This is a genomic window from Kitasatospora sp. NPDC030952, from assembly GCF_055571335.1.
The window spans coordinates 591,794-672,788 of sequence record NZ_JBVIFM010000002.1 but is presented as its reverse complement, the minus strand read 5'-3'; the positions used below and the strand labels follow the sequence as shown (position 1 = coordinate 672,788).

69 protein-coding genes and 1 pseudogene (1 of these 70 only partly in view) are annotated in these 80,995 nt (G+C 73.2%); 41 read left to right on the top strand and 29 right to left on the bottom strand.

Annotated features, from left to right (window positions below; all coding sequences use genetic code 11):
• Positions 1–216: 216 nt before the first annotated feature.
• Positions 217–618: a YccF domain-containing protein gene (locus ACZ47G_RS07695; protein ID WP_465740547.1), complete on the bottom strand. Its 402-nt coding sequence runs from the start codon at positions 616–618 to the stop codon at positions 217–219.
• A 351-nt stretch (positions 619–969) separates the two neighbouring features.
• Between ACZ47G_RS07695 and ACZ47G_RS07690 the strand changes: the two genes are divergently transcribed.
• Positions 970–1,749, top strand: a complete 780-nt coding sequence (locus tag ACZ47G_RS07690) for a cytochrome P450 (protein WP_465740546.1) — start codon at positions 970–972, stop codon at positions 1,747–1,749.
• 249 nt (positions 1,750–1,998) lie between these two features.
• Here ACZ47G_RS07690 and ACZ47G_RS07685 read toward each other — a convergent pair whose 3' ends face one another.
• Together ACZ47G_RS07685 and ACZ47G_RS07680 are read right to left on the bottom strand one after the other, a co-directional pair.
• Positions 1,999–2,607, bottom strand: coding sequence for a hypothetical protein (locus tag ACZ47G_RS07685; protein WP_465740545.1), 609 nt, complete (start codon positions 2,605–2,607; stop codon positions 1,999–2,001).
• Between the two features lie 116 nt (positions 2,608–2,723).
• Complete coding sequence (locus ACZ47G_RS07680; protein WP_465740544.1) at positions 2,724–3,770, bottom strand: YncE family protein; 1,047 nt, start codon at positions 3,768–3,770, stop codon at positions 2,724–2,726.
• Between the two features lie 148 nt (positions 3,771–3,918).
• On the opposite strand from ACZ47G_RS07680, the gene ACZ47G_RS07675 reads away from it, so the two are divergent.
• Complete coding sequence (locus ACZ47G_RS07675) at positions 3,919–4,806, top strand: LysR family transcriptional regulator (RefSeq protein ID WP_465740543.1); 888 nt, start codon at positions 3,919–3,921, stop codon at positions 4,804–4,806.
• Between the two features lie 61 nt (positions 4,807–4,867).
• Here the strand turns inward: ACZ47G_RS07675 and ACZ47G_RS07670 are convergent, their stop codons facing one another.
• From ACZ47G_RS07670 to ACZ47G_RS07650, 5 genes are all read right to left on the bottom strand, one after another.
• The gene (locus tag ACZ47G_RS07670; protein ID WP_465740542.1) at positions 4,868–6,550 is read right to left on the bottom strand and encodes an alpha/beta hydrolase; all 1,683 of its coding nucleotides are present in this window, start codon (positions 6,548–6,550) and stop codon (positions 4,868–4,870) included.
• A 3-nt stretch (positions 6,551–6,553) separates the two neighbouring features.
• Positions 6,554–6,961, bottom strand: a complete 408-nt coding sequence (locus tag ACZ47G_RS07665) for a hypothetical protein (protein ID WP_465740541.1) — start codon at positions 6,959–6,961, stop codon at positions 6,554–6,556.
• Positions 6,962–7,121: 160 nt separating this feature from the next.
• The gene (locus ACZ47G_RS07660) at positions 7,122–7,658 is read right to left on the bottom strand and encodes a hypothetical protein (RefSeq protein ID WP_465740540.1); all 537 of its coding nucleotides are present in this window, start codon (positions 7,656–7,658) and stop codon (positions 7,122–7,124) included.
• Between the two features lie 11 nt (positions 7,659–7,669).
• Complete coding sequence (locus ACZ47G_RS07655; RefSeq protein WP_465740539.1) at positions 7,670–9,364, bottom strand: alpha/beta hydrolase; 1,695 nt, start codon at positions 9,362–9,364, stop codon at positions 7,670–7,672.
• Between the two features lie 3 nt (positions 9,365–9,367).
• Complete coding sequence (locus ACZ47G_RS07650) at positions 9,368–9,772, bottom strand: hypothetical protein (RefSeq protein ID WP_465740538.1); 405 nt, start codon at positions 9,770–9,772, stop codon at positions 9,368–9,370.
• A gap of 225 nt (positions 9,773–9,997) precedes the next feature.
• On the opposite strand from ACZ47G_RS07650, the gene ACZ47G_RS07645 reads away from it, so the two are divergent.
• The 4 genes from ACZ47G_RS07645 to ACZ47G_RS07630 all read left to right on the top strand — a co-directional run bounded on the left by ACZ47G_RS07645 (position 9,998) and on the right by ACZ47G_RS07630 (position 15,307).
• Complete coding sequence (locus ACZ47G_RS07645; RefSeq protein WP_465740537.1) at positions 9,998–10,396, top strand: DUF6153 family protein; 399 nt, start codon at positions 9,998–10,000, stop codon at positions 10,394–10,396.
• Between the two features lie 135 nt (positions 10,397–10,531).
• Complete coding sequence (locus ACZ47G_RS07640; RefSeq protein ID WP_465740536.1) at positions 10,532–12,124, top strand: multicopper oxidase family protein; 1,593 nt, start codon at positions 10,532–10,534, stop codon at positions 12,122–12,124.
• 437 nt (positions 12,125–12,561) lie between these two features.
• Entirely contained in the window at positions 12,562–14,373 is a 1,812-nt protein-coding gene (locus ACZ47G_RS07635) for an APC family permease (RefSeq protein ID WP_465740535.1), read from the top strand.
• A 160-nt stretch (positions 14,374–14,533) separates the two neighbouring features.
• Positions 14,534–15,307 (top strand): class I SAM-dependent methyltransferase, encoded by a 774-nt coding sequence (locus tag ACZ47G_RS07630; protein WP_465740534.1) that lies wholly within the window; start codon positions 14,534–14,536, stop codon positions 15,305–15,307.
• Positions 15,308–15,429: 122 nt separating this feature from the next.
• On the opposite strand, the gene ACZ47G_RS07625 is transcribed toward ACZ47G_RS07630, so the two are convergent.
• Positions 15,430–16,113, bottom strand: a complete 684-nt coding sequence (locus tag ACZ47G_RS07625; protein ID WP_465740533.1) for a transglycosylase family protein — start codon at positions 16,111–16,113, stop codon at positions 15,430–15,432.
• A 221-nt stretch (positions 16,114–16,334) separates the two neighbouring features.
• On the opposite strand from ACZ47G_RS07625, the gene ACZ47G_RS07620 reads away from it, so the two are divergent.
• A complete protein-coding gene (locus tag ACZ47G_RS07620; protein WP_465740532.1) occupies positions 16,335–17,189 on the top strand; it encodes an S-methyl-5'-thioadenosine phosphorylase in 855 nt (284 codons plus the stop codon).
• Positions 17,190–17,307: 118 nt separating this feature from the next.
• A complete protein-coding gene (locus ACZ47G_RS07615) occupies positions 17,308–18,906 on the top strand; it encodes a purple acid phosphatase family protein (RefSeq protein ID WP_465740531.1) in 1,599 nt (532 codons plus the stop codon).
• A 573-nt stretch (positions 18,907–19,479) separates the two neighbouring features.
• Here the strand turns inward: ACZ47G_RS07615 and ACZ47G_RS07610 are convergent.
• A complete protein-coding gene (locus ACZ47G_RS07610; protein WP_465740530.1) occupies positions 19,480–19,815 on the bottom strand; it encodes a hypothetical protein in 336 nt (111 codons plus the stop codon).
• A gap of 162 nt (positions 19,816–19,977) precedes the next feature.
• Here ACZ47G_RS07610 and ACZ47G_RS07605 point away from each other — a divergent pair, with 162 nt between their 5' ends.
• The 3 genes from ACZ47G_RS07605 to ACZ47G_RS07595 are packed head-to-tail and all read left to right on the top strand — an operon-like array spanning position 19,978 to position 21,963.
• A complete protein-coding gene (locus ACZ47G_RS07605) occupies positions 19,978–20,829 on the top strand; it encodes a helix-turn-helix domain-containing protein (protein WP_465740529.1) in 852 nt (283 codons plus the stop codon).
• A 13-nt stretch (positions 20,830–20,842) separates the two neighbouring features.
• A complete protein-coding gene (locus ACZ47G_RS07600; RefSeq protein ID WP_465740528.1) occupies positions 20,843–21,040 on the top strand; it encodes a DUF397 domain-containing protein in 198 nt (65 codons plus the stop codon).
• A gap of 14 nt (positions 21,041–21,054) precedes the next feature.
• Complete coding sequence (locus ACZ47G_RS07595) at positions 21,055–21,963, top strand: phosphorothioated DNA-binding restriction endonuclease (RefSeq protein WP_465740527.1); 909 nt, start codon at positions 21,055–21,057, stop codon at positions 21,961–21,963.
• 79 nt (positions 21,964–22,042) lie between these two features.
• Here ACZ47G_RS07595 and ACZ47G_RS07590 read toward each other — a convergent pair whose 3' ends face one another.
• Together ACZ47G_RS07590 and ACZ47G_RS07585 are read right to left on the bottom strand one after the other, a co-directional pair.
• Positions 22,043–22,606 (bottom strand): hypothetical protein, encoded by a 564-nt coding sequence (locus tag ACZ47G_RS07590; RefSeq protein ID WP_465740526.1) that lies wholly within the window; start codon positions 22,604–22,606, stop codon positions 22,043–22,045.
• Positions 22,603–24,357 (bottom strand): alpha/beta hydrolase, encoded by a 1,755-nt coding sequence (locus ACZ47G_RS07585; protein WP_465740525.1) that lies wholly within the window; start codon positions 24,355–24,357, stop codon positions 22,603–22,605. The genes ACZ47G_RS07590 and ACZ47G_RS07585 overlap by 4 nt, the downstream gene beginning before the upstream one ends.
• Before the next feature lie 264 nt (positions 24,358–24,621).
• Between ACZ47G_RS07585 and ACZ47G_RS07580 the strand changes: the two genes are divergently transcribed.
• A complete protein-coding gene (locus tag ACZ47G_RS07580; RefSeq protein WP_465740524.1) occupies positions 24,622–25,254 on the top strand; it encodes a ClpP family protease in 633 nt (210 codons plus the stop codon).
• 1 nt (position 25,255) lies between these two features.
• Positions 25,256–25,858 carry a ClpP family protease gene (locus ACZ47G_RS07575; protein WP_465740523.1) on the top strand — a complete coding sequence of 201 codons (603 nt, stop codon included), beginning with the start codon at positions 25,256–25,258 and terminating at the stop codon, positions 25,856–25,858.
• Between the two features lie 110 nt (positions 25,859–25,968).
• On the opposite strand, the gene ACZ47G_RS07570 is transcribed toward ACZ47G_RS07575, so the two are convergent.
• Together ACZ47G_RS07570 and ACZ47G_RS07565 are read right to left on the bottom strand one after the other, a co-directional pair.
• On the bottom strand, positions 25,969–26,370 hold the full coding sequence (locus ACZ47G_RS07570; RefSeq protein ID WP_465740522.1) for a helix-turn-helix domain-containing protein: 402 nt from the start codon (positions 26,368–26,370) through the stop codon (positions 25,969–25,971).
• A 108-nt stretch (positions 26,371–26,478) separates the two neighbouring features.
• A complete protein-coding gene (locus tag ACZ47G_RS07565) occupies positions 26,479–26,922 on the bottom strand; it encodes a DUF6210 family protein (protein ID WP_465740521.1) in 444 nt (147 codons plus the stop codon).
• 96 nt (positions 26,923–27,018) lie between these two features.
• Here ACZ47G_RS07565 and ACZ47G_RS07560 point away from each other — a divergent pair, with 96 nt between their 5' ends.
• A complete protein-coding gene (locus ACZ47G_RS07560; protein ID WP_465740520.1) occupies positions 27,019–28,266 on the top strand; it encodes an MFS transporter in 1,248 nt (415 codons plus the stop codon).
• 106 nt (positions 28,267–28,372) lie between these two features.
• Here the strand turns inward: ACZ47G_RS07560 and ACZ47G_RS07555 are convergent, their stop codons facing one another.
• On the bottom strand, positions 28,373–28,951 hold the full coding sequence (locus ACZ47G_RS07555; RefSeq protein ID WP_465740519.1) for a TetR/AcrR family transcriptional regulator: 579 nt from the start codon (positions 28,949–28,951) through the stop codon (positions 28,373–28,375).
• Between the two features lie 57 nt (positions 28,952–29,008).
• On the opposite strand from ACZ47G_RS07555, the gene ACZ47G_RS07550 reads away from it, so the two are divergent.
• Positions 29,009–29,902: an alpha/beta fold hydrolase gene (locus ACZ47G_RS07550; RefSeq protein WP_465740518.1), complete on the top strand. Its 894-nt coding sequence runs from the start codon at positions 29,009–29,011 to the stop codon at positions 29,900–29,902.
• A gap of 45 nt (positions 29,903–29,947) precedes the next feature.
• On the opposite strand, the gene ACZ47G_RS07545 is transcribed toward ACZ47G_RS07550, so the two are convergent.
• Together ACZ47G_RS07545 and ACZ47G_RS07540 are read right to left on the bottom strand one after the other, a co-directional pair.
• Positions 29,948–30,643: a sirohydrochlorin chelatase gene (locus ACZ47G_RS07545; protein ID WP_465740517.1), complete on the bottom strand. Its 696-nt coding sequence runs from the start codon at positions 30,641–30,643 to the stop codon at positions 29,948–29,950.
• The gene (locus ACZ47G_RS07540) at positions 30,643–31,794 is read right to left on the bottom strand and encodes a uroporphyrinogen-III synthase (RefSeq protein ID WP_465740516.1); all 1,152 of its coding nucleotides are present in this window, start codon (positions 31,792–31,794) and stop codon (positions 30,643–30,645) included. Before ACZ47G_RS07540 ends, ACZ47G_RS07545 begins: the two co-directional genes overlap by 1 nt.
• Before the next feature lie 192 nt (positions 31,795–31,986).
• On the opposite strand from ACZ47G_RS07540, the pseudogene ACZ47G_RS07535 reads away from it, so the two are divergent.
• The 8 genes and pseudogenes from ACZ47G_RS07535 (at position 31,987) to ACZ47G_RS07500 (ending at position 43,797) form a co-directional block, all read left to right on the top strand.
• Positions 31,987–34,114, top strand: a pseudogene (locus ACZ47G_RS07535) (molybdopterin oxidoreductase family protein).
• Positions 34,111–35,334: an NAD(P)/FAD-dependent oxidoreductase gene (locus ACZ47G_RS07530; RefSeq protein ID WP_465740515.1), complete on the top strand. Its 1,224-nt coding sequence runs from the start codon at positions 34,111–34,113 to the stop codon at positions 35,332–35,334. The pseudogene ACZ47G_RS07535 and the gene ACZ47G_RS07530 overlap by 4 nt, the downstream one beginning before the upstream one ends.
• Entirely contained in the window at positions 35,331–37,937 is a 2,607-nt protein-coding gene (gene nirB / locus ACZ47G_RS07525) for a nitrite reductase large subunit NirB (RefSeq protein ID WP_465740514.1), read from the top strand. The genes ACZ47G_RS07530 and nirB overlap by 4 nt, the downstream gene beginning before the upstream one ends.
• A complete protein-coding gene (gene nirD / locus ACZ47G_RS07520) occupies positions 37,934–38,368 on the top strand; it encodes a nitrite reductase small subunit NirD (RefSeq protein ID WP_465740513.1) in 435 nt (144 codons plus the stop codon). Before nirB ends, nirD begins: the two co-directional genes overlap by 4 nt.
• Positions 38,365–39,711 carry a nitrate/nitrite transporter gene (locus ACZ47G_RS07515; protein ID WP_465740512.1) on the top strand — a complete coding sequence of 449 codons (1,347 nt, stop codon included), beginning with the start codon at positions 38,365–38,367 and terminating at the stop codon, positions 39,709–39,711. Before nirD ends, ACZ47G_RS07515 begins: the two co-directional genes overlap by 4 nt.
• A gap of 177 nt (positions 39,712–39,888) precedes the next feature.
• Positions 39,889–40,635, top strand: a complete 747-nt coding sequence (locus ACZ47G_RS07510; RefSeq protein WP_465740511.1) for an O-methyltransferase — start codon at positions 39,889–39,891, stop codon at positions 40,633–40,635.
• 99 nt (positions 40,636–40,734) lie between these two features.
• Positions 40,735–41,829 carry an LLM class flavin-dependent oxidoreductase gene (locus ACZ47G_RS07505; RefSeq protein WP_465740510.1) on the top strand — a complete coding sequence of 365 codons (1,095 nt, stop codon included), beginning with the start codon at positions 40,735–40,737 and terminating at the stop codon, positions 41,827–41,829.
• 45 nt (positions 41,830–41,874) lie between these two features.
• Complete coding sequence (locus tag ACZ47G_RS07500) at positions 41,875–43,797, top strand: condensation domain-containing protein (RefSeq protein ID WP_465740509.1); 1,923 nt, start codon at positions 41,875–41,877, stop codon at positions 43,795–43,797.
• A 69-nt stretch (positions 43,798–43,866) separates the two neighbouring features.
• Here the strand turns inward: ACZ47G_RS07500 and ACZ47G_RS07495 are convergent, their stop codons facing one another.
• From ACZ47G_RS07495 to dpgA, 7 genes are read right to left on the bottom strand one after another with little or no spacing between them, the layout of a single operon-like run.
• The gene (locus ACZ47G_RS07495) at positions 43,867–44,769 is read right to left on the bottom strand and encodes a 3-oxoacyl-[acyl-carrier-protein] synthase III C-terminal domain-containing protein (protein WP_465740508.1); all 903 of its coding nucleotides are present in this window, start codon (positions 44,767–44,769) and stop codon (positions 43,867–43,869) included.
• Between the two features lie 22 nt (positions 44,770–44,791).
• On the bottom strand, positions 44,792–44,989 hold the full coding sequence (locus tag ACZ47G_RS07490; RefSeq protein WP_465740507.1) for a ferredoxin: 198 nt from the start codon (positions 44,987–44,989) through the stop codon (positions 44,792–44,794).
• Between the two features lie 60 nt (positions 44,990–45,049).
• A complete protein-coding gene (locus tag ACZ47G_RS07485) occupies positions 45,050–46,252 on the bottom strand; it encodes a cytochrome P450 (RefSeq protein WP_465740506.1) in 1,203 nt (400 codons plus the stop codon).
• Entirely contained in the window at positions 46,249–47,559 is a 1,311-nt protein-coding gene (locus ACZ47G_RS07480; protein WP_465740505.1) for an aminotransferase-like domain-containing protein, read from the bottom strand. The genes ACZ47G_RS07485 and ACZ47G_RS07480 overlap by 4 nt, the downstream gene beginning before the upstream one ends.
• 8 nt (positions 47,560–47,567) lie before the next feature.
• Positions 47,568–48,914 carry a (3,5-dihydroxyphenyl)acetyl-CoA 1,2-dioxygenase DpgC gene (gene dpgC, locus ACZ47G_RS07475; RefSeq protein WP_465740504.1) on the bottom strand — a complete coding sequence of 449 codons (1,347 nt, stop codon included), beginning with the start codon at positions 48,912–48,914 and terminating at the stop codon, positions 47,568–47,570.
• Entirely contained in the window at positions 48,911–49,639 is a 729-nt protein-coding gene (dpgB, locus tag ACZ47G_RS07470) for an enoyl-CoA-hydratase DpgB (protein WP_465740503.1), read from the bottom strand. Before dpgB ends, dpgC begins: the two co-directional genes overlap by 4 nt.
• A 20-nt stretch (positions 49,640–49,659) precedes the next feature.
• Positions 49,660–50,790, bottom strand: coding sequence for a 3,5-dihydroxyphenylacetyl-CoA synthase DpgA (gene dpgA / locus ACZ47G_RS07465; protein ID WP_465740571.1), 1,131 nt, complete (start codon positions 50,788–50,790; stop codon positions 49,660–49,662).
• A 140-nt stretch (positions 50,791–50,930) separates the two neighbouring features.
• Here dpgA and dpgD point away from each other — a divergent pair, with 140 nt between their 5' ends.
• Positions 50,931–51,779: an enoyl-CoA-hydratase DpgD gene (gene dpgD, locus ACZ47G_RS07460; protein ID WP_465740502.1), complete on the top strand. Its 849-nt coding sequence runs from the start codon at positions 50,931–50,933 to the stop codon at positions 51,777–51,779.
• 77 nt (positions 51,780–51,856) lie between these two features.
• On the opposite strand, the gene ACZ47G_RS07455 is transcribed toward dpgD, so the two are convergent.
• Positions 51,857–53,017: a glycine amidinotransferase gene (locus ACZ47G_RS07455; RefSeq protein ID WP_465740501.1), complete on the bottom strand. Its 1,161-nt coding sequence runs from the start codon at positions 53,015–53,017 to the stop codon at positions 51,857–51,859.
• Positions 53,018–53,810: 793 nt separating this feature from the next.
• Between ACZ47G_RS07455 and ACZ47G_RS07450 the strand changes: the two genes are divergently transcribed.
• The 10 genes from ACZ47G_RS07450 (at position 53,811) to ACZ47G_RS07405 (ending at position 67,789) form a co-directional block, all read left to right on the top strand.
• Positions 53,811–54,854: a methyltransferase gene (locus ACZ47G_RS07450; protein WP_465740500.1), complete on the top strand. Its 1,044-nt coding sequence runs from the start codon at positions 53,811–53,813 to the stop codon at positions 54,852–54,854.
• A gap of 136 nt (positions 54,855–54,990) precedes the next feature.
• Positions 54,991–56,628, top strand: coding sequence for an ABC transporter ATP-binding protein (locus ACZ47G_RS07445; RefSeq protein ID WP_465740499.1), 1,638 nt, complete (start codon positions 54,991–54,993; stop codon positions 56,626–56,628).
• A 53-nt stretch (positions 56,629–56,681) separates the two neighbouring features.
• Positions 56,682–58,400: an ABC transporter ATP-binding protein gene (locus ACZ47G_RS07440; RefSeq protein WP_465740570.1), complete on the top strand. Its 1,719-nt coding sequence runs from the start codon at positions 56,682–56,684 to the stop codon at positions 58,398–58,400.
• Between the two features lie 83 nt (positions 58,401–58,483).
• Positions 58,484–61,072: an amino acid adenylation domain-containing protein gene (locus ACZ47G_RS07435; protein WP_465740498.1), complete on the top strand. Its 2,589-nt coding sequence runs from the start codon at positions 58,484–58,486 to the stop codon at positions 61,070–61,072.
• Positions 61,072–62,445 carry a preATP grasp domain-containing protein gene (locus ACZ47G_RS07430; RefSeq protein ID WP_465740497.1) on the top strand — a complete coding sequence of 458 codons (1,374 nt, stop codon included), beginning with the start codon at positions 61,072–61,074 and terminating at the stop codon, positions 62,443–62,445. Before ACZ47G_RS07435 ends, ACZ47G_RS07430 begins: the two co-directional genes overlap by 1 nt.
• Before the next feature lie 3 nt (positions 62,446–62,448).
• Positions 62,449–62,985, top strand: a complete 537-nt coding sequence (locus ACZ47G_RS07425) for a flavin reductase family protein (protein ID WP_465740496.1) — start codon at positions 62,449–62,451, stop codon at positions 62,983–62,985.
• Between the two features lie 263 nt (positions 62,986–63,248).
• Positions 63,249–63,485, top strand: a complete 237-nt coding sequence (locus ACZ47G_RS07420) for a phosphopantetheine-binding protein (protein ID WP_465740495.1) — start codon at positions 63,249–63,251, stop codon at positions 63,483–63,485.
• 603 nt (positions 63,486–64,088) lie between these two features.
• Positions 64,089–64,562 carry a hypothetical protein gene (locus tag ACZ47G_RS07415; protein WP_465740494.1) on the top strand — a complete coding sequence of 158 codons (474 nt, stop codon included), beginning with the start codon at positions 64,089–64,091 and terminating at the stop codon, positions 64,560–64,562.
• 228 nt (positions 64,563–64,790) lie between these two features.
• Positions 64,791–65,408, top strand: a complete 618-nt coding sequence (locus ACZ47G_RS07410) for a hypothetical protein (protein ID WP_465740493.1) — start codon at positions 64,791–64,793, stop codon at positions 65,406–65,408.
• Between the two features lie 389 nt (positions 65,409–65,797).
• Complete coding sequence (locus tag ACZ47G_RS07405) at positions 65,798–67,789, top strand: putative Ig domain-containing protein (RefSeq protein WP_465740492.1); 1,992 nt, start codon at positions 65,798–65,800, stop codon at positions 67,787–67,789.
• Between the two features lie 64 nt (positions 67,790–67,853).
• Here the strand turns inward: ACZ47G_RS07405 and ACZ47G_RS07400 are convergent, their stop codons facing one another.
• Entirely contained in the window at positions 67,854–68,330 is a 477-nt protein-coding gene (locus ACZ47G_RS07400) for a hypothetical protein (protein WP_465740491.1), read from the bottom strand.
• A gap of 543 nt (positions 68,331–68,873) precedes the next feature.
• On the opposite strand from ACZ47G_RS07400, the gene ACZ47G_RS07395 reads away from it, so the two are divergent.
• The 3 genes from ACZ47G_RS07395 (at position 68,874) to ACZ47G_RS07385 (ending at position 73,751) form a co-directional block, all read left to right on the top strand.
• Positions 68,874–69,728, top strand: coding sequence for an FAD binding domain-containing protein (locus ACZ47G_RS07395; RefSeq protein WP_465740490.1), 855 nt, complete (start codon positions 68,874–68,876; stop codon positions 69,726–69,728).
• Positions 69,725–72,469: a molybdopterin-dependent oxidoreductase gene (locus ACZ47G_RS07390; protein WP_465740489.1), complete on the top strand. Its 2,745-nt coding sequence runs from the start codon at positions 69,725–69,727 to the stop codon at positions 72,467–72,469. Before ACZ47G_RS07395 ends, ACZ47G_RS07390 begins: the two co-directional genes overlap by 4 nt.
• Before the next feature lie 67 nt (positions 72,470–72,536).
• Positions 72,537–73,751 (top strand): alpha/beta hydrolase, encoded by a 1,215-nt coding sequence (locus ACZ47G_RS07385; RefSeq protein ID WP_465740488.1) that lies wholly within the window; start codon positions 72,537–72,539, stop codon positions 73,749–73,751.
• Between the two features lie 93 nt (positions 73,752–73,844).
• On the opposite strand, the gene ACZ47G_RS07380 is transcribed toward ACZ47G_RS07385, so the two are convergent.
• Both ACZ47G_RS07380 and kdpB read right to left on the bottom strand, forming a co-directional pair.
• Positions 73,845–74,354, bottom strand: a complete 510-nt coding sequence (locus tag ACZ47G_RS07380) for a universal stress protein (protein ID WP_465740487.1) — start codon at positions 74,352–74,354, stop codon at positions 73,845–73,847.
• Between the two features lie 226 nt (positions 74,355–74,580).
• Entirely contained in the window at positions 74,581–76,761 is a 2,181-nt protein-coding gene (gene kdpB, locus ACZ47G_RS07375; RefSeq protein WP_465740486.1) for a potassium-transporting ATPase subunit KdpB, read from the bottom strand.
• A 368-nt stretch (positions 76,762–77,129) separates the two neighbouring features.
• Between kdpB and ACZ47G_RS07370 the strand changes: the two genes are divergently transcribed.
• Positions 77,130–77,312 (top strand): hypothetical protein, encoded by a 183-nt coding sequence (locus ACZ47G_RS07370; protein ID WP_465740485.1) that lies wholly within the window; start codon positions 77,130–77,132, stop codon positions 77,310–77,312.
• Between the two features lie 40 nt (positions 77,313–77,352).
• Entirely contained in the window at positions 77,353–78,699 is a 1,347-nt protein-coding gene (gene lysA, locus ACZ47G_RS07365; RefSeq protein WP_465740484.1) for a diaminopimelate decarboxylase, read from the top strand.
• 202 nt (positions 78,700–78,901) lie between these two features.
• Here lysA and ACZ47G_RS07360 read toward each other — a convergent pair whose 3' ends face one another.
• Positions 78,902–79,753, bottom strand: coding sequence for a helix-turn-helix transcriptional regulator (locus ACZ47G_RS07360; protein ID WP_465740483.1), 852 nt, complete (start codon positions 79,751–79,753; stop codon positions 78,902–78,904).
• 101 nt (positions 79,754–79,854) lie between these two features.
• Here ACZ47G_RS07360 and ACZ47G_RS07355 point away from each other — a divergent pair, with 101 nt between their 5' ends.
• Together ACZ47G_RS07355 and ACZ47G_RS07350 are read left to right on the top strand one after the other, a co-directional pair.
• Positions 79,855–80,568 carry an SDR family NAD(P)-dependent oxidoreductase gene (locus tag ACZ47G_RS07355; RefSeq protein WP_465740482.1) on the top strand — a complete coding sequence of 238 codons (714 nt, stop codon included), beginning with the start codon at positions 79,855–79,857 and terminating at the stop codon, positions 80,566–80,568.
• 193 nt (positions 80,569–80,761) lie between these two features.
• Positions 80,762–80,995, top strand: the 5' end (the start) of a protein-coding gene (locus tag ACZ47G_RS07350; RefSeq protein ID WP_465740481.1) for a hypothetical protein. 459 nt of this gene lie beyond the right edge of the window; 234 of the gene's 693 nt are visible here — the first part of the coding sequence; the start codon lies at positions 80,762–80,764; its stop codon lies beyond the right edge, outside the window.

The following is an 80,995-nucleotide window of genomic DNA, read 5'->3' as shown; positions in this document are numbered from 1 at the left end:
AGGTCGGCGTGCTCTGCCTGGCCCCCGAGGAGGGCCTCGGCGTCCAGAACGCCGAACTGCGCGAGAAGCACCTGCCCGCCATCAACCGCTTCCGCGAACACCCCCACGGATAGCCCCTCCCACAGAGGAGAAGCGGCCCCGGCACGCGGCGCACCACCCACCGGGGCCGGCCACAGCGGACCGTGACCGACGTGATCGCGAAGTCACACGGGACTACTAATAGGTGCCCCATTCCCGGTCGGTGGAGACGATCTCCCGGCCCAGCGGCATGAGGGAGATCGGGATCATCTTGAGGTTGGCCCAGCCGAACGGGATCCCGATGATCGACAGGAACAGCGGGATGCTGGTGACCAGGTGCGCGATGGCCAGCCACCACCCGGCGAAGACGAACCAGATCACGTTCCCGACGCAGGACGCCGCCCCGGCGTCCGGCCGCTCGACGGCGGTCCGCCCGAACGGCCACAGTATGAACCCGGCGATCCGGAACGAAGCAATTCCAAATGGAATTGTAATGACGAGCACGCAGCAGATAATTCCGGCGAGTACGTAGGCAAGAGCCATCCAAATGCCGCAGAAAACCAACCAGATGACATTGAGGATGAATTTTACTGCACTCATGTTTGATACCTTCTCACGGCTGATGGCGTTGCACTACGACCGTGCCATGCCCGCCGACGGGCGTGTCTACGCCCTTAGGGGGTGGTCCTCAGGGATCGGCCCGGGTTGCGGGATCAGATAGACGCGCTGGCCTGCGACCCGCACCGAGCCACTTCGCTCTGCCGAGGTCGGCCAGTCGCCCGCGAGTGCCGCCGGCTCCGCCCCGCCAGTCACGAACCCGAAGTGGCGCGGCCCGGCACTCGCCGACAGCCGCGGCTCCCACCGCTCCACGCCGGTGGCCTCGGCGCCGGCGCGTCCGCTCCGGTGGTGCAGTTTCAGCCGGTCCCTTGACCTCTCCCGACCTGTCGGACGATGATCACCGTCGCCCTGCCCATCCCCTCGCTGGCGATCTGCGAACTGCTCGACGTCCCGTACGGGACCAGGGCGATGTTCCAGCGCTGCTCCCAGGTGATCACGAACGGGACCGCCGACGCCGGGCAACTGGTCGCCGCCTCGGCCGAGTTGAACGCGGCCATGGCGGACATCGTCGCCCGCAATCGGGCCGTCCCGGGGGACGGCGTGCTGGGCGAGGTGGTGCGGCAGCACGGCGCGGAGCTCACCGACGAGGAACTCATCGGCTTCGGCACCACCCTCCTGGTCGGGGGACACGAGACCACCGCGACCCAGCTCGCCCTGAGCGTGCTGGCGCTGCTCCGCCACCCGGACCAGCTCACCGCCCTGCGCGACGACCCCGCGGTCACCGGCACGGCGGTGGAGGAACTGCTGCGCCATCTCGCCATCCCCGCACCGCTCCTGCGCACCGCCGTGGCCGACGTCGACGTCAACGGCCACCGGATCGCCGAGGGCGAGCACGTCCTGCTCTCCCCGCTGACCGCGAACCGCGACCCCGAACTCGTCCCCGAGCGACCGGACGACCTCGACCTGCGCCGCCGGCCGGTCGCCCAGCTGTCCTTCGGCTTCGGCGCCCACCAGTGCCTCGGCCAACAGCTGGCCCGGCTGGAACTGAAGGTGGCCCTGCCGGCCCTGCTGCGGCGCTTCCCGACCCTGCGGCTGGCCGTCCCCGAGGCCGACCTCCGCTTCCGCGAGGGGTCGACGGTCTACGGCGTGGAGGCGCTCCTGGTCACCTGGTGACGGCCCGCCGGCCCGCCGGCCCGCCGGCCCGGCAGGGCCTCGCCGAGCCGACTGGATCCGCCGGTCCGACCGAGTCCGCCGGGCCCCAGCCGCGCTCGGCGTCGAGCAGCACCATGCCGACGTTGAGGGTGCCGGCGAGGCCGAGTCCCCGAGTTCTACCGGAGGCGCCGGCCCACGGCCGAGCCACAACGAGATCCGAACCTCGAACAGTCCCGAGGGGGTGTTCTTCCGGGACGGACCGGGGGCGGGTCAGTGGGCGTCGCGGCAGCGGACGTCGGGGGTGCAGAGGGCGAGGGAGAGCGGCTTGCCGGTGGCGGGGATCCGGTAGTGGTAGGTGGCGAAGGTGACGAGGTGGCCGGCCCCGAGGTCGACGGTGCGGTGGCGGACCGGGCTGACGAGGTGGTCGCCGTCGCCGGTCACCTCGATGTCGTCCACCTGGCCGCGGAAGGCGGTGAAGGCGTACGAGTCCACGCCGGCCGTGGTGTCGGCCGGCATCGGGGTGCGCGGGATCAGGTCCGCGATCGCGGCGAACCAGATGGTGGTGGGCGCCCGGCCGGCGTCGTCGATGACGGCGTAGCAGACGTCGAGGTTGTCCAGCAGCCAGAAGGCCATCGCCCGGGACCGCCCGTCGGTGTCGAGCACCGCCATGGTCGGCAGTGTCGGCTTCGGGCACTGCGGCGGCAGGTTGAGCCCGCCCACCAGGTCCACGATCCACTGCGCGGACGGCGGCGCCGGCTCGGGCAGCGGCACCGGGTGCCGGCCCCCGCCCAGGTCGACGAGCGGCTCGCAGCCGGTGGCCGCGCCCAGGGCCGCCGCCAGCACCACCGTCGAACAGAGCACTCCCACGCCGCGTCTCATCGCGCCTCCCCCGGACCGGACGGGTCCGCCCCAGGATGCGGTCCGGGGCGGACGGCGGCAAGCCTCCGGGCGTGGCAAGCCTCCGGGCGTGCCCGGCGCCCGGAGGCCCGCAGCGGTCAGGCCGGGCGGGGGAGGTAGGCCAGGCCGTGGGCGCCGGGCTCGGCGCGCTTGGGGAGGGTGAGCCGGGTGACGGGGGTGAGGGTGTCGAGGTCGATGACGTCGACGGTGGAGGAGACGGCGGAGGAGACGTAGCCGAGGCGCCCGTCGGGGGAGGAGGTGATGGTCAGCGGGAAGGTGCCCACGTCGACCGAGCCGAGCGGGCGGTGGGTGGCGGCGGAGAAGACGGTGAGCCGGCCGTTGGTCCGTCCGTCGAAGGGGGAGCCCGGAGCGGTGGTGGCGTGGATCTCGCCGGCCAGCAGCCGGCCGGAGGCGGTCAGGTGGACCGGGAGGACGGCGGAGCCGGTGGGCAGGACGTCGGCCACGGTGGCGGTGCGGGCGTCGATGACCCGGATGCCGGGCGTGGCGTCGGGGTCCTTGGCGAAGCCGAGGTAGGGCCCGCCGACGTACACCCGGGCGCCGTCGGCGGAGACGGCCAGGCCCTCGCTGCCGGGGACGGCCACCTTGGCGGTCAGCGTGCCGCGGTCGAGGTCCACCACGGAGACGTACGGCGCCTCCTTGTTGGTGGCGTAACCGGTGCGCCCGTCCGGGGAGATGGCGAACCAGTGCGGGCCGGGGGCGTCGGTGTCGATCCGGCCGAGCGGGCGGCGGGTCGCGGTGTCGATGACCACCACGCCGCCGGGGCGGTCCGCCGAGGCCTCGACGCTGACGTAGAGCCGGCCGCGGACCGGGTCCAGCGCCAGGCCGTGCGGGCCGTGCTCGGGGGCGAGGTCGATCACCTCGACGATCGTGCGGGTGTCGGCGTCGATGACGGTCACCTCGGTGCGGTGGCCGCTGTGGGCGCTGTAGTAGCCGGAGCGGTAGGCGCTGGTGCACCAGAGCAGCCGCTGGGTCGGGTCGAAGCACAGTTCGTGGGGCTCGGCGGTGACCTCGACCCGGTCCAGCAGGGCGTCGGTGGCGGCGTCGAAGAAGGAGACGGTCGGGCCGCTCTGGCTGACGACGGCGAGGACGTCGCCGGCGAGGTGGGCGCGGGGGTCGTTCGGCACGGTAACTCCTGGCTCGCGAGGGCCCGGTACGGGAAGGCCCGGTGTTTCTCGGACGGTTCCACTGTCCCCTCCCGGCGACGGCAGAACCATGCAAAGATCAGCACGGGATCATTGACCGAGGCGTAAAGATGCAGCTCAGGAGTCATGAATGGACCTCAACCTGCTGCGGGCGCTGGACGCCCTGCTCCAGGAGAACAGCGTGACCCGGGCCGCCGAGCGGCTCGGCACCTCGCCGGCGGCGGTGAGCCGGACGCTGGCCCGGCTGCGCCGCGCGGTCGGCGATCCGCTGCTGGTGCGGGCCGGGCAGGGGCTGGTGCCGACCCCGCGGGCGCTCGAACTGCGGGAGGAGGTGGCCGGGTTGCTGCGCAGCTGCGAGAACGTGCTGCGGCCCGGGGCGGGCTTCGAACCGGTGCACCTGGAGCGGACCTTCACCGTGCAGAGCGCCGACGCCGTACTGGTCCGGGTGGCCGGCCCGCTGGTCGGGCGGATCCGGGCCGAGGCGCCCGGGGTGGACGTGGTGTTCCTGCCGGAGGCCCTGGAGGACGGACCGGGCCTGCGCCAGGGGCAGGTGGACGTCGAGGTCGGCGTGCTCGGGTCGAAGGACCCGGAGGTCCGCACCAGGCCGCTGGTCACGGCGCCGGTGGTGGGCGTGGCGCGGGCCGGCCATCCGCTGTTCGACGGCCGGATCACCGCCCGGCGGTTCGCCGCCGCCGACCACATCGGCGTCTCCCGGCGCGGCAAGCGGCTCGGGCCGATCGACACCGCGCTGGCCGAACGCGGGCTGCGCCGCCGGGTCGCGGTGGTGGTGCCCAGTCACACCGCCGCGATGCTGCTGGCCGGGGAGAGCGACCTGGTGACGCTCGGGGCGGCGGACTGGCTGCCGGAGACCTTCGCGGCGCTGGGCCTGCGGACCTTCCCGATGCCGCTCGAACTCCCGCCGCTGGAGCTGGGGATGGCCTGGCACCCGCGCAACTCGGCCGATCCGGGGCAGCGTTGGTTCCGGGCGCACCTGGCGGCCGCCGTGCAGCAGCTGTAGGGGCCGCGCCCGCTGGCCCGGGTGCGGCCCCAAGTAGCCTTCGCTGCCTGCTGGGTGGTCGCTACTTGCCCGCGATGACCTGCCCCATGGCGGCCAGCGTGGGCGAGCCGTTGTTCCAGTAGTCGGAGTGCCCGGCGTTGGGGTCGACCGGCATGACGTTCGCGCCGAAGTCGGACACGGTGGTCTGCCGGCCATGGATCAGGTGGTGGTCGTCGTCGCTGACGAAGGGCAGGTTGGTCACCGCGTTGTCCCAGACGTTCTGCGCCGCCCCGCCGGGGTCGATGGCGGCTGCCATGCCGATCATGTCGGACGGGCTCTGCGCCGCGTACACGTGGGACGGGTCGATGCGGAGGTCCTTGGCGGAGTCAACGCCGGCGCCGGGGCTGGCGATCAGGACGACGTTGTCGACCGGAAGCCCCTTGTCCTTCATGGTGTAGCCGATCGCCGTGGTGCCGTAACTGTGGCCGAGGACGGTGTTGTTCTCGATGTTCCCGTTGTGGGTGGCGTGCAGGCCGACCTCGAAGCTGTGCAGCTTGTCCTCGGCGTCCTTCGCGTACTGGTCGTCCGTGGCATCGGTGAGGGACTGCGGGGCGTCGTAGCCGATCCAGGCGATCGAGGAGGTGGTCTTGCCGGTGCCGGCGGCGTTGGCCGCGGCGACCATCGCGTCCGAACGCTCGATGTCGCTGCCGATGTGGCCGAGCCGCGCTCCGGTGCCGGGGACGTACGTCGAGACGTTGTCGGCGGTGTCCGGGTTGTTGCTCGCGACGATGGCGTGGCCGCGGCCGGCGTTGTCGTAACCCAGCAGGAAGGTCGGCGGGTGATCGGCGTCGACGGGGACTTTCAGCCGGTCCTCGATCGCCTTGATGCCGTTCAGCTGGTCGACGAGCCCGTCGTGCTCCTGCTGCCAGAGTTTGTGGTCCGGAGGCTCGAAGGCGCCGTACGGCGTTCCCACCACCGAGTTGGGCTCGGGGCCGAGGTTGTCGAGCCGTTGCTGGAGGTCCGCGTGCGTCCGGGCCAGAGTGATCCGGTTGGCCTGGTCCCGGCCGACGGCGGAGATGCCGTCCAGGTTGCCGATCTGCTCCGGGTGGTTGAGGATCATCCGGTGCTGCTGCTCGTCGGTGAGGCCGTTCCACCAGGCCTGGACGCTGTTCGGGTCGGTGCCGGCGGCGGGGATCCGGTTGAGCGCGTCGGCGGCGGCCGTGTCGTTGGTCGCGACGGTGGAGTCCAGGCCGGTGCCGTTGGTCGCGTTGGTGGTCAGGTGGGCGAGCCGGCTGCTGATCGTCCGGTCCGCGTGGTCGGCCTCGGTGAGGGCCGCGTTGATCCGGTCCCGGATGGCCTTGGCGTGTTCCGGGGCGCCGTGTCCGGCGAAGGTGAGCGAGTCGGGGTTGTTGTCCCAGGTGATGCCGCCGTCGGGGGCCACCGTGAGCCCCTGGGCCTTGGCGTCGTCGAGGGCGCTGAGCAGGTGGGCCTTGGCGGCGGCGAAGCCCTCGGAGCCGTCCTGGAGGGCCCGGCTGATGAGCCCGATCTCCTGCTGGGCGGCGTGGAGTTCGTCGTGCAGGCTCTGGATCCGGGTGGTGGCGTGGTCGGCGGCGGTGCCGCTCCACTGCGAGTTGTGCAGCCGGTCGACGACCTCGTGCTGCCAGGTGTCCACGTGCCCGCCGAAGGCGGTGGCCAGGGTGTCGAAGGCCGTCTTGGCGATCGCCAGGTTGCAGAAGTCGGCGTCGTGCAGCGTCTTGATGTCCATCGGCTACTCCGCCGCTCTCGCGCCGCGGGGCTTCACCGGGCCGGGGGTGACGACGGTGCCGAACGGGTCCGGTGCGGTCGTGGCGGGGACCGGCGTGTCCGGGTGGATCATGTTGGTGTGGATGTCCTGCTCGACCTGGCGGTAGTAGGCGGCCGAGGTGCCGAGCTTGGTGCCGACGTCGCCCATGTCGCCGCCGAGCTTGTCCAGCAGGGTCTTCCAGCTGCTGCCGCAGGTGGTCAACGCGGCGGCGGTGAGCCAGCCTTGGAGCGTTCCGGCGGCCTGGCCGCACGGATCGGTGATCTTCGCGGTCTCGCCGGGTATCAGGCCGCCGATGTGTTGCGCGCTCTGTCCGCAGCCGTCCAACTCGCCCGGCTTGACCTGGAATTGCAGGTTCGAATCTGGATCTGCCATGCGTGCGTCCCCCGTCAGTTCCGGACCGGGTGCTGGGCCGGTCGGATCGGTAACCGACGTCGCATGCTAGCGGATCGTCAAGAACGGGCAAGTGGATTGACCTGGGCGTGTGCGAAGGGGCCGCACCTCGGCAAAGGTGCGGCCCCGAAGGGGAGTTGGACTACTTGGCCGGAGTGCCGTCCGGCCAGACGCAGGGCGAGCTGACGGTCAGCTGGAAGCTGCGGCTCGGGTCCGTCGCACCGTCCAGGACGGCGAGGAACTCGTCCGTCGAGTTCTTCAGCCGCACCCAGCCGGGGTGGGAGCCCGCGGCGTCCGGCACCGCCTGGAAGCCCTGGCCGGTGAGGTAGCTGCGGAAGGCGTCCGCCGCCTTGGTCCGGTCGGCCGACGGGAGGTCCGGGTAGGTGTACGACCGCGAGGTCTGCTTCCGGCCGTGCGGGCCGATGTCGTTGGCGTCGCACTCCAGGTCGCTGAACGCGGGCGGCAACGACGTGGGCTGGACCGGCAGTTGGGCCTGGATGCCGGCGAGGTAGCCGTCGATCCGGGTCCTGGCCTGGTCCAGCGTGATGGTGGGCTTGGACCGCTCCTGCAGGGTGTTCGCCCCGCACGCGCTCAGGGCGAGTGCGGTGACGGTCAGCGTGGCGGCGGTGGTGGCCCGCCTGATCAGCGGGGTGCGGCGGCCGGTGCTCACGGTGCTCACGGTGTTCATGATCATTGCATCGGCTTTCCGGCGATGACCTGACCCATGGCGGCCAGCGTCGGCGAGCCGTTGTTCCAGTAGTCGGAGTGCCCGGCGTTCGGGTCGACGGGCATCACGTTCGCGCCGAACTGGGGCGCGGTGGTCTGCCGGCCGTACATCAGGTGGTGGTCGCCGTCGCCGAAGCCGAAGTCGGACTTGACGTTGTCCCAGAAGTTGTCCGCCGCACCGCCGGGGTCGGTGGCCGCGGCCCAGCCGATCGCGTCGGCCGGGCTCTGCGCGGCGTACACGTGCGAAGGGTCGATGCGCAGGTCCTTGGCGTTCTCGACGCCGGCGCCGGGGCTGGCGATGAGGACGGCGTTGTCGACCGGGAGGCCGTGGTCGCGCATGGCGTAGCCCACCGTCGTGGTGCCGTAGCTGTGGGCCAGGATGGTGTTGTTGCCGATCTTCCCGTCGTGGGTGGCGTGCAGCCCGTTCTCGAAGCTGACCAGCTTGTCCTCGGTGGCCTTCGCGTAACTGTCGTCCGCGGCCTCCGGGATGATGTTCTGCGGGGCGTCGTAGCCGACCCAGGTGATCGACGAGGTGACGGCCTTGTTGTCGTTGGCGGCGTTGGCCGAGGCGACCATCGCGTCGGAGCGGTTGATGTCGCTGTTGATGCTGCCGAGGCGCGCGCCGGTGCCGGGGACGTACGTCGACACGTTGGTCGCGGTGTCGGGGTTGTTGACGGCGACGATGGCGTGGCCCTTGCCGTTGGTGTCGAAGCCCAGCAGGAAGGTCGGCGGGTGCTTGTCGTCGACCGGGGCGTTCAGCCGGGTCTCGATGGCGGTGATGCCGTTCATCTTGTCGGTGAGCTCGTCGTGCTTCTGCTGCCACGTCGTGAAGGCGGGGTTCGGGCGGATGAACCGTCCGTTGCCGATGGTCGCCGGCGGCGCGGTGCCGAGGCCGTCCAGCTGGTGCTGGATGTCCTGCTTGCCGCGCTGGAGGTTGGTCCGGTTGGCCTCGTCGCGGGCGGCGGCGGGGATGCCGTCCAGGTTCCCGATCTGGTCGGGGTGGTTGAGGATCATCCGGTGCTGCTGGTCGTCGGTGAGGCCGTTCCACCAGGCCTTGACGCTGTTGGGGTCGGTGCCGGCCGCCGGGATGGTCTGGAGCGCGTTGGCGGCGTCGGTGTCGGTCTTCGCGGTGGCGGAGTCCAGGCCGGTGCCGTTGCTCGCGTTGGTGGCGAGGTGGGAGAGCCGGGCGTTGATGGTCTGGTCGGCGTGGTCGGCCTCGTTGAGCGCGGCGGTGATCCGGGCCTGGATCTGCTTGGCCTGGTTCTCGGCGTCGGTGCCCGCGTAGTTCGGGGAGTTGGGGTCCTTCTCCCAGGTGATCCCGCCGTCGGCGGCGACGGTCAGCTTGTGGGTCTTGGCGTCGTCGAGGGCGTTGATCAGGTGCGCCTGGGCGGCGGCGAAGCCGTCGTAGGCGTCCTGGAGGGCCCGGCTGACCAGACCGATCTCCTGCTGGGCGGCCTTGAGTTCGTTCTCCAGGAACTGCATCCGGGTGTTGGCGTGGTCGGCGGCGGTGCCGGTCCACTGCGAGTTGTGCAGCCGGTCGACGACCTCGTGCTGCCAGTTCTCGACGTGCTGGCCGAAGGCGGTGGCCAGGGTGTCGAAGGCGCTCTTCGCGGTGGAGATGCCGATGACGTCGGCGTCGTGGAGGGTCTTGATGTCCATCGGTTACTCGGCCGCCTTCGCGCTGCGGGGCTTCACCGGGCCGGGGACGACGGCGGTGCCGAAGGGGTCCGGCTCGTCCGGGGCCGGAGGAGCGGCCGGGTTCCGCATGCTGTTGTGGGCGTTCTGCTCGGCCTGCCGGTAGTAGGTGGCCGAGGTGCCGAGCTTGGTGCCGACGTCGCCCATGTCGCCGCCGAGCCGGTCCAGCAGCGTCTTCCAGTTGGTGCCGCAGGCGGTGATCGCGCCGGCGGTGAGCCAGCCCTTGAGACCTCCCGCGGCCTGGCTGCACGGATCGGTGATCTTCGTGGTCTCGCCCGGTATCAGGCCTCCGATGTGCTGGGCGCTCTGGCCGCAGCCGTCCAGTTCGGCCGGATTGACCTTGAACTGCAGACTCGCGTCTGGATCTGCCATTTTCGTGTTCCCCCATGTGTCCGGACCGAAGTGCCCCTCGGGCCCGGGATCGTGCGTAACTGCCGGGCATGTTAACGGATCTTGTACGCGGGAAGATCGTCGGATCCGTGTGAGCGCGGTGGGGATCCCGGCCACCCGGCCGGTTGACCCCGGGTCGGCGCCCGGCCGTTCGCCGGGATACCCTGCGGGGGTAAGCGGAGGGCGGAGGCGGGCGGGAGGCGGACCATGGCGCAGCGGCGGCCGTGCGGTCCGGCGCTGCCCGGGGGGCTGCGGCTGCTGCTCCTCGCCGCCCTGCTGCTGGGCATCGTGACGATGCACACGCTCGGGCACCCGGCGGGTGGGCACGGCGGGCACGGGCCCCGGGTGACGGCTGCCCAGCAGCTGCCGGAGCACCACGGGCCCACCGTCGATCCGGCGGACGCCGGCGGCATGGATCCGATGACGGTCTGTCTCGCCGTGCTGGCGGGCTGGACCCTGGTGCTGCTGATCGCCGGCCCGCTGCTGCGCCGCAGTGGTGACGCCGCCGCCGAGGTGCGGGCCCGGCTGCTGCGGGCCGTCCGTGCGCTGCCGCCGCCCGGGGGTGGGCGGATCCTCCTCAGCAGACTTTCGGTGCTGCGTCAGTAGGCGCGTGCCCGCCGTTCCGTGCCTGCTCGTGTGCCGTAGGGCGTGTCTGACAGACACGCCCTGGCGCCCGCGCGCGGAACGGCCGACGCGCCGTCCTGTACGTCCACACCACCCCTGTACGAGGTGCACTCCGTCATGCGCACACCCACCCGTCGTACCGTCCTCGGCGCCGCGCTCGCCGCCGCCGGGACCGGCCTGCTCGCCGCCTGTTCCTCCGATTCCCCGGACTCGATGAGGGGAATGGACCACTCCTCGACGCCGCCCCCGGCCACCGCCCCGGCCGGCTTCGTCGCCCCGAACGGCCCCGAGGTCGCCGCCGCCGAGGCCGGCCGCAAGCCCGGGCCCGAGCGGAGGGTCGCGCTCACCGCCACCGAGACCACCCTCGACCTGGGCGGACGCACCGTCCGCAGCTGGGCCTACGGCGACCGACTGCCCGGCCGGGAGGTGCGCGCGACCGTCGGCGACACGCTCGCCCTCACCCTCGCCAACCACCTGCCGCAGCCCACCTCGCTGCACTGGCACGGCCTCGCCCTGCGCAACGACATGGACGGCGTGCCGGGCCTGACCCAGGAGCCGATCCGGGCGGGCGCCTCCTTCGACTACCGCTTCGCGCTCTCCCGCCCCGGCACCTACTGGTTCCACCCGCACTCCGGCGTCCAGCAGGACCGCGGCCTGTACGCGCCGCTGATCGTGGAGGACCCGAAGGAGCCGCTGCGCTACGACAAGGAGTGGGTCGTCGTCCTGGACGACTGGGTGGACGGCGTCGACGGCAGCACCCCGGACGCCGTGCTCGCCGAACTCGCCCGGGGCATGGGCGGGATGGACCACGCCGGCCACACCATGTCCGGGATGTCCGGCATGCCTGGGATGTCAGGGGCGCCGGAGTCGGCGGCGAGCGGCCCCTCCCGGATGCTGATGGGAGCCACCAGTCCGCTGCTCGGCGGCGACGCCGGCGACGTCGCGTACCCGTTCCACCTGGTCAACGGCCGCCTCCCGGGCGCCCCCGAGACCTTCACCGCCAAGCCCGGCGACCGGATCCGGATCCGGCTGATCAACGCGGGCGGCGACACCGCCTACCGGGTCGCCCTCGGCGGCCACGAGCTGACCGTCACCCACACCGACGGCTTCCCGGTCGAACCGGCCACCACCCAGGCGCTGCTGCTCGGCATGGGCGAGCGCTACGACGTGCTGGTCACCGCCCAGGACGGAGCCTTCCCGCTGACCGCCCTGGCCGAGGGCAAGAACGCCACCGCGCTGGCCGTGCTGCGCACCGGCGGCGGCGCCGGGCCGGACGCCTCGACCCGCCCGGCCGAACTGGACGGCCGGCTGCTGACCGCCGACCGGCTGAAGGCCGATCCCGGCGTCCGGCTGCCCGCCAGGGCGCCGGACCGCACCGTCCCGCTGGAGCTCACCGGCGGCATGGCGAAGGCCGACTGGGCGTTCAACGGCCGCAGGTACGACCCGGCGCAGCGCCACCCGGTCGCCGCGGGGGAGCGGGTGCGGCTGGAGTTCCGCAACAGCACCGCCATGTGGCACCCCGTCCACCTGCACGGACACACGTTCGCGCTGGGCGCCGACGGCCCGCGCAAGGACACCGCGATCGTGCTGCCGGGCACGACCCTGACGGTCGACTTCGACGCCGACAACCCGGGCCTGTGGATGGTGCACTGCCACAACGTCTACCACTCGGAGACCGGCATGATGACCGTCCTCGGTTACCAGGCGTAACCCCCGTCCAGGATCCGAGACGCCGGGGCGGCGGCCCGCAGCCCCGCCCCGGCACCGGACCAGCCCCCGCCCCGGCGCCGGCCCGGCCGCACCGTGCCACCCGCCCCGACCTGCGCAGCCATGACGTTTTCTTAACGCGGGCCGATGACGTCTCCTTAACGCCGGTCGCATAGCCTGGCGCACTGCCGTCGCCCGACGGCGCTTTTACGGGGTCTTTAATCAAGAGGTGCAAGGTGGTTTCGTCGGGTTCGACGGAGACGACGACGGAGGACCCGTCGTCGGCGCGAATACGGCTCCGCAGCTGGCTCCTGGAGGACGTTTCCGCTTCCAAGACCACGCCGGACGCGGACACGCAGGGTGATGCGCAGGGGGACGCGGAGCCGGGGGACTCCGGGGCACACGGCGGCGCGCACGAGGGTCAGCGCTGGTGGCGGGTCATGTGCCTGACCGGCGTCGACTACTTCTCCACGCTCGGTTACCAGCCGGGCATCGCCGCCCTCGCGGCCGGGGTGCTGTCCCCGATCGCGACGATCGTCCTGGTGCTCGTGACCCTGCTGGGCGCGCTGCCGGTCTACCGGCGGGTCGCCCAGGAGAGCCCGCACGGCGAGGGCTCGATCTCGATGCTGGAGCGGCTGCTGTCGTTCTGGAAGGGCAAGCTGTTCGTCCTCGCGCTGCTCGGCTTCGCCGCGACGGACTTCATCATCACCATCACGCTGTCCGCGGCTGACGCGAGCGCGCACCTGGTGGAGAACCCGCACCTGACCAGCGTCCTGGGCGGCAAGCAGGTGCTGATCACGCTGCTTCTGGTGGCGCTGCTCGGAGCGGTCTTCCTGAAGGGCTTCAGCGAGGCGATCGGCCTGGCCGTCGCGCTGGTCGGTGTCTACCTCGCGCTCAACGTGGTCGTGGTGGCCGTCGGCGTATGGAAGATCATCCAGGCCCCGCACGTGGTCACCGACTGGACCGACGCGCTGACGACCCAGCACGGCAACCCGATCCTGATGATCGGCGTGGCGCTGGTGCTCTTCCCCAAGCTGGCGTTGGGCATGTCCGGCTTCGAGACCGGTGTCGCCGTGATGCCGCACATCAAGGGTGACCCGGACGACACCCCGAGCAGCCCGGCCGGCCGGATCCGCGGCACCCGCAAGCTGCTCACCACCGCGGCCGTGATCATGAGCGTCTTCCTGATCGCCACCAGCTTCATCACCACGCTGCTCATCCCGGCCGCGGAGTTCAAGACCGGGGGCGAGGCCAACGGTCGCGCCCTCGCCTACCTGGCCCACGAGTACCTGGGCGGCACCTTCGGCAGCATCTACGACCTGTCGACCATCGTCATCCTGTGGTTCGCCGGCGCCTCCGCGATGGCGGGAATGCTCAACCTGATGCCCCGCTACCTGCCGCGATACGGCATGGCCCCGCACTGGGCGCGCGCGGTGCGTCCCATGGTGATCGTCCTCACCCTCATCTCCTTCCTGATCACCTGGCTCTTCGACGCCGACGTCGACGCACAGGGCGGCGCCTACGCGACCGGCGTGCTGGTGCTGATGAGCTCGGCCGCCATCGCGGTGACCATCGCGGCGTACAAGAAGCGCCAGCGCGGCTGGACCGTCGCCTTCGGGATCATCGCGGCGGTATTCCTCTACACCACCGTGCTGAACTGCATGGAGCGGCCGGACGGTCTCAAGATCGGTGCTTGCTTCATCGCCGGCATCATCCTGGTCTCGCTGCTCTCCCGGCTGCGCCGCGCCTTCGAGCTGCGCGTCACCGACGTGGTGCTGGACGAGACGGCCGAGCGGTTCATCCGCGACTACGCCCACCGCCCGCTGCGCCTGATCGCCAACGAGCCGACCAATCGGGACGTCGCCGAGTACCGCGACAAGATCCGGCAGATCCGTGCCGACAACGACATCCCGGGCGAGGACGACCTGGTCTTCGTCGAGGTGACCGTCCGGGACGCCTCGGACTTCGAGTCCGAGCTGACCGTGCGCGGCGAGGTGCTGCACGGCCGGTACCGGGTGCTCACCCTGGAGAGCTCCAGCATCCCGAACGCGATCGCCGCCCTGGCGCTCACCGTCCGGGACCGCACCGGGCAGCGGCCGCACCTGTACTTCGAGTGGACCGAGGGCAACCCCTTCGCCCAGTTCCTGCGGTTCTTCCTGTTCGGGCAGGGCGAGGTCGCGCCGGTCACCCGCGAGGTGCTGCGCGAGGCGGAGCCGGACCGCACCAAGCGTCCGCGCGTCCACGTCGGCTGACGGCTGACGGCTGACGCCTGACAGCGCGGCCACGGCGACGGCCACGGCGACGGCCCGTCCGGTCCACCAGGACCGGGCGGGCCGTCGCCGTTCCCGTGAGCGGCCCTAGAGTGCGATCGGACCATCGGAACATCGGATCGCGAGAAGGGGCCCAGCCCGAATGAGCACCGCACCCGAGCACTACGACCGTCTGCTCGCCGCCCACTACACCTGGATGCTGGGAGGCGACATCCCCGCGCTGGCCGAGGCGCAGGCCGAGCTGCTGGCCGGGCTCGGCGTCTCGCCCGGGACCGGCGCGGGCACCGGGGGCCGCACCGCCGTGGACCTCGGCGCCGGCCCCGGCACCCAGAGCCTGGCCCTCGCCGCGCTCGGCTTCGACCCCGTCCTCGCCGTCGACACCAGCGCCCCGCTGCTGGCCGAGCTGCGCGAGTCCGCCGCCAAGGCCGGGCACGCCGACGCCGTCCGTACCGTCGAGGCCGACCTGTGCGGCGCGCTGGCGCAGCACACCGGGCCGGGTTCGGTGGCGGCCGTGCTCTGCATGGGCGACACCCTCACCCACCTGCCCACCCGGGTGGACGTGACGGCGCTGCTGCGCGACGCCGCCATCGCGCTCGCCCCCGGCGGGCGGCTGGTGCTGTCCTTCCGCGACCTCACCCGCCCGCTGACCGGCCCTGACCGCTTCCTGCCGGTGCGCTCCACCGCGGACCGGATCATGACCTGCTTCCTGGAGTACCCGGACGAGGACACCGCGCTGGTGCACGACCTGATCCACACCCGCGCCGGCGAGGGCTGGAACCAGCAGGTCAGCAGCTACCCCAAGCTGCGGCTGGCCACCGACTGGGTGGTGGAGCAGGTCCGCGCCGCCGGGTTCGAGCCGAGCCACGACGAGACCAACGCGCGCGGGCTGCACGTACTGGCGGCGGTCCGCCGGTAGGCCGGGTCCGGCGGGGCGCCGAACGCCTCGCCGCCGACGACGCCTCGCCGCCGAACGCCTCGCCGCCCACGCCGGCGGGACGGCGTGGGCGGCGGATGGGCCGGAGGCGGCGGGGAGGGGGCTCAGGAGGGCAGGCGGAGCACCAGGCCGGGCTGGATGAGGTCCGGGTCCTCGCCGATGGCGGTGCGGTTGAGCGCGTACAGCGCGGGCCAGCCGCCGGGGACGTTCAGGGTGGCGGCGAGCTGGTCCAGGGTGTCGTCCTCGCGGACGGTCCACTGGCCGTCCTCGGCCGAGCCGGCGGCGGGCGGCGGCAGGACGGCGTCGCGCCCGTGGTCGCGGGTGGCCTCCGCGTCGCGGCCGTCGTTGCGCGGGCCGTCGTCGTGCCGGCCGCTGTTGTGCGGACGGGCGGCCTGGTGGCCGTGGCCGCCGACGGCCCGGGAGCCGCAGACCGGCCAGGGGGAGAGGCCGCGCCGGTCGGCCAGGTGCTGGGCGACCGTCATCTGCGCCTCGCGGCTGGCGAGGTCGGGGCGCGGGGCGTAGGCGAGGCCGCCGTTCTCCCGCCAGGTGGACTGGTCGAACTGGAGGCCGCCGAAGTAGCCGTTGCCGCTGTTGATGTGCCAGTTGCCGCTGCTCTCGCAGTCCGCCACCCGCTCCCAGTCGTACCGGCCGCCGTCCGACCTCCCGCCGGGGTCGGCCCCGCTGTCGCTGCCCGGGGGTGCGGCGTGGGCCGCGGGAGCGGCGAGTGCGACGGCGAGGGCGCAGAGCGCGGTGGGGACGAGGCGGCGGAGGCGAGCGGTGGAAGGCATGGGCGGCTCTCAGGTTCGGGGACAAGGCGTGCACCACCCGGAGGCGGCGCGTTCCAACCGACGCACGCCGGACAGGGCGCGCCGCCGCCGACACGTCCGAAAGGTCACCCGCTCGGCCGCGCGCACCACCCCGGCGGCCCGCGGCCATCCGGCCGTACCCCCGTCCGGAGCCGAACCCTAGAGTGGCCGGGACGCCACTCGACGAAGGGGACGGACGGACGATGACGATCGATCAGGGGACGGCGCGGGCCGAGCTGGGTGTGATCGGTGGTTCGGGGTTGTACGCGTTGCTGGAGGAGGTGGTGGAGGTGCGGGTGGAGACGCCGTACGGGCCGCCGAGTGACGCGGTGTTCGTGGGGGAGGTGGCGGGGCGCCGGGTGGCGTTCCTGCCGCGGCACGGGCGGGGGCACGGGGTGCCGCCGCACCGGATCGACTACCGGGCCAACCTGTGGGCGTTGCACTCGTTGGGGGTGCGGCAGGTGCTGGGGCCGTGTGCGGTGGGCGGGCTGCGGGAGGAGTACGGTCCGGGCACGCTGGTGGTGCCGGACCAGTTCGTGGACCGGACCTCGGGGCGGGTGCAGACCTTCTACGACGGGCGGGTGCTGCCGGACGGTTCGGTGCCGGGGGTGGTGCACGTGTCGATGGCGGATCCGTACTGTCCGGCGGGGCGGCGGGCGGTGCTGGGGGCGGCGCGTTCGGCGGCCTGGGAGCCGGTGGACGGCGGGACGCTGGTGGTGATCGAGGGTCCGCGGTTCTCCACCCGGGCCGAGTCGCGCTGGTTCACCGCGAACGGCTGGTCGGTGGTCGGGATGACCGGGCACCCGGAGGCCGTCCTGGCACGTGAACTCGGGCTCTGCTACAGCTCGTTGGCCCTGGTCACCGACCACGACGCCGGCGTCGAGAGCGGGGACGGGGTGACCCACGCGGAGGTGCTGGAGGTCTTCGCCGGCAACGTCGACCGACTGCGCACGGTGCTGTTCAAGGCCCTGGAGGCCCTGCCCGCCGAGCGGGACTGCGTCTGCTCGCACGTACTGGACGGCGTGACCACCGGCCTGCCGGGGGTGGCCGCGGGCTGACTCCCCGCCCGGACCAGCGTTCAGCTCCCGTTCGCCGTCCCCACACGCGAACGTGGGGCGGACGTACCGTCCGGCTGGGAGCCTCCTCGGCGTTTCTCATAGCCAGGAGGTTCCGGCAGTGGCACACCCCTCTCGTAGAACGATCCTTCGGACGGGCACGGCGGTCGGCGCGCTGACCGCCGTGCCCGCCTCCACCCTGTTGTGGACCCAGCCGGCCGTCGCCGGCACCCCCGGACCGGAGCAGATCCACCTCCAGTGGGGCAACGAGCCGTCCCGTCAGATGACCGTCTCCTGGGCCACCGCCGCATCGGTGCAGCGCCCCCGGGTGCGCATCGGCACCCCGCGCGGCGGCGCCGGCCGCACCGTCGACGCGCGCAGCCGCAGCTACGTCGACGGGCTCAACAAGGTCGAGACCTTCACCCACCACGCCCGGCTGGACGGGCTGCGCCCCGACACCACGTACGTCTACGAGGTGCTGCACGACGGTGCCCAGCCCGTCCGGGGCACCTTCCGCACCGCGCCCGCCCGCGGCCGGGCCGCCTTCCGGTTCACCAGCTTCGGGGACCTCGGCACCGGCGACAACGTGTTCGCCAAGTCGTCCATCCACGGGGCCGCCGCCGTCCGCCAGGTCGAGCAGTTCAGCCCGCTGTTCCACCTGCTCAACGGCGACCTCGCGTACGCCAACAACAACCCGCAACTCCAGCCGCAGGCCTGGAACGCGTTCATGAACAACATGGCCAAGTCCGCCGCCAACCGGCCCTGGATGCCGGCCCCCGGCAACCACGAGGTCGAGGCGGGCGGCGGCGACCTCGGGTACGCCTCCTACCTGACCCGCTTCGAGCTGCCCGACAACGGGACGCGCGACCACTGCGGCAACTGGTACAGCTTCCAGGTCGGTTCGGTGCTGTTCGTCAGCCTGGACGGCAACGAGATCGCCGTCGAGGACGACGCCAGCCTCGACCCGGCCACCGGGCAGTCCGTCTACATCAGCGACTACAGCGAGGGTGCCCAACTCCGTTGGCTGGAGCGGGTGCTGTCCCGGGCCCGGGGCGGCAGCGCGGTCGACTGGATCGTGGTCAACCTGCACCAGTTCGCGATGTCCTCCTCCGCCGCCAGCCACGGCGGCGACATGGGCATCCGGGAGAGGCTGCTGCCGCTGCTCGACCGTTACTCCGTCGACCTCGTGCTGGCCGGACACGACCACGACTACGAGCGCACCCACCCCGTCCGCGGCACCGAGCCGGGCGGGCTGCTCACCCCCGCCGTCGTCGACGACGACCTGCGGCAGATCGACACCTCGGAGGGGACCGTCCACCTGATCCTCGGCGGCGGCGGCACGGCGGGCCACGATGACGTCTACCTGCCGGTCGGTCCGGACGGCGTCCGCGAGGCCGCCGTCCGCACCCAGCGGCTCACCTTCAAGGCCGACCCGGACGCCAAGGAGAAGGCCCACTGGTCCGCCGTCACCGACCCGGACACCAAGTACCCGTACGGGGTGGCCGTGTTCGACGTCGACCCGGGACTGGTCCCCGGCGGCCGCACCACCATCACCGTGTCCTACTACCACTCGGTGCCGGCCACCGCCGCCGCGCCGCTGCCGACGCCGGTGCTGTACGACCGGTTCACGCTGTACCGCGACCGCAGCGACGGCTGGGGCGACGACGACCAGGGCGAGGACGAGAACTCCCAGGGCGAGCGTGCCGCCGCCCGGCGGTAGCTGATCCCTGCTCGGCCCGCCGCGCCGTTCCGGTGCGGCGGGCCCGTCCCCGGCGGCATCGGCTGGCGCCCCTGCGCAGGAAGTCGGCCCGGCCGACTTCCTGCGCAGGGGTCGGGAGGGCTGTGGGTCGATCACGGCTTCTTTCCCCGCCCCGCCCCGACGCGATCGTGCTCGCGTCGGGGCGGAAGCGAAAAGGGCGGGCCCGCACGCAAGACCCGGGCCCGCCGAGTCCGCGTGCCTGTCGATAGACGCACCCCGCTCGGCGACCAACTGGAGCTTTCCGAAGCCGACTTCGCCCTTGCCCCGGCCTCGAAGCCTCCACCTGCCTGACCGCCCCCCGGCGCCTGCCCCGCCCTCCTGCTGGGCGGCGCGACCCACTCGGTGGTCCAGTGCAGCGAACGCGACTGGCAGGTCACCTGGGGGCGCTTCGGCCGCATCCTCGCCGCCGACGGTCACCGCCGCTTCGTCACGGTGTAGAGCCTCACGCCGCACAGGAAGTCGGCCCGTCCGACTTCCTGTGCCGAAGGCGCCCGCGCCCGTCGCTCCCCGGGCGGCGGGCCCTTTCGTGTGCGGTCAGGCGGCTTGGGGGTGGTCGGGTGCGGCGGCGGGCGGGTGGGGGAGCCAGATCAGGTGGGCGGTGATGTTCGGGTGTCGAGCGAAGTGGCGGAGGGCGCGGTCGGGCGAGGGGAGGGTCAGGTGCGTTCGGCGGTCGAGGGTGATGACATGGGTGAGACCGTCGGGGTCGGCGAGGCCCCAGGCCGCCACCCAGCCGTCGGCGGCCGCTTCGCCTACGCCGCAGACCTGGACGACGGCGAAGAGTCGGGGTGCGGTGTCGAGGACGAGTCCGCGCAGCTCCTGGTCGAACGTCATGTCGAACGGGCGAGGGTTTGGCGAGGGCGCAGCAGTCATGGAAATCTCCTACGTGAAGGGGAGTTGGACGCTGCGCTGACGCCACCAGTGGGCAGCGATCGTCCCTGACGCAGGATCAAAGATAGCCAGTCGGTAGGATGCAGTCCACCCTCTTTGAGGGATCCATGGCACATCCACCCCAAAGAGTGAAGGGAGCGGCGGATGCCGCCCAGCAAGCTTCCGCCGAGCGCCCGGCAGCGACGTCTTGGTGCAGAACTGCGTCGGTTGCGCGAGCAAGCGGGTCTGTCAGCCACGCGGGCCGGGGAACTGCACGGTGCGACGCAGTCGCGGATCAGCAGCATCGAAGCCGGCGGATACCCGGTGAGCGCGGACCGGGTGCGGACCCTGGCGCGTCTCTACGGGTGCTCGGATGATGCCCTGATCGATGCGCTGACTGGCATGACCGGTGGTCGCACGCGGGGGTGGTGGGAGGAGTACCGCGAGATCCTTCCGGCTGGGGCGCTCGACCTGGCGGAGGTCGAGCACCATGCGCAGTCCATGCGGATCGTCTCAGTGGTTCACATCCCCGGGCTTCTCCAGACCCCGGAGCATGCCCGTGCGCTCTTCCGTGATGTAGTCCCACCGTTGTCGCCGCCCGAAGTGGAGCACCTTGTCTCCCATCGCATCAAGCGGCAGGCAGTGCTGTTCGGGAAGCAGCCGACCCCACTTTCCGCCGTTGTCCATGAGACCGCCTTGCGCATGGGTTTCGGCGGGACCGAGGTGGCCCGTGATCAGCTGGAATACCTGTTGACCGCGAGCGAACTCCCTCACGTCGATGTGCGAGTGATCCCGTTCGGTACCGGGAGCTACCCCAGCTCCGGTGCCGGGATCGTGTACTTCGCCGCTGAGGTCGCCCGGTTGGACAGTGTTCAGGTCGATGGGGACCGATTCGAGTTCATTGACACCGAGCCGCAGCTGATCAAGTATCGAGCCGTGTTGGATCGGCTGGAGGCGACCGCACTCGGGCCCGAGGCGTCTCGCGATCTCATCCGCCGTACCGCCCAGAGCATGTGAGACAGGAACGATCATGGCCGTTCAGAAGTGGCAGAAGTCCTCATTCAGCGGTGACACCGCCAACTGCATCTACGTCGCGGCGACACTCGGCGACACCATAAAGATCCGCGAGAGTGATGACCCCGACGTCATCGTCACCACCACGCCGGACGGGCTCCGTGCCCTCCTGCGCGGTGTCAAGGCCGGGGAGTTCGACCATCTGACGACGTAGCTACCCTGACGTGCATGGACTGGCTGGAACGCGTGGCGAAACTCAGGCGCTGGACGAGCAACGGCGTTCGGGCGCCGCACAAGCCGTTGTTGCTGCTGTACGCCCTCGGCAGCTACCAGCGGGACACCAGCGGGGAGTTGCGCTACAGCGTGGTCGAGGAGGAGCTGAAGCGGCTGCTCGCCGACTACGGGCCGGCGAATCCGACCAACCCCGGCTATCCGTTCCACCACATGGTCAGCGACGGCGTGTGGGAGGTCCGGACCGACGACGGGCCGGGGAGTCCCGGCAGCGGGGTCGGGGTGCTGCGTTCCAGCGGGGCGACGGGCAGGCTCGCGGCCGGGCTGCGGGTGGCGCTCGGGGAGGAGCCGGCGCTGTTGGGGCGGATGGCCAGGGTGCTGCTGGACGCGCACTTCCCGTCGTCGCTGCACGCCGATCTCTGCGAGGCGGTCGGTCTCGACCTGGAGCGGGCCGAGACGACCGCGGTCGTCGGCGCCCGGCGTCAGCGGGACCGGCGGATGCGCGAACTGATACTCACCGCCTACGAGTTCCAGTGCGCGTTCTGCGGCTACGACGGTGCCCTGGGCGCGAGCACGGTCGGCCTGGAGGCCGCCCACGTGCGCTGGTGGTCGCACGACGGGCCGGACGAGGTCGACAACGGCCTGTGTCTCTGTTCGCTGCACCACAAGCTCTTCGACAAGGGCGTCCTGGGCCTGGGGGAGGGACGCCGGATCCTGGTCTCCCAGCGGTTCGTCGGCCGCAGCCAGGCCAGCCGCCGGCAGGTGCTCGCGCTCGCCGGGCGTCCGCTGATCGGTCCGCAGCCGGGCAATCCGCCGGTCGCGGACCGGCACCGGGAGTGGCATGTGCGGCAGGTGTTCCACGGCGCCCCGCGTCAACCCGTGGAGTGCGGGGCGACGGTCGCTTAGCGCGGCACCTGAAACGGCCCGGGGAGGGACCGCCGAGCCCGCCCGGCCCGAGGAACCTGGGCCGGGCGGGCTCGTGGTGTCAGTGCGACCAGTAGGGATCGTCGACCGTCGCGCACTGGGCGGCGTAGTTCAGTGGTCCTTGGCCGAACCCGCCCTCCAACTTGTCATCGGTGGTGTCGGTGACGTCGGTGAGGTCGGCCCGCACCTCGGCGCAACCGTTCACACCCACGACGAACCAGAGGGTGAACCCCGGGTCCTTCACCTCCACGGACCACCCTTCATGGCGAACCGGGTACCCCTTTGCGGCCCAGAGCGCCTGGACGATCTCCAGCGGCTCGTTGAACCGCTGTGAGGAGATCCGGACTCGGGCCGTCTGTTTGGTGGTCATCATCGCCCGACCCGTCTTCTTGCACCCGGACGTGCCGCAGAATCCGGTCAGGTCGGGTTCGGTCTCGTACCTCGTCTCGGCCCACTGGAGCCCCGGATGGAAGGCCCCCGCGACATCGGCGAGTTCGGCCGCGAGCCGGTGCTGCGCCTGCTCGATCGGGATGATGGGCTTCTCGGGCTCCGGCCAGGCGTACCAGCCGACCAGGAGCGCCAGTAGTACCCCTGGCACGGTCAGCCGCCATGCCTTGGCCCTCATCTCGGATCCTCCCGGGTGATCGTGTTGCCGTGGCCGCTCACGATCTTCCCGATGTTGGAGAGCGAGTCGCCACCCTTGTCGTGCTTCCCGAAGTAGTTGTCGTGGGAGTCGGTCATGGTCCCGTCCGCCACCGAGAATCGCTGCCCGCCGAAGCTCTGGCTCGCCGGGTCGGTGCCGTGCCACGACCCGTCGGGATGCGCGATCGCCTCGTACGCGGCCCAACCGGGAATGAGCATCCCGGGAGCGGGCGCGTCCGCGACGGGGTCGTTCTTGGCCGTCCCGACGTACACGTGATCCGCACCGATTCCGAGCTGCGACGCCTTGTCCACCCCGACACCCGGGCTGCCGACCAGGACGATGTCGTCGACGGGCAGGCCGCCGGGCTGCTGGGTCGCCTTCCCGACCACCAGGGAGCCGTAGCTGTGACCCTGCGCGGTCATGTGCGCCGGTGCGCCTTCGTGGGTGGCCCGGAGTCCGGTGAGGAACTTGTTGTACGCGGCCCCGCCCTCGTCCGCCCGGTCCTTCATGAGCACCGAGGGGCCGTCCAGCTGCGGCGCGTCGTACCCCAACCAGAACACGGACGCGACGCTCGGCGTGTCGTGGTTGATCTCCGCAGTACTCACTGCGGCATCGTAGATGCGCTTCGCCGTCGTGGCGTCGCCGCCTCCGACGCCGGCCAGGTTGCTGTTCAGCCCGGGCACCAACGACGAGACGTTCCGGGCCTTGTCCGGGTCACCCCAGGACACGATCGCGCGGCCCTGACCCTGATCACCGATCCCCAACAACAGCAGGGGTGGGTCGGAGTGCGGCCCGCCCGCACCATCGTCCACCTTGCCGTCGAGCCGGTTCTGAATGGACTGGAAGCCGTCGAGCTGCTCCTTCAGGGTGTCGTGCTTGCGCTTCCACGCCGTGTAGTCGGGGTTCGCGACGGGACCGCCGTTGGTCTCGGCGGGGTCCAGGTACTGCTTCGGCGCGGGGCCGAGGTTCTTGAGTTGGTTGTTGCGGTCCTGGATCAGGTTCTTCAGGTTGGTCCGGTTGGCCTCGTCGCGGCCGGCGGCGGGGATGCCGTCCAGGTTTCCGATCTGGTCGGGGTGGTTGAGGATCATCCGGTGCTGCTGGTCGTCGGTGAGGCCGTTCCACCAGGCTTTGACGCTGTTGGGGTCGGTGCCGGCCGGGGGGATGGTCTGGAGCGCGTTGGTGGCGTCGGTGTCGGTCTTCGCGGTGGCGGAGTCCAGGCCGGTGCCGTTGCTGGCGTTGGTGGCGAGGTGGGAGAGCCGGGCGTTGATGGTCTGGTCGGCGTGGTCGGCCTCGTTGAGCGCGGCGGTGATCCGGGACTGGATCTGCTTGGCCTGGTTCTCGGCGTCGGTGCCCGCGAAGTTCGGGGAGTTGGGGTCCTTCTCCCAGGTGATCCCGCCGTCGGCGGCGACGGTCAGTTTGTGGGTCTTGGCGTCGTCGAGGGCGTTGATCAGGTGCGCCTGGGCGGCGGCGAAGCCGTCGTAGGCGTCCTGGAGGGCCCGGCTGACCAGGCCGAGTTCCTGCTTGGCGGCCTGGAGTTCGGTGCCCAGATCGGTGATCCGGGTGTTGGCGTGGCCGGCGGCGGTGCCGGTCCACTCGGAGTGGTTCAGCCGGCCGACGACGTCGTTCTGCCAGGATTCGATGTGCTGGCCGAAGGCGGTGGCCAGGGTGTCGAAGGCGTTCTTCGCGGTGGATATGCCGATGACGTCGGCGTCCTGGAGGGTCTTGATGTCCATCGCCTACTGGGCCCCCCGCCCGCGCCGCTCGGCCATCGCCGATGTCGCATCAGCGTTCGCCACGTTCATTCATCCCCCGTTGTTCGGCGCCGGTGTACTGCCCGGTTCCGTGGTTATTCGTCCGTAAATAGTAATGGATCATGAATTGGGGCCGGGTGGCTCTGCCCTCGGCGAATCTGCGGCGGGCAGAGAAACGGGGGCCGGGCGGCGGTCGGGGGTGAGAGTGGGGTCGACGGCATCTTCGGCCCGACGAGGAGGGACCACATGAATTCATTCGACGCGCCCCGCGCGGAGCGGGGGGACACTCCGCCCAGCGCCTTCGACGACCATCTGGCCGCCCAACTGCTCGCCCAGCGCATCGTGTTGCTCGGCACGCAGGTCGACGATGTGTCGGCGAACCGGGTGTGCGCGCAGCTGCTGCTGCTGTCGGCGGAGGACCCGCGCAGTGACATCGGGCTGTACATCAACAGCCCGGGCGGGTCGGTGTCGGCGGGGCTGGCGATCTTCGACACCATGCGGCTGATCCCGAACGACGTGTCGACGCTGGCGATGGGGTTCGCGGCCAGCATGGGGCAGTTCCTGCTCACGGTGGGGGCGCGCGGCAAGCGGTTCGCGCTGCCGAACGCGCGGATCATGATGCACCAGCCGTCGGCGGGGATCGGCGGTACGGCTGCGGACATCGAGATCCAGGCGGAGAACCTGGAGTTCACCAAGCGGTCCATCGAGCGGATCACCGCCGAGCACACCGGGCAGAGCGAGGAGACGATCGCCCGGGACGGCGACCGGGACCGCTGGTTCACGGCGGAGCAGGCCGTGGAGTACGGGCTGGTGGACCGGGTGGTGGAGTCGGTGACCGACATCCGTCCGGCCTCGTCGCGGCGACGGATGGGGCTCTGACATGGGGTCGTACACGGTTCCGTACGTGATCGAGCGGACGGCTCAGGGCGAGCGGTCCTACGACGTGTTCAGCCGGCTGCTGAACGAGCGGATCATCTTCCTCGGCACCGACATCGATGACGGGGTCGCGAACGTGGTCATCGCCCAGCTCCTGCACCTGGAGTCGGAGAACCCGGAGCGCGAGATCTCGATCTACCTCAACTCGCCCGGGGGATCGTTCACTTCGCTGATGGCGATCTACGACACGATGACCTTCGTGCAGGCGCCGATCTCGACGTTCTGCGTCGGCCAGGCGGCGTCGACGGCGGCGGTGCTGCTGGCCGGCGGGGATCCCGGGCGGCGGTTCGTGCTCCAGCACGCGCGGGTGCTGCTCGGGCAGCCGGCCAGCGGCGGGCGGCAGGGGATGGTCTCCGACCTCACCCTCGCGGCCAAGGAGATGGTGCGGATCCGCTCCCAGGTGGAGGAGGTGCTGTCCCGGCACACGGGGCACGACGTGGCGACGCTGCGCGCGGACATGGACCGGGAGAAGGTGCTCACCGCCGAGGAGGCCGTCGGGTACGGGCTCGCGGACGAGGTGCTGAGCCGGCGGCTGGCGTTCGGCTGATCCCCGGCGCGTGATCCCCGGTGCGTGATCCCCGGCGCGTGACCGGTGGCCGGTACCACGGGGGTGTACCGGCCGCCGGTCCGTCCAGGCGGTCCGTCCAGGCGGTCCGTTCAGGCGGCCAGGCAGAGGCCGTTGGTCCGCGCCGACGGCGCCGTGCGGCGGTGGGCCGACTGGCTGCGGGTGTGCCGGACCAGTTCGTCCTGGGCGAGCGAGAGGAGGTCGCCGAGGCCGAGTCCGAGGGCCCTGGCGGCGGCCGCGAGCACCTCGGAGGAGGCCTCCTTGCGTCCGCGCTCCAACTCGGACAGGTACGGCATGGAGATCCGGGCCTCCTCCGCGACGTCCTTCAACGTGCGCTCCTGGGCGAGCCGTTCGCGCCGCAGCACGTCGCCGACCAGGTCACGCCAGAGCGGTTCCTTGGGTGCGGCCGGTTGGGGACCCGGGCCGGAACGCGGCGGCGGGGTCTGCGGGCGCAGCGGGATGACGCGGGCTTCGTTCGGCGCTTGAGTGCTCACCCCTTCAGCCTAGGGATCCGGGGCGCCGGGGGAAGGGGGCGGCGTTCTGCCCTCGGTGAAGTCGTGCGCACCGAGCGGCCTTCGGCCGTTGCTGCGGCGGGCCGCGCTCTAGTCGGAGTTCTCCCAGACCAGGATGCCGGGTCCGTCCGGGGTGAGGACCGGGACCCAGGCCTCGTCGGCCTGGGCGAGGCGGGACTCGTCGAGGACCAGCGGGGTGGGGAGGGCGTCGTCGCGGTTGTCGGAGGCGTAGACGGAGAAGCCGACGGCGGCCCGCAGGCGGTCGAGGAGGTCGGCGGGCCAGTCCAGGCCGCTCGATCCCCGCTTCTTCAGCTCGCGGACGAAGATCGCCCGCAGTTCGTCGTCCAGCCGGCGGCCGAGGAGGGGGATCAGGTAGCCCTCCTGCTCGTACTGGGCGCAGCGGAGGCCGCCGCCCTGGTTCTGGTAGACCACGCCGGTGGGCGCCGCCACGATGACGAACATCCAGCCCAGGCCCGTGCCGGAGCTGACCGGGTCGAGGAAGACGTACCGCTTGCCGTGGTTCGGGTGAGACATGGTCGGAGGGTCGCACAGAACGGCCGGATGCCGCACCGGGATTGATCGGGGGCGGGCCGAAGGGCGGGCTGTGGGGCCTCTGTTAGCCTGCTTGACATGATCAGGAGGGGGCCGGGGACGGGTGCGCAGCGGGCCCTGATCGCCGCGAGTTTCGTCAGCAGGGTCGGCAACGGGCTGTTCAACAGCGCGGCCATCCTCTACTTCACGCTGGTGGTGCACCTGCCCGCGACCCAGGTGGGGGCCGGACTGACGGTCGCCGGGCTGTGCGGCCTGGCGGCGGGCGTGCCGGCGGGGAACCTGGCCGACCGGTACGGGCCGCGCCGGGTCTGGCTGACGGCCCTCGCCGTGCAGGCCGCCACCATGGCGGCCTTCGTGCTCGTCGACGGCTGGCTGGTGTTCGCCCTGGTCGCCACGCTGGACCGGCTGGCCGCCACCGCGGCGGGTGCCGCGGGCGGGGCGCTGATCGCGCGGGTCGGCGGGGAGCGGCCGGCGGCGTTCCGGGCCAGGCTCCGGACGTTCGTCAACCTGGGGGTGGTCGTGGGCACCCTGGGGGCGGCCATCGCCGTCCAGCTGGACACCCGGGCCGCGTACACCGGGCTGATCCTCGCCAACGCCGCGAGCTTCGCCTTCGCCGGGCTGATCGCCCTCCTGCGCGTCCCGGACTACCCGCCGCTGCCGCGGCCCGCGGCGCATGGGCGGTGGTCGGTGCTGGCCGACCGGCCGTACGTGTCCTTCGTGGCGCTGTACAGCGCCATCGGGTTGCAGTATCAGACCGTCTCCCTGCTGCTGCCGATCTGGCTCAGCGCCCACACCGACGCCCCGCGCTGGACGGTGGCGGCGGTCTACGCGGTGAACAGCGCGGTCTGCGCGCTGCTGCAGAGCAGGCTCGGCGCCGGGGTGGAGACCCCGCGGCAGGGCGGTCGGGCGTTCCGGCTGGCCGGGCTGCTGTTCCTGGTGAGCTGCCCGTTGATGGCGCTGACGGCGGACGTGCCGACCTGGGTCGCGCCGGTGCTGGCCGTGCTCGCGGTCTGCGTCCACAGCGTCGGGGAGGTGTGGGAGTCCTCGGCGGGCTACGCGCTCGGTTACGGGCTGGCGCCCGATCACGCCCAGGGGCAGTACCAGGGCCTGTTCGGCATCGGTTTCGACGCGGGCCAGGCGCTCGCCCCGCTGGTGCTGACCGGGCTGGTGCTCCCGCTGGGCCGGCCGGGGTGGCTGCTGCTCGGGGTGTTCTTCGCCGTCCTGGGGGCGGCCGGGCCGTCGGTGGCCGCCTGGGGTGAGCGGACCCGCCCGGTGTCGCCGGGCGCGGGGCCCGCCGCCGAGGCCGGGCCGGCGCTCACAACCTGAACCCCGGCGCTCACAACCTGAACCCCGCCGCGTCCGCTGTGCCCGCCGCGCCCGCCGCGTCCGCCGCGCCCGCCGCGTCCGCTGTGCCCGCTGCGCCCGGGGCGCGTCAGGGGAAGATCCGGCCCAGGTGGTGGTGCAGGACGGCGGTGGCGTCCTCGGGCGTGCGCTGGTGGAGGAGGACGCTGAGGCCGAGGCCGGCGGAGAGGGCGAGCAGGACGACGGCCTCCTGGCGCGGGTCGGCGGCGCCGGCGGCGGTGAGCTGGGCGGTGAGGAAGGCTTCCATCTCGTCGGGGGCGGCGAGGAAGGACCGGCCGGCGAGGGCGGGGTCGGTGACGGAGAGTACGGCGTACTCGGTGTAGATCAGGTGGAAGGCCCGGCTCTCCTGGTCGGTGGGGACGGCTTCGAGCAGGACGGCCTCGATGATCCGGCGCGGGTCGGTGCCGGCCCCGGTGGCGCGGACGCGCTGCTGGACGCGTTCGCCCATCCGGGTGGCGAGGCGGGTCATGGCGGCGAGGAGCAGCTGCTCCTTGGTGTCGAAGTAGTACTGGACGAGCCGGACGGAGACGCCGGCCTCGGCCGCCACGGAGCGCATGGTGACGGAGTGCAGGCCGCTGTGCGCCGCCGAGCGGAGCAGGGCGTCGATGAGGTGGGCCCGTCGTTCCTCGTGATCCACCAGCTTGGGCATCGGGTTCCTTCCGGATGTTTTTGTGGTACAACCATATCACCAAAACCGGGAGGGATCATGACCAGGACCAGCGTCGGACACTTCGCCAGCGAGGCCGCGAAGGCGAAGTTCCTCAAGGCCTACGACCGGGCGATGGAGCTCTGGCCGAGCCCACGACGGGAGTTGGACGTCGAGACCGGCTACGGCACCGTCCACGTCCACCACTACGGGCCCACCGAGGGCGAGCCGATCGTGCTGCTGCACGGCCACGCCGGGCACCCGTCCAACTGGTACCCGCAGATCGCCGCCCTCGGCGCGCACCACCCGGTGTACGCGATCGACACCCTGGACGACCCGGGCCGCAGCGTGCAGCGCGCCGTCGCCGCCGGGTCGCCGGAGAACGCGGCCTGGCTGGGGGAGGTGCTGGCCGGGCTCGGGCTGGAGCGGGTGCACCTGGTGGGGGTCTCGTACGGCGGCTGGCTGGCGCTCAACCAGGCCGTCCACGGGCCCGAACGCCTCTCCTCCGTCACGTCGTTGGACCCGGGCGGGATCGAGAAGGTCCCCGCGCGGTTCTACGCCCACATGATCGGCGGGCTGTTCGGCATGCTGGCCCCGCGCCCGCTGCGCCCCGCCGTGGGGCGACTGCTGGCCAACCCGGCGCTCGGCGCGCCGCGCGAGATGATCGCCCCGCTGATGCTCGCCATGCGCAGCTACAAGCCGAGCAGCCGCCCGCCGGCCCGGCCGTTCACGGACGGGGAGTTGGGCTCGATCGGGCTGCCGGTGCTGATGCTGGTCGGCGGGCGCAGCGCGCTGCTGCGGCCGCGCCAGGTGGTGGAGCGGGTCACGGCGCTGATCCCGGGCGTGCGGGCGGAGATCGTCGAACGGGCCGGGCACGGGCTGAACCTGGAGCAGCCCGAGCTGGTCAACGAGCGGCTGCTGGGCTTCATCGCTTCGGTGCAGCAGTCGGTGTAGGCGGCCCCCCGAACCGCCCCCGAACCGCCCCCCGTCAGGAACCGGTCAGGCGGCGGCCGCCCCGGTCGCCCCGGCGCGAGCCTGGTCGTAGCGGTGGAGGACCAGCCGGGCGACCGCCGGGTGGTCGGCCAGCGGGGCGCTGGTCCAGCGGGCCGCGGTGCCGGCCGCGCGGCGGGCGAAGAAGCCGGGGGAGAGGAGGTAGGTGGCGAGGCCGACGTGAGGGTGCCCGGCGGCCCGGAGCGCGGCCACGGCCTGCTGCGGGGTGGGGGCGGCGGCCGAGAGGTGGGCGGGGGTGACGGGGCGGCCGATGCGGGCGGCGAGCAGCCGGGCGGTGAGCGCGGTGTCGGCGAGGGCGGTGGGGTCGGAGGAGCCGGCGCCGGCCAGCACCACGGGGGCGTCGGCGGGGGCGCCGGCCTCGGTGAGGCGGTCGGCGAGGGCCTCGGCGAGCAGCGGGTGGGGGCCGAGGGCGGGGGCGAGGTGGGCCGGCGGGAGGCCGGCGGCCGCGAGCGCGGCGGGCAGGTCGACCCGCAGGTGGTAGCCGGTGCCGAGCAGCAGCGGGACCAGGACCGGCCGGGCGCCCGCGAGTCGGTCGAGGGCCTGGCCGAGGGACGGCTGCGCGAGGTCCAGGAAGCAGCACCGGACCGGGAGTTCGGGCCGGAGCGAGCGGACCGTCCGGAGCAGGGCACGGATCGAGGCGGCGGCCGATGGGTCCCGGCTGCCGTGCGCGACCGCGAGCAGCATCAGCCCGCCGCCAGCCGGTAGCCGCGCTTGGGGACGGTGCGGATCAGGGCGGCGTGCGGTCCCAGGGCGGCCCGGAGCCGGCCGACCGCCGCCTCGACGGCGTGCTCGTCGGCGGCCGCGTCCGGCCACGCGGCGCGCAGCAGGTCGGCGCGGCTGAGCACCCGGCCGGGCCGTTCGGCGAGGGCGCGCAGCACGGCGGCGCCGCGCGGGCTGAGCCAGTGGCTCTCGCCGTCGACCAGGGCGGCGTTCCCCTGGAGGGTCAACACCTGTCCGGCGAGGGTGACTTCACGGCTGGAGCGGCCCGGCAGGGTGTCCGCGAGCAGCCGGACCAGGGCGCCCAGCCGGCCGCGTTCGGGGTGCACGGCGGGCAGCCCGAGGTCGGTGAGCGGCCGGGCGCACAGGCTCCCCACGCAGACCGGCAGCACATCGGTGCGCAGGGCGTCCAGCAGCGCCTCGTAGCGGCCCTCGGCCCGGGCGGTGACGAGCAGTGCGGTGATGGCGGGGGCGCTGGTGAAGGTGAGCGCGTGGACCTGGCGGCGGACGGTCTGGTCGAGCAGCCTGCGCACCGCGCCCGGGTCCTCCGGAGGCGCCCAGCGGTAGACCGGGACGGAGATCACCTCGGCGCCGCGTTCGCGCAGGGCCGCCGCGAAGGCGTCCAGCCGCACCCCGTGTTCCTGGACAGCGATCCGGCACCCGGCGAGCGGGCGGGCCAGCAGCCAGGTGAGCAGCTCGTCGGTGGCCTCGGTGTCGGGGGAGTAGCCCTCGCCGAGCCCGCTGGCGCGGACCGCCCCGGTGGCCTTGGGGCCGCGGCTGAGCACCACCGAGGCGCGGCAGGCCTCGGCGAGGGCGGCGCCCCGGCCCCAGCCCTCGGCGGCGCTCATCCAGCCGCGCCAGCCGACGCCGGTGGTGGCCACCACGTAGTCCAGCGGGGCGGCCAGGCAGCGCTCGGTGGCCTCGCGCAGGGCGAGGTCGTCGGCGAGCGGCAGGATGCGCAGCACCGGCGCCTCGACCACCTGGGCGCCGCGCCGGGTGAGCAGGGCGGCGAGCTCCTCGCGGCGGCGCGCCGCGGTGACGCCGACGGTGAAGCCGGTGAGCGGGCCCGGCGGTCCTGCCGGTCGGGCCGGTCCCGGCGTGGTGGGGGTCGCTGCCATGCGGGCCAGCCTGCGGGGCGCTTGTTACGGGGGCATTGCCCGGCCGTCACCCGCCGGTAAGCGAAGGTGCCGCTGCGGTTACGCCGGATGTCGTGGCGTGCACCCCGGCGGCCGGGCGGTGTGAGCGAGGCGTACCGCGCCCGCAACATCCGCGACCCGGTCGCGAAACAGCGGGCGGCGACCTTTCTCGGCATGACACCGATCGCCGCCCCGGCCGCCCCCGCCGCCACGGACACCCACTGCCCGTACTGCTCGCTGCAGTGCGGCATGCGGCTGTCGCCCGGCGCGCCGGGCGCCGGGCTGCCGGTCGAGGTGCTGGAGCGCCCGGACTTCCCGGTGAACCGGGGCGCGCTGTGCGGCAAGGGCCGGACGGCGCCCGCCCTGCTGGCCCGGGGCGCCCGGCTGGACGGACCGCTGCTGCGGGACCGGCCCGGCGGACCGCTGCGCTCGGCGGGCTGGCCGGAGGCGCTGGACCGGGTGGCCGCCGGGCTGGCGAGGGTGCGGGCCGAGCACGGGCCGGACGCGGTGGGCGTGTTCGGCGGCGGCGGGCTGACCAACGAGAAGGCGTACCTGCTGGGCAAGTTCGCGCGCGTCGTGCTGGGCACCGCCAACATCGACTACAACGGCCGGTTCTGCATGTCCTCGGCCGCCGCCGCGCACCGCCGGGCCTTCGGCCTGGACCGCGGCCTGCCGTTCCCGCTCGCCGACCTGCCGCACACCGGCTGCCTGATCCTGGTCGGCGGCAACCCGGCCGAGACGATGCCGCCGGCCGTCCGCTACCTACGCGAACTGCGGGAGAACGGCGGGACGTTGATCGTGGTCGACCCGCGCCGCACGCGCACCGCCGAGCTGGCCGACCTGCACCTCCAGCCGCGCCCCGGCGGGGACCTCGCGCTCGCCCTGGGCCTGCTCCACCTGGTGATCGCGGACGGCCTGGTGGACAAGGAGTTCATCGCCGAGCGGACCACCGGCTTCGACGCGGCCCGGGAGTCGGCGATGGCCCACTGGCCGGACCGGGTGGAGCGGATCACCGGCGTGCCCGCACATCAACTCCGCACCGCCGCCCGGATGTTCGGCGAGGCGGCGACCGGCATCGTGCTCACCGCGCGCGGCCCCGAACAGCAGAGCAAGGGCACCGACACCGTCGGCGCCTGGATCGACCTCTGCCTGGCCACCGGCAAGGCGGGCCGCCCGTACAGCGGCTACGGCTGCCTGACCGGGCAGGGCAAACGGGCAGGGCGGGCGCGAGCACGGCCAGAAGGCCGACCAACTGCCCGGCTACCGCTCGATCGAGGACCGGGCGGCCCGCGAACACGTGGCCGCCGTGTGGGGCGTCCCGGCCGAGCGCATCCCCGGTCCGGGCGTGTCCGCGTACGAGCTGCTGGACGGCCTCGGGCAGCCGGGCGGGGTACGGGCGCTGCTGCTGGCCGGCTCCAACCCGGCGGTGTCCGCGCCGAACGCCGGGCACGTCACCGAACGGCTGCGCGCCCTGGACCTGCTGGTGGTCGCCGACGTGGTGCTCTCCGAGACCGCCCGACTGGCCGACGTGGTGCTGCCGGTCACCCAGTGGGCCGAGGAGGACGGCACCACCACCAACCTGGAGGGCCGGGTGATCCTGCGCCGCCGCGCCCTCGACCCGCCCGAGGGCGTGCGCAGCGAGCTGTGGCTGCTGCGCGAACTGGCCGCCCGGCTGGGCGTGCCGGAGGGCTTCCCGGCCGAGGCCGAGCAGGCCTTCGACGAACTGCGGCGCGCCTCGGCCGGCGGCGACGCCGACTACGCGGGCATCAGCTACGCCCGGATCGCCGCCGAGGACGGCGTGTTCTGGCCCTGCCCGACGCCCGGACACCCGGGCACGCCACGGCTGTTCCTGGACCGCTTCGCCACCCCGGACGGCCGGGCCCGGTTCGCCGGGGTCACCCACCGCCCGGCCGCCGAGGAGCCGGACGACGCCTACCCGCTGTTCCTGACCACCGGCCGGGTGCTCTCCCAGTACCAGAGCGGCGCCCAGACCCGCCGGGTCGCCGAGCTCAACGCGGCCGCGCCCGGCCCGTTCGTCGAGCTGCACCCGCGGCTGGCGGAGCGGCTCGGGATCGCCGACGGCGAGCCGGTCGCGGTGACCAGCCGGCGCGGACGGGCCGTCGCCCCGGCGCGGATCACCGGCGCCATCCGGCCGGACACCGTCTTCATGCCCTTCCACTGGGCGGGCGCCGGCCGGGCCAACAGCCTCACCAACCCGGCCCTCGACCCGGTCTCCCGGATGCCCGAGTTCAAGCTCTGCGCCGTCCGGGTGGAGCGCGCACAGACGGAGGCGACGCCATGAGGATCGCGGTGGTCGGCGGCGGCATGGCGGCCGCCCGCTTCGCCGAACGGTACGCCGCCCTCGGCGGGCCGGGCACGGTGACCGTGTACGGCGCCGAGCCGCGCGCCCCGTACAACCGGGTGCTGCTCGCCGAGGTGCTCACCGGCCGGTACGACGCCGAGGCGATCGCGCTGCCGCTCGGCGGCGCCCTGGCCCGGCCCGGCTGCGAGGTGGTCGCCCTCGACCCGGCGGCCCGGACCCTGCTGCTGGCCGACGGCACCGAGGAGGACTGGGACGAACTGGTGCTGGCCACCGGCGCCAACCCGGTGCTCCCGCCGGTGCGCGGACTGCGCCGCCCCGACGGCCGCGGCCTGGCCGAGGGCGTGCACACGCTGCGCACCCTGGAGGACTGCGCCCGGCTCGCCGAGGAGGCCGTCGGCGCCGAGCGGGCGGTGGTGATCGGCGGCGGGGTGCTCGGGGTGAGCGCCGCCCGGGCGCTGGCCGCGCTCGGCGTGCGCACCGAGATCGTCCACCAGGCGCCCCACCTGATCGAGCGCCAGCTCGACCCGGAGGCCGCCGCCGTGCTGCGCGAGCGCCTGCGCACTCTCGGCGTCGACTGCTACCTGGGCAACCGGGCCCGGGCCGTGCACGGCGGGCTCCCCCCGGACGGAGACTGGGACAAGGTCGGCGCGGTCGAGCTGGCCAACGGCTACCGGCTGGACTGCGACCTGGTGGTGCTCGCCTGCGGCACCCGCCCGCGCACCGCGCTGGCCCACGCCGCCGGACTGCCCGTCGGCACCGGGATCCTGGTGGACGACCGGCTGGCCGCCGCCCCGCGGGTGTCCGCGATCGGCGACTGCGCCGAGCACCGCGGCACCGTCCACGGACTGGCCGGCCCCGCCTGGGAACAGGCCGACGTGCTGGCCCGCCGGCTCTCCGGCGCCGAACCCGACGCCCGCTACCCGGGCACCAGCCCGCGGGCCCGGCTCACCACCGGGGACCTGGAGTACGCGGCCTTCGGCGCCGTGGACGAGACCCTCGACCCGGACCTCGACGTGCTGCGGCTCACCGACGCCACCCGCGGCAGCTACAAGAAGCTCGTCCTGCGCGGCGACCGGCTGGTCGGCGCCATCCTGCTCGGCGACCTGGCCACCGTGGACGCGCTGGCCGGCGCCTTCGCCGACGGCGGCGCCCTCGCCGGCCACCCCCTGCACCTGCTCACCCAAGGAGTCTCCCGATGACCGCAGACGACCGCACCGCACGGGACCGCGGTGCCGTTCGGGACCTCGTCCTGGTCGGCCACGGCATGGTCGGCCAGCGCTTCCTGGAGGCCTGGAGCGAGCAGCCGGCCGCCCGCGGCTGGCGGGTCACCGTGCTCGCCGAGGAGCCCCGGCCCGCCTACGACCGGGTCCACCTCAGCTCGCTGTTCTCCGGCAGCACGCCCGAGGACCTCGCGCTCTGCCCGTCCGGCTTCCTCGCCGAGCACGGCATCGACCTGCGGCTCGGCGACCCGGTCGCCACCATCGACCGGGCCGGCCGCACCGTCACCACCCGGTCGGGCTCCGAAGTCCGGTACGACGTCCTGGTGCTGGCCACCGGCTCGGTGCCCTTCGTGCCGCCGGTGCCCGGCACCGACGCGCCCGGCTGCCACGTCTACCGCACCATCGAGGACGTCGACGCGATCCGCGCCCAGGCCGCCGACGCCGCGACCGGCGTGGTGGTCGGCGGCGGACTGCTCGGCCTGGAGGCGGCCGGCGCCCTGCGGGCCGGCGGACTGGCCACCCACGTGGTCGAGTTCGCGCCCCGACTGATGGCCGTCCAGGTGGACGACGGCGGCGGCGCCGCGCTGCGCCGCAAGATCGAGGAACTGGGCGTCACCGTCCACACCGGCGCCGGCGCCAGCGGGGTGCTCACCGGCCCGGACGGCCGGGTGCGCGGCCTCGCCCTCTCCGACGGCCGGGAACTCCCCGCCGACCTGGTGGTCTTCTCCGCCGGGGTGCGCGCCCGCGACCAGCTCGCCCGGGACTGCGCACTGCCGGTCGGCCGGCGCGGCGGCATCGTGGTCGACGCCCACTGCCGCACCGAGGACCCGGCCGTCCTCGCCATCGGGGAGTGCGCCCAGGCCGTCGACGGCCGGGTGTACGGGCTGGTCGCCCCCGGCTACCAGATGGCCGAGACGGCGGCCCGCACCATCGCCGAGCAGCAGGGCGGGGGCTTCACCGGCGCCGACACCTCCACCAAGCTCAAGCTGCTCGGCGTGGACGTCGCCAGCTTCGGCGACCCGCACGGCAGCGCCGAGGGCGCGCTCGACGTGCTGTACAGCGACAGCCGCAGCGGCGTATACCGCAAGCTGCTGATCGGCGCCGACGGCGCGCTGCTCGGCGGCGTCCTGGTCGGCGACACCGAGGGCTACGGCGCGCTGCGCCCGCTCGCCGTCGCCGGGAAGCCGCTCACCGTCGCCCCCGAACAGCTGGTGCTGCCGGCCGGGTTCGCCTCCGCCGGGCCGGTCGCGCTGCCCGACGAGGCGGTGCTCTGCTCCTGCCACAACGTCACCCAGGGCGCCGTCCGGGCCGCCGTCCGCGAGCAGGGCGCCGACAGCGTCGCCGCCGTCAAGAAGTGCACCCGGGCCGGCACCGGCTGCGGCAGCTGCCTCAAGCAGCTGGGCACCGTCGTCAAGGAGGAGTTGGAGGCCGCCGGGGTCGCCACCGTCCAGGGCCTGTGCGAGCACTTCGCCCACAGCCGCGCCGAGTTGTACGAGATCGTCCGGGTCACCGGGCTGACGAGCTTCTCCGAACTGCTCACCGAGCACGGCACCGGCGGCGAGGGCTGCGAGGTCTGCAAGCCGACCGTCGCCTCCATCCTGGCCAGCCTCGGCAACGGCCACATCCTGGACGGCGAACAGGGCGCCCTCCAGGACTCCAACGACCACTTCCTGGCCAACCTCCAGCGCAACGGCTCCTACTCGGTGGTGCCCCGGGTGCCCGGCGGCGAGATCACCCCCGAGGGCCTGATCACGATCGGCGAGATCGCCCGCGACCACGGCCTCTACACCAAGATCACCGGCGGCCAGCGGATCGACATGTTCGGCGCCACCGTCGACCAACTCCCGGTCATCTGGCGCAAGCTGGTCGACGCCGGCTTCGAGTCCGGACACGCCTACGGCAAGTCGCTGCGCACCGTGAAGTCCTGCGTCGGCGAGACCTGGTGCCGCTTCGGCGTCCAGGACTCCACCACCCTCGCCATCGAACTGGAGCTGCGCTACCGGGGGTTGCGCTCCCCGCACAAGCTCAAGGCCGCCGTCTCCGGCTGCGCCCGCGAGTGCGCGGAGGCGCAGAGCAAGGACTTCGGCATCATCGCCACCTCGGCCGGCTGGAACCTCTACGTCGGCGGCAACGGCGGCATGACCCCCCGGCACGCCGACCTGCTGGCCGCCGACCTCGACCGCGACACGCTCATCCGCACCATCGACCGCTACCTGATGTTCTACATCCGCACCGCCGACCGGCTGGAGCGCACCTCGGTCTGGCTGGAGCGGCTGGAGGGCGGACTCGACCACCTGCGGGCCGTGGTGCTGGACGACTCGCTCGGCATCGCCGCAGAGCTGGACGAACTGATGAATCGTCACATCGGCGGCTACCGGGACGAATGGGCCGAGACCCTGGCCGACCCGGAGCGGATGCGCCGCTTCGCCTCCTTCGTCAACGCCCCCGGCACCCCCGACCCCGCCGTGACCTTCGTCCCCGAACGCGGCCAGATCCGCCCCGCCCGCCCCGGCGAGGCCGGCCGCACCCTCAACGCCCCGGTGCTGATCGCCGGGCCCCGACCGGAGGTGCTCACCCCGTGACCGTACAGATCCACGACGGCAGCCACTGGCGCACCGTCTGCGCCCTCACCGACCTCCAACCCGGCCGCGGCGTGGCCGTGTTGCTCCCCGACGCCGGGCAGGTCGCGCTGTTCCGCGGCCGCTCCGGGGAGCTGTACGCCGTCGACAACCTCGACCCGTTCAGCGGCGCCCCGGTGCTCTCCCGCGGCCTGCTCGGCAGCCGAGGCGACCGGCCGACCCTCATCTCGCCGATGTACAAGCAGGTGTACGACCTCACCGACGGGCGCTGCCTGGACGAGGACACCGCCCCCGACGGCGCCCCGGCCGTGCTGCGCCGCTGGCCGGTCCGGGCCCTCGACGGGAAGGCCCTCGACGGGACGGCCCTCGACGGGACGGCCCTCGACGGGACGGCCCTCGACGGCGAGGCGCTCGAAGAGGAGGCGGCGGCATGACCACCGCGGTCGCTACCAGAACGCCCTCCCCGCTCGCCGACTGGGACCCGGAGGACGAGGAGTTCTGGGCCCGCACCGGCGCCCGGATCGCCCGCCGCAACCTGGTCCTCTCCGTCCTCTCCGAGCACATCGGCTTCTCGGTGTGGAGCCTGTGGTCGGTGCTGGTGCTCTTCCTCGGGCCCGAGTACCACATCGACACCGCGGGCAAGTTCACCCTCACCGCCCTGCCGACCGCGCTCGGCGCCCTGCTGCGGCTGCCGTACACCTTCGCGGTGGCCCGGTTCGGCGGCCGCACCTGGACGGTGGTGAGCGCCCTGCTGCTGCTGGTGCCGACGGCGCTGGCGGCCGTGGTGCTGGAGCCGGGCGTCTCCTACGGCACGCTGCTGGCGGTGGCCTGCGTGGCGGGCGTCGGGGGCGGCAACTTCGCCTCCTCGATGGCCAACATCAACGCCTTCTACCCGCACCGGCTGAAGGGCTGGGCGCTGGGCGTCAACGCGGGCGGCGGCAACCTCGGTGTCCCCGCCGTCCAGTTGCTCGGGCTGCTGGTGCTGGCCACCGCGGGCGCCGCCCACCCCCGGCTGCTGCCGCTGGTCTACCTGCCGCTGATCGTGGCGGCGGCGGCCGGGGCCTGGTGGCGGATGGACGACCTGCCGGCGTCCGCGCACGGCCGGGGCGCGGGGCGGGCCCTGCGCGAGGTCGCCCGCGATCCGTACGGCTGGGCCGTCTCCGCGCTGTACATCGGCACCTTCGGCTCCTTCATCGGCTTCGGCTTCGCCTTCGGCCAGGTGCTGCAGGTGCAGTTCCACCAGCACTTCGACACCCCGGTCAAGGCCGCCGCGCTGACCTTCCTCGGGCCGCTGCTGGGCTCGCTGCTGCGGCCGGTGGGCGGGCGGCTGGCCGACCGGTTCGGCGGTGCCCGGGTGACGCTGGCGACCTTCGTGGCCATGGGCGCCGGGACGGCGCTGGTGCTGGCGGCCTCCCGGGCGGGCTCGCTGCCGCTGTTCCTGGGCGGGTTCATCGCGCTGTTCGTGCTCAGCGGGATCGGCAACGGCTCGACGTACAAGATGATCCCGGCGCACTACCGCGGCGTCGCCCGTCGCGCGGTGGCGGCGGGCGCCGATCCGGCGACCGCCGAGGCCGACGCACGCCGGCGGTCGGCGGCACTGATCGGGCTGGCGGGCGCGGTCGGGGCGTTCGGCGGGGTGCTGGTGAACCTGGCCTTCCGGCAGTCCTTCCTCTCCACTCACAACGGTGACACCGCGTATCTCGCCTTCCTGGCAGCCTACTTGGTGTGCTCGGCGCTGACCTGGACGGTGTGGCTCCGGCCGTCGGTACGGGTGTGACGGGTTGGCCGAATGTCCTGACGGGATGTCAATTCGGCTTGATGTGGCCCGAACAAGCCGTATGTGAACCAAGCGTACGGTTCCCATCCTCGGGGGGCCTGGGAGGGCTGCTACAGTCCGAAGGTCAATCCACCTCACTCCCTCCCCCCGAACAGGGCAACCGACGGTAGGTGTTGCATGATTGATGACGCGTTCGCCGCGACCGTGAAGTCCCTCCACGTCCCCGAGATGGGAACCGACTCCACCGCCCCGCTGCTCTACTGGCTGATCCGGACGCTGCGGCCGCAGCGCGTCCTGGAAGTGGGCATGGGATACACCACCCCGTTCCTGGCCAAGGCCCTCCAGGACAACAAGGAGTCCTGGGAGGCGGAGCGGGCGCTGCTCGGCACCCCGGACGCCGCCGAGGTCCAGCCGCTCGCCCACGCCGCCTACTACGACGAGCCGTACGAGCCCCAGCTCATCTGCATCGACCGGATGACCGACCCGACCTCCTCCGCCCCCCGGGCGCTCAAGGTCATGGACGAGCTGCGGCTCTCCGGGGTCTGCCGGATCATCGAGGGCGACCTGCGCGGCTCGGCCGACAAGGTCCGGGACGCCTTCGGCCTGGTCGACTTCGCCTGGATCGACACCTGGGACACCCTCGCCTTCGTCCGCGAGTACTGGGACCTCGTCAACCCGGCCGGCGGACTGTTCGCCGCCCACTACCTGATGACCTACCCGGAGGGGCGCGCGGTGCTGCGCTACCTGGAGTCCCTCCGCGGCCGCGAGGGCGGCCGGCTGGAGATCACCAACCTCCGTGAGCCGCACCGCTTCGGCCAGAACAGCACCACCCTGATCCGCCGCATCCGCGACTACGTGGACCCGGAGGACCTCCGGCCGCAGGGCAGTAGCAACGACCCGACCGGCGTCCTCGGAATCGGCTAGCGCCCGGCCGTTCGGGGCCGCCCAGGCCCGCGGCCAACCCATGGTGACCACCCTGAACCGCGGGCAACGGTTCCGCGGACGGCATCGAAGGCGGCGATCGTGCAGCTCTACTCGGTCACTCCGGAATCGGCGAGCGAGCACCAGGTGCTCGACCAGGACTTCCTCACCCGGGTGCGGGAGACCGCCACGGCCTGCGAGCGCGCGGGCTGGGGCGGCATCCTCGTGCCGCACAACCTCCACGAGGTGGACCCCTGGCTGGTGGCCGGCTACCTGGGGTCGGTCACCAGCGGACTCGTCCCGCTGATCGCCGTCCAGCCGGCCTCGGTGCCCCCGCACACCGCCGCGGCCATGGCGGCGGCGTACGCCGCGCTGTACGGCCGCCCGGTGCACTTCAACCTGGTGGCCGGCGCCCGGGACGACGAACTGCGGCGCACCGGCGACCACTTGACCCACGACGAGCGCTACGAGCGGATGCGCGAGTACGGCCGGGTGCTGCGGGCGCTGCTGCACGGCGAGGAGGTCGACACCCGGGGCGGCTACTACACCTTCGAGCGGTTCAGCCTGGAGCCGAGGCCCGAGGTGCTGTCCCGCTGCAAGCTGTTCGTGGCCGGCTCCTCGCCCGCCAGCCTCGGCGTGGCCCGGGAGATCGCCGACGTGGTGGTCACCCACCCGGCGCGCTTCCCGGAGTGGGAGGAGACCTTCCTGCGGCCGCTGCTGGCCGACGGCTACACCGGCGAGATCGGGATCCGGATCGGCATCCTCGCCAAGCCCGCGGCGGAGGAGGCCTGGGCGACGGCCGGCAAGCGGTTCCCGGAGTCCTGGCAGGGCCGGCAGGAGACGCTGCTCAAGACCATCTCGCAGAACGCGTGGTCGCGGCAGCTGGCCGTGCACGCGGTGGCCGAGGAGCAGGAGCAGGAGCAGGAGCAGGAACAGGGGCAGGAGCCGGGGTCGGAGCAGGTGCAGCAGGCCGACGGCTCCGCCCCGGACCCGTACTGGCTGGGAGCCTTCCGCAGCGGCCGGGCCAGCGCGCCCTTCCTGGTCGGGGGCTACCAGGAGGTGGGCGCCGGGCTCGCCGACTACCTGCGCGCGGGCGTGAACCACGTCCTGCTGAACGGCAGTTACGAGGACGACTACGACGACATCAACGCCGCGATCCGGGCGGCACGGCGGCACATCGGCACATCGGAGACCTAAGGCGGGCCCGACCGAGGCCGCGCCCCGCGAACGGTTCATGGAGGTGTGGAGAAGTTGAGTCTGGTGGAGCGAAGCGGCCCCCTCACCACGTTGCAGACCCGCTGGTGGCTGCGGATCTACTGGCGGGAGCAGGGCGCGTTCGACGTCGCCTGGTCCAAGCGCTGGGACCTCCCGCCCGGGATCTCCGTCGACACGGCGACCGAGGCCCTGACGGTGCTGGTGGAACGGCACGAGAGCCTGCGCACCGCGATCGCCCTGGGCCCGGACAACCTGCCGGTCCAGCTCGTCTACGCCCCCGAGGGTCTGCGACTGCCGGTGTCCGTCGCCGAGTTGGACACCCTGGAGGAGTTCGGCGACCTGGCCGGGGTGCACCCGCTGCTCGGCGGCTCGATCCTGATGCGGCCGCCCTGGTCGGCCCGGCTGTTCGTGGAGAACGGCGAAGTCCGGGTGCTGGCCCTGGTCTTCGAGCACGTCATCGTCGACGGCTCGGGCACCCAGAACCTCCGGGAGCAGTTCCTGGCGCTCTGCCGGGGCGCCGAGGAGCCGCGACTGCGGATCACCCACCCGATCGACCGGGCGACCGCCGACTCGGTGCACTCGCACGCGCCCGAGCGGGAGAACCACAGCCCCGACCCGCGCGGCCTGGTGCCCCAACTGCTGGTGCCCGCCGCGGAACGGGAGACGACCGGCCCGCGGTTCGTGATCTCCTCGACCGAGTACGCCGGACTGCTGCCGGTCATCGACCGGATCTGCCGGCGGCACCGGGTGTCCCGGGCGATGGTCCTGATGCACGCCCTCGGCTGGCTGTTCTCGCGCCACTCCGGGATCCCCCGGATCATGTTCGGCAACGCCGCCGGCCACCGGCTGCCCACCGACGACAGCATCGACGACCTCGCCCGGACGGTCGAGGTGGTGCTGGACTTCGCCGAGGACCGGACCTTCGCCGAGTCGCTGGCCGACGCCTCCGCCACCCTGCTGCGGGTCTACGCCGAGGACCTGCGCCTGGGCATGCGCTCGCTGGACTCCCGGGCGCGCCTCGCGGAGCGGCGCGGGGTGGCGACCGTCCGGGGGCTGTACTTCAACTTCCAGGGGCCCTCCCAGCCCGGGGAGACCGCCCCGGACGGGGAGGCTGCCTCGGACGGGGAGGCCGCCGACACGCCCGTGGAGATCACCCGCACCGACGAGTGGCGGCCGGACGACAGCCACTGGACCACCGCCCTGTGGCTCTACGTCGACGACACCACGGTCTCGGTCGACTTCGACATCGACACCGTGATGTTCCCCGCGCCGCTCATCCACACCATGGGTGACCTGCTGCCCCGGTTCATCCGGTTGATCGACGAGCAGCCGGACGCGCCGCTGGCGAGCGCCCGCGCGATCCTGCCCGCCGGCTACCGGCTGGACCCGGACGCCCTGCTGGTGCAGGGTGCCTGGGTCGACCTGGACGCCGTCGGCCGGGTGGTCGGCGCCGTCCCGGGCGTACTGGACGCCGAGGTGTCGGTGGAGGCCGACGAGATCGTGGCGCAGCTGGCCCTGGACGAGTCGGTCTGCCTGTTCGACGTGCACGAGCACGTGCTGGCCCTGCTGCACGACGCCGTCGACCTGGTCGCCCCGCACCGCTACCGGCTCACCGACGCCTCCAAGGGCCGGGCCGCCGGGCGCGGCCTGCCGGACCTGGCCGAGGGCGCCGACTGGGTGCCGAGCCACGCCCTGCCGGTGCTGCCGGCGGAGACCGAGCCGGAGCGCGAACTGCTCGCCGCCCTGCGGGAGACCCAGGGCCTCGAACCGGCCACCCTGGCGCTCACCTACACGGGGGCCGGTGGCCGGGCCATCCTGGCCCCCTCGGTGGTGGAGAGCCTGCGCCGGCGCGGCCTGACCGGTCTGCGGCGCTGGCACTTCGACTCGCCGTGCACCCTGCGCGCGATCGCCCGGGCGCTGGTCCGGGAGTCGCGGGGGCACCCGCTGTAGGTCTTGCAAAGGCCTCGAACTCCCCGTTCCTGGTGGGGAGTTCGAGGCCGGTCGGACGCCGGGCGGGGCCTACTGTCCGTCGGCGTACTCCAGGGCCATCGTGGACCAGGAGTACGGCCCGCTCACCGAAGCCAACAGGTGGTCGCCGGGGGCGAGTTCGCCCGCCGCGGCGCGCCGTTGCAGGGTGATCAGGACGTCGGCCGAGAAGCAGTGCCCGAGTTCGGTGACCGGCCCGAGCAGCAGCCGGTCCGCCGGCAGCTTCATCGCCGCCAGCAGGAACTTCTGCGCCGCCGGGCGGTAGTTGGGCAGCACCACGTGCCGGAAGTCCTCGCGGCCGCGGCCGAGTCCGTCCAGCAGGGCGGCGACGCCCTCCGAGGCGAGCCGGACGGTGCCGAGGATGCCGTCCTCGGCGGGGCCGACGCCGGCCGGCCGCACCGCCGTCCGGGTGCCGGTGGCCGCCACCCGGAACCGGGGCCCGGCCGGCTCGGGCCCGGCGGTGAGCACGCAGGCGGCCGCGCCGTCGCTGAACACCGACAGGCCGCTGGCCATGATCCGGTGCCGGTCCGCCGTCCGGTCGGCGAGCACCAGCAGGACGCGTTCGCAGCGGCCCGTGGCCAGCGCGTCGGAGGCCGCCCGGACGGCCGGGACGAGGTTGCCGCAGTCCTGCCCGGACAGCGCCAGGTGCTCCACCGAGGCCAGGCCGAGCCGGTCGGCGATCCTGGCCAGCGAGCCGGTGGTGTCGGGGTCGTTCTCGCTGACGTAGAGCACCAGGTCGGGCGGGCCGGCGGTGGCGGCCAGGCTCTGTTCGGCGGCCGCGACCGCCAGCTCCCAGATCTCCTGCCGGCTCTCCCGGAAGTGGACGATCTCCGCGACCAGCGGACCGAGGTCGGCGGTCGTCGTCCCGGCCAGTTCCGACACCTTGCGGGCCTCGCCGCAGGTGTGGCCGATGGCCGAGATGGTGGTGCCGGGCATGGGTTCCCCTCACTGCTGGGTGTCACTGCTCGGTGGCCGAGATGGCCTGGACGGGACAGCTCCTGACGGCGTCGCGGACGGCGTCGTGCAGCTCCGGCGCCGGCCGGGCGTCCAGCAGGACGACCGTGCCGTCCGCGTCGTCCTGGTCGAAGACCTCGGGCGTGGCCAGGGCGCACTGCCCGGACCCGACACAGACCCCGGTGTCGACGGTGAGGTGCACGTTGCCTCCTCTTCTCCTCGCGGTTGCCGGTTGCCGGTTGCTGGTTGCGGGGTGCACCGGCTACCAGGTGACCGGCAGCCGGTGCACCCCGTAGAAGCCCATGTCGGTGGAGAGCGGCACCTCGCCCGGCGGGACGGCCAGGGCGAGTCGGGGCAAGCGCCGGAACAGGGCGGGGAGGGCGATCCGCATCTCGACCCGGGCCAGGTTCTGGCCCAGGCACTGGTGGATCCCGTACCCGAAGGCCAGGTGGCCGGTGGCCCGGCGGGTGAGATCCAGCCGGTCCGGGTCGGCGAACTGCGCCGGGTCCCGGTTGGCGGCCGACAGCGAGACGGTGACCGACTCCCCGGCCCGGAGCGTGCGGCCGGCCAGCTCGACGTCCTCCAGCGGGGTGCGCGGCACCCCGAAGTGGAAGATCGTCAGGTAGCGCAGCAGTTCCTCCACCGCGTTGTCGGCCAGCGACGGGTCCCCGGTGAGCGCGGCGAGCTGCTCGGGGTGGGACAGCAGGGCGAAGGCGCCCAGGCTGAGCGAGCTCGCCGTGGTCTCGTGCCCGGCGGTGAGCAGCAGGACGCCGACGCCGGCGATCTCCTCGGTGCTCAGGGTGCCGTCGGCGACGAGGGCGCTGAGCAGACCGTCGTCCGGGCGGCCGCGCTTGTGCTCGGTGAGCTCGCGCAGGAAGGAGTCCAGCTGGTCCATCGCCAGGGCGGCCTGCGCCTCGGTGACGTCCAGGCTGAACAGGGTCGCGCTGTTGCGCTGGAAGGCGGCCCGCTCGGCGTAGGGCACCCCGAGGAGTTCGCAGATCGCCAGCGAGGGGACGGGCAGCGCGAACTGCTCGACCAGGTCGGTGGGCGGCGTCGACTCGGCCATGGCGGTGAGGTGTTCGTCGACGACCTGGGCCAGCTGCGGCCGCAGGTCCTTCATCTTGCGGGCGGTGAACCGGCCGGCCAGCCGCTGGCGGATCCGGGTGTGCTCGGGGGCGTCCATGTCGACCAGCCAGCCGGGCAGGGCGGCACGGCCGTAGAACGGGTCGGCGCTGGGCCGGGCCACCGGGGCCCGCTTGAACTCGGAGCGCGCGCTGAACCGGGGGTCGGCCAGCACGCTGCGGGCCAGGGCGTGGCTGGTGACCAGCCAGCCGATGTGGCCGTCCGGGTAGCGCAGCGGGCGGATCGGCTCGTTCTCGCGGTCCCCGGCCAGCTCCTCCGGCGGGTCGAACGGGCGGGCGCGCACGGTGGGCAGCATCGGGGGCAGGACGGTCGGACGCGTCATCGGATCTCCTTCCTCAGGAACTCGGCCAGCCGCTGCACGCCGGTCTCGATCTGCCCGGGATCGAGGTAGCTGCAGGAGAGCCGCAGCTGGCGGTCGCCGCCGCCGCGGAGGTGGAACTGGGCCATCGGGGTCCACAGCACGCCGTAGTCGGCCGCCGAGACCTCCAGCAGGGCGGTGTCGGCCGGCACCGGCAGCGTCATGCGCAGGAAGAACCCGCCCTCGGGCCGGGTCCAGCTGATCCCGGCCGGCAGCGGCCCGGCTGGGCCCTGTCCGGGACCTAGGTGCCGGTCCAGCGCCTCGGCGAGGTGGGTCAGGTTGCGCTGGTAGAGCGCGGCCTTGTGCCGGCTCAACTCCACCAGCGAGCCGCCGTGTTCGAGCAGCATTCCGCCGATGATCGCCTGGCAGACCGGAGAGGTGTTGACGGTGACCATGCTCTTGGCGGCCGCGAGTTCGTCCGCCAGCAGGCTCCGGGAGCCGTCCGCGTCGGCCACCGGCTGGTCGGCGACCACGTAGCCGACCCGGGCGCCGGGGAAGCACACCTTGGCGAAGGTGCCGATGTGCACCACCCGGCGGTTCCGGTCGAGCGCCTTCAGCGGCGGCAGTTCCGCCCCCGGGGCGGCGGTGAAGCCGTAGGCGTTGTCCTCCAGTACCAGGAAGTCCTCGCGGTCGGCGAGTTCGAGCAGCCGGTGGCGGACCGGGAGCGGCATCCGGCTGCCGCCCGGGTTGGAGAAGTCGGGTGCCACGTAGCAGGCCCGGATCCGCCGCCCGGCCCGGCGGGCGGCCCGGCACTCGGCCGCCAGGGCGTCGAGGTCGATGCCGAGCGGGGTCTCGTCCACCGGGACGAGGTCGACGCCCAGCAGCCGGGCGGCGCCGGTGATGCCGACGAAGCACGGGTTGGCGACGGCCAGCAGGTCGGCCGGGCCGGCGAACAGCGCCCGCAGCACCAGGAACATGGCCTCCTGGGCGCCGACGGTCACCACCACGGCCGCCTCGGCGGCGTCGATGCCCTGGTCGCGGCGGAGCGCCTCGGCGATGATGCCGTTGACCAGGCCGCGGCTGGGCCCGTACTCGTAGAGCAGCCGGCGGGCGCGCTCCGGGGTGTGGCCGCGGTCCCGGACGAGGTGGTCCAGGAAGCGCTCGACGTAGCGTTCGGGGGCGAGGTCCCGCAGCAGCTCCGGGTGGGGGGCGCCGGGGGCGAAGGAGATGGCGTCCGGGTAGCGGCTCATCACCTCGTTGAGGAAGCCGATCGAGCCGAGCACCGGCTCCCGGAGCGAGGCGTGCAGCTCGGCGGCGGCCAGTCGCACCATGTCGTGGCTCACCCCCGGGCCGCCGAGCGCTGCCGGCGGCGCTCCACCTTGGCGAGGACGTCCGGGCTGTAGGCCCGTTCCACCTGGGCGACGGCGAACTCGGCCAGGTACTCGCGGTAGAGGTCGAGCGGCTCCTCGGCCAGGTTGAGCATCCGCCGGTTGGCGGCCACGGCGGGGGCGGCCAGCTCCCGTACGGCGCGCTCGACGGCCTCGTCCATGCCCTCGGCGGGGACCACCTCGTCGCAGAGCAGCCGAGCCTCCGGGTCGGTGGCGTGGATCCGGTGCCCGCCGAGGATCACCTGCCGGGCCAGCCGCCCCCCGGTGAGCCGGGTGAGCCGGAGGTTGCCCAGCCCCGGGACGATGCCCTCCTCCGCGGCGGGGAGGCTGAGGTGGGCGTCGGTCTCGGCGATCACCCGGTCGAGGACCAGCAGCAGCTGCATCCCGCCGCCGATGGCGAAGGAGTCGACCGCGCCGACCCACGGCTTGGCGACCGTACGGTCCGACCAGGCGCCGGGTGCCGGGTCGGTGAGCAGCCCGCGGGCGATCTTGTGGAGGTAGCCCAGCTCCCGGCCGAGCAGGAAGTCGACGAAGGAGATGGCGCCGTTGCGCAGGTCCTTGAGGTTGATGCCCGCGCTGAACACCCGCCGGCCCCGGTACTTGGGGTGGTCGACCGGGCCGCCGCGCAGCACCCCGACCCGGACCCGGTCGTCCAGCAGGGCGAGGTCGACGGCGGTCTCGACGTCGGTGATCAGCCCGTTGTCCTCGGCGTTCAGGCAGTGGGCGTTGTGGAAGGTCACGTGCGCGGCCGCGTTTCGGCGCTCGACCACCACGGAGTCGAGGTCGACGCGCCCCTTGGCCCGGAAGTCGCCCAGCAGGTCGAGGGCGCGCGGGGTGGGCGCCAGCATGGACTCGATCAGGTGCCGGCCCGCGGTGCGGGAGCGCAGCACGGCGGCGCAGAAGACGCCCTGGTCGATCTCCCGGCCCTCCTTGTCCGCCTGGATGAGATCCCGTTCGGCGGCCAGCTGGGCGCTGTCCGGGACGAGCCCGGGGAAGCGCCCGGCGGCGGCGTCGAGGAGTTCGGGCAGCCGTGGGCGGCGGGTCAGGCCGTCGGTGAGCAGGCCGTACACCGCGTCGGTGTGCCGGGCGAGGAAGGCCCGGCGGGCCGCCCGGGCGGCGGTGTGGACGGCGTCGGCGCGGTGCTGCTGGGCCGCGCTGCGCCCGGGCCGGGCCGGGAGCGCGGCGAGCACCTCCTCACCGGCCCGGGCGTACCGGGCCAGGGCGGCGGTGTCCTGGGCGAGGTCGCCGGTGGGGGCGGGTGGGGCCTGGTCCGGGCCGGCCGGCGGAGTGGCGGTCATCGCCGGCTGCTCCTCGGTGTTCCGGCGGCGGGGGCGGCGCCCTGCTGCAGCCTGCGCAGTTCGCGGTCGCAGGCGGCCAGGTGGACGCCCACGGCGTCGTCGTAGTCCGCGGAGCCGGCCTCCAGCAGCAGCAGGCGGCGGATGGTCAGCTCCTGGTCCGAGATCCGGCCCATCAGCACGGTCGCGGTGTGCACGGCCTCGGCGACGTCCTCGCTGATCTGGTCGATCAGGCCGAGTTCCAGGGTCTTGTCGACCGAGATGTCGTTGCCCCAGATGACGATCTGCCGGGCCTTGGCGAGGCCCAGGTGCTGGACCAGCCGGTAGACCGACATGCCGGGCCAGAAGTGGCCGTCGTTGACGGGCAGCATCAGCAGCAGGTCCGGTGCGCCGATCCGGAAGTCGGCGGCCAGCAGGAGGTCCAGGGCGGGGCCGCCGCAGGCGCCGCGGGCGGCGGCGATGGTCATCGCGGTGAGGCGTTCGAGCCGGCGCACCGCCCGTTCCCAGCGGTTGACCTGCTGGATGGCGACGGCGCCCGGCCAGGCCCGGACGTCGGCCGGGGTGGGGTCCAGCCGCAGCACCACGACGGACTTCTCGGCGCGGCTCTCCACCTCGTCGCAGACCGCGTTCAGCAGCGCGGTGAGGTCGGTCAGCGGCCGCGTGCCGTCGACCCGCACCATCAGGCCGAGCCCGTCGGGCAGCTGGGTGAGGTCGGGGTTCTCGTTCATCCGGATCGTCCTTCCTTCCGTCACCAGCCCACCAGGGCCATCTCGATGGTCGATCCGGGGCCCATGGTCATGAAGACGCCGAATTCACCGGACTTCGCGCGGCCCTCGGCCGCCAGGCGTTCGTACGAGAACAGGAAAGAGCCGCTGGAAAGGTTTCCGTGGTCGCGCAGGACCCCGGTGGTGTGCCGGACGTCCCAGCGGCTCAGCCCGAGATTCAACCGGACCGAATCGATGACCTTCTTCCCGCCGGAATGGACCACCCAGTGGGAAATGTCGGAGGGGCGCAGTCCGGTTCCGCGCAGGAGCCGGTCGAGCGATATCTCCGCGTGCGCGCCGACGACGTAGGGGACTTCCGGGTCGAGGTAGAAACTGAATTTCCCCTGGGCGTCGTCCCAGTCGTAGCGCATCGCGCCGGAGGCCTCCGGGACGATGCAGCTGGAGAAGCGCAGCAGTGCCGGGTGGCCGGCCGTCGTGCGGGCGGCCCCGGCCGGCGCCCGGTCGGCCGACCCCTGGCCGACCGGCTCCCGGGCACCCGGATCCAGATCGACCGGCCGTTCGTCGCCCGGCTGTTCGGAGGCCAGTAGGGCGACCGCGGCCGAGCCGTCGCCGAACAGGCTGTTCACCACCGAGGAGCGCATCGTCCCGTCCAGCACGTAGGCGGCCGAGCACGGCTCGATGCAGACCATGACGGCCAGCTCGCCGGGGTGCGCGGTGGCCCAACCGGCCACCGCCGTCAGGCCGTTGAGGCCAGCGTTGCACCCCATGCCGACCACGTCCAGCCGGGAGCAGTGCCGGCTGATGCCCAGCTCCTTGATCAGCAGCGCGGAGAAGCCCGGGGTGAGGAAGCCCGTCGAGGTGACGCAGCACAGGTAGCGGAGGTCGGCGAGGGTCGCGCCGGCCTCCTTGAGGCAGGCCTCGACGGCCTGCCGGCCCATGGTGATGCCGCTGCCGACGTGCTTGGCCAGCAGCTGCCCCTGGGTCTCGACGCCCCGCGAACCGTCCGGCAGCAGCGGCGGCAGGGTGAGGCCGCGGCGCTCGATGGCGCTGTTCAGGAATATCGACCGGATCCGCGGATCGGTGATGGCGAAGATGTCCAGTAGTTCGCGCTGGGTGTACGAGGTCTCGGGTACCGCGGTCCCGACGCCCAGGATTCTCGGCGAGGTGACCCGGGCTTTCCTGGCGAAGGATTCCGGACTGGGCCGGACGCTCCTGTCGGCGAGTTTCACATCAATCTCCTCCGGGCCGAATTCCGGTATTGGATCCGGTGGTTGCCGCCGCTATGATCCCTGCCATGTCAGAGGAATCCAGGAGCAGCGATGGTTCGGTTACCGCGCGCACCCCGGACGACCCGAGGGTGCGGTACGAGAAGGACGGCCACGTGGCCCGCGTGACCCTCGACCGGCCCGGCGTCCTGAACGCCATGGACCTGCGCATGCACGAGGAACTGGCCGCGGTCTGGGACGAGGTCGAGGCCGATGACGAGGTGTGGGTGGCGGTGCTCTCCGGCGCGGGCGAGCGTGCCTTCTCCGTCGGCCAGGACCTCAAGGAGCTGGCCGAGCGGGTCCGGTCCGGCACCGCCGGGACGGCCACCTTCGGCAGCCGGGGCAAGCCAGGCTGGCCGAGGCTGACCGAGCGCTTCGAGCTGGCCAAGCCGGTGGTCGCCAAGGTCCGCGGCTACGCCATGGGCGGCGGCTTCGAACTCGCCCTGGCCTGCGACCTGGTGATCGCCTCCGAGGACGCGACCTTCGCCCTGCCCGAGGCCAGGCTCGGCCTGATGGCGGGCGCCGGCGGCGTGTTCCGGCTGACCAGGCAGCTGCCGTGGCGCACGGCGATGGGCCACCTGCTGACCGGCCGTCCGATGGACGCCCGGCGGGCGTACGAACTCGGGCTGGTCAACGAGGTGGTGCCGGCCGCCGAGCTCGACGCCTGCGTGGACGGCTGGGTGGCCGACATCCTGCGCTGCGCGCCGCTCTCGGTGCGGGCGATCAAGGAGGCGGCCGGCAGGTCCGTCACCATGCCGCTGGAGACGGCCTTCGCCACCCGCTACCCCTGGGAGGAGCGGCGGATGGCCAGCCGGGACGCCGAGGAGGGGCCGCTCGCCTTCGTGGAGAAGCGCGACCCCCGGTGGCAGGCCCGCTGAGGCCCGGCCGCCCCGCTCGGTCCGCCCTGCCGGTCCAGCCAGTCCAGCCAGTCCGTCGCCGCACGCCGTCGGGCGCATCAGCTCAGGTAGTCTTCGGGGCCGCCGTCGCGGACCGTGTCGAGGGTGAAGCAGTGGAACCCGCCGCCGAACAGCCGCCGGTGGCGGTGCCGCACCGGCACGACGGTGAATCCGTGCCGTTCCAGCTTGCGCATCAGCTCCGGGCAGGCCTCGTTGACCAGTACGGTGTCCGGGCCGGCCGAGAGCACGTTCAGGTCGATGAACGGGCTGGTGAGGATGAGGTCGTCGTCGCCGTACTGCGGGAAGTTGTTGCCCTCGGGGGCCGGCGGGACGATGAGGTCCCAGGAGCGCAGCGCCTCGGGGAGCTTCTCGGCGACCTTCTCCGAGCGGACCAGCAGGGTGCCGGGGCGCAGGGCCAGCACCATGCTGTCGATGTGGCTGTCGCTCAGCTGGTGCACCCGGTGGATGCGGAAGCGGCCCTCCAGGTGGCGCTCCAGCCAGTCGCAGGCCAGCGCGTGGTTGGCGGTGGAGATGTTGACCACGAGGTCGCGGCCGAGCCGGAGGCACTGGGCGCCGTCGAACATCATCTCGAAGCCGACGTCGTACGGGGAGGGCCGGGGGTCCGCGATCGGCTCGGTGGGCCCGCCGACGGTGCTGGTGCGGGCGTAGCTGAGGTCGAAGGAGGCGTCGGTCATCAGGGGCCGGGGCATGACGGTCCACCGGGCGCCCTGGCGGAAGTACTTGTTGAAGATCGGGGTGAGGAACTGGGTCTCGAAGTAGCGGGAGCGGATCATCGGGGGCGTCTCGATGATCTCGTCGCCCACGATCAGGGTGTTGTCCCGGACGTTCAGCGGCGGGACGACCGACGCCTCCCAGGCCAGGGTCTCGACCCGGGCCGTCGTCGGGTCGACGTCCAGCGGGCGGTGGACGGTGACGTCCAGGGACTCCAGGGCCTTGACGATGCCGTCCAGGTCCTCGTTCAGCTCGTCCACGTAGCGCTGCTTGATCGGCTGGCGGCCGGAGTTGGCGGCCTGCCCGTCGCGGCCGGCCGCGGACAGTCGGGGGTAGTACCACTCCGAGCGTGACGAGTTGTCCTTGGCGATGTTGTCGTGGAAGAACAGGTCGAACGAGAGCTCGCGCTCGTGCGAGGTGTAGTTCAGCGCGGAGCCGACGATCACTTCCCTGAGCGGCGACCATTCGTCGAAGGTGTTCAGCTGCATCGCAGGCTCCTCCAGTGGTGGATCCGTTGGCACATGGCTTACTCGAAGCAGTGATCGATGACCGGGCGGGTGCGCCGGCACCGGATGTGTCACGGGCGCCGACCGTGGCGGCGGGAATCCTCAACGCAGCCGCGGGGTGGCTCCGGCCCGCAAGGGCAGGGCGGTTCTGGCACCTTGGATAGTTCGACATGCAAGCACACTTGGGTCGCCGTGACCAGAGCGGGGCCTTTAATCCGCCAACTGTGCCGGGATCCGGGGGCGTGCGCGGTCATGCGCGCTCTCACCATTACTTCACCGCGCCGAGACGATGCGTCAACCCCCGGTTGTTCAAAGGGAGTTTCTCCGTCTGTGAGCGATTCACCCAAAAGCTCGCGGAGTCTCCGCCGAAAATTCATGATCTTGGTATCATTGGCGACCCCGCCGTGAGTTGACGCAGCGTCAGAACATCCGCGCTCCCCGACGGCGCTCCCGTGAACTGCTGTTCCGAACAAGGGGATTGACCTGGCATCGGCAGGCCGGAGAGGCTCGGAGCAGCTGGGTCGTGGCATCCGAGCGGCTGTGGATCTCGGGATTGACGGCTTGGCTGTACATGTGCAAGACTCGGCTTCGAGTAATAATCCGCCATTGTGCGCGGACATGGATCGCGTAAGAAGCGACATCTCCACCCAGGACCCATTTCCGACGGGTCGAATCGCCAGGGCCGCAGCCGTGCCCGGATCGGCGATCCCCGCGTCGGAACCCCCTCAAGGTCGGAATTCGTCAGCTGATGGTCCAGGAAGGGAATGCTCATCCCATGAGCGACTCGCACGAGGGTGACCCGGTCTACGAGCGCTTCCGGTTCTTGGTGAACGCCCCCGCCCTCTTCAACGCGGTGGCGACGGCCGTCGAACTGGATGTCTTCCGGTTCCTCGCGGACCACCCCGGGGCAACGTTCGAGCAGATCCACGCGTTCGCCGGAATCCCCGCCCACCAGCTCCGCGTGCTGCTCCAGGCCGTCTGCGCGACCGGGCTGCTGGAGCGGACGGACGGGGCGTACGCCAACTCCCCGGTGGCCCGGGACCTCCTGGCCTCGGACGCCCCGGACAGCTGGGCCCACATCGTGGTCGGCTGGAAGGAGGTCTACTACCCGGCCTTCTCGCACATGACCGCCGCCCTGCGGGCCGGCACCAACCTCGCCCTCGCCGACCACCCCGGCGACGAGCCCACGCTCTACCAACGGCTCGCCCGGAACCCGGAGTTGGAGGCGGTGTTCCACCGCGCCATGAGCGCCTTCACGCTCCGCTCGGTGGACGCGCTGGTGGACCGCGGCGAGTTCGCCCCGGTGCGGCACCTGCTGGACGTGGGCGGTGGCGACGGCACCACCTCGGTCCGGCTCGCCCGGCGCCACCCGGACCTCCGGTCGACGGTCTTCGACATGCCCAGCGTGTCGCGGCTCGCCGAGCACGCCGTCCCCCCGGAGCTGGCCGACCGGGTGGTCCTGCACCCCGGGGACATCTTCACCGAGCCGTTCCCGGCCGGCGCCGACGCCGTGCTGTTCAGCCACGTCCTGGAGATCTTCGCCGAGGACCAGATCCTCGCGCTGCTGGCCAAGGCGTACGACGCCCTCCCGTCCGGCGGCAAGGTCTTCGTCTACGGCTACAACGTCTCCGACGACGAGACCAGCGGGATCTTCTCCGCCCGGCTCGGCCTCTACTTCAACGTGCTCGCCAGCGGCCAGGGCATGGCCTACCCGGCCAAGGACTACGAGGCGTGGCTGCAGCGGGTAGGCTTCGGCGACGTCAAGACCGTAGGCGGGCTCCCGTACGAGCACGGGCTCAGCATGGGTACCAAGGCCTAGTTCCTTCCGTCGCACCTGCCCTGCCGACGCGGGGGGTGCCCCCAGACGACAAGTGTTGGACGACATGCGCCAGTTCCCCGAACCAGATCCGGGCAGGCCCGCACTCGGTTCCCCAAGTCGCTACCTCCTATGGCTGGTGGCCAACCACCGCACCTCGGTGATCCTCGCCGTCTGCTACGGAGTGATCTGCACGCTGGCCCAGGCCTTCGTGCCCGCCGTGATCGGCCGGGGCATCGACGAGGGGCTGATCGCGCGGGACAAGGGGGCGCTGGTGCTGTGGAGCGCCGCCGTCCTCGCCCTGGGCGTCATCCAGGCCGTCACCGGAACCCTGCGCGACCGCTGCTCGGTGACCAACCGGTTCGGCGCCAGCTACCGGACGATGCAGCTGGTCACCCGTCAAGCCGCTGTCCTCGGCGCCGAGTTGCCGCGCCGGGTGTCCGCCGGCTCGGTGGTCAGCGTCGGCGCCACCGACATCACCCGGATCGGCATCGCCCTGGAGAGCACCGCCCGCGGCGGCGGCGCCGTGGTGTCCATCGTGGTCATCGCCGGCGTGATGCTGACGGTCTCCTGGCCGCTCGGCCTGGTCGCCCTGGTCGGCGTGCCGCTGTCGGCCTGGGCCATCGCCCGGCTGATGCGGGTGCTGCACAGCCGTCAGCAGGGCCTGCGCAAGGAGCAGGGGGCGCTCGCCGACCTCGCCGTGGACATCGTGGAGGGCCTGCGCGTGCTGCGCGGCATCGGCGGCGAGAAGGTCTTCGCCGCCCGCTACCACGAGCGCTCCCAGCGGGTGCGCGGCGAGGGCGTCCGGGTGGCCGCCGTCGAGGCCAATGTGATGGCGGGCCGGCTGCTGCTGCCGGGGCTCCTGATCACCGCCATCGTCTGGCTCGGCGCCCACTTCGTCGACAGCGGCCGGATGAGCCCGGGCGAACTCGTCGCCTTCTACGGCTACGCGGTGTTCCTCGCCGAGCAGCTGCGCCGGGCCACGACCATGGTCGACCAGCTGACCCGGGCCCTGGTCGGCGCCCGGATGGCGTCCGAATTCCTGGCCCTGGAACGCGAACTGACCTCGGGCGGCCGGGACGCGGCCGACCTCCCCGAGCAGGGCGCGCTGCGCGACCCGGAGTCCGGGATCGACCTGCCCCCGGGCCGGTTCGTCGCGGTGGCCTGCGCCACCGCCGGGGACGCCCAGCTGCTGACCGACCGGCTCGGCCGGTACACCGACTCCTCGGCCAGCTACGGCGGCGTCCCGCTGGCGGACCTCCCGCTGGACGAGGTGCGCCGCCGGATCCTGGTGGTGGACCACGGCGCCCGGCTGTTCTCCGGCACCCTGGGCGCCCAGCTCGACCCGGACGCCCGCGCGGCCGAGGACACCGGCCGACTGGACCGCGCGATCGACGACGCCTCGGCGGCCGACATCGTCGACGCGCTCCCGGACGGCCTCGGCCAGGAGATCCTCGGCAGCCGCGAGTTCTCCGGCGGCCAGCAGCAACGGCTCAACCTGGTAAGGGCGTTGGTCGCCGACCCGGAGACCCTCATCCTGATCGAGCCGACCAGCGCGCTGGACGCCCACACCGAGGGCCGGGTGGCCGGCCGGCTCGGCGCCCACCGGCGGGGCCGGTCGACGGTGGTGTTCACCACCAGCCCGATCGTGCTGGACCACGCCGACCACGTGGTCTACGTGGAACACGGCAAGGCCGTGGCGGAGGGCAGCCACGAGGAACTGCTCGGCAACGCCCGCTATCGATCCGTCGTGACCCGAGAGGTAGCAGTGGCGTGACCATCCTGCCCGTGGCAACACCCAAAGAGGTGCGCTCCTACGCCCGGCGCCTCATGCTCCAGTACCCCCGGCAGCTCTCCCTGGCGCTGCTGCTGCACGCCCTCGCCACGGTGGCCGGGCTGGTCGCCCCGAAGCTGCTGGGCGGCCTGGTCGAGGACGCCGGCAAGGGCGTCGACGACGTCACCGGTGTCGCCGTGACGATCTGCGTCGCCGTCGTCGCCCAGGCGGCCTTCACCCGCTTCGCCATGCTCGCCTCGCTGAAGCTCAGCGAGAAGGTGCTGGCCCGGCTGCGCGAGGAGTTCGTCGACCGGATGCTCGCCCTGCCGCTGGCCACCGTGGAGCGGGCCGGCCCCGGCGACCTGATCAGCCGCACCACCCGGGACATCGACGTCCTCGCCAACACCGTGCAACTCGCCGTCCCGGACACCCTGGTGGCGCTGGCCACGGTCGCGCTGACGCTCGGCGCGATCGCCCTGACCGCGCCCGTCCTGGTGCTGCCCTGCCTGGTCGCGGTACCGGTGCTGTGGCTCTCCACCCAGTGGTACCTGCGCCGGGCCCGGGCCGGCTACCTGCGGGCCAACGCCTCCTACGCCCGGCTCACCGGCGGCCTCAGCGAGACCGTCGACGGCGCCCGCACGGTGGAGGCCATGCGGCTGGCCGACCACCGCTCCGCCCGGGTCGACGGGGACATCGCGGAGTCCTACGCGGCCGAGCGCCGCACCCTCTACCTGCGCAGCGTCTACCTGCCGATCGCGGACACCGGCTACATCCTGCCGGTGGCCGCCACCCTGCTGGTCGGCGGGCTGCTGTACCTGGACGGGCACGTCTCGATCGCGGCGGTGACGGCGGCGACCCTGTACGTCCAGCAGATCATCGGCCCGGTCGACCGGCTGCTGTACTGGATGGACGAACTGCAGGTCGGCGGGACGGCCCTGGCCCGGATCCTCGGCGTCAGCAGCCCCGCCGAGGAGACGGCCGGCAGCGGTGCGGAGACGGCCGGCGCCGGTGCGGAGCACGTCCCCAGCGGCAAGGACATCGTGGTCCAGGGCGTCACCCACGCCTACCGCGACGGGCAGGACGTCCTCCACTCCGTCGACCTGGTGGTCAAACCGGGGGAGCGGCTCGCGATCGTCGGCCCGTCCGGCGCCGGGAAGAGCACCCTGGGTGCGCTGCTGGCCGGCATCCACACCCCCCGGGCCGGCGCGATCACCCTCGGCGGCACCGCGCTGACCGACATCCCGCTGGCCGAACTGCGCCGGGAGATCGCCCTGGTGACCCAGGAACAGCACGTCTTCCGGGGCACCCTGCGGGACAACCTGCTGATCGCCCGGACGGACGCCTCCGACCAGGAACTGGAGAAGGCCCTCGGCTCGGTGGACGCCTGGGACTGGGCGTCCGAACTCGGCCTGGACGCCGAGGTGGGCTCCGGGGCGGTCGCGCTCACCCCGGTCCAGTCCCAGCAACTGGCGCTGGCCAGGCTGGTGTTGACCGACCCGTACGCGGTGATCCTGGACGAGGCCACCTCGCTCTTCGACCCGCGCGCCGCCCGGCAGCTGGAGCGCGCCCTGGCCGCCGTCCTGGCCGGACGCACCGTCATCGCCATCGCCCACCGGCTGCACACCGCGCACGACGCCGACCGCGTCGTGGTCATGGAGGACGGCCGGATCAGCGAGACCGGCAGCCACGACGAACTGGTCCGCCAGGGCGGCCCGTACGCCCGGCTGTGGCACTCCTGGCACGGCGACCCGGCCGACGTACTGCCCTCCGGCTGACCGGGGGGCGCTCCCCGGCGGGACCAGGCATGACGGATCGGACCGGCAATCCACCACCAAGCTGAAGCCCGGAAGGAGCAGTCATGGAGGGCACCGAGCCGATCGGCGCCGGTCGCCGGCCCGATCGCGACGGGGAGACGACGGCGGGAGCGGCACCGCTCGACCTGGCCACCGACCGGCCCCGGCTCACCGCCGGACCGTACCGGGGCGAGACCGAGAGCGTGCCGCTCCCCGCCGGGACGACCGCCCTGCTCGATGAACTGGGCCGCAGCACCGGCGTCCCGCCGATGATCACCCTGCTCACCGTGTGGGCGGCCGTGCTGCACCGGCACACCGGGCAGACGGACCTGCTGCTCGGCCTGGACGCCGACTCCTTCGCCGAGGCCGTACCGGCTTCCGTACCGACGGCCGACCCGACGGCCGTCCCGACAGCCGGGTCGGCCGGTACGGCCGGCGGGCCCGGGATCCGTCCGCTGCGCCTGGAGCTGCGGCCCGACGCCCCCTTCACCGAGGAACTGCTCCGCTGCCGGGCCGCCGCGGCCGAGGCCCTGGGCAGCCCGCCGCAGGCCACCGCCCCCGAGCTGCGCGCCGTGGCCGGCCGCCCCGCCGAGCCGGAGCTGCGGGCCGTGGCACCCGACCTCGCCCTCGCACCGGCGGACGACGGCGGCGCGCTCGCCCTGCACTACAACGCGAGCCTGATATCCCGCGCCACCGCCGGCTGGATCCTCGGCCACTGCCTGACCCTGCTCTCCGAGGCCGTGGCCAAGCCCGGCCAGCCGCTGCGGGACCTCCGGGTGCAGGACGGCCCGGTCCACCTCCCCGAGTGGCGGCTGCCCGTCCCGGCGGGCCACCGCGCCCCCGCGCCCGCCGAGCGGGGCGAGGACCTGGTCGACCGCTTCCGCCGCACCGTGCGGGCCCACGGCGAGCGGCCCGCGCTGACCGGCCCCTCCGGCACGCTCAGCTACGCCGCACTGGACCGGATCACCAGCGCGACGGCCCGCCGGCTGCGCCGCGCCGGCGGACCGGGCAAGCGGGTCGCCCTGCTCTGCGCCCATGACCTCGGCTCGGTGGTCGGCGTCTGGTCGGTGCTCAAGTCCGGTGCCGCGTACGTCCCGCTGGACCCGCGTCAGCCGGACGCCCGGCTCACCCGCCTCCTGCTGGACGCCGAGGTCGGCGCGATCGTCTGTGACCCCGAACTCGCCGACCGCGCCGCGGCGGTGTTCCGCGGCCGGCACGTCCTGCCGCTGGACCTGACCGAGGCGGAGGAGTTGACCGACCCGGGGACCCCGGCCGACCCGCTGGACCCTCCCGGCCCGGGGGAGCCGGGCGACCCCGGACGGGCCGTCGACCCCGGCGCACCCGCCTACCTGCTGCACACCTCGGGCTCCACGGGCAAGCCGAAGGCGGTCACCCAGACCCGGCACAACGTCCTCGCCCACGGGCTCTGCTACGCCGACCGGATCCGGCTCGGCCCGGGCGACCAGGTGCCCCTGCTGGCCCGCTACACCTTCGACGCGGCCGTCATGGACCTCTACGGCGCCCTGCTCACCGGCGCCACCCTGCACGTGCTGGACCCGCTGCTGCCGGCCCCCGAACTGCGCGGCCGGCTGGCCGCAGCCGGGGCGAGCGTCGTGCACTGCACCCCGACGCTGTTCCGGCACCTCACCGGGGACCTCCCCGCCGACGCCGCCCGGCCCGAGCCGACGCTCGCGGCCGTCCGCGCGGTGGTGCTCGGCGGCGAGGATGCCACCCAGCACGACCTGCGCAGGTTCCTCGGCGCCTTCCCGGAGGGCAGCGCGCTGGTGAACGGGCTGGGCCCGACCGAGTGCACCCTGGTCACCCAGCACCTGGCCGGCCGGGCCGACCTCGGCAGCGGCGCGCTGCCGGTGGGCCACCCCGTCGACGGCGTCCGGATCCGGCTCGTCGACCAGGACGGCCACCCCACCGAGCTCTGCGGCGAACTGGAGATCCACAGCGAGCGGGTCGCCGACGGGTACTGGCGGCAACCCGACGTCACCGCGACGGCGTTCGGCACCGGGCCGGACGGGACGCCGTTCTACCGCACCGGCGACCTGGTGCGCCGCCGGGCCGACGGAGCCCTGGTCTTCCGCGGCCGCAAGGACCGGCAGATCAAGATCCGCGGCCACCGGATCGAACCCGGGGAGATCGAGGCGGTGCTGCGCGGCCACCCCACCGTCGCCGAGGCCGTGCTCACCGTGGACACCCGGCAGCCGGTGGCCCGGCTGGTCGGATACGTCACCCCCGCGACGGCCTTCCCGCCCGACCCCGAGGAACTCCGGCGCTACCTGGCCCGCACCCTGCCCGAGTACGCGGTGCCCTGGCGCCTGCTCGCCCTGGAGCGGATGCCGCTCGGCCCGACCGGCAAGCTGGACCGCTCCGCGCTGCCCGCCCCCGAGGAGGTCGCGGCCGGCCCCGGCGAGGCACCGCGGACCGCGACCGAGATCGCGGTGGCCGCCGTCTGGTGCCGGGTCCTCGGTGTCCCCTCGGCCGACCTGCACGGCAACTTCATGGCCAGTGGCGGGGATTCGATCCGGCTGCTGGAACTGCTGTCCGCGCTCCAGGACGGGTTCGGGGTCGAACTCGACCTCATGGAGGTCCTCGCCGCCCCGACCGTCGCCACCATGGCCACCCTGATCGAACGGGAGAACTGATGCTGATCCTGCCCAGCGAGCGGGCCGCCCGCACGGCCCGCGGCACCGGGGACGGGACCCGGATCCTGATCGCCAACGACTTCAGCGAGGACGTCCGGACCGACCGCGGCTGGACAGGCTGGTGGGTGCAGCGGATCGCCTGGTTCGCCGAGGAGGGCGACGTCCTGGTGCTGCCGGTGCGCCCGGAGGAGGCCTTCCTCGACTACGTGACCTCGCACACCGGGGTGCGGCGGCAGAGCCTGACGGTCGTCGTCCCGCCCGCCCACGCCGGCAGCGAGGGCACCCTCTCCCCGGCCCGGCTGGCCGACCCGGAGTTCGTCGAGGCGCTGGAGGAGGCCGTCGGCGACCGTACGGTCACCCACCTGTCCGCGCTGTGGCCGGACGCGGCGGTGGCCCGGCTGGCCCGCACCCTCGGCGTCCAGGACGCGATGCCCGGCTACGGCTTCGTCGACCAGGCCGGCGGCGTGCTGGCCAACAGCAAGTCCGCGTTCCGCACCATCGCCGGCGGCGCCGGGGTGCCGCTGCCCGAGGGCGCCGTCTGCACCAGCCCGCAGGCCGCCGAGGAGGCGATCCTCGAACTCCTCGGCGGCGGAGCGGTGGTGGTCAAGCACGACTACCTCTCCGGCGGGCGCGGAAACGAGATCCTGACCACCGGCGAGCGGTTCCGCCCGATCGGCGCCCGCCGGGTGATCACCGTGGACGGCCGGGCCGAGGTGCGGTCCTACCTGCGCGAGCGGTGGGAGTGGCTGACCGCGGCCGGCCGGGGGCGCCCGGTGGCGGAGCGCTACGTCCGCGACAGCTCCGCCTTCTTCACCGAGTTCCTGCTCACCGACGACGGGGTGGAGCTGACCGGCGACGGCGAACTGCTGTCCGCCCCCTACGCGGTGGGCCAGATCATGCCCTCCCAGGGCCTGGAGCCGGAGGTGCTGGAGCGGATCATCGAGGGCGGCCGCCGGCTCGCCGAGGCGCTGCACGCGATCGGCTACCGCGGCATCCTCGGCCCGGACGCGATCGTCACGCCCGAGCGCGAGGTGCTCTTCACCGAGTACAACGGCCGGGTCACCGGATCCACCCACATCTACGGGCGGATCGGCCGGTACGGGGTCGGCGAGGGCTTCGGCAAGGACCGGGTCATCCTCGAACGGGTCTGGCCGGAGGGCTGGTCCACCCCGTCGTTCCCGGCCGCCCACGCCGCCATCCGACAGGCCGGCCTCGGCTACGACCCGGCCACCCGCACCGGCGTGGTGCTGACCAACGCCTTCGACGGCAACAACGGCGTCATGTACTGCGTGGTGGCCGAGGACCTGGGCTCCGCCTGGGCCCGCGACCGCGCGCTGAAGCCGCTGTTCGCGGCCGACGGGCCGACGGGCTGAGCCGTGGCAGCCGACCGGGGAAGAACCCGCACCGCGCCAGCCGCCGCCGGACTCCGCGGACCGCAGCCGGCGTCCGTCGAGCTGTTCCGGTCCGCCTTCCGCCGGCACGCGGCCGGGGTCGCCGTGATCACGGCGCGCGGGGAGCGGCCGGTCGGACTGACCGCCACCTCGCTCACCTCGGTCGCCGCCGACCCCCCGATGGTCTCCTTCGGCATCAGCACCGGCTCCTCCGGCTGGCCGGTGTTCGTCGACGCCGAGCACGTCGGCGTGCACATCCTCGGGGAGCACCAGCAGGAGCTGGCCGCCACCTTCGCGCGCAGCGGGATCGACCGCTTCGCCGCGCCGACCCGCTGGGGGCCCGGCCCCCGGGGGATACCGATCCTGGACGAGGTGCCCGCCTGGCTGGTCTGCCGGGTGGTGGCGCGGGTGCCCGCCGGGGACCACCGGGTGCTGCTGGCCGAGGTGATCGCGGGGGACGCCGGCGGGCCCGGCCGTCCACTGCTCTACCACCAGGGGCGGTTCAACGTCCTGAAACACTGACCGATTTCCCCGAGCGCCGGGAATCGCCCGGCGCGGCCCGCCGGAATGCCGGTGGGTTCGTTCGCACCTTGACGCAATAGGCCGCGCGTGAAAGAGTTGACGGGTCATCGGATCGATATCCGGTCGTGTGCCGCCCGTGACCTTCGCCGACACCCACCGAGTTCGTGCGCGAATGCGGATCCGGGCCTGCCGGATCCCGTACTTTCCGTTTTCCACGAATGTCCTGTGAATTCGCCGGGACTTCCCACCGGGAGGAATGTGACATGGATCTGAACAGCCAGCTGGCGGCGATCTGGACCGATCTGCTCAAGTGTGACGAGGTCACCGCCGGGACGGACTTCTTCGAGTGCGGCGGAACCTCGATCGTGGCCGTCTACCTGGCCGCCGACATCCAGGAGAAGCTCCAGGTCACGGTGGACGCGATCGAGATCGTCTCGCACCGGAAGTTCGGCGACCTGGTGGCCCTGGTCGCCGAGCGGCACGCCGCGGCGCCGGCCTGAGCGCGGGCCTGAGTGCGGGTCTGAGTGCGGGTCTGAGCGCCGACCCCGGCCCGAGCGCGGGCCTCGGGATCCTGCTGTTCGGCATCGGCTCCCTGCTGGCCGCGGACCTCGGAAAGGTCGTCACCCGGAATTACGAACGGACGCTGCGGGACCGGGCCAGGATTCCCGGCCGGCTGCGCTGGGCGTGGCCCCGGCCGCTGCGTCCCGGAATTCAGCGGGGATTGTGGCTGGCGGTGGCCGTCGGCGGATTCGCCCTGGCCTGGTCCGCCGCCCGCGGAATCCGCTGAACACCGTCCGGTGGCCGTCCGGCATTCCGGAACCTTTCCGTGCCCGCGTTTCCGTGCCCGCGTCGCCATTCCCGCGTTTCCGTGCCCGCGTCTCCGAGCCCCAGCAGGCGGGCGGACGTGCTGGGGGAGGCCCGGGCGGCGGAGTTCACCGGCCGGACGACGCGTTGCGGACGCTCGCCGCGACGGCCGGACCCGCTACCCGATCGGCCGCACCGCCGCCGGAGCGCCCGTACGACGATCGGACGACCTGGCGCGCACGTGCTCTGAGTGACGGTTAGCGTCGGCCGCAACGCGTCCCCAATCCCTGGAGCCCCTCGTGCAGCGGTGGATCGTCCTGACAGCACTGACCTCGGCCCTCACCGGCCTCGCTGCTCCCGCCCTGGCCGCCGACCCGGCCCCGGCGCAGGCCCCGGCCCGGCGTGTGGTGCGGGATTCGTCCGGTACGGCAGTCACCCTCGGTGAGGTCCGGATCGACCCGAAGGTGCCCGGCCGGGTCCGGGTGAACGTGGGCTACCTCTGCTCGGTCGCCGACGAGGCCCGGTCGCTCACCGTCTCGGTCGAGCAGACGGACCCGGAGGACGCCACCTCGAAGGCCTTCGGCTCCAGCCGGACCGCCGAGGCCGACATCGTCTGCGACGGCAGCCGGCACCAGCGCCGGCTGATCGTCCAGTCCAAGACCTCCAACTGGATCCCGGACGCCGACGCCGTCGTGATCGCCACCGTCTCCAACATCGGTGCGTCGCCGTCCGCCTCGGCCGACAGCCGCCGGGTGAAGCTCGCCGCCGACTGAGCCGACTGAGCCGCCCGCCCCCCGACCGTCCGACCGCCCGTCACCGTCCCCGTCATCGTGGCCCGGCCCTCCGGCCGGGCCTCGGTGCTGTCCGGGGTGTCGGCGGCTCGCCGAGGCAGCCGTTCCGCTTCACGATTCCACAGGTGAAGGGGCCGGTCCGGCTCTGGCCCCTTGTTCTACAGTGCTGTAGAACTAAGGCTCGTAGTGAACAGCGAACGGGGGCACGGCATGGACAGGCCGCTTCGACTGCCGCAGCAGGATCGGGCCGACTTCGAGACGGAGTTGGGCAGGGCGCTGGCCGCGCCGCAGGTGCGGGCGGCGCTGCGGGACAGCGGGGACGAGGCGCGCGGGGTGGAGCGGCTGCGGCGGGCGGCGCGGGAGAACGCCGAGTACGTGCTGGCCGCCGCGGCGCCGGAGTACGAGCGCTACGCGACACTGCGGGCGGACGCCGACGCGATGGCGCGGCTGCCGGTGGACGCGCCGGCGCGGGAGCGGGCGTCGGGCTGGTGGGGCGTGCTGGGGGTGATCGTGCCGATCATCGCGGTGACCGCGGCCGTGGTCTTCCTGGTGCTCGGCCATCTGCTGGGCCTGGCCGAGGACTTGGCGGTGCTGGGGCACGCGCTGGTGGGGGCCGGCTGGGTGGCCGCCGGGGTGGCGGCGGTCTGTCTGCTGGTCGGCGGGCTGGGGCTGTTGGGGTCGGCGGCGCGGGGGCGGGGTCCGGAGGCCGGGGCGGCGGAGGGGCCGGGCGAGCTGGTGCAGGCGCGGGACGCCTGGCGGTCGGCCCTGGCGGAGCGCGGGCTGGTGCCCTTCCTGGTGGCGCAGGCGAGCGCGGGGCGGGCGGTCTGACGGTCCGCCGCCCAAGGGTCTGACGGTCCGTCGTCCGAGCGGTCGGACGGTTCGCCGCCCGGGTGGGCGGTGGGTCAAGGCGGGGTGTGGTCGGGTAAGGGGCGGTTAAAATCGGCGCCCGGCCGGGGAGTTGGCGCGCGGCCGGTTCGCGGGCGATCGGGCCGGGCGGGGCGGGCGCGGTGACCCGCCGAGGGGCGTGCGAGTGGTCGGGTGGCGCCGCCGGGCGTCGTGCGGAGGGCCTTGTGCGCGCCCATCAGTGAAATATCATATGGCGCATTGCACAGTGGTCGGCCCGGGGTGAGACCCCGTTCCCCGTCCTCCCGGACCGCATGTGTGCCCCACCCGTGCATCCCTCCCCCCCCCACGTCACGAGAGACGGAACCCGACCCGTGTTCAGATTCCGATCCCGCACGCCCGGACGCGCCCGCCGCGCCCCGCGCACCGCCCTGGTGGCGCTCGCGGCCGCGCTGGCCGGTGCCGCGCTCAGCAGTCCGCTGTCCGCGATGGCCGACTCCCACGCGCCGCAGCCCACCACCGTGGCGGCCCGGCCCGGCACCCCGAAGGCCGCCGCCCCGCAGAAGACCGTCCCGCAGAAGTCCGGCCCGCGCCGGGTCGGGGCGGCCAAGGCCGGGCCCGTCGGCGCCACCACGAAGGCGCCCCAGCTGGTGGACGGCGCCGACCCGGGCACCGGCGAGCACGGCGACGGCAATGTCGCGAACCAGTACGACCTCCAGGTCACCTACAAGGGCGGCCAGGAGTCGACCGGCGTGGTGATCGGGGCGCCCAAGGTCTACCTGGTGCTCTGGGGCTCCCAGTGGGGCACGCCGTCCACCAACGCCACCGGCGACACCGTGACCACCGGCGACCCGGACCAGGCGGCCCCCTACCAGCAGGACTTCTTCAAGGGCCTCGGCAGCGCCGGCGACGGCTGGAGCGCCGTGCTCACCCAGTACTGCGAGGGCATCGCCGCCGGCTCCGTCCAGTGCCCGGCGGGCTCCGCGCACATCCCGTACCCGCAGCCGGGCAGCGTGCTCGCCGGCGTCTGGGTGGACAACGCCGCCCCCGCGCCGCAGTCCGCGACCGAGCCGCAGCTCGGCGCCGAGGCGCTGGCCGCCGCCAAGCACTTCGGCAACCTGACCGAGGCGCAGAACCGCAACGTCCAGTACGTCATCGACTCGCCGCAGGGCACCGACCCGGACAAGTGGAAGGAGCTGGGCTACTGCGCCTGGCACGACTTCCAGCGCTCCCCGTACGGCCAGCTCGCCTACACCAACATGCCGTACCTGACGGACGTGGCCGGCTGCGGCACCAACTGGTTCGGCGAGAACACCCCGCGCGGGCGGCTGGACGGCTACGGGATCATCGGTGGCCACGAGTACGCGGAGACGGTGAGCGACCCGAACACCCCCGGCGGCTGGACCGACGCCACCGGCCAGGAGATCGGTGACAAGTGCGCCTGGATCCCCAAGGGCTCCAACGGCGGGCTGTTCACCGAGGACCTCTCGACCGGCTCCTTCCCGCTGCAGACCCTGTGGTCCAACGCCGACCACCTGTGCATGGCCTCGGACCCGGTCGTGGCCTCCCCGCCGGTCTCGGTGAGCACCATGTGCGACCGCACCGACAAGGCCGGGCAGCCGCTGTCGATCCCGGCGGTGGGCGTCTCCAGCAGCGGCGCGGCCCTCACCTACAGCGCCACCGGACTGCCGCAGGGGCTGGCCGTCGACGCCCACAGCGGGGTGATCTCCGGCACCGCCGCCGCCACGAACGGCTACCAGCGGATCACCGTCACGGCGACCGACCCGGCGGGCAAGGCGGCCTCCACCGGCTTCTGGGAGAACGTCAGCGCCTCCGGCGGCGCGGGCTGCGGCGGGATCGAGCAGCTCATCGACCCGGGCTTCGAGAACGGCTCGGCGGACGTGAACCACACCGTGATGACGGACGCCTGGAGCCCGTCGGGCTACAACCTCATCACCCCGTCCAGCCTGCACGCGCCGCACTCCGGCTCCTGGTACGCCTGGCTCGGCCAGAACACCGGGACGGACGACTCGATCACCACCTACCTCAACACCTACCCGGGCTACGGGCAGGCGAGCTTCTCCTTCTGGCTGGACGTGGCGCCGGTCGACCCCGCCGCACCCGCCGCCGACACGCTGTCGCTGGTGGCGATCGACCAGTACACCGGGCAGCCGCTCGGCACGGTGAAGACCTGGAGCGGTCGCAACCCGACCAACGGCTACCAGTACCAGTCGGTGGACCTCTCCCCGCTCATCGGCCAGGTCGGTTGGGGGACCACCATCGGCCTCGAGCTGGTCTCCCACGAGACCGGCGCCAACCCGACCACCTCCTTCCTGATCGACGACGCCTCGGGCCGCGAGAGCTGATCCCGCCCCCGGACGCCGGCCCCGCCACCACGGTTCACGGTGGCGGGGCCGGCGTCATGACCCGTCACCCCTCCGGCAGCGGCCGGGGGTCGTCGGCGTGGGCGCGGGCCGCGTCCACCAGCAACTGGACGGCTCCCAGCGGAAGTTGCAGCCGCCGGGCGATCCAGGGGGCCGGCCGCCCGGTCCGGGCGAGCATCCAGGCCGAGTACAACTGACCCAGCTGCGGGGCCCGTTCGGCGAGCAGCAGCGGGCGGACGGCCTCCATCGGGAAGCCCTCCAGCGCACGGGCGCTGTACTCGCGCCCATTGGGGCCGGGCGGGGGCAGCGGGAGCGGGCGGCGGGCGTCGAGCCAGCGGCCGAGCAGGACGGCCCCGACCACCAGCAGGCCGGAACAGGAGACGCCGATCAGGATGCCGCCGATGACCGGGCGGTCGTCCTCCTCGGCCAGGCCGAGGGCGATCTCCTCCAGCACGAGCAGCCCGAGCACGGCGGCCAGCACCGCCGCCTCGCGGGGCCGGGGGAGGAGCCGGGACGTCGTCATGGGAAACCTCTTCCTCGGCAGCGGGACCGGGAGGCTGGGGCGGGCGCGGCGACTCACCCTCCGTACAACGGCGACGAACGGCCCGGGGCACGCCCGGGCGGCCGGACGGTGAAGGGGCGTGCACCGAGTTGACGGCGCGTCAACAGCTCAGCGGTGGGCCGGAGTTCTGCCGCCGGGTGACCCGGGAACGCGGAGCCGGGCAGGGGCGTCGAGCGGGTCGCGATCCGCAGGGGTGCGGTCCATGCGTCTCGCCTCCTTCCGGTCGGGCGCGCCAGGGTGGTGCGGACGTCGACGGGGCAGGGGTTTCACCTTCGGACCCGTCGACAGCATAGCCCGGTCATGCCAACTTCGACAGCTCTGTCGAAGTTGGCCCGCGGAACCGCCAACTCCCCTTGGAACACCGGCAGGTGAGGCGCGCTCCTGGAGGATCGACCAGCGCCGGACGGGTGCGAATGGTGCCCGGACCCACTCGTGACACCCGCCCCCCGGCCGCTTCAATCGCCCTACCGGACCAATCGGACCGGCCGGGGACGGAGAGGCGACATGGACCTGAACACGGTGGCCGAGCTACGGGACGCCCGCCTCGGCGGCGCCTGGCGACCCGGCGACGCCTGGCTCGGCGGCGGGACGTACCTGTTCTCCGAACCCCAGCCGCACCTCCGCCGGCTGATCGACCTCGGCCGGATGGGCTGGGAGCCGCTCAGCCGCACCCCGGACGGCGGCCTGGAGATCGCCGCGACCTGCACCGTCGCCCAGCTCTCCCGGTACGGCCGCCAGGAGGCCGACTGGCGGGCCGCGCCGCTGGTCGAGCAGTGCTGCAGGGCGTTCCTGGCCTCCTGGAAGATCTGGAACGCGGCCACCGTCGGCGGCAACCTCTGCAACGCCCTGCCGGCCGGCCCGATGATCTCGCTCACCGCCGCCCTGGACGGCGTCTGCCTGCTGCGCGCCCCCTCCGGTGAGCACCGCCGCGTCCCGGTGGCCGAGTTCGTCACCGGCGCCGGGCGCAAGGACCTCCGCCCCGGCGAACTGCTGCGCTCGATCACCCTGCCCGCCCGCGCCCTGGCGAGCCGCACGGCCTTCCGCCAGGCCTCGTTGTACGGGCTGGGCCGCTCCGCCGCCCTGCTGATCGGCACCCTGGACCCGGCGGACGGCTCGCTCACCCTCACCGTCACCGCCTCCACCGTGCGCCCGTTCCGGTTCTGGTTCCCGCCCGCCCCCAACGCGGCGGCCGTCCGGGAGGCGCTGCGCGAGGGCATCCGGCCGGAGGAGTACTTCGACGACATCCACGGGCTGCCCGACTGGCGGCGGCACCTCACCCTGCACTTCGCCGAGCAGATCCGGCGCGAGCTGGAGCACGACCTCGGCCCCCAGCACCCCACCGAGGAGGCAGCGCGATGAGCTTCGCCATGCACGTCAACGGCCGCCCCACCGACACCGACCCCCGCCCCGGCCAGTGCCTGCGCACCTACCTGCGCGAACGCGGCTGGTTCGGCGTGAAGAAGGGCTGCGACGCCGGCGACTGCGGCGCCTGCACCGTGCAGGTCGACGGCACCCCGGTGCACAGCTGCCTCTACCCGGCGGCCCGCGCCGAGGGCCGCTCCGTCACCACCGTGGAGGGCCTGGCCGGCCCGGACGGCGAACTCCACCCGATGCAGCAGCGCTTCCTGGACGCCCAGGGCTTCCAGTGCGGCTTCTGCACGGCCGGCTTCCTGATGACCGCCACCGCCCTGGACGCCGACCAACTCACCGACCTGCCGCGCTCGTTGAAGGGCAACCTGTGCCGCTGCACCGGCTACCGGGCGATCGAGGACGCGATCAACGGCGTCCGCCACACCGAGGACCCCGACCCCGGCCACGCCGTCGGCCGCAACCTCGGCGCCCCGGCCGGCCCCCAGGTGGTCACCGGCACCGCCCGCTACACCTTCGACCAGGACGTGCCCGGCCTGCTGCACCTGAAGCTGCTGCGCTCCCCGCACCCGCACGCCCGGATCCTCGCCATCGACACCTCGGCCGCCCTGCGCGTCCCCGGCGTGCACGCCGTCCTCACCCACCAGGACGCCCCCGAGCGGCTCTACTCCTCCGCCCGGCACGAGCACCCCACCGAGGACCCGGACGACACCCGGGTCCTGGACGACGTGGTGCGCTTCGTCGGCCAGCGGGTCGCCGCCGTGGTCGCCGACAGCGAGGCCGCCGCCGAGGAGGGCTGCCGGCGGATCGTCGTGGAGTACCAGCAGCTCCCGTACGTACTGGACCCGGAGGAGGCGATGGCCCCCGGCGCGCCGGTGCTGCACCCCAAGGGCCCGGAGTCCCGGATCGCCCGCCCGGAGAGCAACGTCTGCGGCGAGGTGCACGGCGAACTCGGCAGCGTGGAGCAGGGGTTCGCCGAGGCAGCGGAGGTCTACGAGGGGACCTTCCGCACCCAGCGGGTCCAGCACGCCAGCCTGGAGACCCACGGGTGCCTGGTGTACTTCGAGGAGAACGAGGAGACCGGCGGCGAGCGGCTGGTGGTCCGCTCCAGCACCCAGGTGCCGTTCCTCACCCGGCGTGCCCTGTGCGCCCTCTACGACCTCCCGGAGGAGGAGGTCCGGGTGGTGGCCGGCCGGGTCGGCGGCGGCTTCGGCGGCAAGCAGGAGATGCTCACCGAGGACATCGCGGTGCTCGCCGCGCTGCGCCTGCGCCGCCCGGTGAAACTGGAGTTCACCCGCGCCGAGCAGTTCTTCGGCGCCACCACCCGGCACCCCTTCACCATCACCGTCAAGGTGGGCGCCAGGGCGGACGGCACGCTGACCGCGCTGCAGTTCCGGGTGGTCTCCGACACCGGGGCGTACGGCAACCACGGCCCGGCGGTGATGTTCCACAGCGTCGGCGAGTCGATGGGCGTCTACCGGGCGCCGCACAAGAAGGTCGACGCCTACTCGGTGTACACCAACGCCGTCCCGGCCGGGGCCTTCCGCGGCTACGGCCTCGGGCAGGTGACCTTCGCCGTCGAGTCCGCGATGGACGAACTCGCCCGCCGGCTCGGCATCGACCCGCTGGTCCTCCGGGAGCGCAACGTCATCGGCCCGGGCGAGCAGATGGAGGGCCCGGGCGGCGAGGAGGAGGACCTGCACATCGCCTCCTACGGCCTGGACCAGTGCCTCCAGGTGGTGCGCGACGCCCTCGCGGACGACCGCAGCGCCGCCGACGCCCCCGAGGGCTGGCTGGTCGGCCAGGGCTTCGCCATGGCGGCCATCGCGACCGGCCCGCCCGGCGGCCACTTCGCCGACGCGACGGTGTCCCTGCGGGAGGACGGCGGCTACGACGTCGCCGTGGGCACCGCGGAGTTCGGCAACGGCACCACCACCGTGCACCAGCAGATCACCGCCGGGGCCCTCGGCACCACGGCGGACCGGATCGCGATCCGCCAGTCCGACACCGACGTCGTACGGCATGACACCGGCGCGTTCGGCTCGGCCGGGACGGTGGTCGCGGGCAAGGCCGTGATGAAGGCCGCCAACGCGCTGGCCGAGCGGATCCTCAGCTTCACGGCCGAGTACGCCAGGACGCCCCGCAGCCAACTGCGGCTCACCGCCGACGCGGTGGAGTGCGAGGGCCGACGGGTCCCGCTGAAGGAGGTCTTCGAGGCCGCCCGCGAGCGGGCGGTGGAGCTCTCCGCCGCCGGGCACTGGGGCGGCTCACCACGTTCGGTGGCCTTCAACTCGCAGTGGTTCCGGATCGCCGTCGACCCGGACACCGGGGAGATCCGGATCCTGCGCAGCGTCCACGGCGCCGACGCCGGGCGGGTGATGAACCCGATGCAGTGCCGCGGCCAGGTCGAGGGCGGGGTCGCCCAGGCGCTCGGCGCCACCCTGTTCGAACGGGTGCTGCTGGACGAGCGGGGCGAGGTCACCACCGCCGCCTTCCGCCGCTACCGGCTCCCGGCGTACGCCGACGTGCCGCGCACCGAGGTGCACTTCAGCACCACCTCGGACGCGATCGGCCCGCTGGGCGCCAAGTCGATGAGCGAGAGCCCGTTCAACCCGGTCGCCCCCGCCTTCGCCAACGCGCTGCGCGACGCCACCGGCATCCGCTTCACCGACCCGCCGTTCCTGCGCGACCAGGTCTGGCGGGCGCTGACCGAACACCGACGGCTACCCTGAGTGAAGACACCCGAGTGGTCCACCCCGGTAGGGCGAGTGGTCCACCCTGGTAGGGGAGGCCGGACCGATGGGACTCACCAGTCAGAAACTGCTGGCGCTGACGGCGCTGCTCGCGGTCGGCACGGTGCTCGGCACGCTCTGGGTCTGGCCCAGGCTCGCCGTCCGCAGCTGGCCCGCGACGTTCCTGCGGCTCGGCACCATCGCCGTCACCCAGCTGGCCCTGCTGGCCACCCTGGGGCTCGCCGTCAACGACTACTTCGTCTTCTACAGCAGCTGGTCCGACCTGCTCGGGCACGACCGGGGCGCCGCCGTCATCCAGGGCGCCGCCCCGGGAAGCCCCGGAACCCAGGGAGGCCCCGGAACTCCGGGAAACACCGGCACTCAGGGCACCCCGGGGAGCACCGGCGCCCCGACGGCGCCGGCCGGCCCGCCCGGGGTGCAGGTGCTCGGCGCCGCCGAGATCACCGGCGTCGGCTCGGCGAGCCGCGACCCGGCCCGGATCGGCCGGCTCGACCGGGTCCGGCTGCCCGGCACCACCACCGGGCTGAGCACCGACGGCTACGTCTACCTGCCGCCCCAGTACTTCCAGCCCGGCAACGAGGCCCGGCACTTCCCGGCCGTGCTGGTGATGACCGGCTTCCCCGGGGACGCCGCCAACCTGGTCACCAAGCTGCGCTACCCGGCCACCGAATTCGACCTGCTGCGCAAGGGCGCCATGAAACCGGCCGTCCTGGTGCTGCTGCGACCCTCGCCCAGCATGCCCCGGGACAGCGAGTGCGAGGACGTCCCGCACGGCCCGCAGGCGCAGCGCTACTACGCCACCGACGTGCCCGCCGACCTGCGGGCGAGCTACCGGGTGCTCGGCGCCCCCGGCAGCCTGGGCGTGATGGGCGACTCCACCGGCGGCTACTGCGCCGTCAAGCTCGGCATGGTGCACCCGGACACCTTCCCGGCGGCGGTCTCGCTCTCCGGCTACTTCAAGGCGGCCGAGGACGTCACCACCGGCGACCTCTTCGGCGGCAGCCAGGCGCGGCGCGACGAGGCCGACCTGAACTGGCGACTGGCCCACCTGCCGCTGCCCGCGCTCGCGGTGCTGCTCGCCGACAGCAAGGAGGACGGCAGCACCTACGCCGAGTCCAGCGCGTTCGCGGCGGCGGCCCGGCCCCCGCTGGTGGTGGCCCAGGCGACGGTCGACTCCGGCGGTCACAACTTCACCACCTGGGACCGGCTGATCCCGCCCGCGCTGGGCTGGCTCAGCGGGCACCTGCCGGACGCCGCCTGACGCCCGCCGGACTCCACCTGACCCCCGTGGCAGGTAGGCATGGCACCCGCCGCCCCGGCGGGGTGCGCCGGGGCGGCGGGGCGTCGGTGGGCGCTACCGCGCCAGCAGCGGCAGCGGTGCGCCGGTACGGGCGGGCAGCTCCAGCCGGGTCAGCAGCGCCGACGGCGAGACCTCGATCACCCGGCAACCGGCCCGGTGCCGGCAGTGCCGGGCGACGGAGGTGCCACGCAGCCGGTCGAAGCGGCGCCGGGTGGCCGCGCCGAGGACGAGCAGGTCGTCCGGTCCGGTGACGGCGGCGACCAGGGCGGGCCCCGGCTCGGCGTTCACCACCACCGGGTGGATGACCAGGCCGGACGGGTAGCCGCCGTAGGCCTGCTCGAAGGCGATGTCCAGGCGGCGACGGGCGGCGTGCTCCAGCTCGGAGAGCGGGCGCAGGTCGTCCCTGTCGCCCGTCGTCCAGGCGGCGACGGGCACCAGCACGGCCGCGTTCCGCGCCGCCTCGCCGACGGCGTGGTAGAGGGCGGCCAGACTGCTCAGTGACCCGCTCAGGCCGACGATCACTCGGGTGGTGCCGTTGGTGGTCCCGCTCGTGGTCCCGGTCATGGCCGTTCGCCTCCGTCTCTCCGGTAGCTCTTCGGTAGCTCTTCGGTCGAGTCCTGCCGGTCGATTGCTCCTTGCACCGGATGCCTCCAGTGAATCCCGGAACCGACCCGTCCGTACCGGCGCTGACACCTCCATGACGCCGGTCGCCCACTTCTTGACGGCCCCCTGACTGTGGTGCCCCTGACCGCGGTGCCCCTGACAGCGGCGCCCCTGACTGCGGCGCCGGTCAGCCCAGTCCGGGCACGAACTCGATCAGCAGGTCGATCGCCTTGATGCCGAGGAAGGGCAGGATCAGCCCGCCCAGTCCGTACACCCGCAGGTTGCGCCGGAGCAGGTCGGTCGCGGAGGCGGGCTGGTAGCGCACGCCGCGCAGGGCGAGCGGGATCAGGGCGACGATGATCAGCGCGTTGAAGATGATCGCGGAGGCGATCGCGGACTGCGGGCTGTGCAGGCCCATGATGTTGAGGTCGTGCAGCCCGGGGTAGGCGTGGGCGAACATCGCGGGGATGATCGCGAAGAACTTGGCCACGTCGTTGGTGATCGAGAAGGTGGTCAACGCGCCCCGGGTGATGAGGAGTTGCTTGCCGACCCGGACGATGTCGATGAGCTTCGCCGGGTTGGAGTCGAGGTCGACCATGTTGCCGGCCTCCTTGGCGGCCGGGGTGCCGGAGTTCATCGCGACGCCGACGTCGGCCTGGGCGAGGGCGGGCGCGTCGTTGGTGCCGTCGCCGGTCATCGCCACCATGTTGCCGGCGGCCTGTTCGCGCTTGAGATGGGCGAGCTTGTCCTCGGGAGTGGCCTCGGCCAGGAAGTCGTCCACCCCGGCCTCCCGGGCGATCGCCCGGGCGGTCAGCGGGTTGTCGCCGGTGACCATGACGGTGCGGATGCCCATCCGGCGCAGCTCGGCGAAGCGTTCGGCGATGCCCTCCTTGATCACGTCCTTGAGCTCGACCACGCCGAGCGCCCGGGCGCCGTGCCGGTCGTGCACGGCGACCAGCAGCGGGGTGCCGCCGGCCGCGGCGATCCGGTCGACCAGTGGCTTCGCCTCCATCGGCATCCGGCCGCCGGAGTCCACCACCCAGCGGGCCACGGCCGCGGCCGCGCCCTTGCGGATCAGGCAGCCGGTGCCGTCCGGCCAGATGAGGTCGACGCCGCTCATCCGGCTGTGCGCGGTGAACGGGACGGGCCGCTGCTCGCCGAGTTCGCCGGGGGCCCTCGGTGGCACCCAGTACTGACGGTCCGTCAGTTCCACGATTGAGCGCCCCTCCGGGGTCTCGTCCGCGACGGAGGCCAACTGGGCGGCCTCGGCGAGCTGTTCGGTGGTCGCGCCGGGCAGCGGGTGCAGGGCGACGGCCCGGCGGTTGCCGTGGGTGATGGTGCCGGTCTTGTCCAGCAGCAGCACGTCCACGTCGCCCGCGGCCTCGACCGCCCGGCCGGACAGGGCGATCACATTGCGCTGGACCAGCCGGTCCATCCCGGCGATGCCGATCGCGGACAGCAGCGCGCCGATGGTGGTCGGGATCAGCGCGACCATCAGCGCCACCAGTACGACGGTCGTCTGCGGGGCATGGGCGTAGATCGCCATCGGCTGGAGCGAGACCACGGACAGCAGGAAGACGATGGTGAGCGAGGCCAGCAGGATGTTGAGGGCGATCTCGTTCGGCGTCTTCTGCCGGTTCGCGCCCTCGACCAGGGCGATCATCCGGTCCACGAAGCTCTGCCCGGGGCGGGAGGTGACCCGGACGACCAGGTGGTCGGAGAGCACCTTCGTCCCCCCGGTGACGGCCGTGCGGTCGCCGCCGGACTCGCGGATCACCGGCGCGGACTCGCCGGTGATCGCGGACTCGTCCACGCTCGCGACGCCCTCGACCACCTCGCCGTCCCGTGGGACGGCCTCCCCGGCGGGCACCAGCACGATGTCGTGCAGCGTCAACTCCTCGGCGGGGACGACCTCGTGGCGGTGGTCGCGGGTGCCGACCCGCCAGTGCGGCAGCCGTCGGGCCGTCATGCCGGCCTGGGCACGGCGCAGCGAGTCGGCCTGCGCCTTGCCCCGGCTCTCGGCCACCGCCTCGGCGAGGTTGGCGAACAGTACCGTCAGCCACAGCCAGAAGGAGATCACCCAGGCGAACACGCTCGGCTGGAGGACGGCGTTGATCGTGGTGAGCGCCGAGCCGGTCTCGACCACCAGCATCACCGGGTTGCGCATCATGGTGCGCGGGTGGAGCTTGCGGACGGCGGCCGGCAGGGCCTCGGCGAGCTGCTGCCGGGTGATCAGGGCGCGGCGGCCCCCGGGGGTCGACGGACGGTGGCTGGGGTGTGGCGGCTCCGGGGTGGCGGGCTCCGGGCGACGGAACCAGTCGGTTCGGGGGGCGGTGGCATCCGGTGTGGTGAGGGCCGAACGGCGCATCGTCTCGGGGGACCTTCCGGGCCGCCCCTTCCTCGGCTTCTCAGCGGCGGGGCGGCGGGCTCGGTGGCGACGGGGGACGGCGGCCAGCCCACCACCGGATTCCGCCGGGTCATGCGGCTCTTGACGCGGGCTTGGCGGGGAAGCGCCGGTTCTTGACAGTTCCCTGACATCATGATCGATCCGGTTCCCCATCTGCACGAACACCCGTTCGCGGGCCCGGCACGAAGGGCATGTCAGGAAGTCGTCAAGGTACGCCCCCGATGCGTAGGCCGTGCGTCAAGGCCGGGTGCGAACCGAGGCCGGAGGGTCTCCACTGGATCCGGGGCCGCCGGACGACGGCCCGCCGACGCCTCCCGAGGAGCCCCGCCGTGACCACCGCCACCGCCGTCATCGACGTCGACGCCGCCCAGCCGCCCGCGCGCACCGTCCGCCTGCTGCCCGCCACCGACCGCCAGGACCAGCCCGAGCCGCCCTCACCCCGGCCGGGCACCGTCGACCGGGCCCGCACCCGCCCGGCGCACTGCCGCTTCGCCCTGCACTACGAAGACTGACCCGAGCCACCTTTCCCGACCATCCGCAGGAGTAGTCGCCATGACCCAGCTGATCGCCCCACCGGTTTCGACCCCCGCCCCCGGCGACGCGCTCGGCGGCCCCTGGCCGGCCTCGGCGCGGCCCGGCCCGGGAGCCGAGGTGCTGGTCGGCGGGGTGGGGCTGGCGGAGGCCGCCGAGCGGTTCGGCACCCCGCTGTACGTGCTCGACGAGGGCGAGGTACGGGCCCGGGCCCGGGCGTACCGGCGGGCGCTGCCGCACGCCGACGTGCTCTACGCGGCCAAGGCCTTCCTCTGCAGCGCGATGGCCGACTGGGCGGCGGAGGAGGGCCTCGGCCTGGACGTCTGCTCCGCCGGCGAACTCTGGCTGGCCGTCTCGGCGGGCTTCCCGGCACAGCGCATCCTGCTGCACGGCAACGCCAAGTCCCCGGAGGAACTGCGCCTCGCGCGGCGGCTGCGGGTCGGCCGGATCGTGATCGACGGCCCGGCCGAGATCGCCCGGCTGGCGGCGCTGGTGGCGGCGGACACCCCGCAGAAGGTGCTGGTCCGGGTCGTCCCCGGGATCGCCGCCGGACACCACGCCAAGGTGCGGACGGCGGTCGGCGGGCAGAAGTTCGGCTTCCCGATCGAGGGCGGCGACGCGGCCGACGCGATCGCCCGGGTGCTCGACCAGCCGGGGCTGGAACTGGTCGGTCTGCACTGCCACTTGGGCTCGCAGATCACCTCGGTCGAGCCGTACCTCCAGGCGATGGACGCGCTGGTGCGCCTGCTCGCGGAGGTGCGCGACCGGCACGGCGTCGAGCTGCGCGAGCTCGACCTGGGCGGCGGCCACGGCATCAAGTACCTCCCGGGAGACGCCGAGTTCGACCTCGCCGAGTTCGCCGTCCGGGTGACCGACCGGCTCGCGGTCCGCTGCGCCGAGACCGGACTGGACGTGCCCCGCCTGACCGTCGAACCCGGCCGCGCCATCGTCGGCCCGGCCGCCGTGGCGGTCTACCGGGTGCTCTCGGTCAAGCACACGGCGGACGGCCGCACCTTCGTCGCCGTGGACGGCGGCATGAGCGACAACCCTCGCCCCGCCCTGTACGGGTCCCCGTACAGCGTCCGCCTGGTGGGCCGTCGCTCGGAGGCGGGCGCGGCCCGGGTGGACGTGGTCGGGCGGCACTGCGAGGCCGGGGACGTACTCGTGCGCGATGCGGTGCTCCCCGCCGACCTGCGCCCGGGCGACCTGCTGGCCGTCCCGGCGGCCGGGGCGTACCAGCTGTCGATGGCCTCCGGCTACAACCTGGTCGGCCGCCCGGCGGTGGCAGCGGTGAAGGACGGCCGGGCCCGGCTGCTGATCCGGCGGGAGACCGTCGAGGACTTCCGCCTGCGCGAAGTCGGCCGCTGACACCGGACGGATGCTGCGCGAGAAGTCGACCGGGCCGACTTCTCGCGCAGGTCTGTTACTCAAGCAATGAAGATCGCGGGGGCGTCCTCGCCCGCCACGCCCGCTGGACCCGCCACGCCCGCTGGACCCGCCGCGCCCGCTGGACCCGTTGCGCCCGCCGCGCTGCCGAGCTCGGCAGCTGAGCCGATCCGCCCCGGTGGTTTCACCCGACGCCGTCCCCGGCGGCTTTCACCAGTGCCTGCGTACCGATCACCGCCAGCAGCGCCAGCCGTTCGGCGTCCTCGGTGCCGGGTTCGGCCGTGTAGACCATGATCCGCAGATCGCTGCCCGCGACGCTGAGCACGTCGCAGTCCAGCGTCAGTGATCCCACCTGCGGGTGGTCAATGGTCTTGCGCGAGGCCTCATGGTGTCCCACCGCGCCGGAGTCCCACAGCTCGGCGAACCGCTCGCTGTTGCCGCGCAGATCGGCGATCAGACGCCGCAGCCGCGGATCCGCCGGGTAGCGGCTCGCCGTCGCCCGCAGGTCGGAGACGACCGCGGTCTCCAACGCTCGCCGGGACTCCGGCGTGTGGCGGACCCGACTGCCCGAGCCGAGGAAGTTCCGCCACGCCCCGTTGCGCTCCTTGCCGTGCCGTTCGCCCATCAGCGCGGTGTAGAGCGGATTGGCCAGCAGCAGCGTCCACGCCGCGTCGGAGACCGCGACGGGTGTGCCGGTCAGCCGGTCCAACATCCGTTGCACGCTGGGCGTGAGGTAGGCGGGCACCGTGCCGCGTCCCGGCGCCACCAGCCCGGCGGCCCGGAACAGGTGCTCACGCTCCTCCGCGTTCAGTCGCAGCGCCCGCCCCAGCGCCTCGACGACCTGCTCCGACGGGTTGGTCGCCCGGCCCTGTTCGAGGCGGGTGACGTAGTCGACCGAGATCCCGGCCAGCAGCGCCAGCTCCTCCCGGCGCAGTCCGGCCGCGCGCCGATGGCCGCCCACCGGCAGGCCGGCCGCCTCCGGCGGGACCCGGTCACGCCAGCGCCGCACCGCCCGTCCGAACTCCGTCGTCGCCATGCCACCACTGTGCACCACCCCACCCGCGGGTGCCTGGTACTCGGAGTCCCAGGAAGGCCGGACGCCTGGCTGACGGCAGCGCCGCGCAGCATCGTGGAGGCATGACCACAACACTGATCACCGGAGCGAACAAGGGGCTCGGCTTCGAGACCGCCCGTCGACTCATCGCCGCGGGCCACACCGTGTACATCGGCAGCCGGGACCCCGAGCGTGGGCGGCGCGCCGCCGAGCAGTTGGGCGCGGGCGCGCGGCCGGTCGTCATCGACATCACCGACGACGCCTCGGTCGCCGCGGCGGCGAGGACCATCGAGGCCGACGGCGGCCTGGACGTGCTGGTCAACAACGCCGGCGTGGAGGAGCGGACCGAGGACAACGGCATCATCGGTGCCGCGGACCTCACCGCCGACCTGATGCGGAGCACGTTCGAGACCAACGTCTTCGGCACGGTACGCGTCACCCACGCGTTCCTCCCGCTGCTGCAGCGCTCCGCCGCCCCCGTCGTCGTCAACCTCAGCAGCGGCCTGGCCTCACTCACCCGCGTCACCACCGCCGGCACCCCCACCTACACGTACCCCGGCGTCGCCTACCCGGCCTCCAAGGCCGCCGTCAACATGGTCACCGTGCAGTACGCCAAGGCGTTCCCGAACATGCGCATCAACGCCGTCGAGCCCGGCTTCACCATGACGGACCTCAACGGCAACACCGGCATCCAGAGCGTCGAACAGGGCGCCGAGATCATCGTCCGCATGGCCGGCCTCACCCCGGACGGCCCCACCGGTACCTACACCGACGCGGAGGGCCCGCTGCCCTGGTGACCGACCCGCCCACGACGGCCGCCCCTGCCGACGCCGGCGCGGCGCTACTCCCCGGGGAGTAGCGGAACTCCCTCCACTGGTACGACGACGGCGTACGAGGGCTCCGGGTTTGCTGGGCACAGCCGCGTCGGGAGGCGCACGACCTCCGCCGACGCAGGTGCGGCTGTGTGGTCGGACTCGGAATGAGGGGGACATGGACAGAAGGACTTCGCGCGCGGGGTGGCGCCGGGGCGGGCCGGTCTTCGTGGTCGGCTTCGTCATCAGCTTGGTCCTCGGGGCGGTGCTGTCCCGGAGCTCCGTCTACCTGCCCACCGCCACGGCGGGCCAGTTGAGGGACTACTACGACCAGAGCGGTACGGCGGTCACGGTGTCATCGCTGCTCCAACTGATCGCCGCCGGAGGCTTGCTGCGGTTCGGCCTCGGTGCG

Bases quoted from the DNA above. Each gene is read 5' to 3' on its own strand.
- ACZ47G_RS07575 (WP_465740523.1), top strand. From the start codon at position 25,256: ATGGGGTCGTACACGGTTCCGTACGTGATCGAGCGGACGGCTCAGGGC.
- ACZ47G_RS07510 (WP_465740511.1), top strand. From the start codon at position 39,889: ATGATTGATGACGCGTTCGCCGCGACCGTGAAGTCCCTCCACGTCCCC.
- ACZ47G_RS07485 (WP_465740506.1), bottom strand. From the start codon at position 46,252: ATGACGCGTCCGACCGTCCTGCCCCCGATGCTGCCCACCGTGCGCGCC.
- ACZ47G_RS07560 (WP_465740520.1), top strand. From the start codon at position 27,019: ATGATCAGGAGGGGGCCGGGGACGGGTGCGCAGCGGGCCCTGATCGCC.
- ACZ47G_RS07410 (WP_465740493.1), top strand. From the start codon at position 64,791: ATGGACAGGCCGCTTCGACTGCCGCAGCAGGATCGGGCCGACTTCGAG.
- nirB (WP_465740514.1), top strand. From the start codon at position 35,331: ATGACCGCAGACGACCGCACCGCACGGGACCGCGGTGCCGTTCGGGAC.
- ACZ47G_RS07545 (WP_465740517.1), bottom strand. From the start codon at position 30,643: ATGCTGCTCGCGGTCGCGCACGGCAGCCGGGACCCATCGGCCGCCGCC.
- ACZ47G_RS07380 (WP_465740487.1), bottom strand. From the start codon at position 74,354: ATGACCGGGACCACGAGCGGGACCACCAACGGCACCACCCGAGTGATC.
- ACZ47G_RS07685 (WP_465740545.1), bottom strand. From the start codon at position 2,607: ATGAGACGCGGCGTGGGAGTGCTCTGTTCGACGGTGGTGCTGGCGGCG.
- ACZ47G_RS07450 (WP_465740500.1), top strand. From the start codon at position 53,811: ATGAGCGACTCGCACGAGGGTGACCCGGTCTACGAGCGCTTCCGGTTC.
- ACZ47G_RS07455 (WP_465740501.1), bottom strand. From the start codon at position 53,017: ATGCAGCTGAACACCTTCGACGAATGGTCGCCGCTCAGGGAAGTGATC.
- ACZ47G_RS07515 (WP_465740512.1), top strand. From the start codon at position 38,365: ATGACCACCGCGGTCGCTACCAGAACGCCCTCCCCGCTCGCCGACTGG.
- ACZ47G_RS07620 (WP_465740532.1), top strand. From the start codon at position 16,335: ATGACGATCGATCAGGGGACGGCGCGGGCCGAGCTGGGTGTGATCGGT.
- ACZ47G_RS07580 (WP_465740524.1), top strand. From the start codon at position 24,622: ATGAATTCATTCGACGCGCCCCGCGCGGAGCGGGGGGACACTCCGCCC.
- ACZ47G_RS07565 (WP_465740521.1), bottom strand. From the start codon at position 26,922: ATGTCTCACCCGAACCACGGCAAGCGGTACGTCTTCCTCGACCCGGTC.
- ACZ47G_RS07690 (WP_465740546.1), top strand. From the start codon at position 970: ATGATCACCGTCGCCCTGCCCATCCCCTCGCTGGCGATCTGCGAACTG.
- ACZ47G_RS07640 (WP_465740536.1), top strand. From the start codon at position 10,532: ATGCGCACACCCACCCGTCGTACCGTCCTCGGCGCCGCGCTCGCCGCC.
- ACZ47G_RS07530 (WP_465740515.1), top strand. From the start codon at position 34,111: ATGAGGATCGCGGTGGTCGGCGGCGGCATGGCGGCCGCCCGCTTCGCC.
- ACZ47G_RS07600 (WP_465740528.1), top strand. From the start codon at position 20,843: ATGGCCGTTCAGAAGTGGCAGAAGTCCTCATTCAGCGGTGACACCGCC.
- ACZ47G_RS07650 (WP_465740538.1), bottom strand. From the start codon at position 9,772: ATGGCAGATCCAGACGCGAGTCTGCAGTTCAAGGTCAATCCGGCCGAA.
- ACZ47G_RS07675 (WP_465740543.1), top strand. From the start codon at position 3,919: ATGGACCTCAACCTGCTGCGGGCGCTGGACGCCCTGCTCCAGGAGAAC.
- ACZ47G_RS07695 (WP_465740547.1), bottom strand. From the start codon at position 618: ATGAGTGCAGTAAAATTCATCCTCAATGTCATCTGGTTGGTTTTCTGC.
- ACZ47G_RS07440 (WP_465740570.1), top strand. From the start codon at position 56,682: ATGCTCCAGTACCCCCGGCAGCTCTCCCTGGCGCTGCTGCTGCACGCC.
- ACZ47G_RS07430 (WP_465740497.1), top strand. From the start codon at position 61,072: ATGCTGATCCTGCCCAGCGAGCGGGCCGCCCGCACGGCCCGCGGCACC.
- ACZ47G_RS07585 (WP_465740525.1), bottom strand. From the start codon at position 24,357: ATGGACATCAAGACCCTCCAGGACGCCGACGTCATCGGCATATCCACC.
- kdpB (WP_465740486.1), bottom strand. From the start codon at position 76,761: ATGCGCCGTTCGGCCCTCACCACACCGGATGCCACCGCCCCCCGAACC.
- ACZ47G_RS07645 (WP_465740537.1), top strand. From the start codon at position 9,998: ATGGCGCAGCGGCGGCCGTGCGGTCCGGCGCTGCCCGGGGGGCTGCGG.
- ACZ47G_RS07655 (WP_465740539.1), bottom strand. From the start codon at position 9,364: ATGGACATCAAGACCCTCCACGACGCCGACGTCATCGGCATCTCCACC.
- ACZ47G_RS07385 (WP_465740488.1), top strand. From the start codon at position 72,537: ATGGGACTCACCAGTCAGAAACTGCTGGCGCTGACGGCGCTGCTCGCG.
- ACZ47G_RS07360 (WP_465740483.1), bottom strand. From the start codon at position 79,753: ATGGCGACGACGGAGTTCGGACGGGCGGTGCGGCGCTGGCGTGACCGG.
- ACZ47G_RS07625 (WP_465740533.1), bottom strand. From the start codon at position 16,113: ATGCCTTCCACCGCTCGCCTCCGCCGCCTCGTCCCCACCGCGCTCTGC.
- ACZ47G_RS07355 (WP_465740482.1), top strand. From the start codon at position 79,855: ATGACCACAACACTGATCACCGGAGCGAACAAGGGGCTCGGCTTCGAG.
- ACZ47G_RS07390 (WP_465740489.1), top strand. From the start codon at position 69,725: ATGAGCTTCGCCATGCACGTCAACGGCCGCCCCACCGACACCGACCCC.
- ACZ47G_RS07540 (WP_465740516.1), bottom strand. From the start codon at position 31,794: ATGGCAGCGACCCCCACCACGCCGGGACCGGCCCGACCGGCAGGACCG.
- ACZ47G_RS07550 (WP_465740518.1), top strand. From the start codon at position 29,009: ATGACCAGGACCAGCGTCGGACACTTCGCCAGCGAGGCCGCGAAGGCG.
- ACZ47G_RS07630 (WP_465740534.1), top strand. From the start codon at position 14,534: ATGAGCACCGCACCCGAGCACTACGACCGTCTGCTCGCCGCCCACTAC.
- dpgD (WP_465740502.1), top strand. From the start codon at position 50,931: ATGTCAGAGGAATCCAGGAGCAGCGATGGTTCGGTTACCGCGCGCACC.
- lysA (WP_465740484.1), top strand. From the start codon at position 77,353: ATGACCCAGCTGATCGCCCCACCGGTTTCGACCCCCGCCCCCGGCGAC.
- dpgC (WP_465740504.1), bottom strand. From the start codon at position 48,914: ATGACCGCCACTCCGCCGGCCGGCCCGGACCAGGCCCCACCCGCCCCC.
- ACZ47G_RS07635 (WP_465740535.1), top strand. From the start codon at position 12,562: ATGTGCCTGACCGGCGTCGACTACTTCTCCACGCTCGGTTACCAGCCG.
- dpgB (WP_465740503.1), bottom strand. From the start codon at position 49,639: ATGAACGAGAACCCCGACCTCACCCAGCTGCCCGACGGGCTCGGCCTG.
- ACZ47G_RS07395 (WP_465740490.1), top strand. From the start codon at position 68,874: ATGGACCTGAACACGGTGGCCGAGCTACGGGACGCCCGCCTCGGCGGC.
- ACZ47G_RS07480 (WP_465740505.1), bottom strand. From the start codon at position 47,559: ATGGTGCGACTGGCCGCCGCCGAGCTGCACGCCTCGCTCCGGGAGCCG.
- ACZ47G_RS07590 (WP_465740526.1), bottom strand. From the start codon at position 22,606: ATGAGGGCCAAGGCATGGCGGCTGACCGTGCCAGGGGTACTACTGGCG.
- ACZ47G_RS07665 (WP_465740541.1), bottom strand. From the start codon at position 6,961: ATGGCAGATCCAGATTCGAACCTGCAATTCCAGGTCAAGCCGGGCGAG.
- ACZ47G_RS07420 (WP_465740495.1), top strand. From the start codon at position 63,249: ATGGATCTGAACAGCCAGCTGGCGGCGATCTGGACCGATCTGCTCAAG.
- ACZ47G_RS07555 (WP_465740519.1), bottom strand. From the start codon at position 28,951: ATGCCCAAGCTGGTGGATCACGAGGAACGACGGGCCCACCTCATCGAC.
- ACZ47G_RS07605 (WP_465740529.1), top strand. From the start codon at position 19,978: ATGCCGCCCAGCAAGCTTCCGCCGAGCGCCCGGCAGCGACGTCTTGGT.
- ACZ47G_RS07435 (WP_465740498.1), top strand. From the start codon at position 58,484: ATGGAGGGCACCGAGCCGATCGGCGCCGGTCGCCGGCCCGATCGCGAC.
- ACZ47G_RS07670 (WP_465740542.1), bottom strand. From the start codon at position 6,550: ATGGACATCAAGACGCTGCACGACGCCGACTTCTGCAACCTGGCGATC.
- ACZ47G_RS07595 (WP_465740527.1), top strand. From the start codon at position 21,055: ATGGACTGGCTGGAACGCGTGGCGAAACTCAGGCGCTGGACGAGCAAC.
- ACZ47G_RS07495 (WP_465740508.1), bottom strand. From the start codon at position 44,769: ATGCCCGGCACCACCATCTCGGCCATCGGCCACACCTGCGGCGAGGCC.
- ACZ47G_RS07400 (WP_465740491.1), bottom strand. From the start codon at position 68,330: ATGACGACGTCCCGGCTCCTCCCCCGGCCCCGCGAGGCGGCGGTGCTG.
- ACZ47G_RS07610 (WP_465740530.1), bottom strand. From the start codon at position 19,815: ATGACTGCTGCGCCCTCGCCAAACCCTCGCCCGTTCGACATGACGTTC.